Origin of the sequence: Dactylosporangium roseum, assembly GCF_025264685.1 — a bacterium.
GTDB lineage: Bacteria > Actinomycetota > Actinomycetes > Mycobacteriales > Micromonosporaceae > Dactylosporangium > Dactylosporangium roseum.
Window position 1 is genome coordinate 1 of record NZ_CP073721.1, and the last position, 112,841, is coordinate 112,841.

Here is a 112,841-nt window from a genome sequence, read left to right on the forward strand (position 1 = left end):
GTGACGGACACCGACCTCGCAGCAGTGTGGCATGCCGCCACGGACGAGCTCGCCGACGAGATCGTGTCGGCGCAGCAGCGTGCGTACCTGCGGCTGACCAGGTTGCGGGCCATCGTCGAAGACACCGCGCTGCTCTCTGTGCCGGACGCCTTCGCCCGCGACGTGATCGAGACGAAACTGCGGCCGGTGATCACCGAGGCCCTGTCGCGGCAGCTCGGCCGGGCGATCCAGGTCGCGGTGACCGTACGACCACCGGAGGATGCGCCACCGTTGCCGGCGCCGTCGGCGTCCCACTGGTCCAACGGAGCCGCCGCACGACGGGAGATGTCGCTCGACGAGCCGCCGCCCGCGCCGCGGGAGCCGAGCGACGGGCTGTTCGACCTGCCGGGCACGGCGCCCGAGCGAGGTCGTGGCCTGGGCAACGGTCGCGGCCTGGAGACGCCGCGCGGGCTGGACGGGCCGTCCCGGGGGCCGGAGGGTTCGCGGGGCATGGACTCCCGGGGCATGAGCTCCCGGGATGTGGACCGGCGGGACGTGGACCGGCGGGGGCTGGACGGCTCCCGCGGGTATGAAGGCTCCCGGGAATACGAGGGCTCGCGGGGGTACGACGGGCCCCGTGGCCTCGACGGGCCCCGCGGGGTCGACAGCGGTCGCGGTCATGACCGGCCGCGCGGGGAACACTCGGGGTCGGCCTTCGGGGCGGCCCGTGACGAGTTGCTGTCACCGCTGGACGAGGCGCCGCCGCCCCGGCCGCCGTCGCCCGGAACCGGACGGGACGACCGGCGCGGAGCGACGACACCTGCCGGGGACTCTGCTGGGAACCGGCTGAACCCGAAGTACACCTTCGAGACCTTTGTCATCGGCTCCTCGAACCGCTTCGCCCACGCGGCCTCGGTCGCGGTGGCCGAGTCGCCGGCGAAGGCCTACAACCCGTTGTTCATCTACGGCGGGTCCGGGCTGGGCAAGACGCACCTGCTGCACGCCATCGGTCAGTACGCCACGATGCTGGGCAATGCCAGGTTCGTGCGGTACGTGTCGACCGAGGAGTTCACGAACGACTTCATCAACTCGCTGCGGGACGACAAGACGCAGGCGTTCCAGCGCCGGTACCGCGACGTGGACATCCTCCTGATCGACGACATCCAGTTCCTGGAGAGCCGGGAGCGGACGCAGGAGGAGTTCTTCCACACCTTCAACACGCTGCACAACGCCAACAAGCAGATCGTCATCAGCTCGGACCGCTCGCCGCGCCAGCTAGCGACGCTGGAGGACCGGCTGCGGACCCGGTTCGAGTGGGGCCTACTGGCGGACATCCAGCCGCCGGACCTCGAGACGCGCATCGCGATCCTGCAGAAGAAGGCGGCGCAGGAGCGGCTCTTCGCGCCGCCGGACGTGCTGGAGTTCATCGCCTCCCGGATCGCGTCGTCGATCCGGGAGCTCGAGGGTGCGCTGATCCGGGTCACGGCGTTCGCGAACCTGACCCGTTCCCCGGTCGAGCTCGGCCTCGCCGAGGAGGTGCTGCGCGACTTCATCCCCGACGGCTCCGGCCCGGAGATCACGGCCGACCAGATCATGGCGTCGACCGCCGACTACTTCGGGGTCAGCCTGGAGGACCTGCGCGGGCACAGCCGGTCGCGGGTTCTGGTGAACGCCCGCCAGGTGGCGATGTACCTCTGCCGCGAACTGACAGACCTGTCCCTGCCGCGCATCGGCCAGGCGTTCGGCGGCCGTGACCACACGACGGTGATGCACGCCGACCGCAAGATCCGACAGCAGATGGCGGAGCGGCGGTCGTTGTACAACCAGATCGCCGAACTGACGAACCGGATCAAGCAGACGGCGTGACGGCTCCGGGGCCGCTGCTCCCACTGCTACACGACTCGCCGGCGCGATGCGAGCGGCCGGACTTTTGCCTGCCGACCGCGCTCGCCGTGGAGCTTTCATCATCACGGACCGTTGTCAAACCGGACAAGGCCGATAGTTCGGGCGTGAAGCTCGGTGGTGTCGCCGCCGAGGCGTGCCGGCACGGCACGGCCCGGCGCGATCCGGCGCCGTGCCGCTCGATCTCATGATCATGCAAGACCGGGAAGTTAAGTCGTGAGGGTTGCTGTCAAGGGTGTGTGGTTGCGGTGTGGTGGGGTGATAAGGCAACGGGACTCCGGTAGAACAGGCAGTCGATCAAGATCAGCCTGTGGGGGGAGTCCCGTTGTCGGAGGAGTCTGTCATTGCCGGGGTCGGGTCGGTGCCGGTGGGGGTGTTCGCGGCGGGGCATCTGGGTGAGTTGACCCGGGCTGTGCCGGTGGAGTTGGTGGATGCGGTGTTGGCCGAGACGGGGCGGGTGCAGCGGCGGGTGCGGCGGTTGCCGTCGCGGGTGGTGGTGTATTGGCTGTTGGGGTTGGGGTTGTTCGGCTCGTTGTCGTATCGGCGGGTGTGGGGAGCGTTGGTCGGTGGGTTGGGTGTGGTGGCCGGGTTGGGGGTGTGTCCGTCGTCGTCGGGGTTGGCGCAGGCGCGGCGGCGGGTGGGGGTGCCGCCGCTGCGGCGGTTGTTCCAGACTCTGGCCGGGCCGGTGGCGGGTCGCGACACGGTCGGGGCGTGGTGGCGGGGGCTGCGTACGGTGGCGATCGACGGGTCCACGGTGAATGTGCCGGATTCGCCGGCGAATCGGGCGGTGTACGGCAAGCGGATGGCCCGTGCCGGTGAGCCGGGGTATCCGCTGGTGCGGGTGGTGGCGTTGGTGGAGACCGGGACTCGGGCGGTGTTCGGTGCGGTGTTCGGTACCGGCGTGGGCGGTGAGAGTGGTGAGACCAGTTATGCCGTGGGGTTGCTGGGTCTGCTGCGGCCGGGAATGCTGCTGCTGGCCGACCGTGGCTATGACACCAACATGTTCATGACGAAGGTCACCGCCGCTGGGGCGGGGTTGTTGCTGCGGGTCAAGTCCAGTCGCAAGCTGCCGGTGCTGGACCGTCTTGGTGACGGTTCCTACGCCAGTGTGGTGGCTGGGGTGCGGGTTCGGGTGGTCGAGGCGGTCGTCACGCTGTCCTGTGCGGATGGTTCGACCCGTACCGGTGTCTGGCGGCTGGTCACTACCCTCACCGACGAGCGCCGCTATCCGGCCGGGGCGCTGATCGAGCTCTACCACGAGCGGTGGGAGGTCGAGTCGACCTTCCTGGCGATCAAGCACACCCTGCTGGCTGGGCGGGTGCTGCGTTCGACCACTCCGGACGGCGTCGATCAGGAACTCTACGCACTGCTGACCGTCTATCAGGCGCTGCGGCAGACGATGACCTGGGCCACGGACACCACCGGGGCCGACCCGGACCGGGCCAGCTTCACCATCGCCGTGCAGACCGCCCGCGATCTGACCATCCGCGCTGTCGGGGTGATCACTATCGCGGTCGACCTGGTCGGTGCGATCGGTCGTGCTGTGCTGGCTGACCTGCTACCGGCCCGACGCGCCCGGATCAGCCCACGTGTGGTGAAACGGCCGATCTCCCGTTACGCCTACAAGAACCTGAAAACCCCGAAGATCATCCACCGGATCACCGACATCGCCATCGCTATCGGCACATCAACCAGCCCATTGACAACAGCCCCAGCGGCTTAACTTCCCGGTCTTGCATGATCATGGGAAAGATGTGGCTGCCCCGATAGCCAGACCTTTCCCATGATCTTGGAGTCGCCTGGCTCGGAACGCGCCGACCAGGGCTCAGCGGCGACCGCGCTCGACAGACACCATCCGGCGAACCGTGAAGGGTGCCTCATCACTCTGCCCCACCGCAGGAAGACCCGCGCCGGGCACGTCGAGCTGGCACGTAAGTCGGCCCACCACCCGCTCGCGAGGCCCCGGTTCCGCCTCGCCGGGCTTTGGCCGATCATCCCGGTGCCCCGATCCGCCCACGAACGGCGCCGACGTGATCGAAAGTCGACCGACCCGTCGACGGGCTCCCAGCGCGATATCCACAGGCTCAGAGACGGTTCTGCAAGAAACGTGCGTCGTCCACCGGGTTGACCACAGCATGTGGACAACGAATGTTGTCCACCGTGTCCACAGGCCACCTGGCTGCGATGATGGCCATGTGGCCGTAAGTTTTCCACACTCCGTCCCCAGCCGAGTCCACAGGTTGTGCACACCGTTCAGCAGGCAGTTCTCCACACCCCCCCCACAGGCAATCCACAGATTTGCTGTGGATAACTCCGTTTGTGCCAACTTTCGACCCCGTCGGGGGTCCGGGTCACCAACCGACTACAAGTTGCGCACAGTCATCTTCCACAGCCTGTGGATAACTCCTGGGGAAGGTGTGTGGACACCATGTGGATGATTCCAGAGCGTCACCAGATACGACACAGAGCGTGAACACACCTCGGCGCCCTTTATCCCCAGCCGGTGGACGAACCCTGGGGATTACCGGTGGACAACCGGTGGACAACGCCTGTGGACAATCGGTCATCCACAATCCACAAGGATGTACACAGGGGTTTATGCACACCTCATCCACCGGTCCGCACGACGCTGACCAGCGGATACGGGGGTTTTCCACAGAATCCACACCACCGATGACTACGAAGGAAATTTCTTTTAAGAAGAGAAAAAAGCAATCGTCAGCGGGTGGAAAACTTTTGAGGTCCCGATTTGGCGGGGTCGGTGCACGACCACCGCTCGGAAGCCCTAAGGTTCATAGGCGGTCACCGGAGGCCCACGAGCCCCAGGCGCCGCACCACGCTTGAGACGAGACGACGCGGGAGGACCGCGATGAAGTTCCGAGTCGAGCGCGACGCGCTCGCCGATGCCGTTGCCTGGACGGCCAAGAGCCTGCCCAGCCGCCCCTCTGTCCCGGTGCTCGCCGGTGTTCTGCTACGGGTCGCCGACGGACGCCTGCAGGTGTCCGGCTTCGACTACGAGGTTTCCAGCCAGGTGACCGTCGAGGTGCAGGCGGACGCGGACGGCGCCACGCTCGTCTCCGGACGCCTGCTCGCCGAGATCACCAAGGCGCTGCCGGCCAAGCCGGTCGACGTCGCCGCGGTGGGCTCGCACGTCGAGATCACCTGTGGCAGTGCCCGGTTCACGTTGCCGACGATGCCCGTCGAGGACTACCCGACGCTGCCGGAGATGCCCGAGCTCGCCGGCACCGTCGAGGCCGCCGTGTTCGCCGGCGCGGTCTCCCAGGTGGCCATCGCCGCCGGACGTGACGACACGCTGCCGATGCTCACCGGTGTCCGGATCGAGCTTGAGGGCGACAAGCTGACCCTCCTGGCGACCGACCGCTACCGGCTGGCCGTGCGTGAGCTGGAGTGGCGCCCGGACGAGCCCGACTTCAGCCTCGCCGCCCTGGTGCCCGCTCGCACGCTCGACGACACCGCGAAGACCCTCGGGCCGCTCGGCGGTTCGGTGTCGGTCGCGTTGTCCCGTGGCAAGCTCGGCGAGGGCATGATCGGTTTCGCCGGCGGCACGCGACGTACGACGTCGCGACTGCTCGACGGCGACTTCCCGAAGGTGCGGGCACTGCTGCCCGACACCCACAACGCGCAGGCCCGTGTCTCGGTGTCCGCGCTCAACGAGGTGGTTCGCCGTGTCGGCCTGGTCGCCGAGAAGCAGACCCCGATCCGGCTGTCGTTCAGCGCCGACGGTCTCGTCGTCGAGGCGAGCGGCAGTGAGGACGCCCGGGCGAGCGAGGCGATGGACTGCACGTATGAGGGCGAGCCGATGACGATTGCCTTCAACCACCAATATCTGCTCGACGGACTCAAGGCGCTCGACGCGCCGATCGCCGTGCTGTCGTTCACCGATCCGAAGAAGCCTGCGGTCATGTCCCCGGCCAAGGATGATGGAGAAATCGTTCCTGGTTACTGGTACTTGATCATGCCGGTTCGCATCGGCAGCTAAGCAGCGGAATCGGAGGCACCACAATGCAGCTCGGTCTCATCGGCCTGGGCAGGATGGGCTTCAACATGCGCGAGCGGCTGCGGGCCGCCGGGCATGAGGTCATCGGCTACGACCACCACCCAGACGTCACCGATGTCTCGTCGCTCAACGAGCTGGTCGAGAAGCTCGCCGCGCCGCGGGTGGTGTGGATCATGGTCCCGGTGCAGTACACCGAGCCCACCATCGACGAGCTGGCCGGCCTGCTGTCCTCCGGTGACATCGTCATCGACGGTGGCAACTCGCGGTTCAGCAACGACAGGCCGCGCGCCGAGCGGCTCGGTGCGCAGGGCATCGGATACCTCGACGTCGGCGTCTCGGGCGGCGTCTGGGGTCGCACCAACGGCTATGCGCTGATGGTCGGCGGCGAGAAGAAGTATGTCGAACACTGCATGCCGATCTTCGAGGCGTTGAAGCCGGCCGGCGAGTTCGGCTTCGCGCACGCGGGCGGTCCCGGCGCCGGGCACTACGCGAAGATGGTTCACAACGGCATCGAATACGGCATGATGCATGCCTTCGCCGAGGGCTACGAGTTGCTCGAGGCGTCGGAGTTCGTCGAGAACATCCCCGAGGTCATCAAGTCGTGGCGGGCCGGCTCGGTCGTACAGTCCTGGCTCCTTGATCTTCTGGATCGTGCCCTCGACGAGGATCCCAACCTGTCGGGTATCAAGGGCTACGCCGACGACACCGGCGAGGGCCGGTGGACGGTCGAGGAGGCGATCCGTCTCGCGGTGCCGATGAACGTCATCGCCGCGTCGCTCTTCGCCCGGTTCGCGTCGCGCCAGGACGACTCGCCGGCGATGAAGGCCGTGGCCGCGCTGCGCCAGCAGTTCGGCGGCCACGCCGTGAAGAAGGACTAGTCGTCGTTGTACGTCAGGGGTCTTGAGCTCGTCGACTTCCGCAGTTACGAGCGGGTGGTCGTCGAGCTGGACCCGGGCGCGTGCGTGCTCGTCGGGCCCAACGGGGTCGGCAAGACCAACCTCGTCGAGGCGCTGGCCTACATCGCGACCCTCGAGTCGCACCGGGTCGCGACCGACGCGCCGCTGGTGCGGTTCGGCGCCACCCGGGCCGTGGTCCGCTGCGCCGTCGTGCACGACGAGCGGGAGCTGCTGGTCGAGCTCGCGATCGAGCCGGGCAAGGCCAACAAGGCACGGCTCGGCCGCTCACCGGTCACCCGGGCCCGCGACATTCTTGGCGCGCTGAAGCTCGTCCTGTTCGCGCCGGAGGACCTGGCGCTCGTCCGCGGGGATCCTTCGGAGCGGCGCCGGTACCTCGATGAGCTGCTCGTCGCCCGGCAGCCGCGCTTCGCCGGCGTCCGTTCCGACTACGACCGGGTGCTCAAGCAGCGCAACGCGCTCCTGCGCAGCGCCTATCTGGCCCGCAAGACCGGCGGCAGCCGCGGTGGCGACCTGTCGACGCTCGACGTGTGGGACACGCACCTCGCCCGGCACGGCGCCCAGTTGGTCAAGGCGCGGCTCGACCTGGTCGCCGGGCTGGCGTCACATGTCGCCAAGGCGTACGCCGCGGTGAGTGCCAGCCGGTCCGACGCCAGAATCGCCTACAGTGCGTCATGGTCCGATGACACCAGGCCGGATGACATCGAACAGACGATCCTCCAGGCCCTCGACGAGGTGCGCAAGCAGGAGATCGAGCGGGGCGTCACCCTCGTCGGCCCGCACCGTGACGAGCTGGTTCTGACCCTCGGCGAGCTGCCCGCCAAGGGGTACGCCAGCCACGGCGAGTCGTGGTCGTTCGCCCTGGCGCTGCGCCTGGCCGCCTACGACCTGCTGCGTGACGACGGCGTGGAGCCGGTGCTGGCCCTCGACGACGTGTTCGCCGAACTCGACACCGGCCGGCGGGACCGGCTCGCGGAGCTGGTCGGCTCGGCGAGCCAGGTGATCGTGACCTGCGCCGTGGATGATGACGTTCCGAGAATCCTGCGTGGTGCGCGCTACGAGGTTGGTGGAGGCGAGGTGCTCCGTGTCTGAGCCGTCGGGGTCGTCCGGGCCGGACGGGCCGACGGGCCCCGAGTTGGCCCGGGCCGCGGTCGAGGCCGCGCTCGCCAAACATCGGGCCAAGCCGCCGCGCAAGGCCGTCCGTGACCAGCCGGCACGCCGGCGCGGCGGCTACACCGGACCGGGCCCGGATCCACGCGACCCGCAGTTGTTCGGCACGGTGCTGGAGCGGCTCGTCAAGCAGCGCGGCTGGCAGCGCCCGACGGCGGAGGCGAAGGTCTTCGGCGAGTGGGAGCGGGTGGTCGGCGCCGACGTCGCGGCGCACTGCCGGCCGCTCAAGCTGGAGCAGGGTGAGCTGACGATCGAGGCGGAGTCGACAGCCTGGGCGACCCAGCTTCGGATGCTCGCCGGCAAACTGCTGGCCCGGATCGCGGGAGAGGTCGGCCACAATGTGGTCAAGAAGCTGCACATCCAGGGTCCGAGCACCCCGTCGTGGAGTCGTGGCCCGCGCCGGATCCGGGGCCGGGGGCCCCGGGACACGTACGGCTGAGGCGCTAGAAGTCGGCGTAGACGGCGAATCCGCGGTCGGCGCACCGCCGGTAGAACTTGGCGAGGACGTCGAGCTCGGCGATCGAGTAGCTCCACTGCGGAGTGTTGCCCGAGTCGTCACGCAGCGCATCGAGCCTGCTCTGCAGCCACCGCAGTTGCTGCTCCGCCAAGCGGGAGCCCTCCAGGGCCCTGCGCAGCACGGTGCTCACCGTCTCGAAGGTGATCTCTTCGCCATACGGCTGATGGCCGTTGACGAAGCGCTCCAGCCCGCCGGCGATCCACGCGCAGTCGTCCGGACTGATCACCGGGTCCTCGTCCTCGGCCGCGGCGTCAGTGGCGAACAACACCCCGTTGAGCCCGAAAAGCAGATCGACCAGCTCTGTGTAACCGGTCACACGCACGGTGCCGGTCTTTGCGACGTGGTCGGCCAGCGCCGCGGCCGGCCCGGCGTGCAGCGGCAGCTTCTCGGCGAGCCCGGCGAAGTCGACGAACTCGGCCGGCGCCACCGGATCGTAGAACCGGCCGGTGCGCGGCCACTGCACGGCGACGTTGTCGAGTCCCATCGCGCCCCACCCTCACTTTTTCCTGACCCCGTGCGCCCCGCGGCGGGGAACATACGGCACGAACGGCCTCTTGCGCGACCCCCGGACGTTCGAAAACCCAAAACGCGGCCTCGGTACGCGCTGTGCCGCCCGTCATTCCGCATTCTGACCCCTCCTGCGTGGGGGGACCTTCGGGCCGCACCGTTCGGGCCGCTACGGGGACTACAGGCGCCGTCCCGATGCGAAAATGTCGGTCGCACACAGTAAGATTGGGGCGGCTCACACCAAGCCAGCCGATCACATCCCCGCGTGTGCGTCACAGCGGTGGTCGGCCCGCCGGAGGTCGGAGCGCTCCGTAGCACGAGCGCGGACCGCCGGCGTGCCCGCAACCGCCCGACGTGCCCGCACGACTCCGCACGAGACCCGGGGCGCCGTCCGGCGCGGCCGGCCAGTGCGAGAAAGCGACCGAGGGTGGCAGCTAACAAGCCCGAACAGTCCTACGACTCCTCTTCGATCACCGTACTCGAGGGGCTCGAGGCGGTCCGCAAACGTCCAGGTATGTATATCGGCTCGACCGGTGAACGCGGCCTGCACCACCTGGTGTGGGAGGTTGTGGACAACGCCGTCGACGAGGCTCTGGCCGGATACTGCGACACCATCGAGGTCACGCTGCTGGCGGACGGCGGCGTGCGCGTTTTGGACAACGGCCGTGGCATTCCGGTCGACATCCACCCCAAGGAGAAGCGGCCCACCGTCGAGGTCGTGCTGACCGTCCTGCACGCCGGCGGCAAGTTCGACAGCCAGGCCTACGCGGTATCCGGCGGTCTGCACGGCGTCGGCATCTCGGTCGTCAACGCGCTGTCCACACGTATCGACCTGGAGATTTACAAGGACGGCCACGTCTGGCGGCAGACCTACCGCAACTCCAAGCCCGACCCCCTGCACAAGGGCGAGGCCACCGACCGCACGGGCACGAGCGTCACGTTCTGGCCGGATCCGACGATCTTCGAGACCACGACGTACGTGTACGAGACGATCTACCGGCGCATCCAGGAGTACGCCTTCCTCAACCGCGGGCTCACGATCGTGCTGCGCGACGAGCGTCCCGACGTGCCGGAGGAGAAGAAAGAGGTCGTCTTCTGCTACAAGGGCGGCATCGCCGACTTCGTGCGCCACCTCAACGCCACCAAGACCCCGATCCACCGCACGGTGATCGAGTTCGGCTCGGAGGGCGAAGGTATCGCGGTCGAGATCGCCATGCAGTGGAACGAGTCCTACGGTGAGAGCGTCTACACGTTCGCCAACACGATCAACACGCATGAGGGCGGCACCCACGAGGAGGGTTTCCGCAGTGCGTTGACCACGGTCGTGAACAAGTACGGCGCGGACAAGAAGCTGCTCAAGGGCGACGAGAAGCTGACCGGTGAGGACATCCGCGAGGGCCTTGCCGCGATCATCTCGGTCAAGCTGGCCAACCCTCAGTTCGAGGGCCAGACGAAGACCAAGCTCGGCAACACCGAGGCCCGCAGCTTCGTGCAGAAGGCCTGCAACGAGTGGCTGGTCGACTGGTTCGACCGTAACCCGGCCGAGGTGAAGACCGTCATCACCAAGGCTTCGCAGGCCGCCCGGGCCCGGATCGCCGCCTCGCAGGCGCGCAAGCTGGCCCGCCGCAAGTCGCTGCTGGAGTCCGGCTCGATGCCCGGCAAGCTGGCCGACTGCCAGTCCAACGACCCGCGCCTGTGCGAGCTGTTCATCGTCGAGGGCGACTCGGCCGGCGGCTCCGCGAAGCAGGGCCGTGACCCGCGCGTCCAGGCGATCCTGCCGATCCGCGGCAAGATCCTCAACGTGGAAAAGGCGCGCATCGATCGCGTGTTGAAGAACAACGAGGTCCAGGCGCTGATCACGGCGCTGGGCACCGGCATCCACGACGAGTTCGACATCGACAAGCTGCGGTACCACAAGTTGATCCTGATGGCCGACGCCGACGTCGACGGCCAGCACATCCAGACGCTGCTGCTCACGCTGGTCTTCCGCTTCATGCGACCGCTGATCGAGCTGGGTCACGTGTACCTGGCGGCGCCGCCGCTGTACAAGATCAAGTGGAACAAGAAGGGCGACGACGCGCAGTACGCGTACACCGACCGCGAGCGCGACGGGCTGATCGAGCTGCGCCAGCAGACCAAGCCCAACGCGAAGCCGGACGACATCCAGCGGTTCAAGGGTCTCGGCGAGATGAACTACCCCGAGCTCTGGGAGACCACGATGAACCCGGCGACACGGATGCTCCGTCAGGTGACCCTCGACGACGCTGCAACCGCGGACGAGTTGTTCAGCGTCCTCATGGGCGAAGACGTGGAAGCGCGCCGCTCGTTCATCCAAAGGAATGCCAAGGACGTCCGGTTCCTCGACATCTGACCTGCGGATTCTAGAAAAGGGATAAAGCGTGACGGAACCGACTTCCACTCCTGGTACTCCCGAATCGGGTGGTTCTGCGGTCGCCAGCCGGATCGAGCCGGTCGGCATCGAAGTCGAGATGCAGCGCTCGTACCTCGACTACGCCATGAGCGTGATCGTGGGCAGGGCCCTGCCCGACGTGCGTGACGGCCTCAAGCCGGTGCACCGCAAGATCCTCTATGCCATGTTCGACGGCGGGTACCGGCCCGATCGCGGCTACGTGAAGTGCGCCCGCGTCGTCGGCGATGTGATGGGCAACTACCACCCGCACGGCGACGCCTCGATCTACGACGCGCTGGTCCGCATGGCGCAGAACTGGTCGCTGCGATACCCGCTGATCGACGGCAACGGCAACTTCGGCTCCCCCGGCAACGACCCGGCGGCCGCCATGCGGTACACCGAGGCCCGGCTCGACCCGCTCGCCATGGAGATGCTGCGGGACATCGACGAGGACACCGTCGACTTCGTCCCCAACTACGACGGCCGGGCCCAGGAGCCCACGATCCTGCCGTCGCGCATTCCCAACCTGCTCGTCAACGGCAGCACGGGCATCGCGGTCGGCATGGCGACCAACATCCCGCCGCACAACCTGCGGGAGATCGCCGCCGCCGTGCAGTGGTGTCTCGACAACCCCGAAGCGGACGAGGCCGAGACCCTCGACGAGCTGATCAAGATCGTCAAGGGTCCGGACTTCCCGACGAAGGGCCTCATCGTCGGGACCGCCAGTATCATCGACGCGTACCGCACCGGTCGCGGCTCGATCCGGATGCGCGCCGTGGTCGAGGTCGAAGAGGACGCGCGTGGCCGCACGACGCTCGTGGTGACCGAGCTGCCCTACGCGGTCAACCCCGACAACCTCGCCGAGCGCATCGCCGACCTGGTGAAGGAGGGCAAGCTCGCCGGCATCGCCGACATTCGCGAGGAGTCCTCGGGCCGCACCGGCATGCGGCTGGTGATCGTGCTCAAGCGTGACGCGGTCGCCAAGGTCGTGCTGAACAACCTGTACAAGCACACTCAGCTCCAGGAGACGTTCGGCGCGAACATGCTGGCGCTGGTCGACGGCGTGCCCCGCACGCTCAACCTGGCGCAGTTCGTGCGGCAGTACGTCCAGCACCAGATCGAGGTCATCGTCCGCCGGACGCGTTACCGGCTGCGCAAGGCCGAGGAGCGCGCACACATCCTGCGCGGTCTGGTCAAGGCCCTCGACATGCTCGACGAGGTCATCGCCCTCATCCGGCGCTCGCCGAGCGCGGAGGAGTCGAAGATCGGCCTGATGAACCTGCTGGAGATCGACGACATCCAGGCCACCGCGATCCTCGACATGCAGCTACGGCGCCTCGCCGCACTCGAGCGGCGGCGCATCTTCGACGAGCTGGCGAAGATCGAGGTCGAGATCGCGGACTACAAGGACATCCTGGCGACGCCGGCCCGGCAGCGGCAGATCGTCTCCGAGGAACTCGCCGAGATCGTCGCCCGCCGCGGCGATGATCGCCGGACCCAGATCATCCCGTTCGACGGCGAGGTCTCCATGGAGGATCTCATCGCGCGCGAGGACGTTGTGGTGACGATCACCCGGACGGGATACGCGAAGCGCACGAAGGTCGACCTGTACCGCTCCCAGAAGCGCGGCGGCAAAGGTGTGTCGGGTGCGACACTGAGGCAGGACGACATCGTCAGCCACTTTTTCGTCTGCTCGACCCACGACTGGATGCTGTTCTTCACGAATAAAGGGCGGGTCTACCGGGCAAAGGCGTACGAGTTGCCCGAGGCGAGCCGGGCAGCGAAGGGCCAGCATGTCGCCAACCTGCTGGCTTTCCAGCCGGACGAGCACATCGCGCAGGTGATCGAGATCCCGAACTACCAGGTGGCGCCATACCTGGTGCTGGCGACCAAGGATGGCTTGGTCAAGAAGACCAAGCTGGAGGAGTTCGACTCCAACCGGTCGGGTGGCATCATCGGCATCAATCTGCGTGAGGACGACGAACTGGTGGGCGCCGCACTCCTCGGCCCGGAGGACGACCTCCTCCTGGTGAGCAAGGGGGCACAGGCCATCCGGTTCACGGCCAACGACGAGACGCTGCGTCCGATGGGACGGGCGACGTCCGGTGTAATCGGAATGCGGTTCACCGACGGCGATGAGTTGCTCGCCATGGAAGTGGTGCGTGAGGGGATGGATCTGGACGTGTTGGTGGCCACCGACGGTGGTTTTGCCAAGCGGACTCCCATCGAGGAATATCCGGTCCAAGGTCGCGGCGGCAAGGGTGTGCTCACCGCTAAAATCACGTCGCGTCGCGGTGGTCTCGTGGGCGCGGTGGTCATCAGCCCGGATGACGAGCTGTTCGCCATCACCTCCAATGGTGGCGTGATCCGGACTCCGGTGAAGCCTGTACGCCGTACGAGGGATCGGAACACAATGGGGGTCAAGCTCATGGACCTTCCGGAGGGTGTGACCATCGTCGCGATCGCCCGTAACGCCGATGAACCCGACGAACAGGACTAGTTGATGACAGACACACAGGCGAAGTCGGGAACCGTCTCGGCAGCAGCCGACGAGGCCGAGCCGGCCGGAGAGGCTGCCATGACGGGATCTGACTCGGGGGCGCCTGCCGCCAGCGGTGACGCAGGCGCGATCAACGGGAGCGGCGAGACCACCTCGGGTGGCACGCCGAAGTTCACACGAGCACCAGGCATGGCACCGCCGCCCGACTCGCTGACGGTGCCGATCCAGTCGCCGGCGTCGGCCGTGGGTTCGTCCACGGCTCCGCCGATGTCGATCCCGACCGGTGCGAAGCCGACGAGCGGCTCGGCGACAGGCACCGCGAGCGTCTCGGCGATCGCTCGGGCGGCGGTGCGCACACCGGCCGCGGCCACCCAGGCGATCAACGCGCCGGCCGCTCCGGTCACCGGCTCGGCCCGCGTCACCGAGGCCGTGCGCGCGGCCCGTAAGACGGTCAGTTCGGCCGTCGGTCGCGGCCCGCGCCGGGCCCGGCTGCACCTGAAGCGGATCGATCCGTGGTCTGTGATGAAGTTCGCGTTCGCGGTGTCGTTCGTGCTCTTTGTGGTCGTCATCGTGGCGACCTCGGTGCTGTACCTCGCACTCGACGCGATGGACGTCTTCAACAGCGTCAACAAGATGCTGGCCGACATCGTCAGCTCCACCGGTGGTGAGGCGAACAACAGCTTCCGCATCACCGCCAAGGGCGTCATCGGCGGCGCCGCGCTCCTGGGCGTGGTCAACGTCGTGCTCTTCACCGCCCTCGCGACCCTCGGCTCGTTCATCTACAACGTGTGCGCTGACCTGGTCGGCGGCATCGAGCTGACCCTCGCCGAGAAGGACTGACGAGACGGCTGCCCCGGCGCGTTTCCGACGCGCCGGGGTAACCGGTTTGGGGCTGGCGGCACGGGTACGGTAACCTTGCTCGGTCGCAACGGGATGACGTGAAACGTCACCGTTGCAGCGGGGCTATAGCTCAGTCGGTTAGAGCGCAGAGCTGATAACTCTGAGGTCGCTGGTTCGATTCCAGCTAGCCCCACATGTGGAAAAAGGTGCTGCTGGTGGTCGCCGTCGTCGGAGCCGCCGCCTACGTCGCCAAGCGCGTCCGCTCCGCGAGCGAGGAGCGTGCCCTCTGGCACGAGGCGACCACCGCACCCGACCTGCGCTAGTCCTCCGCACCGGTCCTGGACCGGTGCGGGTGCGCCAACCCCGGCGTGCGGGGGCGTAGCTCAACTGGCAGAGCACCGCCTTTGCAAGGCGGGGGTTAGGGGTTCGAGTCCCCTCGCTTCCACCATTCATGGTGTCTAGCCTGCGGTTTCGGTCCGCCATGATCGCCCGGACCAAATCGGGACCAAATCCCGTCATAGCCGGGCTACCGCGCCCGGTAGCGCTGCCCCGATCACGCCGCACTGCCGAACCCCCTTCGGCCACCGGTGCACGTACGCCTCCAGCGTCATCGTGAACATCTTGTGCCGCAGCACCCGCTGTACCTCCTGCGGCTCCACATGCTGCGAGATGAGCGTCGTAGCGAAGAAGTGCCGCCGAGTGTGGAACCCGGCGTGCTCGACGTCCGGCCAGCCAGCCGCCGCCCGCCACTTGGCCCGCACTCCCGCGACCAGATTCTGTCGGTTATTGGATTCCCGTGGCGCGTGGCGAAACAGCAGCCGCACCGTCCGATGCCGAGGCTCACCCGACGTGATGTCGAGCATCTCCAGCTCCACCGGCGGGAACGCCGCGGTGTGCGCCCGCATCTTCTCCGCGACGACCGCGTCCAGGTCGACCGTCCCCGACGAGCCCGACTTCGCCCCGCTCAGATAGAAGCCGCCGTGCGTCCGAGGCGAGTACCGCAGTTGCTGAACAACGTGGAGCTCCTCCTCCGCGAGGTCGAAGCACCGCTCGTCCTCCTCGACGCCGATCGCCTCCGACGGCCGCACCGCTGCCTCCCAGCTTGGCGGGATGACGTCGAGCAGCCGCAGGACCTGATCCTCGGCCGGAATCCACTTCGGTGCCCGAGACACACCGTTCAGCACCTTAGACAGGCGCACGCCGGCGCAGGGGTTGTTCGGCATGACCCTGTCGGCGACCGCCGCCGCGCAGATGGCGTCGAGCAGCTCGAAGTACAGCTTGATCGACGACTTCGCCTTGCCCTCCCCTAGTTGCCGAGCGAGCCACTCCAGCGCCTCGGTCACGTGCCGGAGAGTCGACCTGCGTCTCGGGCGCCAGCCGAGCTCGTGCCTGCACATCGAAAGCTTCAGCGTCCTACTTCTTCGCGAAGACCTTCGCCTCGGCAGCTAGCCGGGAGTGGTCAGATGATAAATCTTCTGCCGCAGCAAGTCGGAATCCAAGGAACAGCCCTTGAATGCTTGCTTGCCTCCCGGGGTGTCGGCTACTCCAACTACGATTGTTCCACCAGCCGAGTTGGCGAAGCAGACTGCCGCCTCGGCCAAGTCGGTCCAAGCGTCCTTGACGTTGGGCTTCGCTTCCTTGAAGTCCAGCACGCTGGTCTCGCGCTTCCGGGCTGCGGTTCCAGCAAGGATCGCTTGAAGATCTTGGATCAAGGCTGGCGGCACCTTTGAGGCCCCTTTGGGAGAAGTGACACAAGGAGTGTTGCCCCAAAGTCTCCTCAAAGGGTCGCCGGTTGCGCGCGCAGCAGTCCGGTTGCGCGCGCAGCAGTAGGGTTCCCGGCTCGCTCGATGCGATCGGCGGGTGCCGGTCGGCTTCGATAGCTGCGCCGAGCTCCGCGGTCACTCCGGCGCCGGTAGCCATCGCCAAGAGTGAGGGCAGGCGCAGGACCACATCGGACTCGCCAAAGATCCCGATCATTCCAGGGAGGGCGGCAGCATCCGGTACGACACCTTGGCCGAACCCTCGGTCGGCGTGATCCGGCGCAGGCTGATGCGCCCGCCGACCCGGCCCTCGTGGACCACGGCCCGGCCGGTGCCGGTCTCGGCCCGCCACGTGCCGATCGGCCGGCGGTCCGCGTGGGCGGCCACGCCGGCGGTGATCACCAAAGGATTCCAAAAGGAAACTCGCAGGGTTTCCGACTGAATGTGATCAAGGAAATGCGGAGTGTGCACGCACCACTCAAATCCGGCGGACGAATGGCCGAACGCGTGACCCGCAACTGGCTTATCTAGGGAATATTGGTAGCCGTGAGAGGACGGCACCGGGCAGCGGACCTGAGAAGCAACGGGTTCGTCGCCCTCGCAGCCGGCATGATCCTGCCCCTCGTCGCGATCGGTGCCGTCTACGGCGGATATCGAGCGATGTCGACGTCGGGCTGCTCGGGAACGGTGCGACTGTCGGTCGCGACGAGCCCGGAGATCGCACCGGCCATCAAGGACGCCGCGGCCCGCTGGCTGAAGACGGAGCCGCGGGTCGACAACGAATGCGTGGCGGTCGACGTGACGCCGGTCGCGTCGGCGGAGGTTGCCGCCGCGATCGCCGGTGAGCACGGCGTCGACATCCCCAGCCTCGGCCAGGCCGACGGCAAGACCCAGGTCCCGCAGGTCTGGATCCCCGACTCCTCGATGTGGTTGCAGCGCATGCGTGCCGCCCGCGAGGATCTCGTGCCACAGGCCACGCCGTCGCTGGCCCGCAGTCCCATCGTCCTCGCCGTGCCCGAGCCGACCGCCAAGTCGCTCGGCTGGCTGGAGAACAAGCTGAGCTGGAAGCAGGTGCTCCAGCAGATCGTCGGGGACACCCGCATCACACCCGGCATCGTGGATCCCAACCGCGACGCGGTCGGCGTGTCGACGCTCGTGGCGATGGCCTCGGTGCGTGACCAGTTCGGTCCGGAGGGTGACTCGCTGACGGTCGGCGCGGTGAAGTCGCTGATGGCCGGCAAGTCGGAGCAGTCGTCCGGGTTGATCGCCAGGTTCCCGCGTGACGCCGACCCGAGGACGTTGTCGACCGCGGTGACCCTGGCCCCGCTGTCGGAGCAGGCGCTGCACGCCTACAACGCCGGTGGTCCGGCGGTACCGCTGATCGCCGTCTACCCGGATCCGGCGCCGATCGCGCTCGACTTCCCGTTCACGGCGATGCCGCGACTGTCGCCGAACCGCGCCGCCGCGGCGGAGCAGCTCCGGTCGGTCCTGACCGGGTCCGAGTTCCGCAACCTGCTGGCGGCGCACCATCTCCGCGCCAACGACGGCTCTGTCGGCGCGGGCATGACCCTCGGGCCGAGCGCCGCGAGCGGCGGAGGGGTCACCCCGGTCCCGGACCCGGCGGTGATCAACAAGGCGTTGCAGATGTGGGTGGAGATCACCCAGCCGTCGCGGATGCTCGCGGTGGTCGACACGTCGTCGGCGATGAAGGCTTCCGTGCCGTCGGCCGGCGGGCTGACAAAAGGACAGGTCGCGGTCCAGGCCGCCCAGGGCGGTCTGGACCTGTTCCCCGACTCGTGGTCCGTCGGGCTGTGGTCGTTCTCCGCGGGCCATCACGAGTTGGTCCCGATCGGTCCGCTGAGCACCCAACGCGACCAGTTGCGCGGCGCGATCGCCGGCCTCAAGCCGGACACCAAGGCCGGCAGCGGGTTGTACGACACGATCTTCGCCGCCTACGAGACGGTCCAACAGGGCTGGGATCCCGGCCGGGGCAACTCCGTCGTCGTCATCACGGGCGGGCGGAACAACAACCCCGGCGGCATCTCGCTCGACTCGCTGGTCAGCTCGCTGCAGAAGGTGGAGAAGCCGAACCAGCCGGTGCAGATCATCATCATCGGCGTCGGCTCCGAGGTGAACCAGGCGGAACTGCAGAAGATCGTCGACGCGACCGGCGGCGCGGTCTTCATCGCACCCGACCCCTCCAAGATCGGTGAGATCTTCATGCGGGCGCTCGCCCTGGATGACGGGCGATAGAACTGCGGCATGAGCAAACTCGAGGCCGTTGCCGCGCTGTCCGCGCCCGAACTTCTCGCACCACCCGTCCTCGCCGCGCTGCGGCAGTGGAATGCCGCCGACCAGGTCCTGGTCGCGCCGATCGACGCGGCACTTGCGGACACGGCCGAGTTCTGTGCGGCCTACGACGTCGGTCTGGAGGAGTCGGCCAACTGCGTCGTGATCTCGGGCAAGCGCGAGGGTGAGGTCCGCTACGCGGCCTGCGTGCTCCTCGCGACCACGCGTGCTGACGTGAACGGCGTCGGCCGCAAGCGGCTCGACGTGCGCAAGGCGAGCTTCGCGCCGATGGAGTCGGCGGTCAGTGAGACCGGCATGGAGTACGGCGGGATCACGCCGATCGGCCTGCCCGGCGGCTGGCCGGTGCTCGTCGACTCGCGGGTGCTCGAGGTGCCGGAGGCGGTCGTCGGCAGCGGGCTGCGCCGCTCGAAGATCGTGCTGCCGGGTACCCTGCTGGCGGAACTGCCGGGTGCGTCAGTGATCGAGGGCCTCGGCCGCGTGCTCTGACACCTGGCGCTTGAGCCGGGTGAGCACGGCGGTGCCGCCCCGAACGCGTAGCGGGCTGATCACCGCGGCGAGCCCCATCCGTTGGTAGATGTCGGCGGGCACGGCGAGCACCTCGTCGACCGTGGCCCCTTCGAGCCCTTCGCTGAGGATGCCGGCGAACGCCCGGGTCGTCGGTGCCTCGGGCGGACAGTCGAAGAACAGGTCGACGGTGCCCTGCGGGGTCACGTCCGCCTTGAGGAAGAAGGGCGTCTGGCACTCCGGCACCTGCTCCATCCCGGTGTGCGCCGCGAGCTCGGGCGGCAGCGGCCGGACCGCGTCGGCATACTCGAGCAGCATCTCCAGCACCACGTCACGGGGTGCTGAGGCGAACTCGTCGATGATCGCGGTGAGCTTGTCCGGCATGTCCACGGATCCAACGCTATCGCGCCGGCCCCAAAGACGCCGTTGATCATGCACTTGTGGTGCCTGACAAACCGGGGCAAACGCGGAGTGTCAAGGCACCACAAGTGCATGATCAACGCGGGAGTTAGGTGTTGGGGGAGGCTTTGCTGATGCCGCCCAGGACGGATTCGGGGTCGATCTCCTCGGCCAGGTCGCCGATCGACACGATGCCCACCAGGCCCTGATTGTCGTCGCAGACCAGCACCCGCCGCACGGCCTGGTCGCGCATCAGCAGCGCCGCCGAGTGGATGGAGTCGTCCGGGTGCACCGTCACCAGGCCCGTCGAAACGATCTCGCCGATCGTCGTCGCGGCCGGGTCGCACCGTTCGGCGACCGCGCGAACCACGATGTCACGGTCGGTCACCACCCCGGTGAGTTCAGGGCCGTCCGCCACCACCACGTCGCCGATGTCCTGCTCACGCATGGTTCGAGCGGCCTCCGCCAGGGTGGTCTCACTTGGCAGGTAGACCACACTGGTGGTCATGACCTCGCGGACCGTCTGCATCGTCATGGTTTGAACCTCCCAAGTGGTGGATGAGGTCGTGTTACCCGGGGTGAAAGGTGCCTAACGATCATGAATTGCGAGTGACTGGTGTGGTGTGCGGCAAAGTCGCTTCCACCGCACCTGGCGCCCTGACAGGATGCGAACCGGGACAAACACACGGGGAGGTACTCCAGGGTGGCGGGGTGGAAGAGTTTCGTAGCGGTCGGTGACAGTTTCACGGAAGGGCTCGACGACCCGCGGCCGGACGGACAGGGGTACCGCGGCTGGGCCGATCTCGTCGCCGGCACGCTCGCGGCCCGGACCGACGACTTCCGGTATGCGAACCTGGCCGTTCGCGGCCGGCTGTTCGACAACATCGTCGCCGAGCAGGTGCCCCTCGCCGTCGCGATGAAGCCCGACCTCGTCAGCTTCGCCGGCGGCGGCAACGACGCGCTGCGCCGCTCGTTCGAGCCCGACGCCCTGGTGGCGCGATTCGACAGGACCATCGAGAAGCTGCGCGGCGCCGGTGCCGACGTGGTGCTGTTCCGCTGGGCGGACCTGACCGGCCGCATGCCCGGCGGCAAGATGCTCCGCCCGCGGGTCGACCTGCTCAACACCGCGATCGAGGAGGTCGGCGCGAAGCACCGCGCCCACGTGGTGAGCCTGTGGGACGACGCGGAGTTCGCCAATCCGCGGCTGTGGAGCATCGACCGGCTGCACCTGTCGCCGGTCGGGCACCGGCGGGTGGCGGCGCACGTGCTCACCGAGCTCGGCATCGAGTGCGACCCGGACTGGCTGGCCGCACCGCCGCCGCCAGAAGAGCTGTCGTGGGTGTCACGCAAGGCCGCCGACGCGAAGTGGGCGACCCAGCACCTCGCGCCCTGGGTGAAACGGCGGCTGACCGGCAAGTCGTCGGGCGACATGGTGACCGCGAAGCGCCCTGAGCTGGCTCCGCTCCGCGACGCCTAGAGGGCGCTAGGGTCGGAATCATGGCTGTTGCAAATGATCCAGCGCCCGAGCTGAGCGCATACGCGCACCCGGAACGGCTGGTCACCACGGCGTGGCTCGCCGAGCATCTCGGCGACCCGGGGCTCGTCGTCGTCGAGTCCGACGAGGACGTGCTGCTCTACGGCACCGGACACATCCCCGGTGCGGTGAAGGTCGACTGGCACACCGAGCTCAACGACCAGACGACCCGCGACTACCTCGACGCCGAGGGCTTCGCCGCGCTCTGCGGCGCCAAGGGCATCGGCCCCGACGACACCGTCGTGTTCTACGGCGACAACTTCAACTGGTGGGCCACCTACGCACTGTGGGTCTTCGCCCTCTTCGGCCACCGCGACCTGCGCATCCTCGACGGCGGCCGGGCGAAGTGGATCGCCGAGGGGCGGCCGATCACCCGCGAGGTGCCGCAGCGTAAGCCGACCGACTACCCGGCCGTGCCACGCGACGACGAGGCGATCAGGGCGTTTCGCGACCAGGTCGCGCAGCACATCAAGGACGGCCGGCCGCTCGTCGACGTGCGCTCCCCGGGTGAATACACGGGCGAACTGCTGCACATGCCCGACTACCCGCAGGAGGGCGCACTGCGCGGCGGCCACATCCCGGGTGCGGTGAACAAGCCCTGGAAGCAGGCGGCCCGTGACGACGGCTCGTTCAGACCGGTCGACGAGCTGCGCAAGATCTACGCCGACGAGCTCGGCCTCGGTGCCGGTGACGACATCATCGCGTACTGCCGCATCGGCGAACGCTCGTCCCACACCTGGTTCGTGCTCACCCACCTGCTCGGCTACGAGCGCGTGCGCAACTACGACGGATCGTGGACGGAGTGGGGCAACCTCGTGCGTGCGCCCGTCGTCAAGGGCGGTAACCCGAAGTAAGGACGGCGTGGGCGGCGGTCGTGCGCGAGCCGCCGCCCACCGTGTCCATGCTCGCTACTCGCCCTCGGGTGGCAGCGAGATCAGGTAGTCGACGACCTCTGAGTACCGCGCGCTGGCCATCGCGACCGTGAGGTCCGCCGAGCCGTAGTACATCCGCAGCTCGTCACGCGCCTCGTCGTGGACGAGGCCGGTGGGGAAGACGACGTTGGGCACGTCGCCGACCCGCTCGTAGTCGGCCTCCGGGCCGAGGACCCAGCTCGGTGTGCGCCGGATGACCTTCGTCGGGTCGTCGAGGTCGAGCATGACCAGGCCGACCCGGTAGATGGAGGTCGCCACCATCGCCTTGACGCCGTGATAGACGGCGAGCCAGCCGTGCGGCGTCTCGACCGGGGGCGGCCCCATGCCGATCCGGGTCGCGTCCCACCACGGGCCGGAGCGTGCCTGCATCACCGGCTCGGGGGTCGTCCACGATCGCAGGTCCGTCGACTTCGACAGCCACACGTCGGCGCGCGCCGACAGCACCGAGACCGGGCGGTGGAACAGCACGTAGTGCCCGTCGATCTTGCGGGGCAGCAGCGACGCGTTCTTGTCCTCGGGCGGCATCACGATCCCGAGCGACTCGACGGACTGGAAGTCCTCGGTCCGGGCGAGCGCCACGCAGGGCCCACCCGGCCCGTACGACGTATACGCGATGACGTATCCGCCCAGGTCTTCGACGTAGGTGATCCGCGGATCCTCCACTCCCCAGCAGCTATGGGCGTCGGTCGGATCGTCGGCGATGAGCGGTTTGCCCTCGACGACCCAGTTGGTGCGCCCGTCCTTGCTCCGGGCAACGGTGAGGTGCGAGATGCCGCGGCGGTCTTCGATCCGGCAGAGCAGGACGGTGTCGCCGTTGTGCATGCACGCGCCCGGGTTGAACACGCTGTTGATCGGATAGGGCCAATCCCCCGCGCTCAGCAGGGGATTGGTCGCTTCTCGATGGAAGAGCTCCGCGTCAAAGTGCATCGGGCTGGCCCTCCGTGGTGCGCGAGCGGGGCGGTGTTGCGGTCGCGCTGAACCCGGCCGAAGCCCGGCCGACAGCCCGTCCCTGATTGCCCGACTTCGTCGCCATCGACGTGACAGGCAGGGACGTCGGGACCGGCGCTGTCGCGACCACCGGATGGGGCAGAGCGGCCAAACCGGCCCTGAGCAGGCTGAGGAGCGCTTGGTAATAGGCTAGCGTGGACTCGGCACCTTGGTTCCCATTTGGCTCAGTAGCAGACAAACCATCGTGGCAGGCGCCGGTGGCGTCGACGTAGAGCCGCGCTCCGGCCCGATTGCGGCCGAGGAACCACGCGAAGCCCCAGCCGGCCAGCCGGGCCAGGTCCGGCTCGGCGGTGTGCTGCCACGCGTCGACCAGTGCCTCGGTGATCGCCGCCGCGTCCAGGGGCTGCTCGTCACCGTCGTCGGCGAGCCACAGCGCCGGCGACTCACCCCGGCGGTGCCAGTGGTTGCCCACACAGCGCAGGGTTCCGTCGGCGAGGCCGACGTGCTGCACGTACCAGGCCAGGGCGGCGATCGCCCGGCCCGCGGCGGCGTCGTCCTCGAGCAGTGCCGCGCCGAGCAGCATGGCCTGTGCCAGGCGCGCGTTGTCGTACGTCAGCTCCGGCTCGAACCAGCGCCAGCCCGGGTCGGCCGACGACGTTTCCACCAGCGCCTCGTCGAGATGGCGCAGCAGCGGCGCGGCCTGGTCGGTGCGCCCGGCGCGGGCGAGGCCGATCAGCGCGTAGGCCGCGGACCGCAGCCCCAGCTCGGGCAGCATGGCGGTGCGCGGGCCCAGCTCGTCGAGCAGGGCGGCGGCCGGCCGGCGGATGTCGTCGGGCACCGCCGGGGTGCCGACGAGCACGCCGAGCGTCCACACGGCGCGGCCGACGTGGTCACCCAGGTGCGGCCAGTCCTGCCACGTGCCGCCGTAGCTGAGCACGTTGTGCATAGCGCCGGACGGATCGTAGGCGGCGATGAGGAACCGCATCGACTGCCGCAGCCAGCGCGTCGCCAGGGCGGTCTGGTTGGCGTCGGTACCGACCGCGAGGAGATCGGCGGCGACGATCGCCAGCCGCGCCACGTCGTCGACGCAGTACCCGGAGGACATGTCCGGGTTGGGCCCGCGGGAGAACTGGATGATCCCGATCTCGTCGGTCAGCTTCTCCAGGTGCGTGAGGTTGAGGGCCGGCGCCGCCGCGGTGGCGTGGCCGGGGCGCGCGGCCGCGGCCTGCGTCTGGCGCACCACCTCGGCGAAGAGGTCGGCCTCGCGGGCGGCGACGGCCGGCCAGGGCAGCCACGCCGCGCAGGCCTCGGCCACCGACTTGGCGGCGGCGAGCGCCCGGGCGTCGCTGAGCAGGTCGATGATCTCGGTGGCGAGCGCCGTGCCGTCACCGATCGGCACGACCCGGCCGGCGCCGCCGGCGAGCATGTCCTCGGCGTAGCTGTAGGACGTCGAGACCGCGGGCAGGCCGGCGCCGAGCGCGAACGTCAGTGCGCCCGAGCAGATCTGCTCCGGCTGCCGGTACGGCGTGACGAACAGCGTGCTGGTGTGCAGGATCGCCGACAGTTCGTCGAGGGCCAGGAAGGCGTCGACGAAGTGCACGTTGTCGTTCAGGCCGAGCTGCTGTACCTGTGCCTGCAGGCTCTCCCGGTAGACCTCACCCTCCTGCCGCTTGATCTCCGGGTGGGTGGTGCCCGCGACGATGTACTGCGTCTCCGGGTGCTTCTTGACCACCTCGGCCAGCGCGTCGATCGCGATGTCGATGCCCTTGCCCTTGCCGAGCAGCCCGAAGGTGGTGAGCGTCGGCTTGCCGGACACGGCGTCGAGCAGTGCGCGCAGCTCGGGCCGCAGGGTCTGCGGGTCCGGGGCGTGGCGCATCGCCTCGGGCGCGCCGTGCGGCACCACCACGAGCTGGTGGCCAGCGGCGATGCCGGTGCGGATCGCGACACGACGCGCGGTCTCGGTGAAGACGGTGACCCGGGCCGCGCGGGCGCAGAGGGCGCGCAGCGTCGCGGCCTGGCCCGGCGAGGGCTGAGGCAGCACGGTGTGCAGGGTCAGCAGGTATGGGATGCCGCAGGCGTTGAGCGCGCGGGTGAGCTCCAGCAGGTGCGAGCCGTCCGGCCCGCCGAAGATGCCGTACTCGTGCTGGATCAGCACGACCTGGACGCCGGCCTCGCGCAGGGCGCGGGCCGCCGCCGAATAGTCCTCGATGCGGTCCTGGTTGATGGTGACGACGACCTCGTCGCCGTATGTGTGCCCGTCACGGTCGATGGCCACGACGACTGTCTCCAGATCGTCGGTGGCGACACCTAGTGCCTCGCGCAGATCCGCGGTGTAGGTCGCGAGCCCGCATTGGCGCGGCAGATAGGTCGACACGATACCGAGTCGATAGGTCGCGGCAGGGTGTGACATGAACACATTGTTACCCCGAGCAACCTCAAAAAACCGTCATACGCGCGGATGAGGGTCACTGGACCGCTGTGCCGTCTGGGGCAATCCGGCCAGGCTATCCGATTTTCTGTGCAGGTCAGCACTGATTTGCAGAAAAATCACCCGGATCAAATAGAACGACGACCGTCAATTTTTGGCATTCGGCCAGGGGAGTGGCTAACGGTAACGTACTGTGATCACAGACTCTGGCTCCATTCGGGGGGCGGTTCACGGGAGTCGATCACTCGGACGGTATGCCGGCGCTGCCGGTCGGCGCTGCCGTCGCAGCGCGAACGCGAGCGCCGATCGCGTCGCCAATGGAGAGGCCGGTCAGGCTGTCGAGCGCGGCGCGGAGATCCACCCGCCGAAAATAGTCGGTGATCCCCGGGAACGGCTCGACCGTCCGGCGGCTCGTCGTGGGCATGAAGCGACGGGATCTGCTGGGTCTGGGCGGTGCGGCGCTCCTCGCGGCCTGCACGTCGCCCCGCCCTGTCACCAAGGCTCAGCGGGGCGAACTCCTCGCCGTCTCCCTGACCGACGGGATGGCCGTGCTGGACTCCGGCACCGCCGGCCGGGTCGCCGGCGGCGCACTGCTGACCGGCAACCGCCTGGTCGGCGTCGATCCGGACGGGCGTGTCGTGGTCCGGGACGCGGCGACCGGCGCCGTCGTCACCGCGGCCGCGGTGCGCGGCGGGATGCGGCTCGCGGCCGTCTCGTCCGACGCGGGTCTCGTCGCCCTCGTCGACGGCAACCCGGCGGGCCGCACCGAGACGACGATCGTGGTCGCCGGGGCGACGGGGGAGCGGCACCGCCTGACGCTTCCCGGATTCGTCCAGCCGGAGGCGTTCTCCTCGAGCGGTACCGAACTGTTCGTCCTCGACATGCTGCCGCCGGAGCGTCCCGACCGGTACCGGGTGCGGGTGCTGGATCTCGCCGCCGGTCAGCTCAGGGCGTTGAACCTGCCCGGGGAGAACGCCGGGATCAAGGTCCTCGTGCCGCAGGGCGCCGAGGAGGAGATGCGCGGCGAGGGTCGGCAGGCGGTGTTCGACCCGCGCCGGGAGCGGCTCTTCACGCTGTACAGCCACCAGCCGGACCATCAGCACGTACGGGACCTGATCAACCAGGGTGCCCGGGACGGGAAGCCGGACGTGCACGCGTTCGTGCACACCCTGAGCCTGCGGGACGGCTGGGCGGTCTGCGTGGACCTGCCCGGCAACTTCGGCACCGGGCCCGTCGAAGGGCTGACCCTCGCGCAGAGCGCCGAAGAGGTCTGGGTGGCCGATGCCGGCAAGGGTGCCCTGGTGGTGGTCCAGGCCGATGCCCTCGCGGTGACGCAGGAGCTGACGTTCGAGCCGGCCGCCGGCCGGGCCGCTCTCGCCGGTGGCGTCAGCGAGGTCTACCTCGCCGCCGGGCAGCGGGTCCTGGTCTTCGCCCGAGACACCAAGATCCACATAGCGACCTGGAAGCTGCCCGCGGACGCGCGGGGCATCGCGGTGTCGAGCCGGTACGTGTACGTCGGGCAGCCCGACGCCGTTCTCCGCCTCGATCGGGGCAGCGGAGCGGTCACCGGGATCACCGGCGTGACCGGACTCAGCGGCGTGGAGCGCGTCATCACGTGAGATCGGGTCGGAAAATTGTCGGTCGGGCGCGGTAGCGTGCCCGCGTGGATCGAACGTTCCAAGTAGACCTGCGCGGCGTTGTCGACCTGTTGAGTCATCACCTCTACGCGAGCCCTCGTGTCTACGTGCGCGAGCTGCTGCAGAACGCGGTCGACGCGATCACCGCCCGGCGGTCCGCCGACCCGGACGCGCCGGCCCGGGTGCGGTTCGAGCCGCCCGACCTCACCGGCGACGGCACGCTGCGCGTGTCCGACTCCGGCGTCGGGCTGACCGAGGCGCAGGTCCACCAGTTCCTCGCCACGATCGGCCGCAGCTCCAAGCGTGACGACTTCGGCTTCGCCCGGCACGACTTCCTCGGCCAGTTCGGCATCGGGCTGCTCTCCTGCTTCCTCGTCGCCGACGAGATCCGCGTGCTCACCCGTGCCGAGGGCAGCCCGACCGTGCTGTGGCGGGGCTTCGCCGACGGCCGTTACAGCGTGGCGCCCGCCGACGCCGAGCGGTCCGAGGTCGGCACCACCGTCACCCTCGTGCCGCGGCGCGACGCCGAGCAGTGGCTGCTCCGCCGCACCGTGGTCGAGCTGGCCGAGCTCTACGGGTCGCTGCTGCCGGTGACCGTCGAGGTCGGCGACCTGCCGGTCACCGGCGCCGGGCTGCCGTGGCAGGGCACCGGCGAGGCCCGCCGGCAGCGGCTCAGGTCGTACTGTCAGGAGCTCTTCGGGTTCGTCCCCTTCGACGTCGTCGACCTTTCCGTGCCGGCCGCCGGGCTCACCGGGGTCGCATTCGTCCTGCCGACGCCCGCCAACCCGGCCGCGCGGGCCGGCCACCGCGCTTATCTCAAGCGCATGCTGCTCGCCGAAGGGGCCGAGGGGGTGCTGCCCGACTGGGCGTTCTTCGCCCGGTGCGTCATCGACACCACCGAGCTGCGCCCGACCGCGAGCCGCGAGGCGCTCTACGAGGACCAGTTGCTCGACGACACCCGCGAGGCGCTCGGCGACCAGCTTCGCGGCTGGCTCGTGCGGCTGGCCGGGCGCGACTCGCGTCGGCTGCTGGAGTTCCTCGACATCCACCACCTCGGGGTCAAGGCGCTCGCGCTGCACGACGACGAGATGCTGCGGCTGGTCGAGCGCTGGTGGCCGATGGAGACCAACAACGGCCGCATGACGCTCGCCGACTTCCGCGCACAGCACGGCCTGGTGCGATACACGGCCCAGGTCGACGAGTTCCGGCAGATCGGCGCCGTCGCCGCGGCGCAGGGCATGCCGGTCGTCAACGCCGGCTACACCTACGACACGCAGCTCATCGAGCGGCTGCCGGTCGTGGAGCCCGGCGCCCTCATCGAGCGGGTCGAGCCGAGCGACCTCAGCACCCACTTCGACGCGCTGGAGCCCGCGGTCGAGCTGGCCAAGCGGCCGTTCCTCGCCCGGGCGCAACGGGCCGTCGACCGGCTCGGCTGCGAGGTCGTCCTGCGTTCCTACGACCCGGCCGCCATGCCCGCGATGTATCTGGTCAACCGGTCCGCCGCCTTCGCCGCCGAGCTGCGGGCCACCCGCGAGCGGGTCGACGAGGTGTGGGCCGACGTCCTCGACGCGCTCGCCCGCACCGACGACCAGGACCGGCCGCAACTCGTGCTCAACTACCGCAACCCGCTCGTGCGGCGGATCACCGAGCTCGCCGACGACGACCTCGTCCGGCTCTCGGTCGAGGGGCTCTACGGGCAGGCGCTCCTGCTCGGTCACCACCCCCTGCGGCCGGCCGATGCCGCGCTGCTCAACAGCTCGTTCCTTGGTCTGCTCAACAAGGCGGTCGCGCATGAGGACTGAAGAAGAACTCTGGGGCCTGCTCCGTGAGGCCTACCACATGCCGTATGGCAGCGGCCAGATCGCGCTGGTCGAGCAGATCGTGCAGCACGCCGACGCCGGCGGCTTCGACGAGCTGTGCTTCGCCGCGCGGCTGCACGCGACCACCGCATACGTGCACGGCGGCGAGACCGCGAAGTCGTTCGTCACGTTCTCGTGGTGCCGTTCGGAGTACGACGCGCATCCCGAGCGGTTCGACCGTCAGGACGAGCACCTGCTGCTGTGGCAGTTCAAATACATGGTGGCGGGGCTGCTGAAGTTCCCGGCCGTGCCGCTCGGGCGCACCTACGACGTGCTCGACGACATGGAGCGCCGGTTCCGGGCCGGCGGGCACAGCCTGCACGCCGTGTATGCGTATCGGCACCGCGTCGCCGAGTATCTGGGCGACCCCTTGTCGGACGAGTGGTTCGCCAAGTGGAACGCCGCGCCGCGCGACAACAACTCCGACTGCGTCGGCTGCGACCCGACCTCGAAGGTCTACCACCTGGTGTCCCGCCAGCTCGACGAGGAGGCCGTCGAGCTGGCCCAGTCGGTGCTGGCCGGGCAGCTCACCTGCGCCGAGCAGCCGCAGTCGATCCTCACCGCGCTGCTGCTGCCCTACCTGCGCACCGGCCGGCTCGGTGAGGCCGCCGACGCGCACCGCCGGGCGTATCGCGCCATGCGGGGCAACCTCGCCGACCTGCAGGGCATCGGCGAGCACGTGGCCTTCTGCGCCCGCACCGGCAACGACGTGCGCGGCCTGGAGATCGTGCAGCGACACCTCGGGTGGCTCGACAAGGCGCCCCACCCGCAGGCCGAGATGTGGTTCGCGGCCTCGGCGGCGCTGCTGCTCGGCCGGCTCGACGACAGCGTCACCGTCGGCGAGACACCCGCCACGGTCCTCGCCGGCCGGCTCACCACCCGGGCGCGCGACCTGGCCGCCCGGTTCGACGAGCGCAACGGCACCCCGGCCGTCGGCCGCAACATCGAGGCGCTGCTCACCGCGGAGCCGCTGGTCGAGCACCTGCCACTGAACGCCGTGGCCCGCAGGCAGGTCACCCCTCGCGCGCCCCGGCCGGTCGAGCCGCTGCCGGTCGACGCCGCCGAGCTGCTCGACCGCGCGACGGCGCTCTTCGACGAATACCGGATAACGGAGGCGCGCGCCGCCTGGGAACGGTTCGACGAGCTGCACCCCGAGCCGGCGCCCGGCCTGGCCGCCCGCCGGCTCGACGGGCGGGCGCGGATCGCGGCCGTCGAGCAGCGCGACGAGGAGGCCGCCGAGCTGTTCCGCGCGGCGTCCGCCGCGCACCGCGCCCTGGGGCACGAGCTCGACGCACTGGTCGCCGAGGCCCGTGCGGCGCTGGCCGCGGACCAGCTCGACGAGCTGGAGGCCGTCACCGCACGGATCCTGGAGCTGGGCGACGCGGACGTCCGGGCGGAGGCACGGCTACGGATGGAGTATCCGCTGCTCGCCCTCGACCGCCTCGACGACGCTCTCGCCGCCGTCGAGGCGGCGATCGCGGAGGGCCCGCAGCGCCCCGCGCTGCGCGCCGAGTTGAGCGGCCGACGGGCCCGGTGCCTGCTGGTCCTGGAGCGATACGACGAGGCGGCAGCCGCCGCGGGTGAGGCCCGCGAGCAGTATGGAAAGCTGGGCGACCCGCCGCCGGTCGCGCTGTCCGCGCTCATCCACGGCCACGCGCTGGCCAACCTCGAGCGGTTCGACCAGGCCGTCGACGCCTTCGACGCGGCACTGGGCACGGCCGTCGAGCGTGAGCCGCGGCTCTCCGCGCTGGTCGGGCGCGGCCGGGCGCGGCTCGCCAGTGGCCGCCCGGTCGAGGCGATCGACGACCTCGTCGAGGTGATCGCCGACCACGTCGCCCACGGCGAGGACCCTCCCGCCGCCCTGTTGCGATACGACCTGGCCGCCGCCTATCTGGAGGCCGGCCAGCTCCTCGACGCGGCGGAGGCCGCGGAGAGCGCGGTCGACGTGCTCGACCGGATCGGCGCGCAGGAGGCGGCGGACAGCACCCGATACCTGCTGTCGCGCATCTATCGCGGGCTCGACGAGCCGGATCAGGCACTCGCGCTGCTGGAGACGCTGGCGGAGAACCTCGACGGCTTCGACAACCTGCAGTCGCGGGGCCGGATGCTGCAGGAGGCGGCACAGCTCCTCTACGGCGCCGACCGCGACGCCCAGGCGGCGGAGCGGTTCGCGGCGGCCGCCGAGGCGTTCCGGGCGGCCGGCGTCGTGCAGGCGGAACTGTACAACCGCCGCATGCGCGCGCTGTCCCTGCGCTGGGCCGGCGACGTCCCCGGGTCGTTGAGCGCGCTGGCCGAGGCCGACGCCCTGGCCGCAGCACTGTCGGGCAGCGTCGATCCGGACGAGCCGTGGCTGATCTGGCAGCGGGCGATGCTCGACTGCGACGCGGCCCGCGTGCATCTCGGCGCCGGCCAGGGCGACGAGGCCATCACCCGCATGCAGGGCACCGCCGACGCGCTGCGCGGCATCGGCGCCCTGGGCGAGGCGCTCGACGCCGACTTCCTGCACGCGGAGTTGCTCATGCGGGCCGGCTCGCCGACGGAGGCCGAGTCTCTGCTGCGGTCGGTGCTCGGCGCGGCTCCGAAGGATTCGCAGATCCGGCAGAATTCGGCCTGGATGCTCGCCGAGTGCCTCGAGGCGCAGGACCGCTCGGACGAGGCGGCAGCGATCCGCGCCGAATACCTGGACCAGTAGCCCCACACCGCGCCGGCGACGGCCATGATCCGGGTCGTCGCCGGCCGTGGTGACAACTTCCACTTAACGATCGTTCAGTGATTTCTTGACATGAGGTTAGGCTTTCCCCATGACGCTGGAACAGCAAGCCGTTCGTCCGCCGGTGCAGTCCCGAGGTGCGGGGAACGGCGGCCAGCAGCCGCGACGGCGGTCCCGGCGCGACGAGATCCTGGAGATCGCGGTCGGGCTGTTCGCCACCCGCGGCTACCACGGCGTGTCGATGGACGACATCGGGGCGGCTGCCGGGGTGACCGGGCCGGCGCTTTACCACCACTTCGCGGGCAAAGAAGCGATGCTGGTGGCCGCCCTTATCCCCGTGAGCGAGCAGCTACTCACCGGCGGGAAGGCGCGCATCGCCGAGGCCGCCGACGACCCGAGGGCCGCGCTCGCCGCGCTCGTGGAATTCCACGTCGAGTTCGCGCTGGCGAATCCGGCCGTCATCGCCCTGCATCTCCACGAGCTCGATAGGCTGCCCGAGGACCCGCGGCGGCAGATCCGCCGGCTCCAGCGACTCTACGTCGAGGAGTGGGTCGACACGTTGACCGCTCTGCGTCACGGTAATCTCACCGATGGTGAGGCTCGTGTGCTGGCGCACGCCGCGTTCGGGCTCATGAACTCGACCCCCTTCCTCGGCGGTGAGGTCGATCGCGCGCGTCGTGCCGAGCTGCTGCGCGCGGCGACACTCTCCGCACTCCAGGGGTAACCGTTCGAGTGACTTCACAGGGTTATCCACAGCCTTGCCGCGTTCCCACCCACAGAGTTATCCACAGGAGATCCGCCGAATGCTGAGCTCGCTGCTCGTCGCCAATCGCGGAGAGATCGCCCGCCGGATCATCCGCACCGCACGCCGCCTGCAGATCCGCACCATAGCGGTCCACTCGGAGGCCGACGCGACGCTGCCGTTCGTCAGTGAGGCGGACGAAGCGGTCCTCATCGGGCCGGCCAACCCCGCCCAGTCGTACCGCAACACCGACGCGATCCTGGCCGCGGCCAAGTCGACCGGCGCGGAGGCGATCCACCCCGGGTACGGGTTCCTGTCGGAAAACGCGGCGTTCGCGGCGACGGTCCAGGAGAACGGCCTGATCTGGGTCGGACCCGGTGCCGACGCGATCGGCGCCATGGGCGACAAGATCAACGCGCGCAACCTGATGGCCACCGCCGGCGTGCCGGTCGTGCCCGGCACCACCGACCCGGCGACCACGGTCGAGGCGGCGATCGAGGCGGCCGCGGCCATCGGGTTCCCGGTCATGGTCAAGGCCGCCGCCGGTGGCGGTGGCATGGGCATGGCGGTCGCGAACGACGAGGCCGGCCTGCGCACCGAGTTCGACAAGGTCCGTGGCTTCGCCGAGCGGATGTTCGGCGACGGTTCCGTGCTGATCGAGCGGTACTTCCCGCGTGTGCGCCACATCGAGGTGCAGATCCTCGGCCTGGCCGACGGGCGCGTGATCGCACTCGGCGAGCGCGAATGCTCCGTACAGCGGCGCAATCAGAAGCTCGTGGAGGAGACCCCGTCGCCGGCGCTCACCCCGCACCAGCGCGCCGATCTGCTGGCCGCCGCCGTCCGGGCCGGCGAGGCGGTCGGCTACCGCAACGCCGGCACCGTCGAGTGCCTGTTCGACCCGGCCAGCGGGCAGTTCTTCTTCCTGGAGATGAACACCCGACTACAGGTCGAGCACCCGGTCACCGAGGCCGTGTTCGGCGTCGACCTGGTCGAGGAGCAGTTGCGGATCGCCTCGGGGCTCGCGCCGACCTTCGACCCCGACACGTTGACGGTCACCGGTCACGCGATCGAGGTCCGGATCAACGCCGAGGACCCCAAGCGGTTCATGCCCGGCCCGGGCGCGATCACGACCTGGGTCGAGCCGACCGGTGAGGGCGTGCGGGTCGACTCGGGATACGCGGCCGGCACCACGGTGACGCCCAGCTACGACTCGCTGATGGCCAAGCTGATCGTGCACGGCGCCGACCGGGCCGACGCGCTGGCGAAGCTGCGCACCGCGGTCGCCGGGTTCGAGATCGCCGGCCCCAAGGTCAACCTTCCGTTCTTCGCCGAGCTGCTCGACAACGACGAGTTCGTCTCCGGCGACTACGACACGGCAATTGTGAGCAGGATGCGATGAGCGGTCCGGAGCGCAGCGGAGGTGACGACATGAGCTTCATCTCGATCCGCGAGGTCGGACCCCGGGACGGGCTCCAGAACGAAGACCCGGTGCCGGCCGACGCGAAGGTACGGCTGCTCGACGCCCTGTCGGCCACCGGGGTCCAGCGGATCGAGGCGGTCTCCTTCGTCCATCCGAAGGCGATCCCGCAGATGGCCGACGCCGACGAGGTGTGGGCCCGCGCGGCGAAGAACCCGGCGGTCCGGTACTCCGCTCTCGTGCCCAACTCGAAGGGCGCCCAGCGGGCACTGGCCGCCGGGTTCACCGAGATCGAAGTGGTCGTGTCCGCGTCGGACACCCACAACAAGCGCAACGTCAACCGCTCGACCGCCGAGTCCCTCGACGACATCGCCGGTCTGATCGACCTGCTGCACGCGGCCGGCGCGACCGCCGAGGTCATCATCTCGACGAGCTTCGGCTGCCCGTTCGAGGGCGACGTCGATCCGGCGCGGGTCGCCGGGATCGTCGACCGGGTGGTCGCCGACGGCGCGGACCGGGTGGCGTTCGGCGACACGACCGGCATGGGCACCCCCCGGCGGGTCGAGGAGGTGGTGGGCCGGGTCCGCGATCGCCACCCCGACCTGCCGCTCCTGCTGCACTTCCACAACACCCGCGGCACGGCCCTGGCCAACGTCCTGACCGCGCTGCGGCTGGACATCACCGAGTTCGACGCCAGCGTGGGCGGCCTGGGCGGCTGCCCCTACGCGCCGGGCGCCACCGGCAACGTGGCCACCGAGGAGGTCGTGCACATGCTGCACGACATGGGGTACGAGACGGGGATCGACCTGAGGGCGCTGATCGAGGCGGCCCGGATCGCGCAGGAGATCGCCGGGCGGGAGCTGCCCTCCGGAGTGCTCCGGGCCGGGCCGCGACTGCCCTTCTGAGCAGCCTGGCCCACTTGTGTCCGATTCGCCGGGGTTGTGGCGTGTCCCCGGCTCGGGCGGTTCGTTGGTCAGTACGGAAAAGTCAGATGCGGTGCGATCCGTACCGTATTGAGCCGTACTGAGGGGCGGACATGGTCCAGTCGAGGAGCGAGCGCAACCCGCGCACGGCTTCGCTGCCGACCGCCTCACGCTGCGCCCGGTATGCCGTCCGGGGCCTGGTCGTGGCCGGTTTCGCCGCCGTGGCCTGGCTGCTGTCGGCGTCGGCGGCGAACGCCTCGGACGGTTCCGACGGCCTCGACCAGCAGCGGTTCGGACTGCTGACGCCGGTGACCGGCCTGCTCGTCGGCGACGGTCACCGGCACGACGAGGCGCGGGACACCGGGCACGGCGAGCGTGACCACCGCGGCGACCGCGGCGACCGCGGCGACCTGGTCACCAGCACCGTATTGACCGTGCTGAGCCCGGTGGACACGGTGACCTCGGTGGTCACGTCCAGCCAGGTCGCCGACACGCAGGCATCGGTCCAAACCGTGGACCGTGCGGCCCACTCGACGACAGCGGACGCGTCGAGTGTCCAGCACCCCAGCACCAAGAGGCCGGCAAAGGCCGGCATCAAGAAGACCCATCCGAAGCGGGCGCAGGAGCCGGCCGTCCAGGCCGTACCGGTCCGCCTCGGGCCCGGCGGCGACGTCACCGCCGCGGCGACCGGCGGCGCTGTCGCCGGCGTCGACCGGACCGACGCTGCCGTCGTCTCCCGTGCCGCCGACCGGCTCGACGCCGAGGACGGCACGATCGAACCGCCGGTCGTGAGCCGGACAGACGCGCAGGGTACGCACCACGTGCCGCTGCTGCCCCGCCCGGCGCCCCTTCCGGCGTCGCCGGCGGCCGGCCTCGCCTCGGGGGTGCCGAGCGCAGGCTCGGGCCTCAACCACGACGGTGGTGCCGCCGCCGTGCTGCCCGCCGCACCGGCCGGTGCGAAGGTGGTGACCTTCCGGCCGGTGGCGGTCGAGGACGACGAGCTGCGGTTGTCAGCAGCCGAGAAACCGACAGTCTCACCTGACTGAGGCCGGTCCGGCCAGCCGACGCGACGCCATGCGGGCAGCCGGAACGCAAGCCTTGGTCCCAGCGGACCCGCATCGACCACATCGCGGCATCTCGTAACACCGAACACGCACCATCCGGGCGCACGTCGACAGGGCGGAGCCGGGCAGAGCCCGCCCGCACGCGGGTTCACGGCACCGTGCCGCGCCCATCAGGCAGTACTGAACATCGAAAAACTACCGAAGGGTCTCATTTCCACATGAAGACGTGGGTTCGTAAGTCGCTCAACGTGGGCGTGCTTTCCGCGGGCTTCCTGCTCGTCTCGGGTGGGGCTGCGCACGCCGACTGGACGACGGGCTACAACGCCGGCCTGCTGAACGGCAACCAGTTCGACACCACAGTGCAGGTGCCGGTCAATGTCTGCGGCAACTCGATCGCCATCCTCGGCTTCGCCGACGCCTCCTGCGGTGGCGGTGCGGCGGCGGTCGACACGGAGAGCGCGACGACCGAGGACTGGACCACCGGTTACAACGCCGGTGTGCTCAACGGCAACCAGTTCGACACCACCCTGCAGGCGCCGGTCAACGTCAGCGGCAACTCGCTGGCCCTGCTCGGCTTCTCCAGCGCGTCCAGCCAGGGCGGCGCGTACGCCGTCAAGGGCGACGCCGACCTCGGCAAGGGCAAGGGCAACGGGCACGGCCACGGGCACGGGCACGGCAACGGGAGCGGCAACGGGAGCGGCAACGGCGGCTACGACAACGCCGGCGCCGACGACTACACCGAGGGTGCTGGGAACCGCACCGAGGACTGGACCTCCGGCTACAACGCCGGTGTGCTGAACGGCAACCAGTTCGACACCACGCTCCAGGCGCCGATCAACGTCAGCGGCAACTCGATCGCCCTGCTCGGCTTCTCCAGCGCGTCCAGCCAGGGCGGCGCGTGGGCGGTCAAGTCCGAGAGCGCGACCACCGAGGACTTCACCACGGGGTACAACGCCGGCATCCTGAACGGCAACCAGCTCCAGACGGTGCTCCAGGCGCCCATCAACGTGTGCGGCAACTCGATCGCCATCCTCGGCTTCGCGAGCGCGAGCTGCGACGGTGGCGCGACCGCTGTCAACGGTGGCGGCCACGGTGACTGGGACGACGACGACAACGGCTCCGGCAACGGTGGCTACGGCGACGTGGACGACGACGGCTACGGCTCGGGCGGCAACGCCAACAACAACGCCTACGGCAACTCGCACGGCAACGCCAGCGCGATGCCGACCGGCATGGCCGCTCACGGCAAGGCGCACAAGGCCCACAAGGCCAAGAAGGCCAACAAGGGCGTCCAGAGCATCAACCTGGACGAGCACGGCCGCCGCCACGGCACCGGCACCGCCAACAACAACGGCTACGGCGACGCCGGCGCGGACGGCAACGGCTACGGCAACGGCAACGGCTCGGGCAACAACAACGGCGGTTACGGCAACGGCAACGGGTCCGGCGCCGACGACAACGGCCGGGGCCACGGCCGCGGGCACGGTGGCGCGACGGCCGTCCGCGGCGGCTGCAGCGACTGGACCACGGGCTACAACGCCGGTCTGCTCAACGGCAACCAGCTCAGCACCGTCGTCCAGCTCCCGATCAACGTCAGCGGCAACTCGATCGGCATCCTGGGCTTCTCGCAGGCTCAGAGCTCCGGCGGGGCGGTCGCCTACTCCTGCTGATCTCGGTACCGGGATCCCTCTGATCCGCAGGGGGATCCCCGGGGCCCTGTGGGCACACACCGACCCGTGTCCGCAAGTGGTCCACCGGGAGCGTTGGAACTTCACCTCCGCGTCGGCTAACCTGAACGATCGTTAGGGATTAACGATCGTTCAGGTAGCCGACGCGGAGGTCGCACCATGGAGGGTGATGCCCTCAACCAGACGCGCAAGCGGATCGAGGCCGGGGGCGCGGAGAAGTACCACGCGGCTAACGCGGCGCGCGGCAAGCTCTTCGCACGCGAACGGGTCGCGATGCTCGTCGACGAGGGCTCCTTCGTCGAGGACGGGCTGTTCGCCAACGCGCTCGCCGAGGGACTTCCCGCCGACGGGGTGATCACCGGCGCCGCCACGGTCGACGGCCGGCCGGTCTGCCTCATGGCGAACGACTCGACGGTCAAGGCCGGTTCCTGGGGCGCCCGTACCGTCGAGAAGATCATCCGCATCATCGAGCGGGCCTACGACGAAGGCGTCCCGATGGTGTACCTCGTGGACTCCGCCGGTGCGCGTATCACCGACCAGGTCGACCTGTTCCCCGGCCGTCGGGGCGCCGGGCGCATCTTCCACACGCAGGTGCGCGCCAGCGGCAGCATCCCGCAGGCGTGTGCCCTCTTCGGACCCTCCGCCGCCGGCGGTGCGTACATCCCAGCGTTCTGCGACGTCGTCGCGATGGTCGAGGGCAACGCCTCCATGTATCTCGGCTCCGACCGCATGGTCGAGATGGTCACCGGCGAGAAGACCACGCTCGAGGCGATGGGTGGCGCCCGGGTGCACTGCGCCGAGTCCGGTGTCGGGCACTTCCTGTGCAAGACCGAGGCCGACGCAGTCGAGACCGTCCGGCGATACCTCTCCTATCTGCCGTCCAACTACTCGCGGCGGCCCCCCGTCGTGGACGCCCGCCCGGCGACCGGTGTCCCGGACATTCCCGCCAGCGAGCGGCAGGCCTTCGACATGCGCCGCTTCGTGAAGGGGCTGCTCGACGAGGACTCGTTCTTCGAGATCCAGGCGCTGTGGGCCAAGGAGCTCACCGTCGGCTTCGGGCGGATCGACGGCAAGCCGGTCGGCGTGGTGGCCAACAACTCGATGTTCAAAGGCGGGGTGCTCTTCGTCGACTCCGCCGACAAGGCGACCCGGTTCGTCCAGCTCTGCGACGCGTTCAACGTGCCGCTGCTCTTCCTCGCCGACGTGCCCGGCTTCATGGTCGGCTCCGCGGTCGAGAAGCAGGGCATCATCCGGCACGGCGCCAAGATGATCACCGCGATCTCCGAGGCCACGGTGCCGAAGATCTGCGTGGTGGTCCGCAAGGCGTACGGCGCCGGTCTCTACGCCATGGCCGGTCCCGGCTTCGAGCCCGACGCCACGATCGCCCTGCCCACCGCCAAGATCGCCGTCATGGGCGCCGAGGCCGCGGTCAACGCCGTCTACGCCAACAAGATCGCGGCGTTGGACAGCGAGGAGGAGCGCGCCGCGTTCGTCGCGCAGAAGCGGGCCGAATACGAGCGGGATATCGACATCATGCGGCTGGCCAGCGAGCTCGTCGTCGACACGATCGTCGAGCCGCCGGCACTGCGCGGCGAGATCATCCGTCGCCTCGCCGCGGCACAGGGCAAGGACCGCCACTTCTCCCGCCGGCGCCACGGCGTGACCCCGGTCTGACCTCACGAAGGGATGCATCATGGTCGACTTCACGCTCGGCGAAGACCTTGAGACGCTCCGCGGGAGCGTCCGGGAGTTCGCCCACGACGTCGTGGCGCCCGTCATCGGCGACTACTACGAGCGCCACGCCTTCCCCTACGACCTGGTCCGCCAGATGGGCAAGATGGGCCTGTTCGGCCTGCCCTTCCCCGAGGAGTACGGCGGGATGGGCGGCGACTACTTCGCACTGTGCATCGCCCTCGAGGAGCTGGCCCGCGTCGACTCGTCGATCGCGGTGACTCTCGAGGCCGGCATCTCCCTCGGCGCCATGCCGATCTACCGGTACGGCACCGAGGAGCAGCGCCGGCACTGGCTGCCCAAGCTCGTCTCCGGCGAGGCCCTGGCCGCGTTCGGGCTGACCGAGCCGGGTGCCGGCTCCGACGCGAGCCGCACGCAGACCCGCGCGGTGCTCGACGAGGCGACCGGCGAGTGGGTGATCAACGGATCCAAGGCGTTCATCACCAACTCGGGCACCGACATCACCGCGCTGGTGACGGTCACCGCGGTCACCGGCGTCAACCCGGACGGGACGAAGGAGCTGTCGACGATCATCGTCCCGAGCGGCACTCCCGGATTCAGCGTCCAGCCCGGCTACTCCAAGGTCGGCTGGTGCGCCTCGGACACCCACGAGCTGAGCTTCGACGACGTGCGGGTCCCGGCCGGGCACCTCCTCGGCGCCCGCGGCCGTGGATACGCGCAGTTCCTGCGGATCCTCGACGAGGGCCGGGTGGCGTTCGCGGCGCTCGGCGTCGGGCTCGCGCAGGGCTGCGTCGACGAGTCGCTGGCCTACGCCAAGCAGCGGCGCGCGTTCGGCAAGCCGATCGGGGACTACCAGGCGATCCAGTTCAAGATCGCGGACATGGAGGCGCGGGCGCACACCGCGCGGCTCGCGTACTACGACGCCGCGAGCCGGCTGGTCAACGGCCGCGACTTCAAGCGGCAGGCGGCGATCGCCAAGCTGCAGGCCAGCGACGCGGCCGTGGTCAACGCCCGGGAGGCCACCCAGGTCCACGGCGGATACGGCTTCATGAACGAGACGCCGGTGGCCCGCATGTGGCGCGACGCCAAGATCCTGGAGATCGGCGAGGGCACGTCGGAAGTCCAGCGAATGATCATCTCCCGCTCACTGGGCCTGTGACCTCCCCCAACCGCGTTGATCTTGCACCTGTGGTGCCGCGACACTCCGACTTTGCCCGGGTTTGTCAGGCACCACAAGTGCAAGATCGACGCGGTTGGGGGGCGGGGGATGTTCGTACGGCCGTGGGACGTGCTTGCATACTCCGATGTTCGCGAAACTGGGCACGCTCATGGACCGCCACCGGTGGGCTGTCATCGGGCTGTGGCTGGCGGTCACCGTAGCCGGCGCCGTCTTCGGGGGTGGGCTGTTCGACCGGCTCGTCGAGACGAGCACGAACCGGGCCGACAGTGAATCGGCCGTCGCCGAGCGCCGTATCGACGAGCTGGCCCCGCAGGGCTCCATGGTCATCGCCGTCATCGAGGGCCGTGAGGTCTACGACGGCGGCCTCAACGCGAGCGTGAGCAAGGCCGCCCAGGAGATCCGCGGGATGCCCGGGGTCAAGGAGGTCAACGACCTCTATACCGGGCCCGGCGGCCAGATCGGCGCCGACAACATGAGCACCACGGTGCGGGTCGAGCTGGACCCCAAGCTCGGCGACGCCGACCGCGAGCAACTCGAGGACAGGGTGAAGGCCCGCCTCGATCAGATCGAGGCGCCCAGCGTGAAGGTCGGCGGCCCGAAGATCGCCGAGCGCGCGTTCGCCGAGCAGTCGGTGCACGACCTGGCGATCGGCGAGAGCATCGCGTTCGCCGCGCTGCTCGTCGCGCTCGTGCTGATCTTCGGCGGCGTCATCGCGGCGAGCCTGCCGCTGGCGGTCGCGATCGCCGGCGTCACCGGCTCGCTGCTGCTCCTGCTCGGGCTGAGCCACGTGACGAAGGTCAGCGAGTATTCGCTCAACGTCGTCACGCTCCTCGGCATCGGGCTCGCCGTCGACTACTCGCTGCTGATCGTCGCCCGGTTCCGTGAGGAGTTGCCGCGGCACGAGCCGGCCGAGGCACTCGTGACCGCGGTGGCCCGGTCCGGGCGAGCGGTCGCCATCTCCGGCATCGCGGTCGCGCTGACCCTCGCCGGACTGACCGCGTTCGCCGAGCCGCTGCTCGCGGCCGTCGCGCTGGGTGGCGCCGCAGTGGTGGTGCTCGCGACGCTGGCCGCCCTCACCCTCGTGCCGGCCCTGCTCGCCGTGGCGAAGAACAAGATCAAGCCGGCGGGCGAGGGTCTGTGGAAGCCGCGCGGCGACCGGAACCTGCTGGCCCGCCTCGCCACCCGCGCCCAGAAGGCCCCCGGGCCGGTCGCTCTCGGCGTGACCATCGGCCTGCTGGTCCTGGCCGCTCCGCTGCTCGGGGCCAACTTCGCGAACTCCGACGCCCGAGCCCTGCCGCACAGCAACGAGGCCCGCCAGGCGTACGACGCGTTGCAGGCGAAGTTCAACAACAACCAGCCCGAAGACGTCGTGGTGCTCGTCGAGGCCGGCCCGGAGCGCGCCGACGTCCGCATGTTCATGAACCAGATCAACGGCGATCTGCAGGCCTACGTGTTCCGGCTCGAGGTGCGGCGCGACGTCCCGAAGGGCTACACGATTCTCGACCTGACGCCGAAGGGTGAGGTCGGCGGCGCGGAGTCCGGTGAGCTGGTCCGCAGGATCCGGGCCATGCAGACGCCGTTCGCGAAGTCCGTGACCGGGCCGAGCGCCGAGGTCATCGACTACCGGCAGTCGCTGGCCGAACGTCTGCCGCTCGCCGGGCTCGTCGTGCTGCTGGTGACCGTCGTGCTGCTGTTCGTATTGACCGGCTCGGTGATCATTCCGCTCAAGGCCGTGCTGATGAACCTGCTGACCCTGCTCGCCACACTGGGTGTCCTGGTCGTGGTGTTCCAGTGGGGCTGGGGGCAGATTCCACTCTTCTTCGACTCCTGGGGCGGCGTCGATCTGACCACGCCGGTGCTGCTGTTCGTGTTCATCTTCGGCCTGTCGATGGACTACGAGGTCTTTCTGCTGGCTCGGATCAAGGAGGAGTACGACCAGCGCCCGGACACCAACCGGGCCGTGCTGCGCGGCATCACCCGCTCCGGCCCCGTGGTCACCGCGGCCGCGATCTGCATCGGCATCGTGTTCCTGGGCTTCACGTTCGGCGGCCTGGTCGCCGTCAAGGAGATCGGTGTCGGCATGGCGGTCGCGGTGCTGATCGACGTCACCGTCGTGCGTGGACTGCTGTTGCCGGCGCTGATGACGATGCTGGACAACTGGAACTGGTGGGCCCCGCCGTTCCTGCGCCGCCACTACCGGGCCGACAGTGATCTTCGTCAAGTGGTTGGAAAACTGGGGCCATGACCCAAGGCTGAGTAGTGGTGCGAGTTCCGCCGCCATGTCGCCCGGGGTGTATAGACGAGCGTCGTGGTTCCGACGCCCAGCTTCTGGGTATCAGCGCAGATAAGTACGCTTCATCAACATGTCTCCAGGTCCGGGCCGTGATCCGCAGGATGCCGGGGCAAGGTTCGCCACAACGCTGCGGGCCCGTCGCCTCGCCCGCGGATTGACCCAGGAAGAGCTTGCCAGCCGGACCGGTCTGGGCGTGCGGACGCTGCGCGAACTGGAGCGCGGCCGGGTCGCCCGTCCGCAGCGCAACACGGTGTCGCTGCTGGCCGAGGCCCTGTCACTGAACGGCCGGGACCGCGACGACTTCGTGGCCAGCGCCGGTGGTCGCGACGGTTCGGCCAACGGACCCGCCGGGCGGGGCGGCGTCCCTGATCACCGGGCCGCGGCCCCCGGGGGCCGGCCCCACGCTCGGGGCGTCCCGGACCTGCCGGAGGCGGGCCCCGGCCAGACCCATTCCGGTCAGGTCTTTCGGGGCCAGCACGCCCAGGGTCGAGGCACGTTCGGTCAGAGCACCCCGGGCCAGGCTGTTCCGGGCAGCGGCGCGCGGGGCCGGACCGTACCGGGTGGTGGCATGCCGGGCCGGACCGTGGCGGGCGGCGACGTGCCGCTGCCGCTCGGCGCGTCCGTGTCCGGGACGGCCCGGCCCGCCGATCGGCTGCCCGGAACAGCTCGACGCCCCGGCACATCGCCCGCCGCATCGCCGTCCGATGTGACCAGACCCGGCGCCCCGGCCGGCGAAGCCTTGGGAACGGGCGTCCCCGGCGGCGGCCTTCCGGCGAGTCGCGTCTCCGGGCGCGGCGTCCCTGCCCGGGCGGCCGCGGGCACCACCGCCGGCGAGGTCACGCCGACCCTGCCCCTGCCGACCCACCCACCCCTCGTCGGCCGCGACGCGGACGTCGCGGAGCTGCTCACGCTGCTCGGCGGCCCCTACGGCGCCGAGCTCGTCGCGCTCGTCGGGCTGGCCGGCGTCGGCAAGACCGGGCTCGCTCACGCCGTGGCGCAGCGGGTCGCTGCGGCCGGTGCCACCGCCGTCTCCGTCACCGTCACCAACGTATCCCGACCCACCGACATCTTCGCCGCCGTCGCCGCGGTGTTCGGGGTCGCCCGGGCTGAGGAACTCGTCGACCGGTACGCCGGCCGGTCCGCCCTCCTGGTCCTCGACGGGATCGACCGGTCGCCGAAGGCGGCGGTCGAGGCGATGCACTGGCTGCGCTCAAGGGTGCCGGCGGCGCGAATCCTCGCGACCAGCCGCCAGCCGCTCGCCGGGGAAGTGCCCGGCGCCGTCGACTGGCGGGTGGAGCCGCTCGATCTTCCGCCGCCCGCGCCGTATGCGGACCCCGCGGCCCTGCGGCGCGTGCCGTCCGTCGCGCTGTTCCTCGACCGGCTGCGCCAGGTGCGCCGCGTGCCCGTCGCGGACCAGGAGGTCGGCGCGGTCGCCGAGCTGGTACGGCGGCTGGACGGGCTGCCACTCGCGATCGAGCTCGCCGCCGCGCGGGGCCGGGTGCTGGAGCTGCCGGAGTTACTGTCGCGGTACGGCCACCGTATCCTCGACCTGGCGCCGACCGACGCTGGTGGCCGGGGGCTCCGCGACATCGTCGCCGCCAGTTACCGCCTGCTCGACGAGCGGGAACAGGCCGCACTGCGCAGGCTCTCGGTGTTTCGCGGCCGGTGGTCGCTGGAGCTGGTCGAGGCGCTGCTCGATGACACCGCCGACGTCGAGGCGATCCTCGACCGGCTGGTCGGGCTGGGGCTCGTCAGCGTCAGAGGACCGGGCGACCTGCGGTTCCGGCTGCTCGACGTGGTCATGGACTTCGCCGCCGAACAGTGCGCGGACCACGGTGAGCTGCGGGACGCCCGGCTGCGGCACGCCGAGGTCGTCACCCGGGTCGCGGTCCGCATCTCGACGGAGCTCACCGGACCGGGCAGCGCGTTGGCGGTGTCGCGGCTCGACTACCTCAACAGTGACATCCGGTCGGCACTGCGGTACACCTCCGTCCGTGATCCGGTGATCGCCTTGCGCCTGGCGGGGGCGATTCCCCGGTGGTGCCGGCTACGCGGGCGGGACGTCGAGGCGCACCGCCTGTTGCGGCGGCTGCTCGATGACCCGCGCACGCAGGACTGCGACCCGCTCGTGCGCGCCGTCGCGCAGGTGGGTGCGGCGATGCTCGCCAACGCGCACGGCCGTGGGGTGGTCGAGCTCTGCGTGACGGAGGAGGCGCTCGAGGTGCTGGTGGCGCGCGGCGACACGAGCGCGGAGCTGACCGCCCGGGCGCTGCTGGCCGGCATCTGGCAGGCGGTGGGCGGCGCCAAGGAGTCGCGCCGGCACCTCGAGATGATGCTCGGTCTGGCGATCCGCATCGGACGGGTCCGGGAGATCGGAGTCGCGCAGAACAACTTGGCGTGGCATGACATCAGGACCGGTGATCTGGCGACGGCGGCACGACGGCTTACCGCGGCCGGACGGCGTGCGGTGGAGGCCGGCGACGCGCGGATCCGGGCGCTGACCCAGGCGAACCTGGCGGAGGTGGCGCGGCTCGACGGACGGTTCGACGATGCCGTCGACCTGGGTCGGCGGGCAGCGGCGACGATCGCCGAGATGGGTGACCCGACGCACCGGGTGCGGGCGCTGGGCACGCTGGGTAAGGCACTGGCCGAGTCGGGTCGGCCCGATGACGCGGCGGACGTGTTGGTGGAACTCGCCGAGATGCCGGGCGGCGCGGGGATGTCCGACATGATCACGGCTTATCTCGCGTTGGGGCGCGGCGACCGTACTGCCGCCGCTCGTGCCTTCCAGTCCGCGGCGAACCTGCTGGCCGGTCGTGCCGACATCCGGGACGTGCTGGAGGCGCTGACGGGGCTGGCCGCGTGCGGGGAGCCCGAGGTCCGGCGGCGCGCACTCGAGGAGCTCAACGGTATCCGGGAGCGGGCCGGCCTGGCGCTGCTGCCGCGAGAACGGGCGTTGCTCGGCGAACGGCCGCTGCCGGAAAGGGCACGGACGAAGGCCCCTGGAGCGCGGTGACGCGCCTCCCACCTCACTTCGTCCGTGCCGGCCCCCCCGGGGTTGCGGCGCCTCCCCGGCGGAGAAGGCTATCGGAGCCGTTCGGGAGGTACGGGCTGATATGCCGGATTTACGGTCGATGGACGCTGAAGCTGCCGGTGGTCCTGCCGGTTACTCACCCGGCAACAAGCCCGCTACTTATGCCGGACGTCGCGGTGTTATGCGGCGGTCGGCACGTCCTGCGACGGACCCTGCACACCCGAGGTCGCGCCCGGGCGGACCGCGTCGCGGATCGTCCGCAGGCTGCCGAGGAGCTGCCCGAGCGCCTCCGGTGAGAGCCTGCCGGTGAACCACTCCTCGATGAGTGCGACGTGGCCGGGCAGCACCTCGTGCATCTTCGCCACGCCGGCCGGGGTCACCACGGTGAACGAGCCGCGGCGGTCGGTCGGGCAGGCCCGCCTGGTGGCGAAGCCGTCGCGCTCCAGGCGGTCGACGACGCGGGTCACGCCGCTCGTCGACAGGCCGGTCTGCGCGGCGAGGTCGGTCATCCGCAGCTCGCCGCCGGGTGAGCGGGACAGTCGGACGAGCACCTCGAAGTCGACGTTGCCGAGGCCGTGCTCGGCGAGCTGGACGTTGAGCCGCGCGTTGATTCCCGTGAAGGCCTCCACGAACAGACCCATGGCGGTGATCCGCGGATCTTCCAGCAGTTTGTCGGTCACGGGCCGAGTCTAGCAAGAGAGAGCTTGACAAACGAGACTCTGCCGAGCGTATATTTGCGTAGACAACCTTCTTTGCTGCAGCACATCTGAGGGGACCATCATGACCGCACCCGCGAACACCCGCGAGTTCAACGGGCTCACCATCCCGACTCCGGGCAAGTTCGAGCTCGACCCGGCCCACACCCGCGTGAGCTTCGTCGCCCGCCACATGATGGTGAGCAAGGTCCGCGGCGGCTTCACGAGCGCCAGCGGCAGCATCGTCGTGGCCGAGGACCCGCTGCAGTCGCACGTCGAGGTCAGCATCGACGCCGCCAGCATCGACACCGGTGTGGCCGACCGCGACGGCCACCTGCGCAGCCCCGACTTCCTCGACGTGGAGAAGTTCCCGGCGCTGACCTTCAGGAGCACCCGCGTGGAGAGCGTGTCCGGCAACGAGTTCACGGTCGTCGGCGACCTGACCATCCGTGACGTGACCCGCGAGGTCGTGCTCGACGTCGAGTTCGAGGGGCACGCGAAGAGCCCCTGGGGCCAGGAGGTCATCGGTTTCGCCGCCACGACCGAGATCGACCGCGAGGCGTTCGGCATGACGTGGAACCAGGCGCTGGAGACCGGGGGCGTCCTCGTGGGCAAAAAGGTCAAGATCGAGATCGGTGCCGAGGGCGTCCGTCAGGGCTGATTCCGGTTATGCCGGAGTTCGACCGTCGTGCAGAGGGTGGGCGAAATCTCCCACCCTCTGCAAGGTTTCGCTTACCCTCGGCTGCATTGGCGTCCGTTTTGTCCCTAGCGGTACACCCCACCCACTCCTAACGTGGAGAGTCCAAGAGGGGCAGCGGTTTGGGGAACAACATGGGCCAGGACGTCACACGGGGAGCCTTCTCGCGTGCGGACCGCGCTCGATATCGGCAGAAGGTGCGCCGCTGCCTCGACGTCTTCGCCCTGATGCTCAACGACTTCCGGTTCGACTCCGACCGGCCGACGACGGGTCTTGAGATTGAGCTCAATCTCATCGATGCCGGCGCCCAACCGGCGATGCGTAACGCCGAGGTGCTCGCGGACCTCGCCGATCCGTCGTTCCAGACCGAGCTCGGCCAGTTCAACCTGGAGATCAACGTCGCGCCGAGGGTCATCGAGGGCGATGGGCTCGACGTGTACGAGCGGGAGGTCCTCGCCAGCCTCGTCCACGCCGACGAGCGTGCTCGCAAGTCCGACGCCCAGTTGGTGCTGATCGGCATCCTGCCCACCCTGCGGCAGGAGCACGCGGTGCTCGACAACCTGTCGAACAACCCGCGATACCGGCTGCTCAACGAGCAGATCATCAACGCGCGCGGCGAGGACATCACGCTCGACATCCGCGGGCAGGAGCGGCTGCAGGCGCAGTCCGACTCGATCGCCGCCGAGTCGGCGTGCACGAGCCTCCAGTTCCACCTCCAGGTGGCCCCCGAGGACTTCGCCCTGCACTGGAACGCCTCGCAGGCCATCGCCGGTGTGCAAGTGGCGGTAGGGGCGAACTCGCCCTACCTCTTCGGGAAGCGACTCTGGGCGGAGACCCGCATCGCGCTGTTCGAGCAGGCCACCGACACCCGGCCCGAGGAGCTCAAGGCGCAGGGCGTGCGACCCCGGGTGTGGTTCGGCGAGCGGTGGATCACGTCGATCTTCGACCTGTTCGAGGAGAACGTGCGATACTTCCCGCCGCTGCTGTCGATCACCGACGACGAGGACCCGGTGGCGGTGCTCGAGGCCGGCGGCGTGCCGCACCTCGGTGAGCTGCGGCTGCACAACGGCACCATCTACCGCTGGAACCGGCCGGTCTACGACATCATGAACGGCCGCCCCCACCTGCGGGTGGAAAACCGGGTCCTGCCCGCCGGGCCGACGGTGGTCGACCAGTTGGCCAACGCCGCGTTCTACTTCGGGCTCGTCGGCGAGCTGGTCCAGCACGACCGGCCGATCTGGACGCAGCTACCGTTCTCGACCGCCGAGGAGAACTTCCACACCGCCGCCCGGGAGGGCCTCGACGCGCGCCTGTGGTGGCCGGGCCTCGGTGAGGTACGTGTCGGCGAGCTGGTCCTCGACGAGATGCTCCCGATGGCGTCGGCCGGCCTGGACCGCTTCGGCGTGCGGCCGGCGACCCGCGACCGGCTGCTGGGCGTCATCGAAGGGCGCTGCCGGACCGGCCACAACGGCGCCGCCTGGCAGACCGAGGTGGTGCACGACCTCCAGGAACGGCACCACCTCAACCGGACGTCGGCCCTGCGGCAGATGCTGCTGCGCTACACCGAGGGCCTGCACGCCAACGAGCCGGTCCACACCTGGCCCGTCTAGGGTTCGCTATCCGGCGGGCTTGCCCCGGCCCCGGCTCTTGCGGCCCGACGTGGGCTTGGCCGGCGCGGGACCGGCCGGCGACTCGGGCCACAGCGGAGTGGCCGGGGCACGGCCGGCCTGGCCCGACGACGATGCGGCCGGGACGGTCGGGGACTCGTCCACCGTGTCCTCGGCATAGGCACGATTCGCCGCGTCCGACGTGTACGTGCGGCCGGACTTCTCACCGCTGCCGTAGGCCCGGGCCGGTGCGTAGGCGTCCGACGCCAGATCCTTGGCCGAGTCGACGTCGGCGCCGACCGCTACCGGCTCCTTCTTCGTGTCCTCGGGCGCAGTCCACGGGCCATCGACGCTCTCACCGGCGTCCGACCGGCGGCGTGCCTCGGCGGCGTCCGCCTCGGCCAAGGCGGCGGTCCAGTCGGAATATTCGGCGGCGGAGCGCGCGTCACGGCCTTCGGACTCCGCCTTGCGGGCGGCACGCGCCTGTGCGCGGGAGCCGGGCGTGCCGATCGCGGAGACGATGACCGAGCCGGCGAGGCCGGCGAGCACCGCATAGGGCGCGATGACGAACGCGGACAGGTGCTGGTCACGCTCGCCGAGGGCCGGCACGGCCAGGAAGTAGGCGATCGCCACGAGCAGCGGTCCGGCGGCTCCGGAGATCGCGACGCCGACACGGTTGTCGCCGTGGCGGCCGGCGGGCCAAGCCGCCAGCGTGCCGATGATCAGCGCGGTGACCAGCATGAGCAGCGCACCCGGGAGGTTGACCATGCCGCGGATCCAGACCGCGTCCGTGAATTGCCAGGTGCCGAGCTGGACGGAGGTGGCCGTGTCGCCCTCGACCCGCACGACGTCGGCGACCGCGACGACGGCGAGTGTCCACAGCCAGGCCGACGAAGCGACGATGTTGGCCGCGATCGCCCGGGCGGTCAGCGCGCCGATCGCGAGCAGCAGGCCGACGATGATGCCGACGACCGCGTATCCACCGGCGGTGAAATATGGCGCGGCGTTGTCGGGCCGGGGCACCCGCGCGGGGATCGCCACCAGCGGCACGATGATGAGCGAGCCCACGGCCGCGGCGAGCGCGGTCACGATTCGCCAGGCGATCGTCAGGGCATGTCCGGCGGCACTGCGCGGATTGGCCGGGACCGGTGCCCCGCCGGTAGCGAGCCGGTCGGCGCATATGGCGCCGATGACGGTAGAGGTCGCGGCCAGCCACGCCACCCAGGCCAGACTGCTGACCCAGACGGTGCCGCTGTCGTCGGCCGGCTGCCACGAGATGATGCCCAGTCCGTAGCCGAGACCGAGCTGCGCGGCACCCGCGCCCGCCGCGATACCGATCGCGGTGAATATTGAGGTTGCCCAGCTTCGTGCAGCCATGCCGCGCAGCGTACGCCCAGCCGTCCAACGGGGCGAGTCGATGTCGTGGGAACGTCAGCCGCGCTACGGAGGGTGGGTTCAAGGTGGCGCAGCGGGTGGGAATCAGTACGTCGCGCCGCCTTGTGGCGCCGGGAAAAGGTGGTGAACTGGACCTATGCCGCACAGCCCGGACCAGTCGCCCGAGCCGGACCGGACACAGCCGTTCAGACGGCCGGAGCCGGAGCCGGAGCCGGACCAGACCCGGCCGCTCCGCCGGTTCGGCGAGGATGGGACGGACGAGACGGTGCCCGGTGCGCCGCCGCCGGCGGCGGACCCGACCGCGATCCAGCCGCCGGTCGACGACGCACCGCGCTGGTCGGCGCGGGCCAACGTGCCGCGGCCCGGGGACCCCGGTCTCCGCCGTCCCGCCCCGCAGGAGTGGGCCATCGAAGAGGAGGACCCGTATCAGGGGCGGTCCTGGCTGACCCCGGTGATCGTCGGCATGGTGGCTCTTGTCCTAGTGGCCGCCCTGACCACCGGCATCTGGCTGATCTACCGTGCGACGGAGCGGAGCGCGAACACACCGGAAGACCCGGCACCGGCGCCGTCGGTGGGCAGCTCGGCCGTACCGTTGCCGACAACCGCGGCCACGACGCGGGATGCGCCCTCGTCCGAGCCGGCACCCACGACCACCGTGCCGTCACCCGCCGGCCCGGTCGTCGTGCCCCGCCTGCGCGGTGCGACGCTTGCGGAGGCGACCGTGAAGCTGCAGGTGCTGGGGCTGAATGTGGCCGTCGAGCGCAAGGCCGACGGCTCGGTGGCGCCCGGTGAGGTGCTGTCGACACGGCCCGGCGAGGGCGAGGCGGTCGAGCCGGGTGGCACGGTCACGCTGGTGGTCGCCACCGCACCGGTCACCCTCCCGCCGTCGTCGGTGCCGGCGCCGTCCGCGTCATGAACACGCGCGCTCGCCGTCAGAAAAAGTGATCGAAGGACGGATCCCCGGCTCTTCGACAGCCTTTGGGATCCACCCTTCGATCGCGGCGTGCCGGAAGGTGCGGACTACCCCACCGGCACTGGCACACGGGCGGCCGGGACGCGCGAGGTCCGCGTGATGAAACCGGGCTGCAGGCCCTGGAGCAGGACGAAGATGGACCGGCGCTCGACGGCGTCGCCGTTGGCGTTGAGCTGGTAGCCGTCCAGCCACGCCCAGCCGTCATAGGTCTGCCAGTCGTGCACTCTGATCACCCGGAACAGCATCGGCGACGTGAACTGCACACTCGCGGTCTTCGTCACGCGCAGGACGTCACCGGTTCTCGGTAACACAGTAGGACTCCCGTCTTCCGTCGGCGTGTCGGGGAAGGTCGGTGGCGGCCAGGCTTCGCGTCCAGGGCCGTCACCGCCGATCGGTCCGATCGTTTGTCGCTGCGTCCGCACAGGTGGAATGTTCCGCCCAGGTGAACACTCCGTAACCTCGGCCACACGGACAGGTTGCCCCAGAAGCTCAAGACATGCAACTTGCAAGACGAACTTTCCATCGTGCGTATGAGTTGCCGGATGTTGTGCCGCCGTCGCCTTGCGCGGCCCTAGGATGTTGCCCTGATCTATACGTGACGTGACTACGTACGATCTCGGCGCGGAGGTGCACCAGCGTGGCAAGTCGTCGAGGCAGTCCGACCCTGCGGCGCCGGCAGCTCGGGATGGAGCTGCGCCGGCTCCGGGAGGCTGCGCACGTCACGATCGATCAGGTCGCCGAGCGCCTGGAGTGCTCCGGCTCCAAGATCTCCCGCATCGAGACCGGACAGACCGGCGTGACCCCGCGGGACGTGCGGGACATGCTCGACATCTACGGCGTGGACCCGGACTACGCCGACCAGTTGCTGAAGATCGCGCGTGAGGCGCGCCAGAAGGGCTGGTGGCAGCTCTACGGCGATGTGCTGACGGGTGCCTATGTCGGCCTCGAGGCGGCCGCCGATCACATACACTCCTATGAGGCACTCGTCGTGCCCGGCTTGTTGCAGACGGAGGAGTATGCGCAGGCCATGATCTACGCGGCCCGGCCGGACATCAGCTCCACCGAGGTGGAGAAGCGGGTCCGTGTCCGAATGGGACGACAGTCGTTACTCACTCAGGATGACCCGATCGATCTCTGGGTGGTGCTGGACGAAGCCGTGCTGCGCCGCCCGGTCGGTGGCGGGGCGGTCATGCGCCGACAGCTCGAGCATCTGAGCCTGGCGGCGAGTTGGCCGAACGTGACCCTTCAGGTACTGCCCTTCGCCGCCGGAGCTCACGCCGGGATGGACGGGACATTCACGATGTTGCTGTACGACGAGTCCGCCGGACAGAATTTCGTGTTCGCTTCGAACGCTGCCGGCGGTCTCTTTCTCGAGAAGGACGACGAGCTTCAGCGCTACGGATTCATCTTTGACTACTTGCGCGCCAACGCACTCCGTCCTGACGAGTCAGTGTCTCTGATCGCGAAGCTGACAAAGGAGCTGTAGTGAAGATCGAAGCCAAGGGCTTCAGCGTGAGCCTCGACGGTGCTGTTTGGCGCAAAAGTACCCGCAGCGGTCCCTACTCCGACAACTGTGTCGAGGTGGCGTTCGTCGGCGGGGCGGTCGCGCTGCGCGATTCGAAGGATCGGGCCGGGGCGGTGCTGCTGTTCACCCCGGAAGAGTGGCTGGCCTTCGTCGACGGCACCAAGGACGGGGAGTTCGACCTGGCGTAGGAATGCGCCGGGCGCGTCGACCGGTCCGTTTCCGCACGCGCGGAGCGGGCCGGTCGTTTTAGTGTTTTCTGCCGGGAGCGTGGCCGTTGTGCCCGGATCGTCGTTGTATGTGTGAGTGTCGCACCTCGGCATTTCCCCCGAGTGAGATAAGGCTTGCACCGATGAACCTTGGCCCCGACAACTTCGGCAACGGATCGTCGAAGACCGACGACCGTTTCTCCGGGCAGCTAGGCAGCTACCGCCCGGGCGGTCGCCGGGACGCCGGCATCGGCGACGGGCTGATCGACGACCTGTCGCCGCGCAACGGCTCACTGGACGGCTCTTTGATCGGCGGGTCACTGACGCCGCCAAAGCTGCCCGAATCCTCACTTGTGGCGGACATGGGACCGCTGACCGGAGGTTCGCTGTCGTCAGGTTCGCTGTCGTCAGGTTCGCTGTCCTCGGGTTCGCTGTCCTCGGGTTCGCTGTCCTCGGGTTCGCTGTCCTCGGGTTCGCTGTCTTCGGGTCCGCTGGACGAGCCCATGTTCGGCCGGGACTCCTGGCTCGACGCGGCGCCCAGCGGATCGATGGCCGACCACCCGCTGCTGCGCGGCCTGCTCATGGAGCTGCCGCCGAAGGGCACGCTGCCGCAGCAGGAGTGGCTGGACCGCTGGTTCGAGGCGGCCCGGTCGATCCTCGAGCTGATCTACTCCCAGGAGACCCGTTCCCTGAAGTAGCAGGTCCGTCGCACTGCCCGCCGTCTATCGACAGGTCGATCTCCAGCCTGTACAAAGCATGGAGGACTCGACCTGGGGAGGTCGGACGGGCTCCGGTGCGCCGAACAGGTGACCGGGGCCCGCCGTTACGTTGGGACCATGACGCATCCGAAGATCGAGCTGCACGTTCATCTCGAAGGCGCCGTGCCGCCGGCGACCCTCCTGGAGATCGCGCGCCGCAACGAACTGCCGCTGCCCGCCGACACCGTCGAGGGTGTGCGGGAGCTCTACCAGTTCACCGACTTCGCGAAGTTCATCCAGGTGTGGATCCTGACCACCAACTGTCTGCGCACGGCGGCGGATTTCCGGCAGATCGTGGTCGACTATGCGGGGGTGGCCGCCGGTCACGGCGCGATCTACCTGGAGGCGATCTTCTCGCCCGGCGAGCGGGTCCAGCGCGGTGTCGCATGGGAGGACCTGTTCGAGGGCTACACCGACGGCATCGTCGAGGCGGGGGAGCGGCACGGGATCATCGTGCGGCTGACCCCCGATCTCTACCGCGGCATGCCCGTCGAATTGGCCGAGGACGTGGCCCGCTGGAGTGCGCGGTACCGCGACCGCGGGATCGTCGGGCTCGGCCTGGGCGGCGACGAGCGGGCCGGTTCGGCGCTGCCCTACGCGAAGGCCTTCGAGATCGCCCGCGACGGCGGCCTCGCGGTGGTGCCCCACGCCGGGGAGTCGGCGGGTGCCGAGTCGGTGCGGGAGATGCTCGGCCTGGAACCCGACCGGCTGCGGCACGGCATTCGCGCCGTGGAGGATGCGGCGGTACTGGCTGAGATCGTCGACCGCGGCCTCGTGCTGGACGTCTGCCCCACCTCGAACCTGCGCACCCGGTCGGTCCCTTCGCTGGCCGAGCACCCTCTGCCGGCCCTGGTCGCGGCCGGCGTGCCGTGCACCGTCAACACCGACGACCCGGCCATGTTCAACACGGATCTGGCTCAAGAACACCGGATCGCGGCCGATCTCGGTCTCGGTGCGCGTGAGGCTTATCTGGCCGGCGTGGCCGGTGCCGCCTGCGACGAGGAGACGCGTGCCCACCTAATGAGCAAGATCAGTTGAATCGGTCGAACGGTTGATCTGGTGCCACTGTCCAGACGACGCAGATGTCGCAAAGTTGATGGTCGATCTTGAAATGTCCGCTTAGCTTAGGTCGAGTTCGCTGCTGGTAACGGGGAGGCAAGGGTGAGTGACGTGACCGATTTGATCTTCGCGTTGATGAGCGGCGGTGGCCTTCTGGCCCTCAGTATCGGCGCCTTCGGTGTTCTCGACGCCTACAACAAGCGGGGGATCGGCGAGAAGCGTGTCGACTGGCTCATCGCGCTCTACGCGGTCGGCGTCGTCATGAACATCGTTGCCTACGTCATGCTCGACCGCTGGTACATCGCGGCGCCGCTGGCCCTCATGCTGGTGCCGGCCGAGCGCGCGCTGGACAAGCGGGGAACGTTCAAGCGGCGTGGCGCCAAGGTCGACGTCATCACCGGCCGTAGCTGAGACGTCAAGGGCCGGCGCCCTTGGTGTCGCACCCGCTGGTGCGCTGTCCATGAACGTTCGGCGGATCGCCGCAGGTCCGTCAGCCCTAGCCGGCCCGGACAAGACGACAACTCGGGCGCTGCTGGCAAGCTGTCGCCGCCGAGGTGCGCCGGTCGGCGCGTTCCGACTCCGTCCGCCGTGTGCCCCCTCGCAAGGCTCAACTTCGCTAGACCGCGAAGGTCTTCAGCGGTTCCGTCGCCGGTGGCGGTGGGGCCGCTCGCCACAGGCGTACCTTCTGCGCCGTGAGGCGGGCCAGATAGTTCGGGTTGAGCAGGATGTAGCGCCGCCAGAGCCGCCGGGGCTCGAGGCCGAGCCGCCACAGCCATTCCAGCGCGTACTTCTGCATCCACGGTGGTGGGTTCTTCAGGCCGCCGGCGTGATAGTCGAACGCGGCGCCGACCGCGAGCATGGGTGCGTCAACGAGGTGCCGCATGCCGTAGACGAAGACCTCCTGGCGCGGGCAACCCAGGCCGACCATGACCACACGCGCGCCGGACTCCTTGATGCGCGCCGCGATCTGCTCGGGCTCGCCCGGCTGGGCCGGACGGAACTTCGACGGCTCCATGCCGGCGATCTTCAGGCCCGGGAACCGCTGGGGCAGCTTCTCGGCCAGCTTGTCAAGCGTTTCCTGGGTCGAGCCGTACATGTAGACCGGCAGGCCCTCGTCGGCACTCGCATCGAGCACCCGCAGCGTCAGCTCCGGGCCGTAGACCCGGTCGGCGAGACGCGCGCCGTGCAGCACGTTGAGCGCCCAGCGGACCGGCTGACCGTCGGGGGTCACCAGGTCGAACGCGTTGAGCCGCGCACCGTGCGCCTTGTCCTGCACGCCGGTCATCACACCGTGGACGGCGAGCGCGGTGACCGCGAGCGACCGGCCTTCGCGGGCGGCGCTCATCACCTGGTCGACGGCGCTGTCGTAGTCGACGGCGCTGACCTGGACGCCGAGGACGTTGTGCTTGCCCTGGTCGATCACGACCCTAAGCCTCGGGGATCCACTTGTCGACGTTGGCCTCGTAGATCTCCTGGCAGATCATCGGGACGTCGTAGACCTGCTTCCAGTCGGGGTAGTCCTGCTGGAAGCGCTCGTTGGAGCCGATCCACCACTGGTGGTCGCCGATCCGGTTGGCCTCGTGATATTCGGTCCGCATCTCGTTGCCGGTGATCCGCTCGGCGAGGGCGAACACCTCCAGGTGCGAGGTGTTGGAGTGGCGGCCACCGCCGAGGTTGTAGACGGCGGCGCTGCGCGGCATGCGGAAGAACGCCTCGAACGCGGCGACCACGTCGTGCGAGTGGATCGCGTCGCGGACCATCTTGCCCTTGTAGCCGAAGATCTTGTACGTGCGGCGCTCCATCGCACAGCGCATGACGTAACCGAGGAAGCCGTGCAGCTCGGTCGCCGAGTGTGCCGGGCCGGTCAGCGTGCCGCCGCGGAAGCAGGCGGTCTTCATGTCGAAGTAGCGGCCGTATTCCTGCACCATCACGTCCGCGGCGACCTTGGAGGCGCCGAAGACGGAGTGGAGGCACGCGTCGATCGACATGTCCTCCTTGATGCCGTTCTCGTACGGGTGGCCGGGCTCGATCTCCCAGCGCGTCTCCAGCTCCTGCAGCGGCAGGCTGTTGGGCCGGTCGCCGTAGACCTTGTTGGTCGAGCAGTGGATGAACGGCGCCTCGATGCAGTGCTCGCGCACGTTTTGCAGCAGGTTGAGCGTGCCACCGGCGTTGACGTCGAAGTCGGTGAAGGGGTCGCGGACCGCCCAGTCGTGGCTCGGCTGTGCCGCGGTGTGGATGACGACGGCGATGTCCTTGCCGTATCGCTTGAAGATCTCCGCCAGCGCGTCACGGTCGCGGATGTCGACGTCGTGGTGGGTGTAGGACTCACCCAGGTCGCTGGTCAGCCGCACCACGTTCCACGCGGTCGAGGCCTCGGCCCCGAAGAAGCGTTTGCGCATGTCGTTGTCGATGCCGACGACGTCGAGCCCGAGCGATGCGAAATGACGGACCGCCTCCGAGCCGATGAGGCCGGCCGAGCCGGTGACGAGTGCGACGCTCACGACGAAGAGCTCCCTGCGTTGTGCGGCGGTGTCGGACCGGTTCGGAGCATACCGTGACACGCCGCTCCCCCCGATGCTCGCGGCCCGCCCCCTCCTCCCCTCCGTCCACGTTGATCTTGCAGTTGTGGTGCCTGGCAAACCCGGACATCGTGGGAGTGTCATGGCACCACAACTGCAAGATCAACGCCGGTGGTGGGGGCTTGGCACGACGGCGATGGCAGGGAGGGCCGTCAAGGCCCGACCGGTGTCTGACGGGAGCGACGGTCGTGCGTTGCGCGGACCGGAGCCATGAGAAGCAGGACGCCGGGAGGGCCGGAAGCAAGGCGCCAACCTGTTCCGGGTCGGCATTATGACTGCCGGCAGGAAGACGGCATGCCGACCGTCGACGGCGAGACGCGGTTCAGGGGTGTGGTGGAGGGCGCCCCCGCCGGGGAACTCCACGGCTGAGGTGCAGGTGGCTCAGCCGAGGCGGTGTGTCGACCGTCGACGGCGGGACGCGATCGGGGGGTGTGGTGGGGCGAAGCCCCCACCGGGGAGCGAGCGAAGCGAGCGCGAGGAATTCCACCGCTAAAACGGCAAGTGGCCCCGCCACGAAGCAGGGGCCACTTTCACTGGTGGGGAAGGAGGGAGTTGAACCCTCACGCCCTTTCGGGCACACGGACCTGAACCGTGCGCGTCTGCCATTCCGCCACTTCCCCCAGCGGTCGAAACCGCCTGGCGTGCCAAAGCATACCGTGTCCTCACTCGGCGAAATGACCGAGTAGGCACTAGGCTGCCCTGGGCGCCACGGAAGAGTAGCACGGGCCGACCGGTCAGCTTGCATACGGGAGTGCGACGTCCGGATACCATCATGACCTCGGAACCCGAGGAGGAACCGGTGAGTGTGCTGCAGCGCTTCGAGAAGCGCCTCGAGGGCCTGGTCGAGGGGGCCTTCGCCAAGGTCTTCAAGGGGGTCGTCCACCCCGTGGAGATCCTCAACGCCATGCAACGGGAGGCGGAAGCCCACAAGGCGATTCTGGCCGGCGGACGCACGCTGGTGCCGAATCGCTACGTCATCGATCTTTCGCCCTACGACCACAGCCGGCTGGCGCCCTATGCCGCCGCGCTCGCGCAGGAGCTCGCCCAGTCGCAGGCCGAGTTCATCGGTGAGCAGGGCTGGACGGTCTACGGCGACGTGATCGTCGAGATCGAGCGGGGAGATGGTCTCGACACCGGCATGTTCCGGGTCACGGCCGAGGTCTACACCGGCGGCGACGTCGCACCGCCGCCCGTCCCCGACCCGTATGGGGGATACAACCAGGGTGGCGGCTACGGCCCGCCCGGCATGGGCGGCCCGGGCGGCCCGGCTCGAAACGTTCGACTGGTGTCGGGCGACGGGCGCAGCTACCCTCTGTCGATCGGCTCGACCGTCATCGGCCGGGGCGATCAGGCCAACATGCGCCTGCCGGACGTCGGCATCTCGCGTCGTCACGCGCGGCTCGACTACGACGGTGCGCAGGTTGTGCTGACGGATCTCGGCTCCACCAACGGCACGATGGTCAACGGTCAACGCGTCTCCGCGGTCGCGTTGAACCCAGGTGACATGATCCAGCTCGGCACGACCACGCTCACGTATCGCGTGGATGGTTGATCGTTCTGCATGCGTGGTCGACGTTAGGCGGATCTGAATGAGCGCGTGGTAGATGGAATTTGTCATTACGGTGGCCCGTTACGGGTTGCTCGTGCTGCTGTGGATCTTCGTGTTCACGGTGGTCGGGGTGATCCGGCGGGACCTTTTCGCGGGCTCGCGTTCGAGCCGGATCGTCGCCGCACCCCGGGGGGTTGGTGCGGTGACGGCTCCCGGCCGTCCGGCGAAGGTCAAGCGCGGTAAGGCCGCCCACCAGCTCTTCGTCACCGCCGGTGCGCTGGCGGGCACTCGCATCACCCTCGGCGAGGCGCCCATCACCATCGGCCGGGCCGAGGACTCGACCCTGGTGATCACCGACGACTACGCCTCGGCCAAGCACGCCCGACTCGTGCCCCGTGCCGGCCAGTGGTATCTCGAGGACCTCGGCTCCACCAACGGCACCTACCTCGACAAGACCAAGGTCAGCGCACCCACCCCCGTCCCCCTCGGCGTGCCGATTCGCATCGGCCGCACTTCACTCGAGTTACGGCCATGACCCTCACCTTGCGCTATGCGGCCCGCAGTGACCGCGGTCTGATTCGGAGTGGCAACCAGGACTCCGTCTACGCCGGACCGCGGCTGCTCGCCGTTGCCGACGGCATGGGCGGCATGGCCGCCGGTGACGTCGCCAGCAACATCGTCATCGCCACCATGGCTCCTCTCGACGAGGACGTGCCGGGAAACGCCATGATCGACACGCTGCGGAGCGCGGTCGATCTGGCGAACCAGCAGATCCGGGACGCCGTCGAAGAGAACCCGGCCATGGAGGGCATGGGCACGACCCTGACCGCCATGCTGTTCTCCGGCAGCAAGATGGGCATGGTTCACATCGGTGACTCGCGCGCATATCTCGTGCGTGACGGCGAGTTCAACCAGGTGACCAAGGACGACACCTACGTCCAGATGCTCGTCGACGAGGGTCGAATCAGCTTGGAGGAAGCCAGCAGTCACCCCCAGCGGTCCCTGCTGACCCGTGCGCTCGACGGACGTGACGCGGATCCCGAATATTCGGTCAGGCAGGTCAAAACGGGTGACCGCTACCTGCTCTGCAGCGACGGGCTGTCCGGCGTCGTGAGCGCCGAGACGATCGAGGCGACCCTGCGGGAGTACGTCGACCCCAACCAGTGCGCCGGTCGGCTCATCGAGCTGGCTCTGCGCGGTGGCGGGCCCGACAACATCACCGTGATCGTCGCCGACGTGACCGACGAGGACATCGTCGAGGAGCGGCCCATCGTGGGCGGCGCGGCCGCCCAGGACCGCGGCATGGCGACGTCGGCGGATCAGTCGATGTCCTCGGCCCGTGGCGCCGCCCTCGCCGCGCCCCGCCCGCCGGTGCCGAAGTCCGAGGAGGAGCAGCGCGCGGCCAGCCCGGCGCAGGCCTCCTCCAGGGACGACAGCGAGCGGTCGCGCCGCCACCCGGCGCGCACCGCGGTCCTGCTCGTCGTCCTGCTCGGGCTCCTCGGCGGCGGTTTGTGGTACGGCTGGAGCGTGACACAGTCGCGGTACTACGTCGGCGCGACCGACGACGGGACGGTGGCGATCTTCAAAGGCGTGCCCGGCAAGATCGCTTGGATCAACCTGTCCGAGGTCTACGAGTCGAGCGAGCTGAAGGTCGACGACCTCACGCCGGCGGCGCAGGGCACGGTCAAGCAGGGCATCCAGGTCGACAGCCTGCAGCAGGCCCAGGACAAGCTGGCCCAGTTGCGGGACCCGGGCAACCCGTCACGCAAGCAGGCATGCCCGAGCGCCGAGCCTTCCGCCGACGCCTCTTCCTCCGCCGCCGTGATCGAGACAGCCAGCCCGGCAGCGTCGATCTCCGCCGGTGCGTCCCCGGGCGCGTCAGTGTCCGTGTCCGCGTCCCCGACCATCGAGACGTCCCCGACCATGTCGAACCCGACCCCCGCAGCCAGTTGCTGACCGCGAGGCCAAGAGGAAACGTGTCGTGACCGCCTCCGCCTATCCGGCCTCGTCGCCCTACAACCCGGGCGACGGCTCGGCCGTATCCGCGCCGGCCCGGCAGCGCACCCGCCGCAACGTCGAGCTCGGACTGCTCCTGTTCGTCGCGGCCATCCTCCTGGTCTACGCCGCCGTCGTCGAGGGCAACAGCGTCGGCGAGGTCACGCCCGACTTCTGGGTGCAGACCGCGATCCTCGCGGCCATCTTCGCGGTCGCGCACATGGCGATCCGCTTCCTCGCGCCGTACGCCGACCCGGTGATCCTGCCGGCCGTCGCGCTCGTCAACGGGCTCGGCGTCGGTTTCCTGCGCCGTCTCGATCTCGGCAGGGAGAAGGCGGCGCTGCGCGCCGACCTGAGCGTCTTCGGCGGCGACGGTTTCCGTCAGCTCGGCTGGACCGCGGCGGCCATCATCGGCGCCGTCATCCTGATGATCATCGTGCGTGATCATCGCTCCCTGTCGCGGTACGCGTACACGCTCGGCCTCACCGGCATCGTGCTGGTGCTGATTCCCGCCGTGCTGCCGGCCCGGTTCTCCTCGATCAACGGCGCCAAGCTGTGGATCAAGTTCCCGGGCTTCTCGATCCAACCCGGTGAGTTCGCCAAGATCTGCCTGCTGGTGTTCTTCGCGTACTATCTGGTGCGCAAGCGCGAGGTGTTGTCGCTGGCGAGCAAGCGGTTCCTCGGGATCGACTTCCCCCGGGGCCGTGACCTCGGGCCGGTCGTCCTGGTGTGGCTGCTCTCGCTCATGGTCCTGATCTTCGAGAAGGACCTCGGCACCTCACTCATGTACTTCGGCATGTTCGTCGTGACGCTGTACATCGCCACCGAGCGGGTCAGTTGGCTGATCATCGGTCTCGGCTTCTTCCTCGGTGGCGCCTTCCTCGCGTACTTCCTGGGCAAGACCGTCGGCGGCCCCTTCCTCAACTTCTCCGAGCGCGCCACCACCTGGCTCGACCCGTTCGCCGACGCGGACAACAAGGGCTACCAGTTGGTGCAGTCGCTGCTCGGCCTGGGCACCGGCGGCCTCACCGGTGCCGGCCCCGGCGCCGGTCAGCCGACCAAGGTGCCGGAGGTCCGCACCGACTTCATCTTCTCCGGTCTCGGCGAGGAGATCGGGCTCTTCGGCCTGACCGCGCTCCTCGTCGTCTACCTGCTGCTCGTCGAGCGCGGCCTGCGCGCCGCGATCAACGTGCGCGACTCCTTCGGGAAGCTGTTCGCCGGCGGCCTCGCGTTCACGCTGGGGTTGCAGGTGTTCGTCATCGTGGGTGGCATCAGCCAGCTCATCCCGCTGACCGGGCAGACCACGCCGTTCCTCTCGGCGGGTGGCTCGTCATTGGTGGCCAACTGGCTGCTGATCGGTCTGCTGCTACGAATCTCCGACGCGTCGCGCCGCCCGGCCGGTGGAGCCCCGTCGATCAACCTGGGTGGCGTTTCCACCGGCGGTGGTGGCGGCGCCCCGGTCCAGATCAAAGAGCTGCCCACGGAGGTTGTGCGATGAACGCCCCGCTGCGCCGGGTCGGCGTCGTGGCGCTTGTGCTGTTCGCGATGCTGTTCGTCAACCTGAACTACCGCCAGGTGGTCAAGGCCGACGACTACCGGACCCACCCGCGCAACGGCCGGGTCCAGGCCAGCGAATACGAGCGCGCCCGTGGAAAGATCGTCAACGCGCAGGGTATCGCCGTGGCCGATGCCCAGGAGACCAGCGACTCGCTGAAGTTCCTGCGGACCTATCCGCTGAAGGACCACTACGCGCACGTCATCGGCTTCAAGCCGGTCAACCTCGGCGCGACCTCGCTGGAGAAGCTCAACAACGACTTCCTGACCGGCACCTCGGACAAGCAGGCGGCGGATCGCATCGCCGGCCTCTTCACCGGCAAGGAGCCGGCCGGCGGCAACGTGCTCCTGACGATCTCCAGGGCGGCGCAGGAAACGGCGTACACCCAACTCGGCACCAACAAGAAGGGCGCAAAGGTCGGGGCCGTCGTGGCGCTCGATCCGGCGACGGGCGCGGTCCTCGCCGAGGTGTCGATGCCGAGCTACGACCCCAACCTGCTCAGCACGCACGACACCAACGGCGCTCTCGCGAACTACAACAAGCTGGACAAAGATCCCACCAAGCCGTTGCTCAACCGTGCGGTGTCGGAGGTCTACCCACCCGGCTCGACCTTCAAGGTCATCACCTCGGCGGCCGCACTCAGTGCGGACTCGTCGCTCGGGCCCGACTCGGTCGTGCAGGGCGGCGAGTTCTACCAGCCGCCGCAGACCTCGACGTTTCGCATCAAGAACGCGCACGAGGGCATCTGCCCGGACAACATCACGCTCAAGCAGGCGCTCACCGTTTCGTGCAACACCGTCTTCGCCCGGATGGGGGTCGAGCGGATCGGGGCCGACAAGCTCAAGTCGATGGCACAGTCCTTCGGCTTCGAGTCGGAACCTCGATTCATCGAGGATCAGGATCGCAACTACTGCGGCATCGTGGCCAGTCACACCGGCTCGATGACCGGAGGTGCCGACAACCGCGTCGACCCGCCTGCCGTTGCTCAGTCGAGCATCGGACAGCGCGAGGTGAAGATGTCTCCGCTGCAAGGCGCCATGATTGCGGCGACGGTTGCCAACGGCGGTCGCGAGATGCGGCCGTACGTGGTGGACCGTCTGCAAAACGCCGACCTCTCCAACGCCGACCGCACCGAACCCAAGGAACTGGGCCGCCCGATCAGCGGCGACGTCGCCGGCAAACTGCAGGACATGATGTTCGGTGTCGTCACCTCCCGGGACGGCACGGGCCGCAACGCCAACGTCTCCGGGTTGCAGGTGGGTGGTAAGACCGGAACCGCGGAAAACGGTGAGGATACCGAGGACCACGGCTGGTTCATCGGCTTCGCACTGAAGGACGGCAAGCCGATCATCTCGGTCGCGGTGTTCCTCGAGCACGCCGGCCAGGGTGGCAGCGCGGAGGCGGCTCGCATCGCCGGTCAGGTCATGAAGGCATACGCGGACGAAAAGGGCATCCGATAACAATGAGGTGCGCGACATGTTGAGCGCCGGCACCACGCTGGGCGGGCGTTACCGCTTGGACGAGCGCATCGCCGGTGGCGGTATGGGTGACGTGTGGCGCGGCACCGACGAGGTGCTCGGCCGCACCGTCGCGATCAAGGTCCTGCTGCCCGCGCTGCTTGAGGAGCCCGGTTTCGCCGAGCGCTTCCGGGGCGAGGCGCGCACGATGGCCACGATCAACCACCCCGGCGTCGTGGACATCTACGACTATGGCAGCGAGAACGGCACGGCCTTCCTGATCATGGAGTACGTGGAGGGTGACGCGCTCTCCCGGACCCTGGCCCGGGTCGGCCGGCTGACCCCGGCGCGGGCCATGGCGCTGATCGCCCAGGCCGCCGACGCGCTGCACGCCGCGCACGAGAAGGGCATCGTCCACCGGGACGTGAAGCCCGGCAACCTGCTCGTGCGCCCCAACGGCACGCTCGTGCTCACCGACTTCGGCATCGCCCGTTCGGCCGCGGTGGCGCAGTTGACCGCGGCCGGCTCGGTGCTCGGCACCGCCTCGTACATCTCGCCCGAGCAGGCGTCCGGCGCGCAGGCGACGCCGCTGTCCGACGTCTACGCGCTGGGCGTCGTCGCCTACCAGTGCCTGTCCGGCCAGCGCCCGTTCGAGGGGGAGAACCCGCTCGAGATCGCGATGCGGCACGTCCGTGAGATGCCGCCGCCGCTGCCGTCCGACGTCCCGGCGTCGGCGGTGCAGTTGGTCGAACGGGCCATAGCGAAGGACCCGACCGCCCGCTGGCCGAGCGCCGCCGCGCTGGCGCAGGCCGCCCGCCGGGTGTCCGCGCAGCTCGGCGGCGGCACGGCCACGGGGCCCGCGGTGCCGCTCGTCGGACCGCCCGTCTCCGGCGCACCCGTCTCGCCGGTCTCCGGCGGCCCGTCCTACGGCCAGCCGACGTCGGGTTCACCGATGTCGGGCCCGCCGGTCTCCGGCAGCCCGGTCTCGCCCGGTGCCGGCGGCACCCGCGTCATGCCGGGCGCCGCCATCCCGCCGCTGGCAGGCGCGGGCATGGCGGCCGCGGGTGGACACGCGGCCCGGGGTGCGGCGGGCGTGCCGCCACCGCCGCCCAGCGGCGACACCGCCACGTTCCTCGGCGGGACCGGCGGCTACCGGCCGCCGCCACCCCCGCCCGGTTCGGGCAGCCGCAGCGGCGGCAACCGCAACAACCTGGTGATCGTGGGTATCGCCGCGATCGTGCTGCTGGTCCTGATCGGCGTCGGCGGCATCTACCTGGCCACGCGAAACGGCGACTCGAACAACCAGGTCGCCAACGAAGGGCCGTCGACCGCCCCCACCTCAGCGTCGCCCACCCCGTCGGCGAAGGCGACCGGCAGGCTCGTGCCGGTCAACTGCAAGGTCGTCGGGCAGCAGAAGGCGTTCGTGGAGAACGACCTCAAGCGCAAGGGGTTCGACGTCAAGACTGTGGTCGACGAGACCGCCGAGCGCCCGCTTCCCAACACGATCACCAAGATCGAGCCGTGCGGCGAGGTGGCCCAGGGCAGTGAGATCACGCTGACGGTCAGTAAGGGTGTGGGCGGTCCGGGGAACAAGAACAGCTCGGCGCCCGCGCCGGGCAACTCGCCGAGCGGCGGCTCGGACGACAGGTCGCCCGAGCCGAACGGCAGCGCGACGTCGTGCCCGCCCGGCAAGGTGCTCGTGAACGGCGCGTGCGTCGGCGCATAGCCGGAGTGGCCGGAATGGGTTCTCGTCGCAAGACGTGGCAAGGTAAGAGCCGATGACCGAAGGACGACACGACATGACCGCCCAGCCGCGCCTCCTCGGCGGCCGTTACCAGGTCGGGGAGCTGCTCGGCTATGGCGGCATGGCCGAGGTCCACCGAGGTCGTGACCTGCGCCTCGGCCGCGACGTCGCGATCAAGACCCTCCGGACCGACCTCGCCCGCGACGCCACCTTCCAGTTGCGGTTCCGCAGGGAGGCGCAGAACGCCGCCTCCCTCAACCACCCCGCGATCGTCGCCGTCTATGACACCGGCGAGGAGCGCGGTCCGGCGGGCGAGGAACTGCCCTACATCGTCATGGAGTTCGTCAACGGCCGCACCCTCAAGGAGGTGCTCGCGGCCGAGGGACGGCTCATGCCCCGGCGGGCCTTGGAGATCACCGCGGACATCTGCGCCGCGCTGGAGTTCAGCCACCGGCACGGCATCATCCACCGTGACATCAAGCCGGGCAACGTGATGCTCACGCAGACCGGCCAGGTCAAGGTCATGGACTTCGGCATCGCCCGGGCCCTGGCCAGCGGCGCGACGACGATGACGCAGACGTCGGCCGTGATCGGCACCGCGCAGTATCTCTCCCCGGAGCAGGCCCGCGGCGAGCCGGTCGACGCCCGCAGTGACGTCTACGCCACCGGCTGTGTGCTCTTCGAGCTGCTCTGCGGCCACCCGCCGTTCGTGGGGGACAACCCGGTGTCGGTGGCCTACCAGCATGTCCGTGAGGACCCGCGGCCGCCGAGCACGAGCAATCGCGACGTCACACCCGAGATCGACGCCGTGGTCCTCAAGGCGCTCGCGAAGAACCCGCTGAACCGGTATCAGAGCGCCGGCGAGATGCGGGCCGACGTCCTGCGCGCGGCCGCTGGCCGGCCGGTGTCCGCACCCCCGGTGATGACCGAGGACGAGATGGCGACGGTGCTGGCGGCGCAGACCGCCTACCGGCCACCGCCCGTCTCGCGGCAGCCGTCCCGGGCCGCCCAGCGGCAGAAGCGGAAGACCTCCACCGGGGTTGTTGTGGCGCTCACCACACTGGCGCTGCTCGCGGTCGCCGCATTGTCGATCGGGTTCTATCTCGCCAACCAGGATCCGCTGGCCCGGGTGCCCGACCTGACCGGCCGGACCGAGGCCGAGGCCGCCAACGCGCTGCGCCAGGTGAACCTCCAGGGCGACCCGCATCCCGGCCCCAACGAGAATTGTCAGCCCGGGGTGATCGTCAAGCAGAGCCCGCTGGCCAACACCCAGGTCAAGCAGGGCACGCAGATCGACTATGACGTCTGCGGCCAGCCGACGCTGCTGTCGGTGCCGCCCCTGATCCGGCTGACCGAGGAGCAGGCGAAGCAGACGCTGCAGACCTTGAACCTCAAGTCCGAGTCCGTGCAGACGGACAGCTACGAGAAGAAGGGCGAGGTCGTCGGCAGCGAACCGCAGGCCGGCACCCAGGTCAAGCCCGGTGACACGGTGAAGATCTTCATCTCGAAGAACAACCAGGCGCTCATGCCGGAGGTGGCCGGCAAGTCGCCCGAGGACGCCCGCCAGCAGTTGGAGGACGCCGGCTTCACCAACATCGCCACCGAGCCGAGCGAGGTCACCGACCCGGACAAGGCCGGCGTCGTGTTGAACTCCAACAAGGCGACCGGCAAGGCCGTGCTGAAGACCGACCGGATCGTCCTGCGGGTCGGCAAGCTGGTTGACAATGGGCCGCCGACCCCGTCCGGGTCGGTGAAGCCGAGCAACACCGCCTCACCCAACGGCTGATCCACTACTACCGTGCGTGCCCTGTGGATAACTGGCTAGTTATCCACAGGGTTGTGCACAGCCTCTTCCCGACTTATCCCGCAAATGCGGCAATCCGCCGCGCTTCGACCTCGGCGACCAGATCGGGTGCCTTCTCCAGTGCGTCCGGCAGGCCGCACGAGGCGAGCCAGTTCGCGAGCATCTGATGCCCGCCCTGGGTCAGCACCGACTCGGGGTGGAACTGCACACCCTCGATCGGCAGCTCGCGGTGCCGCATCGCCATGACGACCCCGGACTCGGTCCGGCCGGTCACCTCGATCTCCGGCGGAAGCGTCGACTCGACGACGGCGAGGGAGTGGTACCGCGTGGCGATGAACGGATCGGGCAGGCCCGCCAGCACGCCCCGGCCGTCGTGGGTCACCAGCGACGTCTTGCCGTGCAGCAGCTCGGGGGCTCGGGTCACGGTGGCCCCGAACGCCGCCCCGAACGCCTGGTGACCCAGGCAGACACCGAAGATCGGCAACTTCCCCGCGTATTCCTCGATGACCGCCATACAGATCCCGGCGCGTTCGGGCGTGCCGGGCCCCGGTGAGAGCAGCACGCCGGCCGGGTCGGTCGCACCGACCTCGCGCACGCTGATCTCGTCGTTGCGCCGGACGTCGCACTCGACGCCGAGCTGGCCGAGGTATTGGACGAGGTTGAAGACGAAGGAGTCGTAGTTGTCGATGACGAGGACGTGCAAATCGGTCACCTAGCTCGGTAGCACTTGCGGGGCACTGCGGGTCGGCGCGGAACCGGTGGCGGCTGGGCTCAGGGGTGCGCCGGTCGGCTGCGGCGGCAGCGGGTCGCCGCCCGGGTCGGTCGTCTCCACCTGCACGTCGTCGAAGGGCAGCAGCGGCTCGACGGCGGGAAACACCTGATACCACAACAGTGCCCCGACGGCGCCGGCCAGCACCACCGAGACGAGTGCCTTGAGCTGCCACTGCTTGAAGGGGATGTGTCGCCAGATCCATCCGTACATCGGCTCAGCCCTTCAGCTCGGTCGGGTCGCCCTCGGCGACCGGCTGGCTGCGCTTGAGCTCGGCGTGCACCACGAGACGCTGGTAGTTGTTGTACTTCGGGTTGCACGTGGTCATCGTGAGCAGCGCCTTGGTCGGCGTCTCGCCGGGCTTGCCGGGCACCGCCGCCACCACCTGCACCGCCGTCGGCAGCACGATCTCCTGGCTGGCCACGCGGTACACGTACCAGGTGTCGGCGGTCTTGATGACCACCGGATCGCCGGGCTTGAGCTTGTCGAGGTCCCACCAGATGGCGGGCGTGCGGTGGCCGGCCATCGAGAAGTTGCCGATCTGGCCGGGCATCGCCGTGTCCGGGTAATGGCCCGGCGCGTAGCGGATGTCGGCCGGGGTCACGCCCTGGACGATGGCCCACTTCTTCTTCAGCTTCGGGATGTGCACCGAGGCGATGACCGCGCCGTTCGGCGGCTTCGCCACCTGGGCCGGCGGCCCGGGCGCCGAGACCGTGGGGGTGGGCTCCGGTTGTGCCCACTGTTGCTCGAGCTGGCGGTTGAGCTCGTCCTGGTGCGCGTCCACGATGGCCGACTTGCCCCAGACCTCGTAGCCGGCGAACAGCAGCACGATGAGACCGAACGTGATGAGCAGCTCACCGGTGCCGCGGCTGACCGCGCGCACCACGGTGCCGAACGTAGTCCTCGTATATTCCGAATACACGCTGCGATAACCCTCCTCGGTACGGACCGGGCGCAGCGGGACGACCGTGACCCCCTTGTCTTCCGGGGGCTCGTCCTCCGCGTCCGGCATGGCCTGAGGGGTGGCAGCCGGTTGTGTGTCGGTGACTTTCGGCAGCACCGTGGTGGCGGGTTCCTCGCTCACCGGGTGCCGCGGGGATTGGTCGAATCGCGGGATGATCGCGGTCGCGTCCTCGGGCGGGACACGGGGGATCACGCGGGTCGCGATGTCGTCCTGGTCGAGGGCGCGGTGGCGGGGGCGGTGATGCATTTCCACAGCGCTACGACCCGGTGCGGGCAGAGCGCAGCGCCGTGGAACCGTCGTATGCTCCGGCCTGCACGTCTGCCTCCACTCTGACCTGGTAACCGAGCCCGAAGTTGTCCGCGGCCTCCTTGAACAACCGGACCCCTTCCGCCTCGTCGAGGGAGTGCTGGAGGCGCGCCTGGTCGCCGATGGCGGCGATCTCGAACGGGGGCGAGTAGACCTGACCGTCGAGCAGAAGGGTGTTACCGACGCAGCGTACCGCGCTGGTGGCGATCACCCGGACGCCCATGAGCGTCATGGCTTCGGCGCCGCCGGCCCAGAGCGCATTGACCACCGCCTGTACATCCTGCTGGTGAACGACCAGGTCGTCGGGTGTGGCACCGGCCGGTCGACTGCCGTCGGGACGGCGCGGTGCGTCGTCGAGCACGACCACGACCCCGGGTCCGTGCACGGCGGTCAGTCCGGCCGCCGCCTGCTGGTCGTTGCCGCGACGACGCTGCGCGTCGACCCGGTCGTCGGCGCCGGCCTGTTGCTGCTGTTGTGCGTCGATCGCGGCGCGCAGCCGACCGGCCCGGTCGCGGCCTGCGGCGATCTCCTGCTTACGCTCGCTGATGAGGTTGGTCAACTCGGGCCGGCGGTCCTCGCGCAGATCGGTGCCCTGGGCGGTGGCGGCGGTCAGTGAGAACAGCATTCCGGCTGCAGCCAGGACCACCGGCGTCAGTACTGACCAGGCAAAACCGTGCTTACGGTGACGGCGAGGTAGCATAGCGCTACCGAGGCGGCGAAAGGCGCGAGCCCACGAGGAGTCGCCTGATGTGTACTCCACCACGACCCCTCCCCGCGCGCGCGTGCCGACTTGACTACGCTAGCCGTAGAACATTATTCAGGCCGACGCTGGCGGAGGTGGCGGCGTCACATGGATAGTGTTGACCAGACAACCCCTCCAGGAGAGCGCCGTGCCGAAGTCGACAGTTCGGAAGAAGAAGGTCTACACGCCGCCGGCGGAGCTGCGTCCGCAGGAAACGGCGGCGGTCAAGCGCCGGCCGAGTCCGGCCTGGGTGCCCACCCTGGCGGTGGGTCTGGTCGTGGTCGGCATCGTGTGGCTGGTGGCCTACTACCTCACACAGGGCTTCTTCGATGTGGAGGCATTCTCCGCGCTGGCCAAGCTGGAGTACTGGAACCTGGCCATCGGCTTCGGGTTCCTCGTGGCGTCGCTCGCCGTGTTCTCCAAGTGGCGTTGATCGACCGTTGATCCGTGCTCGCCCCCTCGGTCCGAGGGGGCGAATGCGTCACAACTTGCGGTGTCGCCATCTGGCTGTGCTTTTCGGTGTCCTAGCGTGTGCTGCGACCAACTTCACGTTACTCGCGGGTAACTAGAAGTACTAAGGTTTCGGTACATCGCTCTTGAGGCGTCGGCAGTGTTGGAGGCATCGGCATGGGTCCAGTGCAGATCGTCGCGACGGCGGTCGCGGCGACCATCACCGTCGTCGCAGTGGCACTCGTCGTGCGGACCGTGCGCCGGATGCTTGCCGTGGTGCGGCTGGGGCAGCCCGACCCGTCCCGTGGCGGCGACCGGGCCCAGCGCCTGAAGACGATGCTGGCCGAGACCCTCGGCCACACCAGAATGCTGCGCTGGACGGTGGTCGGCGCGGCGCACTGGTTCGTGATGATCGCCTTCATCGCGCTCTCGTCGCTGGTGCTGGAGGCGTACTTCGAGGTCGGCTTCCCCGACCACGGGCTGCCGCTCATCGGCGCCTGGAACGTCTACGGCCTGGTCACCGAGTGGATCGGGGTGCTCGGCTTCGTCGGCATCGTGGTGCTGATCGGCATCCGGCTGCGCAACCTGCCGAGCAACCCCGAGCGCCGTTCCCGCTTCACCGGTTCGACGATGTGGCAGGCGTACTACGTCGAGTACACGATCCTCGCGGTACTGCTGTGCGGGTTCTTCATCCGCGGGTTCAAGGCCGCCAACGACACGCTGGAGTGGCCGGTCTGGGCCGCCCCGGTGAGCCACGCCCTCGGCGTGGTGCTCCCGGCGAGCGAGGCCGCGGTCAGCCTGGTCGCCATGGTGAAGATCATCGTGTCGATGGCCTGGGTGATCGTCATCGCCAGCAACGTCACGATGGGTGTCGCCTGGCACCGGTTCCTGGCGTTCTTCAACATCTACTTCAAGCGCTCGCCCGGACGGAAGGGCTCCGGCCTCGGCGCACTGCGGCCGATGATGAGCGAGGGCAAGCCCCTCGACTTCGAGGAGGCCGACCCGGAGAAGGACCAGTTCGGCGTCGCGCAGGTCGAGCAGTTCACCTGGAAGGGCATGCTCGACTTCACCACCTGTACCGAGTGCGGGCGGTGCCAGTCGCAGTGCCCGGCGTGGAACACCGGCAAGCCGCTGTCGCCGAAGCTGCTGATCCTCAACCTGCGTGACCACGCGTACGCGAAGGCGCCGTACCTGCTGGCCGGCGGCGGCAAGACGCTCACCGGCGACGAGAAGGCCACCCAGGAGCAGTTGGCGAAGGTGGACGTCCTCGCCCTCGCCGAGGCCGAGCGCCCGCTGATCGGCGGCGTCGACGAGAACGGCGTCATCGACCCGGACGTGCTGTGGTCCTGCACCACCTGCGGCGCCTGCGTCGAGCAGTGCCCGGTGGATATCGAGCACGTGGACCACATCGTCGACATGCGCCGCTACCAGGTGCTCATCGAGTCGAACTTCCCGACCGAGGCCGGCGTCATGCTGCGCAACCTGGAGAACAAGGGCAACCCGTGGGGCGCCGCGCAGTCGACGCGTGAGGACTGGACCAAGGGCCTCGACTTCCCGGTGCCGAACGTCGCCGACGGGGGCGACTTCGAGTACCTCTTCTGGGTCGGCTGCGCCGGCGCCTTCGAGGACCGGGCCAAGAAGACCACCCGCGCGGTGGCCACGCTGCTGAACGAGGCGGGCGTCAGCTTCGCGATCCTCGGGCAGGGCGAAACCTGCACCGGCGACCCGGCGCGCCGGGTCGGCAACGAGTTCGTGTTCCAGATGCTCGCCCAGCAGAACGTCGAGACGCTCAACGAGGCGGGTGTGAAGAAGATCGTGGCGACCTGCCCGCACTGCTTCAACACCCTGGCCAACGAGTACGGCCAGCTCGGCGGCCACTTCGAGGTCATACACCACACGCAACTGCTGGCCCAGCTCGTCTCCGCCGGCAAGCTGACGCCGGTCCAGCCGATCGACGGCGCGGTGACCTACCACGACCCGTGCTACCTCGGCCGCCACAACCGCGTGTTCGCCCCCCCGCGCGAGGTCCTCGGTGCCGTCACGGCCACCACCAACGGCGCCGCTGACGGCGCCGGTCTGGTCGAGATGGACCGGTTCGCCGAGCGCTCCTTCTGCTGCGGCGCCGGTGGCGCCCGCATGTGGATGGAGGAGCGGATCGGCAAGCGGATCAACGTCGAGCGCGTCGAGGAGGCCCTGTCGACCGGCGCCAAGACGGTCGCGGTGTCCTGCCCCTTCTGCCTGACCATGCTCGGCGACGGCGTCACCGGCAAGAAGGCCGCCGGCGCCGCGCCCGACGACGTCGAGGTGGTCGACGTGGCGTCCGTCCTGCTCCGGGCGGTGCAGAAGTAGTCGCCGGCGCGGTCATCGCTGGCCGATGACGTTCATCGCGAGGCCGAGTGCCACGAGCACGGCGGTCACCGTGGCGATCACGCGCAGCCCGCGCAGGCTCTCCGCCCAGGCCAGCTTGCGCGCGGCCGGGACCAGCGCCTTCGTGCGCCGGTAGTCGAGACGGGCCCGCTTCGCGCGAGTGTTCGAGCTGCCCACCACCACTCCGGCCACGAGTGCGATACAGGCACTGATCAGCGCTGCTCCCATCAGCCCTCCTCCACGGGCGCTGTGCTTGCTGCCCTCAGCATCCGCGTCGCTCACCAAGGCGCACAGCCCCCGAAAGAGGGAGGGTGATCTCCCGGCACCGAGCGGATCCGGCTGCTGGACGAGCAGGCCGCGGAGGCGCCGGCCACGGTCGACCGGGCCACGGTCGAGGCGTGTTCGGCACATGACGGACGCACGTGGAAGAATTCGGCAGACACCTGAAGGGACCTCCGCGCGAGCGTGTTGACCACACTGTTGCCCCTACTGGCGTTCGCGCTGCTCACCGCGGCGAACGCCGGCTTCGTCGCCGCCGAGTTCTCGCTCGTCACCGTCGACCGGGCCGAGATCGAGCAGCGGGCGAACGCGGGCGACCGCAAGGCGCGCACCGTGCGCCGCGCGCTGCGTGAGCTGTCCTTCCAGCTCTCGGGGGCCCAGCTCGGGATCACCATCACCGCGCTGCTCGCCGGCTATCTCGCGGAGCCGGCGCTCGCCCACCTGTTCGAGCCGTTGCTGCACCCGGTGTTCGGCAGCATGACCCAGGGCGTCGGGCACGTCGTCGCCCTGATCGCTGCCACGTTGCTCTCCATGCTGTTCGGCGAGCTGGTGCCGAAGAACGCGGCGCTGGCCCGGCCGATGCCGGTGGCCCGCGCGACGGCCGGGCCGCAGCGGATGTTCTCGCGGCTGTTCTCCTGGCTGATCGGGCTGCTCAACGGCTCGGCCAACTGGGTGGTCCGCCGGTTCGGCATCGAGCCGCAGGAAGAGCTCGCGAGTGCCCGGTCGCCGGAGGAACTGGGCCTGCTCGCGGCGATCTCCGCCCAGGCCGGCGCCCTGCCGCGGGAGACCGCGGTGCTGCTCCAGAGGACCATCCGGTTCGGCGACAAGCGGGCGGCCGAGGCGATGACTCCCCGGGTCGACGTCATCTCGCTGCGCGCCGACGCCACTGTCGCCGACCTGCTGGCCACGTCGGTCCAGACCGGTTACAGCCGCTTCCCGATCTACGTGCAGACCCTCGACCAGGTCACCGGCGTGGTCACGGTCACCGACGCGCTCGGGGTGCCCCCGGTGCGCCGGCCGACGACGAAGGTCGGGGCCGTGGCGCGCGAGCCGGTCTTCGTGCCCGAGAGCCTCGACCTCGACGGCGTGCTCGAGGCGCTGCGCAGGGGCGATTCCGACGTTGCGATCGTCGTGGACGAATACGGCGGGACCGACGGCGTGGTCACCATCGAGGACCTGGTCGAGGAGCTCGTCGGTGAGATCGCCGACGAGCACGACGTGGAGGACGAGCCCACCACCGCGCACGGCATGCCCGACCTGACCGCACCCGGCGACGAGCGGACGGTGCTGGTCGACGGCGTGCTGCGGGAGGACGAGCTGGCCGAGCTCACCGGGTTCAGGGTTCCGGAAGGACCTTACGAGACGCTCGCCGGGTTCCTGATGGCCCGGCTCGGTCACATCCCGTCGGTCGGTGAGACGTGGAAGGAAGACGGCTGGGAGTTCACCGTCGTCGAGGTGGACCGGCGCCGGATCGAGCAGGTACGGGTCGTCCGGCCGGAGGCGGTCCATGACTGAGCTGCTGATCACGATCCTGCTGCTGCTCGGCAACGCGTTCTTCGTCGGCAGCGAGTTCGCGCTCATCGCCTCCCGGCGCACGATGATCGAGCCCATGGCCGCCACCTCGCGCCGGGCGCGGACGGCACTGCGGGCCATGAACGAGATCCCGTTGATGATCGCCGGTGCGCAACTCGGTGTCACGATCTGCTCGCTCGGGCTCGGTGCGCTGGCCGAGCCGGCACTGGCCCACGGCCTCGAAGGACCGTTCCACGCGATCCACCTGCCCGAGCAGCTCGTGCATCCGGTCGCCTTCGTGCTGGCGCTCGGCGTGGTCGTGTTCGCCCACACGGTCGTCGGCGAGATGGTGCCGAAGAACCTCACCCTGGCCTCGCCGGAGCGTGCCGTGCTGTGGCTCGGCCCGTTGATGTATGCGTTCTGCGTCGGGACCAAGCCGGTGCTCGTGGCGATGAAGTGGGCGTCGCGGACGATCCTCTCGCTGTGGCGGATCGAGACGACCGGCTCCGTGAAGACGGTCTTCACCGCCGAGGAACTCGCCGGCCTGGCCGCGCAGGCGACGACCGAGGGGCTGCTGGCGCCGGAGGAGCACGCGCGGATCACCGGCGCGCTGGCACTCAGCCAGCGGACCGCACGCGACGCGCTGCGGCCCTGGTCCGAGGTGACGACGGTCGCCGAGGACGTGTCGCCGGCGTCGCTGGAGGTGCTGGCCACGCGGACGAACCGTTCACGGTTCCCGGTGGTGGAGCGGGCGTCGCGCCGGGTGCTCGGCTTCGTACACGTCAAGGACGTGATCGGATTCGTCGGGCCACAGCGGCGAGCGCCGATTCCGCTCGACCTCATCCGGCCGCTGGGCATCGTGCCGCCGACCCGGACACTGGCCGAGCTGCTGCTGGCGATGCGCCGCGAACGTCAGCACATCGTGCTGGTGAGCGACGGCCGGGTGCCGATCGGCGTGGTGACGCTCGATGACGTGCTCATGGCCGTGGTGGGCGAGGGCATCAGGGACGAATCCTCGGCCTCGCATGTCTCGTTGAGTCCTGCGCAGCGCTGAACGCAGCCGGGCCCCTGGGGTTGGCGTCACGCGGATGTGCGACGGATCCGGCGAAACGCCACGAGTTCTGTCGTGTTATCGGAATAATGCCCGGTTATGCGTACGTTGGCCCTCCGGCGGCGGTTCGTCCTGTCCGTAGCGCTCGTGCCGGTCGTCGCTGCCGCCGCCTGGATAGCGCACCGGAGCATCGGCGGTGGAGGGCCCGACGCCGCGGGTGCCGGGCCGAGCGCCGGGCCGCATGCCGTCGCGTCCGCCAAGGTGCCGGGTGCGCCCGCCGCCCAACCGTCCGAGGTGAAGACCCCGAGCGCGGCGCCCAAGGGCAGCGCCGCGCTGCGGTACAGCTTCGACGGCGGGCTGGCCGCGCCGGTCGTCGACGCCGGCGGGCGGCTGCCGCTGAAGGTGCGCAAGGTGGCCGGGGGTGAGCTGTCGGCCGTACCGCACGAGGGCGGACTGGCGGTGCGTTTCCCGCCACGGTGTGAGCATTACGGTGCGGAGAGTTGTGCACGCGCCATCCTGCAGAGCGGGCCGGCGGACTTTCTCAATCCCGGCCAGGCCGACTTCTCATTTGGTGCGAGCGTCCTTGTCAAGCCATCGGAAACTTCCAAGGGCGCCAATGTCATGCAAAAAGGGTTCTCGGTCGGTGACAGTCAGTTCAAGTTGCAGGTGGACGGCGCCGCCGGGCGACCGAGTTGTGTGATTGTCGGCACTGGTGACTCCACCATTTACGTAGCGCTCGCATCGCGCAGCGTCGCTGACGGGCGCTGGCACCGGATCGAGTGTTCACGCGGTGGCGCGCTGCTCACAGTGGCTGTCGACGGTGTGGTCGCCGGGCAGGCCGCGATTCCGCCGTCACTCTCCATCATGAACACCGATCCACTCTGTATTGGTGGTAAGGGGACCAGTGCGAACAACGACCAGTTCGTGGGAGTAATTGACGACGTGTTCGTCACTCGAAGCGCGTGACTTTCGCGACAAATCAGACAACTACCGGACATCGACTTGAACCTTGGAAGCGCTGCCCCTTAACGTGAATTCTCGTCGGATGGATGTCCGCGCCCAACACGGGTGCGCCAGACGGCACCGCCGAGTCGAAATCCGAGCCGGGGAACCAGTGCGTCATCGGGGTGAATCCGCATCTTGTCTGCGGTAGGGCGAACTTCCCGTCCGAACCCGTCAGCTAACCCGGTAGGCGGCCACGGAAGAAGGAGCATCTCCTCGGTGGATACCCATCTGAGGTGGACGAAGCGGCCCCACCGTCTGGCCCGGGTTCTCATCGCCGCTCTCGGCGGTCTGTCGCTCGCCTTCGGGGTCACCGGCTACGCACACGCGGACCCGACCCCCGCCGAGCTCGAAGCGCAGATCGACAAGAAGTGGAACGAAGTCGAGCCGATCATCGAGCAGCACAACCAGCTCAAAGCCGAGCTGAACAACAACAAGGCCAAGCAGAAGCAGCTCCAGGACCAGATCCTGCCGCTCCAGCTCCAGGTGGACAACGCACTGACCCGCGTAAGTGCCTTCTCGGTCATGCAGTTCAAGGCCGGGCGGGCGTCGAGCTTCAACGCGCTGCTGACCACCGGATCGCCGGACACCTTCGCCGAGCAGCTCATGCTGCTCAACATGCTGGCGAAGGACGAGCAGGCCCGGATCAAGGACGTCCTCGCGGCCAAGAAGACGTACGACGACCAGAAGAGGCCGCTCGACGCGCTCATCGCCCAGCAGGTCGAGCAAGAGGCCGCGATGGCTCAGAAAGAGCAGCAGATCAACGCCGAGATCAAGGCCCTCAACGAGATGCGCGCCCGGGCGTACGGGTCGGGCAACGGCACCGGCGTGCTGAAGCCGGTCGCCTGCCCGATGGAGTACGCCGGCGGCCCCGGCGCGAAGGCGGCGCAGACGGCCTGCAACCAGATCGGCAAGCCCTACATCTGGGCGGCCGAGGGCCCGAACTCGTTCGACTGCTCCGGCCTGACGCTCTACGCGTGGAAGGCCGCCGGCCACACGCTGCGGCACTACACGAAATGGCAGTACCAGGACACCAAGCGGGTCAGCCGGGCGGACCTCAAGCCCGGCGATCTGGTCTTCTACTACAGTGACCTGCACCATGTCGGCATGTACGTGGGCGGTGGCTGGATCGTCCACGCACCGACCTCGGGTGACAAGGTCCGGATGAAGAAGATCGACGACGGGCCGATCTCCGGATACGGCAGAGTCGCATAGGCGCGTAGCAGCCAATGGGCGGGCCCGTCAGGACCCGCCCCTTCGGCGTCGGTCAGCGGGTCGGCCAGGTGCGCCATTTCTGCCACGAACGGCTCGGCGTCGGACCGCGCTGGCCCTGGTACCGCGAGCCGTAGACCGCCGAGCCGTAAGGGTGCTCCGACGGCGAGGACAGCCGGAAGATGCAGAGCTGGCCGATCTTCATGCCCGGCCAGAGCATGATCGGCAGATTGGCCACGTTCGACAGCTCAAGCGTCACGTGGCCGGAGAACCCGGGGTCGATGAAGCCCGCCGTGGAGTGCGTCAGCAGGCCCAGCCGGCCGAGACTGGACTTGCCCTCCAGCCGCCCGGCGAGCTGGTCGCCGAGGGTGATGACCTCCAGTGTCGAGGCGAGCACGAACTCGCCCGGGTGCAGCACGAACGGCTGTCCGTCCTCGACCTCGACCATTGAGGTCAGGTCGTCCTGCTGGATCGCGGGATCGATGTGCGTATACAGGTGGTTGTTGAAGACCCGGAACCACCGGTCGAGCCGCACGTCGATACTCGACGGCTGGACGAGCGCCCGATCGAACGGCTCGAGCGTCAACTGCCCGCCCTCGAGCTCCTTGGTCAGGTCACGGTCGGATAGCAGCACCCACACGACCTTACGGGACGGGCTCCTCGGCCTCGTCGGCTGCTGCCGCGGTCGCTGCCAGTACCTTTTCCATCACACGCGACGCGGTCTCCAGCTCTTTGTCGTCGAACTCGTCGAACGCGGAGCGGAGATGCTCACCGAGCGGGGTGAAGAACGCGAGCGCCAGGGCCCGGGCCGACGGCAGCATGTCGAGGTGCACCCGCCGCCGGTCGGCGGTGTCGTGGTTGCGCTCGATGTGGCCGGCCCGCTCCAGACGGCCGAGCAGTGCGGTGGTCGCCGCCGGGCTCAGCGACAGCATGCGGGCCAGCTCGCCGGGGGTCAGCGGATGGCCGTGCTCCGCGGCCCGCCAGATGTGCGCGACCGCGTTCATGTCGGTGCGGTGCAGGCCGTGGGCGCGCGTGAACACGTCGACGAAGCGATCGGCCTCCACGTTGAATCGGCGGAGGAGGTCGATCAACGTGTCGGCTGCTCGCACCGGTTCAGTTTGCCGTGCCCGTCGCAACGCTCTAGGTTCCTCGCTGGAATATTTCCGTGATGGTACTGACCGTGAAGGGTGACGGCGAGGGCCCACGGCCCGGTTCCGTCCAAAGCTACGCCTCCTCCGTTCGGGGAAATGCCGGTCAATCGTACATGTGTTCGAGTATATTTGCCGCATGAGTTCGTGGGCTGAGTTCGCCGCGGCCGAGCCACTCCTGGCGACGGCCATCCGCACGCTTGTGTGTCAGTACGGGCCAGGCCTCGGCTACCTGGCAACCGTGCGCCCGGACGGCGGGCCGCGCATCCACCCGGTGTCCCCGGTGATCACGGACGACGGCCTCTTCTGCTTCGTGCTCGCCTCACCCAAGCGGCACGACCTCGACCGTGACGGCCGCTACTCGCTGCACAGTTTCCCCGCCACCGACTCCGACGACGAGGCGTACCTGTCGGGCCGCGCGACCGCGGTGACGGACCCGGCCGTGATCGGCTCGCTGGCCCGCCAGATGCGCGCCGCGCCGGGGATCGACTGGAAGCTGTACGAGCTGACGGTCGACGTGGCGATGATGGTCCGCCACGACACCCCGACGACCTCGACCCGCACGGTCTGGAAGGACCGCCCCGGCCACGTCCCGAGAGCGAGGCAGAATGGTCCGTGCGCAGCGGCCCTGGATTCGGTACAGTAGGCGTCGCTCGCGGGTGTAGTTCAATGGCAGAACATCAGCTTCCCAAGCTGACAGTGAGGGTTCGATTCCCTTCACCCGCTCCACTCCGAAACGCCTGGTCATGGCAGATGCCCTGGCCGGGCTTTTGTTGTTCCGGGACTGTCAGATGCCCAGCGCCATTCGGGATGTCGGGATGCATACAAGCTGCGAGTGTTGCCGCGGGCTACAGCGGGACAGCGGTGCCGAGTAGATCCTGTATAGCATCGATGCTATGTCGTGGGGGTACTGTCGAGTTGGAGCCCGACGTTGAGGAGTGGCTCGAAGGGCTGGGGACTGCGCAGTTCGCGCGGGTGGCCTTCTACATCGACCTGCTGGCCGATGAGGGTCCGCTGTTGGGCGAACCGTACACGAAGCAGCTCGACGGCAAGCTTCGTGAGCTGCGGTTTTATCTGGAGCGTGACGCGGTGCGGATCACGTACTGGATCGCTTCTGGAGAGCGGATCATTCTCCTAACGGTGTTCCGGAAGACCCGCGACCGCGAGACTCGCGAGGTTGACCGGGCACGGCGAGCATTCGCGCGGTGCATCGCTGAGATGCACACCGTTGACGAAGGGATGGAGCGATGACCAGTCGCGGCGATTGGACCGAACTGCGCAGCCGGCGCATGGCCGAATCCGGGGCTGCCGAGGCCTACGAGTCGACGAAGCTGGCCTTCGAGCTGGGCCGAGCGGTTCGGGAACTCCGTGAACGCCGTGGTTGGAGCCAGAGCGAGCTTGCCGAGGCGGCTTCGATGACGCAGTCGGCGGTCGCGCGCTTCGAGGCGGGCGGAACGGTGCCGACGCTGCCGGTCTTGGAGCGGTTGGCGCGCGCACTTGATGTTGAGTTGGCGGTCGGGTTCAACGCTAGGCCGGACGCGGCGTAACACATCGGCGTGCCATTGCCGCGCCATCACGGCAGGCCCAACGAGGTCGCTCCAGGCGGCTCGGGACAAGCCCGACGGCCAGTCGTCGGCGACCGCAGCGTGAGCCTGTCCAGTTCCCAAACTGACTGTGAGGGTTCGATTCCCTTCTGTCCTCGTTCGGGTCGCGGCCTGCTGTGGAGCGAAGGTGCAGCGTTCCCACGGCGGAGCTACTCGTCGATAGCGAACACGTCGCCTGATACGGCCTCAGAGGTCTTCGGTTTATGATGTGTGACGCGGAGTCGCTGGATCGGCATCGTCTGTGCTGACGAGCTGGAACAGGCCAGCGCGGAAGATGCGGGCGGCTTCTACCAGGAAGCTCGCTCGGAGCTCGGCGGACGTGAATCGGAACTTCACCTGGTTGTCATTCTTTTCCCACACGTCGCCGGTAGTCCCGCCCGAGGCGATCTGGGGATAGGCAGCGGTCTCCACCTCAAAGGACAGGCCGCGAAGTGCGCCAAGAACAGGCTTGTCGACTGCCATGATCATTACGCTGTAGTGGTACAGAGCGGGTGGTGGACCGACACGGAACTCCTTCCTGGCTACCTTGTGGCCTTGCCGGATGTAGCGCTGTGTGAATCGGTGCGGAGGGCTTCAGGCGGCAGCGCCACGATGGGGCCGGAAGGCGATGTCGAGCTCCGCGTCGAGTGCTGTGGTGAGTCTGGCCAGCAGCGGCACGGTGGGCGTGGCGCCGCCCGGTTCCAGGCGTGACAGTTGGGGTTGGGTCATGCCGGAGCGCTCGGCGAGTTCGCCCTGTGTGAGTCCGAGTTCGGTGCGCCGGTCGTGGACCATCTGGCCGAGCAGGAGTGCTGCTCGTGCCTCCTCGTAGGCGGAGTTGTGCTGCTCGGCGCCGGTGCGCTCCCAGCGAGAGTGACGTGCCGTCATTGCAGGATGTCGGCCGTCGCTTCAACCTTGGCGTACTCCGTGAGCCGCAAGGTTTCGAGCCAGTCGCGTACCTCTGGCTCCAGCTCGATGACGTAGCGTCTCACCCTTCGACGTTATGCCGTTCTTGGTATATCGGCAAGCTGTGTCTGGGCCATTAGCGGGCCACTAGCCCAGGCGAAGGCTAGCCGCTCGCCGCCCGCGCGACCTGGAGGTTCACGCGTTTGGTGAAAGCGACCTGTACGGCCCGCAAGCTGACAGTGAGGGTTCGATTCCCTTCACCCGCTCCGGCCAGGTAGACGCATGATCGCGCCCCCGGGCCGTCGTCTTCCTGATCTCTGTCGGGTGGGCGTGCCCTCTGCGTGCTCCTCGGCTCGTCCGTGCCCGTTTGTGGATACCCTCCGGACGTGTCGTTCGACGTGCCCGAGGCCATCAAGCGAATCACCAAGTCTGAACTGATCGACCTCACCGCGAAGGCGTGGAAACTGCACCTCGGGGCGGGGCGGCGGAACGCGCGCCGGCCGGCATGCCTCGGCGGTGACGCCTTCGAGCCTGTGCCCGAATTGTCGGCATTGTTCGGGGTGGCAAGGGGCTGTTGGGTGAACTTCGCGGCCTTGTACCCCGACGACCATGACTTCAGGCGTCAGGTGGTGCCGCAACCTGGCCTGTCGATCGGGCTTCCGCGGCGGCCGGCCGAGCCGCGCCAATGCGGGAGAACTGCCGGAAGTCCCCGGTTTCATGGCCCGGAGCGCCGCGGCGACGCGGTGGAAGCGAGCTGACCCCGGCCTACCGTCGGCGCGGCGTCCAGCGTCCGATCCGGCCGGTTGCCCAGATGCCACCGGCCGTCATGACGAGGCCGCACAGGCCCAGCAGGATCTCGTAGGTGCGGTCGGAGTCGCTCAGTGGCGGTCCGGCCGGTGGCAGTGGGTCCCAGGCGTTCCACGCGGAGACGGTCGACGCCACGCCGAGCGCCGCTACTGCGATCGCGAGCGACATCGACGCGCCACGCCCCCTCGGAGTCGCCATTGCGGCAGTATATGCCTGCGGCGCGGCGAGTGAAGAGCTCCGACGGCGGCAGGCGACGGCGAGGGGGCGCCGGTCGCGAGCGCGGCCTGCTCCATCACTCCCGGCACGCCGGCAACCTCGGCCACATACCGTGCCGATCAGACCGGGTATCGTCACCGTGAGTGTGCCGAGAAATCCGGCTTCGGAGGTAGACGAAGATGGTCCTGAAGATGTCCACGCTGTTCCTTCGGACCCTGCGGGAAGACCCCGCGGACGCCGAGGTGACCAGCCACCGCCTGCTCGTCCGCGCGGGTTACGTGCGCCGAGTGGCACCGGGCATCTTCACGCTGCTGCCGATGGGCCTGCGGGTGCTGCGCAACGTCGAGCGGGTGATCCGCGAGGAGATGGACGCGATGGGCGGCCAGGAGCTGATCTTCCCGGCACTGCTGCCCCGGGAGCCCTACGAGGCGACCGGCCGCTGGACCGAATACGGCGCCAACCTCTTCCGGCTGAAGGACCGCCGCGGCACCGACTACCTGCTCGGGCCGACCCACGAGGAGATGTTCACCCTCGCGGTCAAGGACTTCTACTCGTCGTACAAGGATCTGCCGCTCACGCTGTACCAGATCCAGTCGAAGTACCGCGACGAGGCGCGCCCCCGGGCCGGCATCCTGCGCGGCCGGGAGTTCGTCATGAAGGACTCCTACTCCTTCGACGTCGACGACGACGGGCTCCGCGCGGCGTACGAGCGGCACCGGTCCGCCTACATCAAGATCTTCGATCGGCTCGGCCTCGACTACGTCATCTGCTCCGCGATGAGCGGCGCGATGGGTGGCAGCGCATCCGAGGAGTTCCTCGCCGTCTGCGACATCGGCGAGGACACCTTCGTGCGCTGCACCAACGGCGACTACGCGGCCAACGTCGAGGCGGTCACCACGCCTGCGCCGCAGCCGCTGCCCATCGAGGGCCGGCCCGCGGCGAAGGTCGCCGACACTCCCGACACGCCGACCATCGAGACGCTGGTAGACCTGTTCAACACCCGCGAGGACCTGCGCCGCGCGGACCGGCCCTGGACGGCCGGCGACACGCTGAAGAATGTCATGGTCATGCTGACCATGCCCGACGGCAAGCGGGAGCCGCTCGCCGTCGGCGTGCCCGGCGACCGCGAGGTCGACCTGCGCCGGCTGGAGGCCCAGGTGGCGCCGGCCGAGGTGCAGCCGATGTCGGAGGCCGAGTTCGCGCAGCACCCGGCGCTGGTGCGGGGTTACATCGGCCCCGGCGTGCTGGGTGAGAAGAACTCGTCCGGGATCCGGTATCTCGTGGACCCGCGCGTGGTCGAGGGCACAAGCTGGATCACGGGCGCGGACCAGCCCGGCAAGCACGTCGTCAACCTGGTCGCGGGCCGCGACTTCACGCCGGACGGCACGGTCGAGGCGGTTGTCATCCAGGACGGCGACGTCTGCCCGGCCGACGGTGGCGCGCTGGAGCTCGCCCGCGGCATCGAGATCGGCCACATTTTCCAGCTCGGCCGGAAGTACGCGCAGGCGTTCAACCTCACGGTCCTCGACGCCAACGGCAAGTCGCAGGTCGTGACGATGGGCTCCTACGGCGTCGGGGTGTCCCGCGCGGTCGCCGTGATCGCCGAGCAGACCGCCGACGAGCGCGGCCTGTGCTGGCCCCGCGAGCTGGCTCCGGCCGACGTCCACGTGGTGGCGGCGGGCAAGACGGAGGAGATTCGCGGCGGCGCCGAGCGCCTGGCCGACGCGCTCGAGGCGGCCGGCCTGACGGTGCTGCTCGACGACCGCAAGGACGTCTCGCCCGGCGTGAAGTTCAACGACTCCGAGCTCGTCGGCGTCCCGACGATCGTTGTGGTGGGCAAGCGCCTGGCCGACGGCATGGTGGAGGTCCGCGACCGCAAGACGGGCGACAAGGAAGAGGTCGCCTTCGACGCCGCGGTCGAGCGGATCCGGTCCGTCGTCCACCAGTCCTGACGGTTCCTCAGCACGCTGCGCGGCCCCGCCCTTTCCGCAAGGGGCGGGGCCGTGTTCCACGTGAATCCAACGCGCGCCACCGCCGGAAATGCAGGTGGCTGATGGCCGCATTACTCACCGTGTGGAGGTCGGCCGAAAGGTTCCTCTGCCGATCGTACTTTCGGACGGAACTATCGGCGCAAAACGGCATATGGCGCACGGTTCCGTTTGACTGACGCCCGGGAGTGGTCGATACGTTCGGTCACGGCCTTGCAGTCGACGAAGGGTGCTGGCATTGTCCGGCAAGCATTCCACTGAGCGTCGCCGTCTTCTCGTTCCGCTGCTCGCCGGGGCCGTCGCGGTCGCGGCACTGGTCGGCGGGGCGGTGGCCACGGTCAATCTCAGGTCGGACCACAAGCCCGCGGCCGCCACCGGCAACATCGACGCTGATCGCAGTCCAGACGAGCGGGCCGACCGGGCCGACCGGCCGGTCCCGAGCGTCGATCCGAGCGAGTCTCCGCAGGTCGTGGCCTCGGCGTCGCCGTCGAAAAGCCCGACCGGGAGCCCGACGAAAAGCCCGTCGAAGAAGCCGTCGACGAGCAGCGCGGTGACCAACGCCGGCACCTGCAAGGCGTCCTACTATGCCAGTGGATCGAAGACCGCCAACGGGGAGAACTTCGATCCCGACGGGCTGACGGCGGCCCACAAGACGCTGCCGTTCAACACCAAGGTGCGGGTCACCAACCTCGCCAACGGCAAGTCCGTGGTCGTGCGGATCAACGATCGGGGCCCGTTCGTATCCGGACGGTGCCTGGATCTGGCCCGCGGGGCCTTCGTGACGATCGCGTCGGTGAGTTCCGGTGTCATCAACGCGCGGTACGAGGTACTCAAGTAAGCACAACCCGGCCGTTTGTTTGAGCGGATCGGCGACGGGTTGGTGGCATGCTGTTGGCCGGACCTATGAAACGTCAACTGCTTCCCGAAGCCCGTGCCGGAGTCGGCGCGGCCTTCGTGCTGCTCGTTTTGGTCCTGGCTACCGAGGTCGCCGACGGATCACGGGCGAACTACGTCGGGCTGTTCGCCGCGGCGCCGTTCCTGGCGGCCGCATTCGCCTCCTGGCCGGAGGTGCTGGCGGTCGGCGGCGCCTCGACCCTGTTCGCGTTCCTGTTCAGCTCGATCGAGTTGATGCACACGCGCGACCGTGTGCTGGTCCTCATGCTGAACCTGGGCGGCGTGTTCGTCGCGAGCGGCATCGCCTGCGCGGTCGGCGCCATCCGCCAGCGGCAGATCGCGCGATACGCGGAGCTGTCCCGCCTCGCGTCCGTCGCACAGGGTGCGGTGCTGCGTCCGCTCGGGCCGCAGCTAGGACCGTTGACGATCGCCGCGCGGTACATCTCCGCGAGTGCCGCGGCCGACATCGGCGGTGACCTGTACGAGGCGGTCGAGACGCCGTACGGCGTGCGGATGATCATCGGAGACGTGCGAGGCAAGGGTCTCGACGCGGTACGCCTGGCGAGCATCGTGCTCGGGTCCTATCGGCACGTGGCGTTCGAGCGGGCCGACCTGCGCGCGATCGTGGCGGATCTCGATCGAGCGGTCGCCAGGTCGGTCGGCGACGAGGACTTCGTGACCGCGGCACTGATCGAGGAGCGCGGCGGCACGCTGACGATCGTCAACTGCGGCCATCCGGCGCCGTTGCTGCTGCGCCGCGGGCGGGTCATCCCGCTCGACCCGCCGGCCAACGCGCCGCCGCTCGGGTTCATGCCGGTGGTCAAGCCGCGGGTCGAGCGGCTGGAGCCGGGCGACCGGCTGCTGTTCTTCACCGACGGGCTCGCCGAGGCGCGCCGCGACGGGCAGTTCTTCCCCACCGCCGAGCGGGCGCAGCGGCTGCTCGGGCACGGCACCGTCGCCGACGGGCTGAAGTCCCTGGAGAGCGCGCTGCTGGATTGGGTGCGCGGGCGTCTCGACGACGACATCGCGCTGATCCTGGTCGAGTACCAGGGAGTCAAGGCGCCGGCGACGGTCCCTAGCTGGGAGATCGGCGGCGCCGGCGTGGCGTCCGCGTAGCGCGCTACAACGAAGGTTCGGAGCGCTGCCGCGGCACGAAGCGGCGCATCGGCGCTCGGTGCCGGCCGGTGTAGAACCGGGGGTACTTGGGGGCGAACAACGAGCCCATCAGGCGGACGAACATCGCGCGGCCCTCCTCGTCGACCTGCGATTGCTGCGAGTAACCGCTCAACGACCACATCACCCGTCGGTGACGGCGTGTCCGCTACTCAACCGCACCGTTTTGCTGCTCAATCCGGCTTCCTGTGGCCTGGTTCACTCCTGGGTGAGCGATGGCGGCTTGTTCATGGTTACTTGCCAGTAATATGATGCCTGTTACCGACTGGTAACCTAGGTCGTCCATGCTCTATCGCACCGTTCGCGACATCACCAGAGACGGGGGCCACTCCGCAATGACCCACTACAAGAGCAACCTGCGGGACCTCGAGTTCAACCTCTTCGAGGTGTTCGGTGTCGACAAGATCCTCGGCCAGGGCCCGTATGGCGACGTCGACGTGGACACCGCCCGCAGCATCCTCGCCGAGGTCGACCGGCTGGCGCGCGAGGACCTCGCGTCCAGCTACGTCGACGGTGACCGCAACCCGCCGGTGTTCGACCCGGCCACGCACAGCGTGAAGATGCCGGAGAAGTTCCGGGGGTCGTACGAGGCGTTCATGGCCGCCGAGTTCTGGCGCCTCGACCTGCCCGCCGAACTGGGCGGCACCGCCGCGCCGCGGGCCCTGTGGTGGGCGCTCGCCGAGATGGTCCTCGGCTCCAACGCGCCGGTGTGGATGTACGCTTCCGGCCCCTCGTTCGCGCACACGCTGCACATCGAGGGCACCGAGGAGCAGAAGAAGTGGGCCAAGCTGTTCGTCGAGAAGCGGTGGGGCTCGACGATGGTGCTGACCGAGCCCGACGCGGGCTCCGACGTCGGCGCCGGCCGGACCAAGGCGATCCCGCAGGCCGACGGCTCCTGGCACATCGAGGGTGTCAAGCGCTTCATCACCAGCGGTGAGCACGACCTCACCGACAACATCGTGCACTACGTGCTCGCCCGCCCGGTCGACACGCCCGGCGCCGGTGGCCCCGGCACCAAGGGCCTCTCGCTGTTCGTCGTGCCGAAGTTCCACTTCGACACCGACACCGGCGAGCTCAAGGACCGCAACGGCGTGTTCGTCACGAACGTCGAGCACAAGATGGGCCTGAAGGTCTCCACCACGTGTGAGGTCACGTTCGGCGGTCACGGTGTGCCGGCCAAGGGCTGGCTGCTCGGCGACGTGCACGAGGGCATCCGGCAGATGTTCCTCATCATCGAGTACGCGCGCATGATGGTCGGCACGAAGGCGATCGCGACCCTGTCGACGGGCTACCTCAACGCTCTCGACTACGCGAAGAGCCGCGTCCAGGGCGCCGACCTGACCTCCACCGACAAGACCGCGTCGCGCGTCACGATCATCAACCACCCTGACGTCCGGCGCTCGCTGCTGATGCAGAAGTCGTACGCGGAGGGTCTGCGTGCGCTCGTCGCGTACACGGCGACCTGGCAGGACAAGGTGGCGCTGGCCGAGGCCGCCGGTGACGAGAAGGCCGCGAAGATCGCCAAGCGGGTCAACGACCTCCTGCTGCCGCTGGTCAAGGGGGTCGGCTCCGAGCGGGCCTACGAGCTGCTCGGCCACGAGGCGCTGCAGACCTTCGGCGGTTCCGGCTTCCTCCAGGACTACCCGCTGGAGCAGTACGTCCGCGACTCGAAGATCGACACCCTGTACGAGGGCACGACCGCGATCCAGAGCCTCGACCTGGTCTTCCGCAAGATCGTGAAGGATCAGGGCAAGGCGCTGCTGACGGTGGCCGCGGAGATCCAGCAGTTCCTCGAGGCCGAGGGCGGCAACGGGCAGTTGAAGCTCGAGCGGGTCGCGCTGGGCAAGGCGCTCACCGAGGTCCAGCAGATGTTGGGCATCTTCACCGGCTGGCTGGGCGAGGCGCAGGGCGGCGACCCGCAGGCCCTCTACAAGATCGGCCTGAACACCCGCCGCTTCCTGCTCGCGCTCGGCGACATCATGGTCGGCTGGCTGCTCCAGAAGCAGGCCGAGGTGGCACTGCAGGCGCTGACCGGCGACGTGTCCGCCGCCGACAAGGCGTTCTACGAGGGCAAGGTCGCGGCCGCGAAGTTCTTCGCGCACGAGATCCTGCCGCGCATCGGCGCCGACCGCCGGGTCGTCGAGTCGACGACCCTCGACGCGATGCACTTGCCGGAGGACGCGTTCTAACGAGTGCGCGGGCGCTAGCCAAAGGGGGAGGGCAACAACGCCCTCCCCCTTTGCGTGTCAGCCCCGGGCGGTGTGCTGCGCGGACAGCGCCGCGCGGTTCAGGTCGCGCCACGTGCCGTCGAAGCGGTGGACGGCGATGCCCGCGGTGGCGAGCCCGTTGTCCGGGAGTTCGTCCGGCGCGAGCAGATCGGACAGGACCGAGAGGGTCGGGTTGTGGCCGATCACCAGCAGCGTCGCGACGTCGGCGTCGGTCTGCCGGACGAGGTCCAGCGTGTCCGGTGCCGGCCCGTGGTAGATCCGCTGCTCGAACACCGCCGGGACCGTCGCCAGGCCGAGTTCCCGCAGGGTCTCCCGGGTGCGGACCGCGGTCGAGCACAGCACGGCGTCGGGCACCAGGCCCGCGCTGTGCAGCCAGGTCCCGGCGGCCGAGGCGTCCCGCCGACCCCGCGGACTCAGGGGACGCTCGATGTCGGTGGCGTAGTCGTCGGGGTCGGCGGCCTTCGCATGGCGGAGCAGGATCAGCGTGCGCACGGTCATGCGCCTAGCGTGCCCGATTGAAGAATGTCGCAGATGGGTATCCCGACGCACAGACAGACAGTGACCCAACAGATGCCCGGGAGGCCCTCGATGGGTATCGGCGGCAGCATTCTTCTGATCGTCGTCGGCGCGATCCTCACGTTCGGGCTGGACGACACCGATCTGGGACCGTTCAACCTCGACACGATTGGCTGGATCCTCCAGCTCGCGGGGCTGGTCGGCCTGCTCCTGACCTTGTACTTCTGGAACTCCCGCCGCCGCACGGTGGTGCGTGAGGTCCCGCCCCCGCCGCCTGCCGGCAACACCGCGATCCCGCCGGCCGCCGGCGAGGAGGTCATCGAGCAGCGGCGCCGCCGCTACTGACGCGCCGGACGCCGTGGCCGCGCCGCCGGGAGAAGGCGGCGCGGTCACGTGCGGCGTCTACGCGTACAACGCGAAGTAGATCGCGATGTGGTGGCAGATCGCGGCGACCAGGGTGCAGGCGTGGAAGAACTCGTGGTGCCCGAAGACGGTCGGCCACGGGTTCGGCCTGCGCAGCGCGTAGAACACCGCACCGACGGTGTAGAAGGCCCCGCCGACGAGCGTCAGCACCAGGGCGGTGACGCCGCCGTTGTGCAGGAGGTCGGGGAGCACCACGATCGCGACCCAGCCCAGCGCGACGTAGAGCGGCGCGGACAGCCACCGCGGCGCGTTCGGCGTGATCAGCTTCAGGCCGACGCCGAGGATCGCGCCGCCCCAGACCACCGCCAGGATGATCTTCGCCGTGGTGCCGGGCAGCAGCAGCACACTGAACGGCGTGTAGGTCCCGGCGATGAACACGAAGATCATCGAGTGGTCGAGGCGCCGCATGATCTTGTATCCGCGCTCCGACCACACCCGCCGGTGGTAGAGCGCGCTCGTGCCGAACAGTGCCACGACCGTGAGGCTGTAGACGAGCGAGCTGACGAACGGGGCCCAGCCCGGCCTGGCCGCCGCGAGCGAACACAACACGGTCCCGCAGACAACGGCGACGCCGGCCGCATACGCATGCAGCCAGCCGCGCATCCTCGGTTTGCCGAGATCAACCGGACGCAGGCGGGTTTCGGTCTTCACGGTCACGCCCTCCAGGTTACGGTACCGTAGGTTACTCACAAGTATCATGTGACCGTCTATCGTGACGGCATGCACGTCCGGCCGATCGGCACCAGCGCGCTCCGCATCGAGGTCGACGACCCGCTGGCCTGGTTCGCGTTCCTCGACGGCGAGCGCCGCGCCCGACGGCTGGCCGTGGTCGACATCATCCCCGGTGCCCGGACCGTCCTCCTCGACGGCGTCACCAATCCCGGCGCGGCGACCGCACTCATCCGCGCCGCGTCGCCGCCCGCCGCACCGTCCGTCGAGACAGCACCCGTCACGCTGCACGTCCACTTCGACGGCGAAGACCTGCCGTTCGTCGCCGACCACGCCGGCACCACCGTCGACACCGTCATCCGTACCTTGACCGACACCGACCTGACCGTCGCCTTCTGCGGATTCGCGCCCGGCTTCGCCTACCTCACCGGCCTGCCGTGGACCGTGCCACGCCTGCCCAGCCCGCGACCCCGCGTGCCCGTCGGATCCGTCGCCCTCGCCGCCGAATACGCCGGCATCTACCCCAGCGCATCACCCGGCGGCTGGCGGCTGGTCGGCCGCACCGGCACCACCTTGTTCGACGTCGACCGCGACCCGCCCGCCCTGCTGACACCGGGCCGTACCGTCAGATTCACCGCCGCATGATCGTCACCGACGCCGGACCGCTGACCACCGTGCAGGACCTCGGCCGGCCCGGCTACGCACACCTCGGCGTCTCCCGCTCCGGCGCCCTCGACCAGCCCGCACTGCTCCTGGCCAACCGCCTCGTCGGCAACCCGCCGGGCGCCGCCGGCCTCGAGATCACGCTCGGACCGTTCGCCGCGACCATGCCGGCCGCCGGCGCCATCGCACTCACCGGCGCCGCCGCGCCACTGCGGGTGGGAGGAAAACCGGCACCGCTCAACGCGCCCGTCGCGGTCCGCGCCGGGGACCGCATCGAGATCGGGCCCGCGGTGCTCGGCCTCCGCGCCTACCTCGCCGTCGCCGGCGGTCTTGCCGTGGCAGCGGTACTGACCAGCCGCGCGACCGACACCCTGTCGTTCCTGGGCCCGCCCGTCGTCCGCACCGGCGACCGGCTGCCGATCGGGCCCCGGCCCGGCGAACCGGCCACCGTCGACGTCGCACCCCGCCCCGCGCTCGGCGGCGACATCACCCTGCGGATCACGTGGGGACCCCACGCCGACCGCTTCACCGACACCGCCGTGCTCGGCAGCACGAAGTACACCATCGGCAACAACAGCAACCGCGTCGGCGCGCGCCTCGACGGCAGGCCGCTGACCCCGATCGACGGCCGCGAACTGCCCAGCGAAGGCATCGTCCTCGGCGCCGTCCAGGTCCCCGCCGACGGCCGGCCCCTGGTCTTCCTCGCCGACCACCCCACCACCGGCGGCTACCCGGTCGTCGCCGTCGTCGACCCCGTCGACCTGCCACTGCTCGCACAGGCACGCCCCGGCGACACCGTGAGGTTCCGTGGATCTCAACTCTGACCTGGGCGAGGGGTTCGGCATCTGGCGCCTGGGCGACGACGACGCCCTGCTGGCGATCGTGACCAGCGCCAACGTCGCCTGCGGCTTCCACGCCGGCGACCCCACCACCATGCGCCGCGTCAGCAGCGCCGCCGGCGAACTCGGCGTCCGCGTCGGCGCCCAGGTCAGCTACCGCGACCTCGCCGGCTTCGGCCGCCGCCGGATCGACGTACCGCCCGGCGAACTCGAAGACGAACTGCGATACCAGATCGGCGCACTGTCCGCGTTCGGGCCGGTCTCCTACGTCAAACCGCACGGCGCCCTCTACAACACCGCCGCGACCGACGAGGCCCACGCCTCCGCCGTCGTCGCCGCCGCCCGACCGTCCGGGCTGCCCGTGCTCTGCCAGCCCGGCTCGGCACTCGCACGGCTGGCCACCGACGCCGGACTACGGGTCGTCACCGAAGGGTTCATCGACCGCGGTTACCTGCCCGACGGTCGGCTCGTCCCCCGCAACTCCCCGGACGCCCTGGTCACCGACGTCGACACGGTCGTCGCGCGAGCCGTACGGATGGCCGTCGACGGCGTGGTGAAGGCCGTCGACGGCTCCGTCGTTCCGATGCCCGTCGAGTCGCTGTGCGTCCACGGCGACACCCCCGGCGCCGTCACCATGGCGGCCGCCGTGCGCGCCGGCCTGCTCGCGGCCGGCATCACGCTCGCGCCGTTCTGTTAGCGCCTGTCGCGGATCCGGTGTCGAGGCGCTAAGCGTCCATGCCGCGCAGGATCAACGGCAGGCGCGCCGCACCGTCCTTGAGCACCCGGATCGGCACACCCCAGTCCTGCCGGGTCAGGTGGCACGCCGGGAACTCCGCTTCGGTGTCGCAGGTCGCCGCCTGCGCGACCACCTGGAGTACACCCTCCGCGACATCCCCCGAGAGGACCAGGCGCCGGCGCAGGTCCGTCGTCACGCCGGCACCCTCCAGCAGCAGCTCCGGCGGCGACGCCGACACCTCCAGCCGGGTCGACGGGCCGAACGACTCGTCCAGCTTCTGGCCCGGCGCCGGCTCGAAGATGAGGTCCAGCTCGACCTCACCGGGCGCCAGCATGGTCGACGGGCGCTCGGTGCGGTGCCGAACACCGCTCGCGTCGACGCCCGCCGCCGCCAGCGTGCCCGGCGCCAACCGGACCAGCCGGTGCGCGCCCGACTCGACGACCACGATCGCACCGGCCGCGGTGCTGACGATGTCGCTGGGCTCCTTGAGCCCGTCGACCACCGTGGTGACCTTGTCGTCGGCGATTCGGCGGATCGCGCCGTTGTAGGTGTCGGCGACCAGCAGGCTGCCGTCGGCGAGCGCGAGCAGGCCCAGCGGGTGCTGGAGCAACGCCTGGCCGGTCGGGCCGTCGACGTGACCGAAGTCGAACAGCCCCTGCCCGACCGCGGTGTGCATCTCGCCGTCCTCGATCCAGCGCACCGCCGACGACTCGCTGTCGGCGACCCACAGCCGCTGCCCGTCCGGCGAGGCAGACAGTCCCGACGGTTGCGCCATCCACGCCTCGTGCAGCGGCCCGTCCTTGAGCGCCTCGACCGTCGTCCCCGCGTACATCCCGGCGGTTCGCCGCACCGGATCGAACCACCAGAGCTGGTGAATGCCGGCCATTGCGATCACGACCCGGTCGTCGTACCACGCGACGTCCCACGGCGACGAGAGGTTCACCGCCAGCGAGTCATGCTGGTCGAAGTCGACGGTCCCGCGCCACTGCCGCCCGCTGCCGGCCACCGTCGACACCTCGCCGGTGGTGAGACGCAGACCGCGCAGCAGGTGGTTGACCGTGTCGGCAACCACCACGTCGTAACCGGCGATCTCCGCGACGTGCGGCGGGAGCAGGCACAGGCCGCCGGGCTCGGAGAACTCCGGCTCGGTGCCGTCTTTGCGGCCGCGCTCGCCGGTCCCGATGCGCCGCACGAGGGTCTCGTTGTCGGTGTCGAGCTCGACCAGCGAGTGGTGCGTCGAGTCGGCGACCAGGAAGTGCCCGTCGGGCAGCGCCAGCGCCTTGCCGGGGAACCGCAGCGTGGTGGCGTCGGCCTTGGCCGCGGCCGGATGCGGGGCGTCACCCCGGCGGAGGGTGCCGCGTGCCTCATGGACCCGGACCAGTTCCTCGACGAGCCGGGCCAGCCCTTCGGCGTGCCCTTCGCCGGCCATGGTGGCGACGACGTACCCCTCGGGGTCGACGACCGTGAGCGTCGGCCAGGCTTTGGCGGCGTACTGCTGCCACATGTTCAGGTCGGGGTCGTCGAGCACGGGGTGATCGACGCCGTAGCGCTCGACGGCGGCCGCCAGTGCCGCGGCGTCCTTCTCGTGCTCGAACTTGGGCGAGTGCACCCCGACGGTCACGAGGACGTCGGCGAAGCGTTGCTCGAGGGGCCGCAGCTCATCGAGTACGTGCAGACAGTTGACGCAGCAGAAGGTCCAGAAGTCGAGGATCGCGATGCGACCCTTGAGGTCGGCCAGGGTCAGCGCCTTGCCGCCGGTGTTGAGCCATCCCCGGCCGCGCAACTCGGGTGCACGGACGCGGGCCCGCAACAACGGTGACTGTGCCGGGTCGGTCATGAACTCACTTCTGGTTCGCTGGGCGGAGGCAGAGCACCTGGTCCTTCTGACCCTTGTGCTGCAGGACGATGTACGGCTGGCCGGCGTCGGAGCAGCTCTCCGGCTTGTCGACCTTCGAGACGATGGTGAAGGCGCCGCCGTCGGAGCAGTCGGCCTTCTTCGCGGAGTCGCCGTCCTGTTTCACGCAGGAGTTGACGGCGAAGCTCGTGCTGCTGGCGTTGTTGAGCGCCACGACGATGGCCGTGCCGGCAACCGCGAGCAGGAACACCACGACCACGACCACCAGGCCGAGCAGCAGGCTGCGGCGGTTCTTCGGGGCCGGCGGCGGGGTCGGTACGCCCGTGTCACCCTCGGCCGGTGGCGGCGTCGACGGCAGGGCGGTGTCGCCGGGCGTCGTGACGAGGTCGCTGAACTTCGGCCCGGTGGGCGCGGCGGCACCGGTGGGAACGGACGCCTGGTACACGCCGGTCGCCGGGGGTGGGGCAGCCTGGTAGATTCCGGTCGCGGGCGGCGCGGAGGCCTGGTACACCCCGCTGGCCGGCGGTGCGCTCGACGGATAGGTGCCGGCGGCGGGCGGTGCGGACGACGGATAGCCTGCGGCGGGCGGTGCGCTCGACGGATAGGTGCCGGCCGCGGGCGGTGCGGACGACGGATAGGTGCTGGTGGGCTGTGGTGCGCCGGTCTGCCCGCTCGCCGGGAAGGAGCCTGCCGGGAAGGTGCTCGCCGCCGGGGCGACCGCCGGCGGAAACGGGCCCGCGGGTGGCGCGGGCGGGGCCGGGGGAGCGCCGGCCGGGCTGGTCGCCGGTGGGGCCGAGGCCTGGTAGATCCCAGGGGCCGGGGGCGCCGACGCGGGGCCGGCCGGCGGCCCGGAGGTGGGGATGGCGCCGGGGGCGGGTGGCGCGGAGGTCGGGACGGAGACTGAGGCGCGGGCGGCGTATGTTCGCGGCGGCTGGGCCGACGGCGGCGCGGAGACAGGGCCGGCCTGAGCGGGCGAGGGCGGCACCTGGGCGGCCCCGGCCGGGACCTGCGCCGACCCGGAAGGCACCTGGGCCGGACCCGACGGGATCTGCGCCGATCCGGGCGGCGTTTGACCGAAGCCTGGGGGCACCTGTGCGGAACCCGAAGGGACCTGGGCCGAGCCGGACGGGACGCGGGCCGAACCCGACGGGCCTCCGGCGCCTGGAGCGGAGACCGGCGCGGCGGAGACGGGAGCGGTGCCGGCGGAGCCGGACGGTCCGGTCTGAGCCGGGGGCGTCACCGGGACGAAGCCGGGGAAACTGCCGGGCGGACCGGGCGGACCGGGCGGGACCTCGCCGGGGACGGAGGCCGGGCCGGGCGGGGGCTGAGGCACCCGCGGCGGCAGTGGGCCGGCCGGTGGGAACGGGCCCGGGCGGGTGGGCTCCGGCTCGGTGCCAGCCGACGGCTGCGGCGGGGCCGGCGCGGCGAACGAGGCCGGCGGGGCAGATTGGGCAGATTGGGCCGGTGGTGCGGACGTGGGTGGAGCCGGCACGGGTTGTGACGGTGCCGGGGGAGCCGACGTCGGCGGCGGTGACGTGGGCGGAGGCGACGCGGGTGCGGGCACCGACGCCGTAGCGCGGACGGCCGGGGGCTTGCCCACCTGCGGCGTGGCCGCCGCACCGTCCGGGTCGGACGGGTGGGACTGGTCGGACGTCATGCGAGCCTCCTGTTGGTCAGACCCTTGCGACCGTAGTCGACGTGGGACGGACATGGCAGAGCCGTTGCCGAGGTTGGTCGGTACGAACCTGGAAGTGACCACACGTTAGCGGTACGAAAAAGTCGCCCCGGTCCGGGGAGGAGCGGACCGGGGCGACTCGGGTGCTTCGGGTGTGGCCACGGGTCAGTCGCGACTGAGCATGGCGTGGAGTTCGTCGCGGAGGGCGCTCGACGGGTTCTTGGCGATGGCGCGCTCGATGGCGTCGAGACGGCGGGCGGCCTTGCGGCGTGCGCGGTAACGCTCGATGAAAGTGCTCATGACCGGCTCCTCGGGTCGATGTAAGGAAGTCTGTCCTTCCCATCAATTACATCTCGCCGAGGAGATCCAAATCCAGCGATTATCAAGTGATACGCCACACCAGCCGAAGATTCGTAGGCCAGCACCGCGCCAAACGCCCAGTTCGTCGGCCACCCGACGGCCGACCCCATGCCGATCATGGGCCACAGGTGACGAATTGGCCCGTCCCCCGGCCCGTGGTGCGTTGATCTTGCAGTTGTGGTGCCCAACAAACCGGGGCACTCAGGGAGCGTCTCGGCACCACAACTGCAAGATCGGCGAGGAGGGAGGGGCGGTCGACGTGGGGGATACCGCCCTAGCTCCAGGCCAGGAGTGCGCCCTCAGGGTCCTCCAGGAACGCTCCGACGTCGCGGAGGAACTTCGAGCCCAGCTCGCCGTCGACGATGCGGTGGTCGAACGACAGGCCCAGGGTGGTCACCTGGCGGACCTTGATCTTGCCCTTGTGTACCCAGGGCTGCTCACGGACCGCGCCGAACACCAGGATCGCCGACTCGCCCGGGGGCAGGATCGGCGTGCCGGAGTCGACGCCGAAGACGCCGACACTGGTGATCGTGAACGTGCCGCCGGTCATGTCGGCCGGCGGAGTCCGGCCGTCGCGGGCCGTCTTCACCAGTCCGTCGAGCGCGTCGGCGAGCTCGCGGGTGGTCAGCTCGTGCGCGTCCTTGACGTTCGGCACGATGAGGCCGCGCTCGGTGGCGGCCGCGATGCCGAGGTTGACGTAGCGCTTGAGCACGATCTCGGTGTCCTGCCAGGACGAGTTGACCATCGGATGACGCTTGATGGCCAGCAGGACGGCCTTGGCAACCAGCAGCAGCGGCGAGACGCGGACGTCGCGCCAGTCGCGGTGGGCCTTGAGCCGTTCGAGCGCCTTCATCGAGCGGGTGACGTCGACCGTCAGGAACTCGGTCACGTGCGGCGCGGTGAACGCGCTGGCGACCATGTTCTCGGCGGTCAGCTTGCGCACGCCCTTGACCGGGATGCGCTCCTCCCGTTCGCCGGGGGCGGCGACCCGGGCCGGCGCCGCGGCGGGGGCCCGCGTCTGGGATGCGAGCACGTCGTCGCGGGTGATCGAGCCGTTGGGCCCGGTGCCCGAGATGCCGATCAGGTCGACGCCGAGGTCGCGGGCGAGCTTGCGGACCGGCGGCTTGGCGAGCACCGCCCCGTTGCGCGGCGGCGCCGGAGCGGGCTTCGGTGCCGGTGCGGGCACGTCCGGTACGACTCCTGGACCGGAATTCCGGGGACGGCGCTTGGCCACCGTGGTCTTGGGGCCGTATCCCACGAGCACCGCGGTGCGGCCGCCCGGGGCGGGACCACCGATCAGGCCGGGCTCGACCGGGGCGTCGCCGGCCACCTCGACGGCGGCGAGCGACGCGGCCGACGGCGCGGGCAGGTCGCCGCCGGCGGGGTCGGTGTCGATGGCGATGATCGGCTGGCCGACCTCCACCGTCGTGCCCTCCGGATGGAAGATCTCGGTGACCTTCCCGGCCCACTTCGCCGGGATCTCGACCGCCGCCTTCGCGGTCTCGACCTCGACGATCGGCTGGTTGAGCGCGATCGTGTCGCCCACGCCGACCAGCCACTTGAGGATCTCGCCCTCGGTGAGTCCCTCGCCCAGGTCGGGCAGGTTGAACTCCTTGACTCTGGTCACGACGCGGCCCCCTAGAACCCGAACGAGCGGTCGACGGCGTCGAGCACCCGGTCGAGGTCCGGGAGATACTCCTCCTCCATCCGGGCGGCCGGGTAGGGGGTGTCGAAGCCACCGACCCGCAGGACCGGAGCCTCCAGGGAGTAGAAGCACTCCTCGGTGATCCGGGCCGCGATCTCGGCGCCGAGGCCCAGGTTGACCGGCGCCTCGTGGACGACGACCGCGCGGCCGGTGCGGCGCACCGACGCGTAGACCGGGGTCAGATCGAGCGGTGAGAGCGAGCGCAGGTCGATGACCTCGATGTTCCGGCCGTCCTCGGCCGCGGCGGTGGCGGCGTCGAGCGACGTGCGCACCATCGGGCCGTAGGCGATCACGGTCGCGTCGGTGCCGGGCCGGGCCACCCGTGAGGCGTGCAGCGGCAGGCTCGCGCTGTCGACGTTGACCTCGCCCTTCTCCCAGTAGCGGCGCTTGGGCTCGAGGAAGATGATCGGGTCGTCGGACTCGATCGACTGCTGGATCATCCAGTACGCGTCGTCGGGGTTCGCGCACGAGACGACCTTGAGGCCGGCCGTGTGCGCGAAGTAGGCCTCCGGGGACTCGGAGTGGTGCTCGACCGCGCCGATGCCGCCGCCGAACGGGATGCGGATGACCATGGGCAGGCGGACGTTGCCCTTCGAGCGGTAGTGCATCTTGGCCACCTGCGACACGATCTGGTCGTAGGCGGGGTAGACGAACCCGTCGAACTGGATCTCGCAGACCGGGCGGTAGCCGCGGATGGCGAGGCCGACCGCGGTGCCGATGATGCCCGACTCGGCGAGCGGGGTGTCGATGACGCGGTCCTCGCCGAAGTCCTTCTGCAGGCCGTCGGTGATGCGGAAGACGCCACCGAGCTTGCCGACGTCCTCACCCATGACGAGGACCTTGGGGTCGCGCTCCATCGCCCGGCGCAGGCCCGTGTTGAGCGCCTTGCCGATCGGCAGGGTCTCGGCCATCAGTGCCCACTCCCCTCGAACGACGCAAGGTAGTTCGCGAACTGTTCCTTCTGCTGATCGAGCTCCGGCGAACCGTTCGGGTAGACGTGCTCGAAGATCGTCATCGGGTCGGGGTCGGGCATGCTGAGCACACGCTCGCGCAGCTCGACGGCGGCGATCCGGGCCTCCTCGTCGATCGCGTCGAAGTAGTCGGCCTTCGCCATGCCCTGCTTCTCCAGGAAGGCACGCAGGCGCTTGATCGGGTCCTTCGTCTGCCAGGCCTCGACCTCGCTGGCGATGCGGTAGCGGGTCGGATCGTCCGACGTCGTGTGGGCACCCATGCGGTACGTGTACGCCTCGATCAGCGACGGGCCCTGGCCGTGCCGGGCGTCGTCGAGCGCCTTGCGGGTGACCGCGTAGCAGGCGAGCACGTCGTTGCCGTCCACCCGCAGGCCGGGGAAGCCGAAGCCGCTGGCCCGGTGGTAGAGGGGCACGCGCGTCTGCCGCTCCAGCGGCTCGGAGATCGCGTACTGGTTGTTCTGGCAGAAGAAGACCACCGGCGCGTTGAAGACCGACGCCCAGATGAACGCCTCGTTGACATCACCCTGGCTGGTGGCGCCGTCGCCGAAGTACGCGATCACCGCCTCACCGTCGTCGGAGCCGACCTTGCCATCCTTGGTGATGCCCATGGCGTAGCCGGTCGCGTGGAGCGTCTGCGCCCCGATGACGATCGTGTACAAGTTGAACTTGAACTCGTTGGGGTCCCAGCCGCCCTGGTCGACGCCTCGGAACAGGCCCAACGGCATGATCGGGTCGATGCCGCGGCAGTAGAGGACCCCGTGCTCGCGATACGTTGGAAACGCCATGTCCTGCGGGCGCAGCGCCCGGCCGGATCCGACCTGGGCCGCCTCCTGGCCGAGCAGGCTCGCCCAGATGCCCAGCTCCCCCTGGCGCTGCAGGGCGGTCGCCTCGGCGTCGAGCCTCCGGACCACGACGAGATCGTGATACAGCGAGCGGTACTCGTCGTCGGTGAAGTCGACCGCGTAGTCGGGGTGTTCGACCCGATCGCCCTCGGGGGTGAGTAGCTGCACGAACGCGGGTTCAGGCACGGCCCGTGTCCTGTGTGTCCGGGCCTTGGCTTCGCCCTTCGCCATCCGTTTCTCCCTGTCGTCTCTCGCGTCGGCAGCGGGGGGTGACCCTGCCGCGCGGCGGGGGTGGCTGCGACGCGGCAACCCGGTGGGGTCGGCACGTCGCGGGTGGGCATGACGGATCATGCCCGGGAGCCGGCCCCGAAGGCTCTGCCTCGCAGGGTATGCGGAGGCTACGGCCCCGTTGCCGGTGTGTGTCCAGCATCGCAGAACGCGTGTCGATCGACACCATGGAGTCGTGGTTCCTCCGATGGCGGATGCCGAAAATCCCCCCAGTCCGGGCAGATCCTCCTGTCATCACCCGACGTTGTTCCTCATGTCCCCGGATACTTGGAGTTCTCGCGTTGCCTTCCTCTCCCGGCTCCTCTTCCCCCGACGACGTCCGGACGCACCGTTCGTTCTCGCCGAACCGACGGCCGTTGCTGATCTCCGCGCTGCTGGTGGCGCTGACGTCGGTACCGACGATGATCGTCGTGGTCGCGGGCAGTGCGACGCTCGACAGCAGGTCGTCGTCGCGGACCCCGGTGATCGCGGAGCCGCGCCCGGGTCCGGTCGTGGTGGACTCGTCGCCGCGCACCGGCCTGCACCCGTCCGGCGTGCCGGACCGGAGTTCGCTCGCCGCGGTCCCGACGGCACCCCAGCCGCCCGGCCGGCCGCGGACGTCCGCCCGTGCCTCCGGAGGTTCCGGCGGCGGTCTTTCCGTCGGTACGGGCACCCGGCCGCCGAAGCAGACCCCCGTCGAGGGGCTGCCGCCGTCGGTACCGCCACCGCCGACCGTCGTCCCCGGCGATTCTTCGGGCGGCTCCTCCGGTGGCTCTGCCGGGGGTCGGCCGCCGACGTCCGGGGTTCCGATCCAGGACCGGGCGTGGCCCGGCTGGGACAGCGGGTTGAAGGGCAAGCGGGAGTCGACACGGGGCACGCGGCGGGTGTCCCTCTGGTGGCCCTCTCGATCGGGATCCATCGATCAGCCCGACCCCTGCTGACCGGCGGCCCGCGGGTGCTCAGCGGTCGATGCGAGTCCGCGAGTCGCGGGTGATCACGCCCCAGGCGGTCGAGAACGGCTTGCAGGGCCACCCCCCACAGCCGGCGCTGCAACTCGTGACCTGCGGTCCGGCTGACGGCCGGTGGCGCTCCACACGGCGCCGGGCATCGGTCACCGCGTGGTCGTAGATGACGGCCATCGCGTGCTCCTCCCGCCGCTTCCCGCCGCTGGTCAGACGCCTTGCGCGGCGGGCGCCGTCCACAGCAGGCGGGCGCTGAAGAGCTGCTGCGCGGTGGCGAGCGCGGCCTCGGCGGACCGGAACGTCATCACCTCGGACTTGCCGTTGCCGAGCCGCCAGGTCAGCACCGCTTGATCGGGCAGCTCGTGTCCCCACGCGACGACCTGCGGGCGGTCGTCGTCATCCAGATCCGCGACAATGCCGAAGAGGCGCGGCGCGCCTTCCAGCAGGAGCTTGTCGTCCTCGAACACGACTGATCTCCCTCGGGCTGAGGAGGGATCTGACCGCTCCAGAATGCACGTGCAGGTTTCCACGGGCAATACGTTCTGGCGAAGTTGAGTAGAGCAAGCCAATCGCTTAGCCGTGGACGTGCTTGCGCGGCACCCCGGTAACGGACACACTCGTCTTGAGTAATGGAGGTGAGTGGTGTCCAGCGCCCAGAGCCCCACGTTCCCACGATTCCAGTTGGGCAAACAGCTTAGAGCGCTGCGTGAGAAGGCGCGGCTCACCACGGAGGACGTCGGGCTGCAACTCGACTGCTCACCGAGCACCATCAGCCGGATGGAGGGCGGCAAGGTCGGTATTCGCCGCAGCACGCTTGAGCGCCTCCTGGAGATCTACGAAGTAACCGACCGTGAGCACATCGAGACATTGGTCGCGCTCGCGCGCGAAGGCAAGACGCGCGGTTGGTTCGCTCGATACGGTGACCTGCCCAGCAGCTACTCCCGGTACATCGGCCTGGAATCCAACGCGATCGAGATGCGTGACTACGAGGCGCTGGTCGTGCCCGGGATGCTGCAGACCGAGGAATACACCCGTGCCCTGCTCGCGGCGGCCTCCCCGGGCGAGCCGGAGGACGCCGTGGAGGCGCACGTCAACGCGCGGCGGGAGCGGCAGGGACTGCTCAACCGCGCCGAGAACCCGTTGCAGTTCATCGCGGTCCTGGATGAGAGCGTGATCCGTCGCCTCATCGGCGGACCCGACATCATGCGGTCGCAGCTAAAGCACCTGGCCGACATGGGCCGGGCGAGGAACGTGACGATCCAGGTCCTGCCGTTCTCCGGCGGGGCCTATGCCGGCATGGCCGGATCGTTCGCGATCCTCAGGTTCAAAGGTGCACCAAGCGTCGTGTATGCCGAGGCCATGGCCGGTGACATCTATCAGGAAGCCGGAGACGTCCAGCGGTACAACGACGTGTTCGAGAGTCTGCGAGCCGCCGCGCTCAGCCCGTTCGAGTCGATCAAGATGATCGAGCTCGCGGTGTCTGAGACGGCCTGACCCGAAGGAGTGCGCAGATGACTGCGCTCAACGAGCGGTGGCACAAGCCCACCCGAAGCGGCAACAACGGACAGTGTGTCGAGGCGCGGTTCGTCGACGGCGTCGTCGAGGTCCGCAACTCCAACTCCCCGGATGCGGGACTTGTGCGGTTCACCCGCGCGGAATGGGAGACCTTCCTCGCCGCGGTCGACACAGACGGAGAATTCCGCCTGCCGTAACCATGCCGACCTACGCCTGACAACAGCGAAGGGACAGCCCCGACCGGCTGTCCCTTCGTCGTTTTAGCTGCGAGCCGATCCGATCGTATCGCCGATCGACCTGTTTCGGTAACTGTCTGGTCGCTATCCGCGTGATGCTGCAAAAGCCGCGGTTGGTAGCAATACCGCGATGTGGGTGTCGCGACGGGTCGAACCGGAGTAAGGATGGGTTATGACCCAGCGTCTTCGCAGGTGGTGGCGGCCGTGACGGAAACCATGGCGGACAGGACCGGGACGGCGGCCGTGACGATCCGCGCCTATCGCCCCACGGACCATCGCGACTGCCGACAGCTCTGGGCGGAGCTGACCGAGGAGGACGAGAGCCTCTACGCGGGGTCGGCGCCCGCCGACGTGGATCCGGGTGCCGCCTTCGAGGAGTACCTCACCCGGCTCGACCTGTCGGGCATGTGGGTGGCCGAGGACACCGGCCTGTCCGGGGGCGTCGTCGGCATGGTCGGGCTGATCCTCGACGGCCGCGGTGGCGAGGTCGAGCCGTTGGTGGTCGCCTCCGCCCGCCGGGGTGCCGGCATCGGGCGGGCGCTGCTGGAGCACGTCGCCGGCCAGGCGCGCCGGCGCGGACTCGGCCGGCTGAGCATCTCACCCGCGGCCCGCAACCGCGATGCCATCCACTGCCTGCACGCGGCCGGCTATGACGCACTCGCCCGGGTCACGCTCGCCATCGACCTGAACCGCAAGAGTGACATCTGGCGTGACGGCATCGACCTGTACGACCTGCGATTCCGCTACTGAACCGGTCGGCGCCCGTCAAGCGTTGACGCCGGGCTGTGGATAAAAACGGGCGTTGTCCACAGCCGAAAACCGCTCGTTCCGCCTGCCGCCGCCGGGGACGAGTGTCTTCGTCATGACAACCGCTGCCGCATCGCCCTGGCTCCGCCTGAGCGGACCCGCCGAGATTCTGTCCGCCACGCCCTACCTGCTCGGCTTCCATCCCGCCAACAGCCTCGTGGTGCTCGGCCTGCACGGCACGGGCCTGCGGTTTCACGTCCGCGGTGACCTGCCCGACGACCGCGACGACGGTGAGGTGCTCGCCGAGCAGTACGGATCCATGTTCGCCCACCACAACGTCGACGCTGCGCTGCTCATCGGCTACGGGCCCGCCGAGCCGACCGGCTCGTTCCTGTTCGCGACCCGCGCTGCCATGCTGCGGCACGCCATCGACGTGCCTGAGATGCTGCGGGCGCACGAGGGGCGCTACTGGTCGTTGCTGTGCGGCTCGGCCGAGTGCTGCCCGCCGGAGGGCCGTGAGTATGACGTGCAGACCTCGGCCGCCGCCGTCGAGGCCACCGTCGCGGGCATGGTCGCACTGCCCGACCGGGACACCGTCGTGCGCAGCCTCGCCGGTCCCGAGGGGCCCGCGCTGGCGGCGATCCAGGAGGCCACCGACCGGGCCGGTCTTCGGCTCGTGCGCCTGGCCACCGGCAGTGACGTCGTCCCGGCGGTGACGAGTGCCGGGACGGCCGCGCTCGCCGAGGCCGTCGCCCAGTACCGCACCGGTCAGCGACTCACCGACGACGAGGTGGCATGGTTGACCGTTCTGCTGCAAGTGCTCGCGTTCCGCGACCGGGCCTGGCTGCGCATCGACCGGGACGGACCGTGGGGCCGGGCGATGCACCTGCGGCTGTGGACCGACCTGGTCCGCCGGGCCGATCCGGGGATGGTGGCGCCGGCGGCCATGCTGCTGGGGTATCTCCACTGGCGGGCCGGCGACGGGCTGCGCGCCCGGATCGCGGTCGACCGGGCCCTCGACGCCGACCCCGGCTACAACGGCGCCAAGCTCATGGCCGAGATCCTCGACCGGGGAGTGCCACCGGCGGAGCTTCCGCCGCTGGGACGGTCCCGTCGACGCGCTGTGCGCCGGCGTAAATGTTGAAGGTCGGGCCGCGCAGGAAGCCGACCAGCGTCAGGCCGGCCTCTTCGGCCAGGTCGGCGGCGAGGGTGCTGGGCGCCGACACGGCGGCCAGCACCGGGATGCCCGCCATCCAGGCCTTCTGGCAGAGCTCGAAGCTGGCCCGGCCGCTGACCATCAGCACATAACCGGCCAGCGGCAGCCGGTCCTGCCGGACGGCCCAGCCGATCACCTTGTCGACGGCGTTGTGCCGGCCCACGTCCTCGCGCAGGCAGACCAGTTCACCGGCCGCGGTGAACAGGCCCGCCGCGTGCAGCCCGCCGGTTGTGGCGAAGGCCCGCTGCCGGTGCCGCAGCGCGTCGGGCAGAGCGGCCAGCACGGCCGGCGTGACGGTGACCGGGTCGGCGGCGACGTCGAAGTGGGATCGGGTGCGGACGGCGTCGATGCTGGCCTTGCCGCAGACGCCGCAGGAGGAGGTGGTGAAGAAGTTCCGGCTCGGGTCGACGACCGGCGCCGGGACGCCCGGGGAGAGCACGACGTCGACGACGTTGTAGGTGTTCGGCTCCTGGTCGCCGGCGCACAGTTGCGCGGTGTGGACGTCGCCTGAGTGGCGGATGATGCCTTCGGTGCACAGGAAGCCGATCGCCAGGTCGAGATCGTCGCCCGGCGTGCGCATGGTCACCGCCAGCGGCGGACGGGCGCCTCCGCCCGGGCCGACGCGGATCTCGAGCGGCTCCTCGGCGGCCAGGCTGTCGGGCGACCGCTTGACATCGATCCCGGATCCGTCGTCGCCCGCGCCGAGCGTGACCCGCACGATCGTGCGCCGTTGCGTGACGCGGCCCATGTACCCGTCCCTCCGATGTCGGTTTCCGCACCCTGGCTCGACGGTAGGTTCTGATTGTGACGACGGCCAACGACCCCCACCGGCGAACGGGTCACGGACAGGGCCGCGATTGCCGGTGGAGGTGGGCGCGGTGAGCCGGTTCGCGGCCGTGGTGCTGGCCGGCGGGGCAGGGCGCCGGCTCGGAGGCCGGGACAAGCCGATGGTCCCGGTCGGCGGCGTGCCGATGATCAGCCGGGTCCTTGCCGCCGTGCACGGCGCCGGGCGGGACAGCGCGGTGATCGAGGACGTCATCGTCGTCGGGCCGTGGCGCGACGGGCTGCCCGACTCGGTGCGGGTCGTGCAGGAGGAGCCCCCGGGCGGTGGGCCGGTGGCCGCCGTGGCGGCCGGGCTCGGGCTCGTGGGAGCGGAGGTCGTGGCGCTGCTCGCGGCCGACCTGCCGCACCTCGACGCGCGGGCCGTCGCGACGTTGCTGGGCGCGATCGGGAGGCACGACGGGGCGGTGTTCGTCGATGACGACGGCAGGCGGCAACTGCTGTGCGGAGCCTGGCGGACGGCCGCCCTCAAGGACGCCGCCGGGCGGATCGGTGAGCCTGCCGGCAAATCGATGCGGGCGCTCGTCGACGGGCTCGACGTGCGGGAAGTGCGGTGGGGCGACGCCGGTGCGCCGCCCTACTTCGACTGCGACACGGAGGACGACCTGCGAAATGCGGAGCGCGCATGAGTGACGAAGGATCGGGTGCACGGCTGGACACGTGGCTGGGCGAGGCGGCCAGGACGCTGGGGGTGTCGCCGCTCACGGTGGACGAGCGGGCGGCGATCCTCGCGCTCGCCCGTGACGTCGCCCACAACGTCGCCCGGCCCGGGGCGCCTCTGACGGCGTTCCTCCTCGGGCTGGCGATCGGCCGGGGAGCGGATCCGCAGCACAGCCGCGAGGTGCTCACCCGTCTGGCCACCCGGGCTGAAGGGACGATCGAGGCTGGATAGGGTGAGAGCCGGGGGATAGGAGGCGATCATGTCGGGTGACCAGGACGACGTCATGTCGTATGAGACGGCGCTGTTCGATGATGAGGAACCGGCCGGCGGCAACCTGAAGGAGAAGGTCGCCGAGGCCTGGCGGGACTTCGCCCGGCATCTCGTTGACGGGCTGCGTGACCTGCGGCCCGGCACCACGCTCGACCTCACCCTCGACCCGACCGCGTCCGGCACCGGCGACGCCATCTACTCGGTCCAGGTGACCGGCGAGGAAGACGGCATGCTCAGCGCCACAGCGGTCGGCAACGCGGACCTCCCGGCGGCCTACCGGCTGGACCGGACCGTCATCGCGGAGATCGTCGCGCTGGGCTGGTCCCCGCCCGGGGTCGTGCCCGGCTCCGGCGAGTCGTTCGGGCTGCGGGTGCCGAAGGGCGAGGTGACCCAGTTGAGCCGGTTGGTCACGCGGACCCTGCGCGACATCTACGGCACACCGCACCCGGCCTTCCTGACGTATCTCGCCCATGACGCCAACGGCCACGTGGCGCCGCTCCCGTCGCTGGGCGTCGCCAGGTCTCTCGTCACGATCGCCGACGCTGACGGCGACGGGGTCGTCGACGCCGCCCGGACGGCCGCCGGTCAGGGCGGGCTCAAGGAACTCGCGGCGGAGACCGACGACCTGCCGCTGCACGACAAGGTGACCACCGTCGTCGCGCGGCTCATGAAGACCTCGCCGGAGGAGCTGCCGATCGACCCGGACGGCGACATCGGCATCCGGTCGGGCTCGGCGATGGTGTTCGTGCGGGTCCGGGACAACCCGCCGCTGGTCGACGTGTTCTCGCCGATCCTCACCGAGGTCGAGCCCACGGAGCGGCTCTACGTGAAGCTGTCCGATCTCACCAACCGCATGCCGATCGGCCGGCTCTACTGCACCAACGACACCGTCTGGGCCTCCGTGCCCGTGTTCGGCCGCGACTTCCAGCCCACTCACCTGATGCTCGCGGTGCAGGTGATGACCGGGCTGGCCGACGAGCTCGACGACCGCCTTCACGGGGAGTTCGGTGGCAAGCGCTTCTTCGGCGAAAGCGACAAGCCCAAGCCGGTGATCAGCAGCGGCGGCGAACGCACGGGCATGTACCTCTAGCGCACCTCGGCGGCGACACCTCCGAGCCCTTCGCCCGAATCGTCGGCCTTGTTCGGGTTGGCAGGGGTTGCTGGCTTACCGTCGCGGCCTTGCGTGAAGCACAAGACGCGCGGGCGCATTGACGAACCGCGTGAGCCTCGCCCCGGGTGCGTCGGCGTCGCACCCGACGTGCGCCGGTCTTGCGACCGTGGTGGTGAACGAACCGGACATCGTGGGAGTGTCACCGCACTACGGCTGCAAGGCCGATGCGAGCAAGGCGTGTCGGTCGGACAGGACCGTCGTTGCGTACGGTATGGACGCGCTGGACAGCTTCACGAAGACCTTCCTCACCGCCACCGCCCTCGGCAAGCTGCCCACCATCACTGTTGCCCGTCATGCCCAGGTCCTGCGCGGCTGTGCCGGTGACCGGGACGAGGTCGCGATCGCCGCGCTGTGCCAGTCCCGCCAGCACCGCCGCAACGTGTTCATGCTCACCCGCAACCGGCTCGTCGTGACGAGCGAGTCCGCGGTCCTGCGCCGCGTCTCCCTGCACCTCAACGCTGAACTCCACCAGGTCGCCGACGTGACTTGGACCCCCGAGCCCGGGCGTGCGGGGGTTCAGCTCGGGCTGACCGCGATCGACGGCGTGCGGGAGAACTTCTGGGTGCGGCTCGCCGGCGCGGCCGAGATGTGGCGCCTCGACGAGGCGCTCAAGCAGGCCTTCCGCACGCCGTGGGGCGTGGTCCAGCCGGCCGTCGCGGCGCCGGTCGCAACGGCGGTCAAGGCGCCGCTGCCGGAGCTGCGGCTCGCGTGACCTGGGGCGATCGGTCCACCTCGCGCGGGCGCTGGCTGTGACGAGCAAGAGGTGGACCGATCGGTCAACATATATCCCTATCGGGCGGATTCAACCATCCTCCGAACACCCCCGCCGTTCCGGCATTGGGGTACCGGCACGAGTACATCGACCGTGGCGTCGGTGGCGTGGTGACGATCAAGGTCATCGGCCTGCTCGTCCACCTGCTGTTCTGGCCGGTGGCCGCGCTCGCCGCGCAGGCGTCGCACGTCCTGATGTGCCAGGACCCGTATGGTGCCCTCGGCCATTCGACGGACGGCCACGAGCGGCCGGGCGACGCGTACCGGGCACTTGGCACTCCTTATGTCAGGTTTGCCGCGCGGGATCCGAGGTAGAGGGCCAATTCGCCCGATTCCGAGGAGGTACCCCATGAGACGCTCGCGGATAGGCTTACTGGTTAGCTCTGCGGCACTGGTGGTCGTCGGCGGGCTACCGACAGTTGCGGAAGCGCAGCCCACCCCGACACCCACGGCGCCCGCGCCGACCGAGACCACACCTGGTCCTGGCGGCGGCATGGGAGCCCACGAGGACATGTTCGCCGATGTCTACCACGGTGAGGGCGTCCTGCAGACCAAGAACGGACCGGTCCGGGTGGCGATGCAGAACGGTGATGCCACACAGTTGACCCAGTCGTCGGTGACGGTCCGCTCAGCCGACGGGTTCACGCGCACGTGGCAGCTCGGCAGCAACCTGAAGGTCTACGACAAGCGGCACACGCTGCAGCCCGGCGCGCTGCAGGCGGGTGCCCAGCTCGTGATCGCCGGCAAGGTGACCGGGGCTGCCGCATCTCCACCGGGTTCGCCATCACCTGGCGCGGCCACATACACGGCGCAGGTGGTGTTCGTCCACTCGGGCGCGTCAGGCTCTCCGACGTCGTCCTGATCGGAACGGGCGCCGGCGCCGAACGGGGCGCCGGCGCCGCGTCTTCCTAAGGGCGCAGTTCGGCGACGCAGCACTTCACGCTGCCGCCGCCCTTCTTCAGCTCCGTCAGCTCCACCGGCACCGGGACGTAGCCGGCCGAGCGAAGCTTCGCCGCGAACGCCGTGGCCTCGGTGTTCAGCACGACGTTGCGGCCGTCGGACACCAGGTTGAGCCCGAACGCCAGGGCGTCCTCCTCGTCGGCGATGACCGCGTCGGGGAACAGTTGGCGCAGGACGGCCCGCGTCGACTCCGAGAACGCCTCCGGGTAGTAGGCGATGGTCGAGTCGTCCAGTGGGGCCAGCGCCACGTCGAGGTGGTAGAACCGCGGGTCCACCAGCCGCAGCGAGATCACCGGCCGGCCGAGTGCCTCCTGGGCCTCCGAGTGCGCGGCCGCCTCCGTGCGGAAGCCGTGGCCGGCGAGCACCACACCGCCGAGGTAGGACGGCAGGTAGGTGAAGTCACCCTCGCCCTCGTTGGTCTCGACCGGGGTGGCGTACTTCCAGCCCAACTCGGCGTAGAACCGCTTGTGTGCCGCCGCCTCGGCCATGCGCTGCGGATACCGGAACCGTGCGCCGTAGACCACGCCGTCGACCGAGAATGCTCCGTTGGCGGCGTACACCATGTCGGGCAGGCCGATCTCGGGCGTCAGGACGTGCACGGTGTGGCCGAGCCGCGTCAGCGTCTCGCGGAGGCCTTCCCACTGTTTGACGGCCAGCTCGGTGTCGACCGGCGTCGTGGTGTCCATCCAAGGGTTGATCGCGTATTCCACCACGAAGTGCTCGGGTGGCGACATCAGATAGGTGCGCTCGCGCTGGGTCGTCACGAGATCAAACGCTAGGGTTCCGGTGTCACACAAAACAGCGAGAATGCTTGCTTTCAAGGAGGGATTTGTTGCGCCTCGACCCGATCGACCAGCGAATCATTGCACTCCTACAGGATGACGCCCGTTCATCGTATGCAGAGATCGGCATCCAGGTCGCGCTGTCGGCCCCGGCCGTGAAACGCCGCGTCGACCGGCTCCGATCGAGCGGAGTGATCCGCGGCTATACGGCGCTGATCGACCCGGATGCGGTGGGCTGGACGACAGAGGCGTTCGTCGAGCTCTTCTGCACCGGCCGCACCTCACCGGAGCAACTGCGCGCGGCGGCGAAGCGCCACCCGGCGGTGGTCGGCGCGTACACCATCTCGGGTGAGGCCGATGCCCTGGTGCACCTGCGCGCCGTCGACATGGCCGGCCTGGAGCAGGCCCTCGAGCGACTGCGCGCCGAGCCGTTCGTCACCTCGACCCGGAGCATGATCGTGCTCAGTCGCCTGGTGGAGACCCTCGCACCGCGGGTTGACGAAAAGCCGGGAACCGGAGGTGTGCCGGTCACGTCATAGGGCTATGAAGCGCGCCCTTGCCACGCTCGGTGCCCTGTGCGTCTGCCTTTCCGGTTGTACGGCCGACAAGCCGCGCCCCGCCCGGTCCCCGGCGGCACCGGCGCCCGCGCTGCGCCTGGTCGCGTTCGAGTCCTGCGACGACCTGCTCGCCGGTCTGCGGACCGCGGCGCAGGAGGCCGTCGGGCCTTGGGGCCTGAACAACGCCCCCGGCGGCATCCGGACGATGAACGGCGGTGCCGTCGAGGACTCCGCCCGCACCGCGGGTGGCGCGGCGCCGAAGGGGGCCCCCGGCGCGGGCACCACGTTCTCCGGCACCAACACGCATGAGGCCGGCGTCGACGAGCCCGACGTGGTCAAGACCGACGGCAAGCGGATCGTGACGCTGGCCGGCAACGGCGTGCTGAAGGTCGTCGACGCGGCCGCCCGGAAGGTGACCGGCGAGCTCAGCCTCGGCGGCGCGGCGGACCGGGGCAGGCCCGCGATCATGGCGAGCAGCCTGCTGCTGGCCGGCGACCGGGCGCTGGTCCTCGGCTACAACTACGAGGCCCGGCTGGACAACGACGCGTCACATGTCGCCGGCCCGACGGCGACCCTGGTCGACATCGCCGGTGCGCCGAAGGTGATCGGCAGGTTCACGACCGACGGCGCGTTGGTCGACGCCCGGCAGATCGGCAGCACCGCACGGGTGGTGGTGCGCTCGGCGCCCCGCCTGGGATTCCCCGACACCTCGGCGATGGGCACCGACGAGGCCCGGATCGCGGCCAACCGCAAGGCGATCGCCGCGGCCCCGCTGGAGGACTGGCTGCCGCGCTGGACCGCGGAGGACGCGGGCGGCAAGCGTACCGGCGGCAAGGTCGACTGCACCGCGGTGAGCCGCCCCGAGCGCTACTCGGGCACCGCCATGCTGACCGTCCTGACGTTCGATCTCGGCGGGCCGGCGCTGGGCTCCGGCGCCCCGGTCACGGTCGTCGCCGACGGCGACACCGTCTACGCCAACGGCCCCAGCCTGTACGTCGGCAACGACCAGCGCTGGCGGGTGTTCCGCGCGATGGACCAGACGACAGCGGCGAAGCGGAGGACGGCGGTGGAGCCGCCGCGCACCCAGTTGTTCAAGTTCGACATCAGTGGCGCCGGGAAGCCGCGGTACGTCGCGTCCGGCGAGGTCCCCGGCTGGCTGCTCAACCAGTACTCGATGTCCGAATGGGACGGCCACCTGCGCGTCGCGACCACCGACGCCGTCGGCGCCGACCGGCAGACGACCTCCACCGTGTCCACCGTCTACGTGCTCAAGCAGGACGGCGGGCGGCTCGCGGAGACCGGGCACGTCGGCGGCCTCGGCAAGGGCGAGCGGATCTACTCGGTGCGGTTCATCGGCACCACCGGCTACGTGGTGACATTCCGCCGAACCGACCCGCTCTACACGCTCGACCTCGCCGACCCGGCGGCCCCGCGGGTGGTGGGCGAACTGAAGATCACGGGCTATTCGGCGTACCTGCACCCGGCCGGCGCGGGCCGGCTCATCGGCCTCGGTCAGGAGGCCACCGAGCAGGGCCGCGTCCAGGGCACCCAGATCTCGCTGTTCGACGTGCGCGACCCGGCCAAGCCGGCCCGGCTGGCGCAGCACCAGGTGCCGGGCGGTTACTCGGA

The 112,841-nt window shown here is 69.6% G+C and carries 108 protein-coding genes, 4 tRNA genes and 1 riboswitch (1 of these 113 running past the window's edge); of the genes, 75 read left to right on the top strand and 37 right to left on the bottom strand.

Going from position 1 to position 112,841, the window contains the following annotated elements:
• The 6 genes from dnaA to Drose_RS00030 all read left to right on the top strand — a co-directional run bounded on the left by dnaA (position 1) and on the right by Drose_RS00030 (position 8,422).
• The gene (gene dnaA, locus Drose_RS00005) at positions 1-1,845 is read left to right on the top strand and encodes a chromosomal replication initiator protein DnaA (RefSeq protein WP_313899983.1); all 1,845 of its coding nucleotides are present in this window, start codon (positions 1-3) and stop codon (positions 1,843-1,845) included.
• 361 nt (positions 1,846-2,206) lie between these two features.
• On the top strand, positions 2,207-3,604 hold the full coding sequence (locus Drose_RS00010; protein WP_260722692.1) for an IS4 family transposase: 1,398 nt from the start codon (positions 2,207-2,209) through the stop codon (positions 3,602-3,604).
• Positions 3,605-4,750: 1,146 nt separating this feature from the next.
• On the top strand, positions 4,751-5,881 hold the full coding sequence (gene dnaN / locus Drose_RS00015) for a DNA polymerase III subunit beta (RefSeq protein ID WP_260726131.1): 1,131 nt from the start codon (positions 4,751-4,753) through the stop codon (positions 5,879-5,881).
• Between the two features lie 23 nt (positions 5,882-5,904).
• Positions 5,905-6,777, top strand: coding sequence for a phosphogluconate dehydrogenase (NAD(+)-dependent, decarboxylating) (gene gnd / locus Drose_RS00020; RefSeq protein WP_260726132.1), 873 nt, complete (start codon positions 5,905-5,907; stop codon positions 6,775-6,777).
• Positions 6,778-6,831: 54 nt separating this feature from the next.
• The gene (recF, locus tag Drose_RS00025) at positions 6,832-7,905 is read left to right on the top strand and encodes a DNA replication/repair protein RecF (RefSeq protein ID WP_390891482.1); all 1,074 of its coding nucleotides are present in this window, start codon (positions 6,832-6,834) and stop codon (positions 7,903-7,905) included.
• Positions 7,835-8,422 carry a DUF721 domain-containing protein gene (locus Drose_RS00030; RefSeq protein WP_390891289.1) on the top strand — a complete coding sequence of 196 codons (588 nt, stop codon included), beginning with the start codon at positions 7,835-7,837 and terminating at the stop codon, positions 8,420-8,422. Before recF ends, Drose_RS00030 begins: the two co-directional genes overlap by 71 nt.
• Before the next feature lie 4 nt (positions 8,423-8,426).
• Here Drose_RS00030 and Drose_RS00035 read toward each other — a convergent pair whose 3' ends face one another.
• Positions 8,427-8,984 (bottom strand): hypothetical protein, encoded by a 558-nt coding sequence (locus Drose_RS00035; protein ID WP_260726135.1) that lies wholly within the window; start codon positions 8,982-8,984, stop codon positions 8,427-8,429.
• A gap of 450 nt (positions 8,985-9,434) precedes the next feature.
• Between Drose_RS00035 and gyrB the strand changes: the two genes are divergently transcribed.
• The 6 genes from gyrB to Drose_RS00065 all read left to right on the top strand — a co-directional run bounded on the left by gyrB (position 9,435) and on the right by Drose_RS00065 (position 15,205).
• The gene (gyrB, locus tag Drose_RS00040) at positions 9,435-11,378 is read left to right on the top strand and encodes a DNA topoisomerase (ATP-hydrolyzing) subunit B (protein ID WP_260726136.1); all 1,944 of its coding nucleotides are present in this window, start codon (positions 9,435-9,437) and stop codon (positions 11,376-11,378) included.
• Positions 11,379-11,496: 118 nt separating this feature from the next.
• Positions 11,497-13,917 (top strand): DNA gyrase subunit A, encoded by a 2,421-nt coding sequence (gene gyrA / locus Drose_RS00045; RefSeq protein ID WP_260729967.1) that lies wholly within the window; start codon positions 11,497-11,499, stop codon positions 13,915-13,917.
• Between the two features lie 3 nt (positions 13,918-13,920).
• Positions 13,921-14,757, top strand: coding sequence for a DUF3566 domain-containing protein (locus Drose_RS00050; protein WP_260726137.1), 837 nt, complete (start codon positions 13,921-13,923; stop codon positions 14,755-14,757).
• 119 nt (positions 14,758-14,876) lie between these two features.
• Positions 14,877-14,950: transfer RNA gene (locus Drose_RS00055), tRNA-Ile, on the top strand.
• A gap of 1 nt (position 14,951) precedes the next feature.
• Entirely contained in the window at positions 14,952-15,080 is a 129-nt protein-coding gene (locus Drose_RS00060; protein ID WP_260726138.1) for a DLW-39 family protein, read from the top strand.
• 49 nt (positions 15,081-15,129) lie between these two features.
• A tRNA-Ala gene (locus tag Drose_RS00065) sits at positions 15,130-15,205 on the top strand.
• A 67-nt stretch (positions 15,206-15,272) separates the two neighbouring features.
• Here the strand turns inward: Drose_RS00065 and Drose_RS00070 are convergent.
• The 3 genes from Drose_RS00070 to Drose_RS00080 all read right to left on the bottom strand — a co-directional run bounded on the left by Drose_RS00070 (position 15,273) and on the right by Drose_RS00080 (position 16,919).
• Positions 15,273-16,100: a site-specific integrase gene (locus tag Drose_RS00070; protein ID WP_260726139.1), complete on the bottom strand. Its 828-nt coding sequence runs from the start codon at positions 16,098-16,100 to the stop codon at positions 15,273-15,275.
• A gap of 102 nt (positions 16,101-16,202) precedes the next feature.
• Positions 16,203-16,469, bottom strand: coding sequence for an ATP-binding protein (locus Drose_RS00075; protein WP_260726140.1), 267 nt, complete (start codon positions 16,467-16,469; stop codon positions 16,203-16,205).
• Positions 16,470-16,730: 261 nt separating this feature from the next.
• Entirely contained in the window at positions 16,731-16,919 is a 189-nt protein-coding gene (locus Drose_RS00080) for a hypothetical protein (protein ID WP_260726141.1), read from the bottom strand.
• Between the two features lie 144 nt (positions 16,920-17,063).
• Between Drose_RS00080 and Drose_RS00085 the strand changes: the two genes are divergently transcribed.
• Positions 17,064-18,770 carry a substrate-binding and VWA domain-containing protein gene (locus Drose_RS00085; RefSeq protein WP_260726142.1) on the top strand — a complete coding sequence of 569 codons (1,707 nt, stop codon included), beginning with the start codon at positions 17,064-17,066 and terminating at the stop codon, positions 18,768-18,770.
• 9 nt (positions 18,771-18,779) lie between these two features.
• Positions 18,780-19,313, top strand: coding sequence for a YbaK/EbsC family protein (locus tag Drose_RS00090; RefSeq protein WP_260726143.1), 534 nt, complete (start codon positions 18,780-18,782; stop codon positions 19,311-19,313).
• Here the strand turns inward: Drose_RS00090 and Drose_RS00095 are convergent.
• Both Drose_RS00095 and Drose_RS00100 read right to left on the bottom strand, forming a co-directional pair.
• Positions 19,281-19,715 (bottom strand): SufE family protein, encoded by a 435-nt coding sequence (locus tag Drose_RS00095; protein ID WP_260729968.1) that lies wholly within the window; start codon positions 19,713-19,715, stop codon positions 19,281-19,283. The two genes, Drose_RS00090 and Drose_RS00095, sit on opposite strands and share 33 nt — an antisense overlap.
• Positions 19,716-19,839: 124 nt before the next feature.
• Positions 19,840-20,265: a CBS domain-containing protein gene (locus Drose_RS00100; RefSeq protein WP_260726144.1), complete on the bottom strand. Its 426-nt coding sequence runs from the start codon at positions 20,263-20,265 to the stop codon at positions 19,840-19,842.
• Between the two features lie 168 nt (positions 20,266-20,433).
• Here Drose_RS00100 and Drose_RS00105 point away from each other — a divergent pair, with 168 nt between their 5' ends.
• Both Drose_RS00105 and Drose_RS00110 read left to right on the top strand, forming a co-directional pair.
• The gene (locus Drose_RS00105) at positions 20,434-21,207 is read left to right on the top strand and encodes an SGNH/GDSL hydrolase family protein (protein ID WP_260726145.1); all 774 of its coding nucleotides are present in this window, start codon (positions 20,434-20,436) and stop codon (positions 21,205-21,207) included.
• Positions 21,208-21,227: 20 nt separating this feature from the next.
• Positions 21,228-22,118 (top strand): sulfurtransferase, encoded by an 891-nt coding sequence (locus tag Drose_RS00110; protein ID WP_260726146.1) that lies wholly within the window; start codon positions 21,228-21,230, stop codon positions 22,116-22,118.
• A gap of 54 nt (positions 22,119-22,172) precedes the next feature.
• Here the strand turns inward: Drose_RS00110 and Drose_RS00115 are convergent, their stop codons facing one another.
• From Drose_RS00115 to Drose_RS00125, 3 genes are all read right to left on the bottom strand, one after another.
• Positions 22,173-23,123, bottom strand: a complete 951-nt coding sequence (locus Drose_RS00115) for a glycoside hydrolase family 130 protein (protein WP_260726147.1) — start codon at positions 23,121-23,123, stop codon at positions 22,173-22,175.
• A complete protein-coding gene (locus Drose_RS00120; RefSeq protein WP_260726148.1) occupies positions 23,113-25,554 on the bottom strand; it encodes a glycosyltransferase in 2,442 nt (813 codons plus the stop codon). The genes Drose_RS00115 and Drose_RS00120 overlap by 11 nt, the downstream gene beginning before the upstream one ends.
• A 259-nt stretch (positions 25,555-25,813) precedes the next feature.
• The gene (locus Drose_RS00125; RefSeq protein ID WP_260726149.1) at positions 25,814-25,996 is read right to left on the bottom strand and encodes a hypothetical protein; all 183 of its coding nucleotides are present in this window, start codon (positions 25,994-25,996) and stop codon (positions 25,814-25,816) included.
• On the opposite strand from Drose_RS00125, the gene Drose_RS00130 reads away from it, so the two are divergent.
• From Drose_RS00130 to Drose_RS00185, 12 genes are all read left to right on the top strand, one after another.
• Positions 25,995-27,191, top strand: coding sequence for a hypothetical protein (locus tag Drose_RS00130; RefSeq protein ID WP_260726150.1), 1,197 nt, complete (start codon positions 25,995-25,997; stop codon positions 27,189-27,191). The genes Drose_RS00125 and Drose_RS00130 overlap by 2 nt on opposite strands.
• A 44-nt stretch (positions 27,192-27,235) precedes the next feature.
• Positions 27,236-29,011: an HSP90 family protein gene (locus Drose_RS00135; RefSeq protein WP_260726151.1), complete on the top strand. Its 1,776-nt coding sequence runs from the start codon at positions 27,236-27,238 to the stop codon at positions 29,009-29,011.
• Entirely contained in the window at positions 29,001-31,760 is a 2,760-nt protein-coding gene (locus Drose_RS00140; RefSeq protein WP_260726152.1) for a tetratricopeptide repeat protein, read from the top strand. The genes Drose_RS00135 and Drose_RS00140 overlap by 11 nt, the downstream gene beginning before the upstream one ends.
• Positions 31,761-31,869: 109 nt before the next feature.
• Positions 31,870-32,502 (top strand): TetR/AcrR family transcriptional regulator, encoded by a 633-nt coding sequence (locus tag Drose_RS00145; protein WP_260726153.1) that lies wholly within the window; start codon positions 31,870-31,872, stop codon positions 32,500-32,502.
• A gap of 79 nt (positions 32,503-32,581) precedes the next feature.
• Entirely contained in the window at positions 32,582-33,919 is a 1,338-nt protein-coding gene (locus tag Drose_RS00150; RefSeq protein ID WP_260726154.1) for an acetyl-CoA carboxylase biotin carboxylase subunit, read from the top strand.
• Positions 33,920-33,948: 29 nt separating this feature from the next.
• Positions 33,949-34,842, top strand: a complete 894-nt coding sequence (locus Drose_RS00155; RefSeq protein WP_260726155.1) for a hydroxymethylglutaryl-CoA lyase — start codon at positions 33,949-33,951, stop codon at positions 34,840-34,842.
• A gap of 131 nt (positions 34,843-34,973) precedes the next feature.
• Positions 34,974-35,906 carry a hypothetical protein gene (locus Drose_RS00160; protein ID WP_260726156.1) on the top strand — a complete coding sequence of 311 codons (933 nt, stop codon included), beginning with the start codon at positions 34,974-34,976 and terminating at the stop codon, positions 35,904-35,906.
• Between the two features lie 236 nt (positions 35,907-36,142).
• The gene (locus Drose_RS00165) at positions 36,143-37,594 is read left to right on the top strand and encodes a chaplin (protein WP_260726157.1); all 1,452 of its coding nucleotides are present in this window, start codon (positions 36,143-36,145) and stop codon (positions 37,592-37,594) included.
• A gap of 177 nt (positions 37,595-37,771) precedes the next feature.
• On the top strand, positions 37,772-39,286 hold the full coding sequence (locus tag Drose_RS00170) for an acyl-CoA carboxylase subunit beta (protein ID WP_260726158.1): 1,515 nt from the start codon (positions 37,772-37,774) through the stop codon (positions 39,284-39,286).
• A 19-nt stretch (positions 39,287-39,305) separates the two neighbouring features.
• Positions 39,306-40,463: an acyl-CoA dehydrogenase family protein gene (locus Drose_RS00175; RefSeq protein ID WP_260726159.1), complete on the top strand. Its 1,158-nt coding sequence runs from the start codon at positions 39,306-39,308 to the stop codon at positions 40,461-40,463.
• 145 nt (positions 40,464-40,608) lie between these two features.
• Complete coding sequence (locus Drose_RS00180) at positions 40,609-42,729, top strand: MMPL family transporter (RefSeq protein ID WP_260726160.1); 2,121 nt, start codon at positions 40,609-40,611, stop codon at positions 42,727-42,729.
• 118 nt (positions 42,730-42,847) lie between these two features.
• Positions 42,848-45,793 (top strand): helix-turn-helix domain-containing protein, encoded by a 2,946-nt coding sequence (locus Drose_RS00185; protein ID WP_260726161.1) that lies wholly within the window; start codon positions 42,848-42,850, stop codon positions 45,791-45,793.
• A 197-nt stretch (positions 45,794-45,990) separates the two neighbouring features.
• Here Drose_RS00185 and Drose_RS00190 read toward each other — a convergent pair whose 3' ends face one another.
• Positions 45,991-46,491: a MarR family winged helix-turn-helix transcriptional regulator gene (locus Drose_RS00190; protein ID WP_390891290.1), complete on the bottom strand. Its 501-nt coding sequence runs from the start codon at positions 46,489-46,491 to the stop codon at positions 45,991-45,993.
• Positions 46,492-46,591: 100 nt separating this feature from the next.
• Between Drose_RS00190 and Drose_RS00195 the strand changes: the two genes are divergently transcribed.
• Positions 46,592-47,167 carry a YceI family protein gene (locus Drose_RS00195; protein WP_260726162.1) on the top strand — a complete coding sequence of 192 codons (576 nt, stop codon included), beginning with the start codon at positions 46,592-46,594 and terminating at the stop codon, positions 47,165-47,167.
• A 170-nt stretch (positions 47,168-47,337) separates the two neighbouring features.
• Complete coding sequence (locus Drose_RS00200) at positions 47,338-48,813, top strand: glutamate--cysteine ligase family protein (protein WP_260726163.1); 1,476 nt, start codon at positions 47,338-47,340, stop codon at positions 48,811-48,813.
• A 6-nt stretch (positions 48,814-48,819) separates the two neighbouring features.
• Here the strand turns inward: Drose_RS00200 and Drose_RS00205 are convergent, their stop codons facing one another.
• Complete coding sequence (locus Drose_RS00205; protein WP_260726164.1) at positions 48,820-50,187, bottom strand: hypothetical protein; 1,368 nt, start codon at positions 50,185-50,187, stop codon at positions 48,820-48,822.
• Between the two features lie 154 nt (positions 50,188-50,341).
• On the opposite strand from Drose_RS00205, the gene Drose_RS00210 reads away from it, so the two are divergent.
• Complete coding sequence (locus Drose_RS00210) at positions 50,342-51,121, top strand: PASTA domain-containing protein (protein WP_260726165.1); 780 nt, start codon at positions 50,342-50,344, stop codon at positions 51,119-51,121.
• 104 nt (positions 51,122-51,225) lie between these two features.
• On the opposite strand, the gene Drose_RS00215 is transcribed toward Drose_RS00210, so the two are convergent.
• A complete protein-coding gene (locus Drose_RS00215; protein ID WP_260726166.1) occupies positions 51,226-51,489 on the bottom strand; it encodes a hypothetical protein in 264 nt (87 codons plus the stop codon).
• Between the two features lie 374 nt (positions 51,490-51,863).
• Here Drose_RS00215 and Drose_RS00220 point away from each other — a divergent pair, with 374 nt between their 5' ends.
• The 5 genes from Drose_RS00220 to Drose_RS00240 all read left to right on the top strand — a co-directional run bounded on the left by Drose_RS00220 (position 51,864) and on the right by Drose_RS00240 (position 55,137).
• Positions 51,864-52,664 (top strand): helix-turn-helix domain-containing protein, encoded by an 801-nt coding sequence (locus Drose_RS00220; RefSeq protein ID WP_390891291.1) that lies wholly within the window; start codon positions 51,864-51,866, stop codon positions 52,662-52,664.
• Positions 52,664-52,891 carry a DUF397 domain-containing protein gene (locus Drose_RS00225; protein WP_259860580.1) on the top strand — a complete coding sequence of 76 codons (228 nt, stop codon included), beginning with the start codon at positions 52,664-52,666 and terminating at the stop codon, positions 52,889-52,891. Before Drose_RS00220 ends, Drose_RS00225 begins: the two co-directional genes overlap by 1 nt.
• Before the next feature lie 161 nt (positions 52,892-53,052).
• On the top strand, positions 53,053-53,607 hold the full coding sequence (locus tag Drose_RS00230) for a hypothetical protein (protein ID WP_260726168.1): 555 nt from the start codon (positions 53,053-53,055) through the stop codon (positions 53,605-53,607).
• A gap of 138 nt (positions 53,608-53,745) precedes the next feature.
• A complete protein-coding gene (add, locus tag Drose_RS00235) occupies positions 53,746-54,705 on the top strand; it encodes an adenosine deaminase (RefSeq protein ID WP_260726169.1) in 960 nt (319 codons plus the stop codon).
• A gap of 132 nt (positions 54,706-54,837) precedes the next feature.
• Complete coding sequence (locus Drose_RS00240) at positions 54,838-55,137, top strand: hypothetical protein (protein ID WP_260726170.1); 300 nt, start codon at positions 54,838-54,840, stop codon at positions 55,135-55,137.
• A 205-nt stretch (positions 55,138-55,342) separates the two neighbouring features.
• On the opposite strand, the gene Drose_RS00245 is transcribed toward Drose_RS00240, so the two are convergent.
• The 3 genes from Drose_RS00245 to Drose_RS00255 all read right to left on the bottom strand — a co-directional run bounded on the left by Drose_RS00245 (position 55,343) and on the right by Drose_RS00255 (position 57,925).
• Positions 55,343-56,149: a WecB/TagA/CpsF family glycosyltransferase gene (locus Drose_RS00245; RefSeq protein WP_260726171.1), complete on the bottom strand. Its 807-nt coding sequence runs from the start codon at positions 56,147-56,149 to the stop codon at positions 55,343-55,345.
• A gap of 4 nt (positions 56,150-56,153) precedes the next feature.
• Positions 56,154-57,227 carry an NAD-dependent epimerase/dehydratase family protein gene (locus tag Drose_RS00250; RefSeq protein WP_260726172.1) on the bottom strand — a complete coding sequence of 358 codons (1,074 nt, stop codon included), beginning with the start codon at positions 57,225-57,227 and terminating at the stop codon, positions 56,154-56,156.
• Between the two features lie 612 nt (positions 57,228-57,839).
• Positions 57,840-57,925, bottom strand: a tRNA-Leu gene (locus tag Drose_RS00255).
• Positions 57,926-58,077: 152 nt separating this feature from the next.
• Here Drose_RS00255 and Drose_RS00260 point away from each other — a divergent pair.
• The 7 genes from Drose_RS00260 to pknB all read left to right on the top strand — a co-directional run bounded on the left by Drose_RS00260 (position 58,078) and on the right by pknB (position 67,391).
• Positions 58,078-58,857, top strand: coding sequence for an FhaA domain-containing protein (locus tag Drose_RS00260; protein WP_260726173.1), 780 nt, complete (start codon positions 58,078-58,080; stop codon positions 58,855-58,857).
• 52 nt (positions 58,858-58,909) lie between these two features.
• A complete protein-coding gene (locus Drose_RS00265; RefSeq protein ID WP_259860586.1) occupies positions 58,910-59,389 on the top strand; it encodes an FHA domain-containing protein FhaB/FipA in 480 nt (159 codons plus the stop codon).
• Positions 59,386-60,810, top strand: coding sequence for a BofC C-terminal domain-containing protein (locus Drose_RS00270; protein ID WP_260726174.1), 1,425 nt, complete (start codon positions 59,386-59,388; stop codon positions 60,808-60,810). Before Drose_RS00265 ends, Drose_RS00270 begins: the two co-directional genes overlap by 4 nt.
• A gap of 25 nt (positions 60,811-60,835) precedes the next feature.
• Positions 60,836-62,347 (top strand): FtsW/RodA/SpoVE family cell cycle protein, encoded by a 1,512-nt coding sequence (locus Drose_RS00275; protein ID WP_390891292.1) that lies wholly within the window; start codon positions 60,836-60,838, stop codon positions 62,345-62,347.
• Positions 62,344-63,864 (top strand): peptidoglycan D,D-transpeptidase FtsI family protein, encoded by a 1,521-nt coding sequence (locus Drose_RS00280; RefSeq protein ID WP_260726175.1) that lies wholly within the window; start codon positions 62,344-62,346, stop codon positions 63,862-63,864. Before Drose_RS00275 ends, Drose_RS00280 begins: the two co-directional genes overlap by 4 nt.
• Before the next feature lie 16 nt (positions 63,865-63,880).
• Positions 63,881-65,587 carry a serine/threonine-protein kinase gene (locus Drose_RS00285; RefSeq protein WP_260726176.1) on the top strand — a complete coding sequence of 569 codons (1,707 nt, stop codon included), beginning with the start codon at positions 63,881-63,883 and terminating at the stop codon, positions 65,585-65,587.
• 73 nt (positions 65,588-65,660) lie between these two features.
• Positions 65,661-67,391, top strand: a complete 1,731-nt coding sequence (gene pknB, locus Drose_RS00290; protein ID WP_260729971.1) for a Stk1 family PASTA domain-containing Ser/Thr kinase — start codon at positions 65,661-65,663, stop codon at positions 67,389-67,391.
• Positions 67,392-67,464: 73 nt separating this feature from the next.
• On the opposite strand, the gene Drose_RS00295 is transcribed toward pknB, so the two are convergent.
• The 4 genes from Drose_RS00295 to Drose_RS00310 are packed head-to-tail and all read right to left on the bottom strand — an operon-like array spanning position 67,465 to position 70,208.
• The gene (locus Drose_RS00295; protein ID WP_260729972.1) at positions 67,465-68,112 is read right to left on the bottom strand and encodes an aminodeoxychorismate/anthranilate synthase component II; all 648 of its coding nucleotides are present in this window, start codon (positions 68,110-68,112) and stop codon (positions 67,465-67,467) included.
• Positions 68,113-68,121: 9 nt separating this feature from the next.
• Complete coding sequence (locus Drose_RS00300) at positions 68,122-68,391, bottom strand: hypothetical protein (RefSeq protein ID WP_260726177.1); 270 nt, start codon at positions 68,389-68,391, stop codon at positions 68,122-68,124.
• A gap of 4 nt (positions 68,392-68,395) precedes the next feature.
• A complete protein-coding gene (locus Drose_RS00305) occupies positions 68,396-69,388 on the bottom strand; it encodes a class E sortase (RefSeq protein WP_260726178.1) in 993 nt (330 codons plus the stop codon).
• A 10-nt stretch (positions 69,389-69,398) separates the two neighbouring features.
• Positions 69,399-70,208, bottom strand: coding sequence for a DUF881 domain-containing protein (locus Drose_RS00310; protein ID WP_260726179.1), 810 nt, complete (start codon positions 70,206-70,208; stop codon positions 69,399-69,401).
• 130 nt (positions 70,209-70,338) lie between these two features.
• On the opposite strand from Drose_RS00310, the gene Drose_RS00315 reads away from it, so the two are divergent.
• Both Drose_RS00315 and Drose_RS00320 read left to right on the top strand, forming a co-directional pair.
• Complete coding sequence (locus Drose_RS00315) at positions 70,339-70,623, top strand: cell division protein CrgA (protein ID WP_313900062.1); 285 nt, start codon at positions 70,339-70,341, stop codon at positions 70,621-70,623.
• A 194-nt stretch (positions 70,624-70,817) separates the two neighbouring features.
• Positions 70,818-72,989: a (Fe-S)-binding protein gene (locus Drose_RS00320; protein ID WP_260726181.1), complete on the top strand. Its 2,172-nt coding sequence runs from the start codon at positions 70,818-70,820 to the stop codon at positions 72,987-72,989.
• 12 nt (positions 72,990-73,001) lie between these two features.
• On the opposite strand, the gene Drose_RS00325 is transcribed toward Drose_RS00320, so the two are convergent.
• Complete coding sequence (locus Drose_RS00325) at positions 73,002-73,235, bottom strand: hypothetical protein (protein ID WP_260726182.1); 234 nt, start codon at positions 73,233-73,235, stop codon at positions 73,002-73,004.
• Positions 73,236-73,475: 240 nt separating this feature from the next.
• On the opposite strand from Drose_RS00325, the gene Drose_RS00330 reads away from it, so the two are divergent.
• The 4 genes from Drose_RS00330 (at position 73,476) to Drose_RS00345 (ending at position 78,066) form a co-directional block, all read left to right on the top strand.
• Complete coding sequence (locus Drose_RS00330; RefSeq protein WP_260729973.1) at positions 73,476-74,801, top strand: hemolysin family protein; 1,326 nt, start codon at positions 73,476-73,478, stop codon at positions 74,799-74,801.
• Positions 74,794-75,852 (top strand): hemolysin family protein, encoded by a 1,059-nt coding sequence (locus tag Drose_RS00335; protein ID WP_260726183.1) that lies wholly within the window; start codon positions 74,794-74,796, stop codon positions 75,850-75,852. The genes Drose_RS00330 and Drose_RS00335 overlap by 8 nt, the downstream gene beginning before the upstream one ends.
• Positions 75,853-75,948: 96 nt before the next feature.
• Positions 75,949-76,815, top strand: coding sequence for a LamG domain-containing protein (locus Drose_RS00340; RefSeq protein ID WP_260726184.1), 867 nt, complete (start codon positions 75,949-75,951; stop codon positions 76,813-76,815).
• A 108-nt stretch (positions 76,816-76,923) separates the two neighbouring features.
• A riboswitch (cyclic di-AMP (ydaO/yuaA leader) is annotated at positions 76,924-77,059 on the top strand.
• A gap of 11 nt (positions 77,060-77,070) precedes the next feature.
• Entirely contained in the window at positions 77,071-78,066 is a 996-nt protein-coding gene (locus Drose_RS00345; protein ID WP_260726185.1) for a C40 family peptidase, read from the top strand.
• A gap of 52 nt (positions 78,067-78,118) precedes the next feature.
• On the opposite strand, the gene dcd is transcribed toward Drose_RS00345, so the two are convergent.
• A complete protein-coding gene (gene dcd / locus Drose_RS00350; RefSeq protein WP_260726186.1) occupies positions 78,119-78,697 on the bottom strand; it encodes a dCTP deaminase in 579 nt (192 codons plus the stop codon).
• A 10-nt stretch (positions 78,698-78,707) separates the two neighbouring features.
• A complete protein-coding gene (locus Drose_RS00355) occupies positions 78,708-79,172 on the bottom strand; it encodes a MarR family winged helix-turn-helix transcriptional regulator (RefSeq protein ID WP_260726187.1) in 465 nt (154 codons plus the stop codon).
• Between the two features lie 178 nt (positions 79,173-79,350).
• Here Drose_RS00355 and Drose_RS00360 point away from each other — a divergent pair, with 178 nt between their 5' ends.
• From Drose_RS00360 to Drose_RS00375, 4 genes are all read left to right on the top strand, one after another.
• Positions 79,351-79,857, top strand: a complete 507-nt coding sequence (locus Drose_RS00360; RefSeq protein ID WP_260726188.1) for a pyridoxamine 5'-phosphate oxidase family protein — start codon at positions 79,351-79,353, stop codon at positions 79,855-79,857.
• A gap of 9 nt (positions 79,858-79,866) precedes the next feature.
• Positions 79,867-79,940, top strand: a tRNA-Gly gene (locus tag Drose_RS00365).
• A 189-nt stretch (positions 79,941-80,129) separates the two neighbouring features.
• Positions 80,130-80,462 (top strand): type II toxin-antitoxin system RelE/ParE family toxin, encoded by a 333-nt coding sequence (locus Drose_RS00370; RefSeq protein ID WP_260726189.1) that lies wholly within the window; start codon positions 80,130-80,132, stop codon positions 80,460-80,462.
• Positions 80,459-80,758, top strand: coding sequence for a helix-turn-helix domain-containing protein (locus Drose_RS00375; protein WP_260726190.1), 300 nt, complete (start codon positions 80,459-80,461; stop codon positions 80,756-80,758). Before Drose_RS00370 ends, Drose_RS00375 begins: the two co-directional genes overlap by 4 nt.
• A 258-nt stretch (positions 80,759-81,016) precedes the next feature.
• On the opposite strand, the gene Drose_RS00380 is transcribed toward Drose_RS00375, so the two are convergent.
• The gene (locus Drose_RS00380; RefSeq protein WP_260726191.1) at positions 81,017-81,277 is read right to left on the bottom strand and encodes a hypothetical protein; all 261 of its coding nucleotides are present in this window, start codon (positions 81,275-81,277) and stop codon (positions 81,017-81,019) included.
• Positions 81,278-81,388: 111 nt separating this feature from the next.
• Positions 81,389-81,679 (bottom strand): helix-turn-helix domain-containing protein, encoded by a 291-nt coding sequence (locus tag Drose_RS00385; RefSeq protein ID WP_260726192.1) that lies wholly within the window; start codon positions 81,677-81,679, stop codon positions 81,389-81,391.
• A gap of 404 nt (positions 81,680-82,083) precedes the next feature.
• On the opposite strand from Drose_RS00385, the gene Drose_RS00390 reads away from it, so the two are divergent.
• Positions 82,084-82,455: a hypothetical protein gene (locus tag Drose_RS00390; protein ID WP_260726193.1), complete on the top strand. Its 372-nt coding sequence runs from the start codon at positions 82,084-82,086 to the stop codon at positions 82,453-82,455.
• A gap of 7 nt (positions 82,456-82,462) precedes the next feature.
• On the opposite strand, the gene Drose_RS00395 is transcribed toward Drose_RS00390, so the two are convergent.
• The gene (locus Drose_RS00395) at positions 82,463-82,702 is read right to left on the bottom strand and encodes a hypothetical protein (protein WP_260726194.1); all 240 of its coding nucleotides are present in this window, start codon (positions 82,700-82,702) and stop codon (positions 82,463-82,465) included.
• Between the two features lie 197 nt (positions 82,703-82,899).
• On the opposite strand from Drose_RS00395, the gene Drose_RS00400 reads away from it, so the two are divergent.
• The 3 genes from Drose_RS00400 to Drose_RS00410 all read left to right on the top strand — a co-directional run bounded on the left by Drose_RS00400 (position 82,900) and on the right by Drose_RS00410 (position 86,718).
• Positions 82,900-84,672 (top strand): proline--tRNA ligase, encoded by a 1,773-nt coding sequence (locus Drose_RS00400; RefSeq protein WP_260726195.1) that lies wholly within the window; start codon positions 82,900-82,902, stop codon positions 84,670-84,672.
• Between the two features lie 265 nt (positions 84,673-84,937).
• Positions 84,938-85,546 (top strand): septal ring lytic transglycosylase RlpA family protein, encoded by a 609-nt coding sequence (locus Drose_RS00405; protein ID WP_390891293.1) that lies wholly within the window; start codon positions 84,938-84,940, stop codon positions 85,544-85,546.
• 65 nt (positions 85,547-85,611) lie between these two features.
• Entirely contained in the window at positions 85,612-86,718 is a 1,107-nt protein-coding gene (locus tag Drose_RS00410; protein ID WP_260726197.1) for a PP2C family protein-serine/threonine phosphatase, read from the top strand.
• Between the two features lie 4 nt (positions 86,719-86,722).
• Here the strand turns inward: Drose_RS00410 and Drose_RS00415 are convergent, their stop codons facing one another.
• Positions 86,723-86,890, bottom strand: coding sequence for a hypothetical protein (locus Drose_RS00415; protein WP_260726198.1), 168 nt, complete (start codon positions 86,888-86,890; stop codon positions 86,723-86,725).
• A 220-nt stretch (positions 86,891-87,110) separates the two neighbouring features.
• Here Drose_RS00415 and Drose_RS00420 point away from each other — a divergent pair, with 220 nt between their 5' ends.
• Positions 87,111-88,964 (top strand): acyl-CoA dehydrogenase, encoded by a 1,854-nt coding sequence (locus Drose_RS00420; RefSeq protein WP_260729550.1) that lies wholly within the window; start codon positions 87,111-87,113, stop codon positions 88,962-88,964.
• Positions 88,965-89,021: 57 nt separating this feature from the next.
• Here the strand turns inward: Drose_RS00420 and Drose_RS00425 are convergent, their stop codons facing one another.
• The gene (locus Drose_RS00425) at positions 89,022-89,501 is read right to left on the bottom strand and encodes a SixA phosphatase family protein (RefSeq protein ID WP_260726199.1); all 480 of its coding nucleotides are present in this window, start codon (positions 89,499-89,501) and stop codon (positions 89,022-89,024) included.
• A gap of 90 nt (positions 89,502-89,591) precedes the next feature.
• Here Drose_RS00425 and Drose_RS00430 point away from each other — a divergent pair, with 90 nt between their 5' ends.
• On the top strand, positions 89,592-89,864 hold the full coding sequence (locus Drose_RS00430) for a DUF6458 family protein (protein WP_260726200.1): 273 nt from the start codon (positions 89,592-89,594) through the stop codon (positions 89,862-89,864).
• A 57-nt stretch (positions 89,865-89,921) separates the two neighbouring features.
• Here Drose_RS00430 and trhA read toward each other — a convergent pair whose 3' ends face one another.
• Complete coding sequence (gene trhA / locus Drose_RS00435; RefSeq protein WP_260729551.1) at positions 89,922-90,545, bottom strand: PAQR family membrane homeostasis protein TrhA; 624 nt, start codon at positions 90,543-90,545, stop codon at positions 89,922-89,924.
• Between the two features lie 117 nt (positions 90,546-90,662).
• On the opposite strand from trhA, the gene Drose_RS00440 reads away from it, so the two are divergent.
• Genes Drose_RS00440 through Drose_RS00450 form a run of 3 tightly spaced genes read left to right on the top strand, consistent with a single transcriptional unit; the run spans position 90,663 to position 92,810 of the window.
• Positions 90,663-91,256: a 5-oxoprolinase subunit B family protein gene (locus Drose_RS00440; RefSeq protein WP_260729552.1), complete on the top strand. Its 594-nt coding sequence runs from the start codon at positions 90,663-90,665 to the stop codon at positions 91,254-91,256.
• Positions 91,253-92,098, top strand: a complete 846-nt coding sequence (locus tag Drose_RS00445) for a 5-oxoprolinase subunit C family protein (RefSeq protein ID WP_260726201.1) — start codon at positions 91,253-91,255, stop codon at positions 92,096-92,098. Before Drose_RS00440 ends, Drose_RS00445 begins: the two co-directional genes overlap by 4 nt.
• Entirely contained in the window at positions 92,082-92,810 is a 729-nt protein-coding gene (locus tag Drose_RS00450) for a LamB/YcsF family protein (protein ID WP_260726202.1), read from the top strand. Before Drose_RS00445 ends, Drose_RS00450 begins: the two co-directional genes overlap by 17 nt.
• A gap of 28 nt (positions 92,811-92,838) precedes the next feature.
• Here the strand turns inward: Drose_RS00450 and Drose_RS00455 are convergent, their stop codons facing one another.
• The 6 genes from Drose_RS00455 to pdhA form a co-directional block, all read right to left on the bottom strand.
• On the bottom strand, positions 92,839-94,686 hold the full coding sequence (locus Drose_RS00455; protein ID WP_260726203.1) for an NHL domain-containing thioredoxin family protein: 1,848 nt from the start codon (positions 94,684-94,686) through the stop codon (positions 92,839-92,841).
• A 4-nt stretch (positions 94,687-94,690) separates the two neighbouring features.
• Entirely contained in the window at positions 94,691-95,731 is a 1,041-nt protein-coding gene (locus tag Drose_RS00460; RefSeq protein ID WP_260726204.1) for an LppU/SCO3897 family protein, read from the bottom strand.
• A gap of 813 nt (positions 95,732-96,544) precedes the next feature.
• On the bottom strand, positions 96,545-96,679 hold the full coding sequence (locus Drose_RS00465; protein WP_259860621.1) for a hypothetical protein: 135 nt from the start codon (positions 96,677-96,679) through the stop codon (positions 96,545-96,547).
• Positions 96,680-97,013: 334 nt separating this feature from the next.
• Positions 97,014-98,366, bottom strand: coding sequence for a dihydrolipoamide acetyltransferase family protein (locus tag Drose_RS00470; protein ID WP_260726205.1), 1,353 nt, complete (start codon positions 98,364-98,366; stop codon positions 97,014-97,016).
• 11 nt (positions 98,367-98,377) lie between these two features.
• On the bottom strand, positions 98,378-99,358 hold the full coding sequence (locus Drose_RS00475; protein WP_260729553.1) for an alpha-ketoacid dehydrogenase subunit beta: 981 nt from the start codon (positions 99,356-99,358) through the stop codon (positions 98,378-98,380).
• A complete protein-coding gene (gene pdhA / locus Drose_RS00480; RefSeq protein WP_260726206.1) occupies positions 99,355-100,488 on the bottom strand; it encodes a pyruvate dehydrogenase (acetyl-transferring) E1 component subunit alpha in 1,134 nt (377 codons plus the stop codon). Before pdhA ends, Drose_RS00475 begins: the two co-directional genes overlap by 4 nt.
• Positions 100,489-100,901: 413 nt before the next feature.
• On the opposite strand from pdhA, the gene Drose_RS00485 reads away from it, so the two are divergent.
• Entirely contained in the window at positions 100,902-101,465 is a 564-nt protein-coding gene (locus tag Drose_RS00485) for a hypothetical protein (RefSeq protein WP_260726207.1), read from the top strand.
• Between the two features lie 230 nt (positions 101,466-101,695).
• On the opposite strand, the gene Drose_RS00490 is transcribed toward Drose_RS00485, so the two are convergent.
• A complete protein-coding gene (locus Drose_RS00490; protein WP_260726208.1) occupies positions 101,696-101,953 on the bottom strand; it encodes a hypothetical protein in 258 nt (85 codons plus the stop codon).
• 175 nt (positions 101,954-102,128) lie between these two features.
• On the opposite strand from Drose_RS00490, the gene Drose_RS00495 reads away from it, so the two are divergent.
• The 4 genes from Drose_RS00495 to Drose_RS00510 all read left to right on the top strand — a co-directional run bounded on the left by Drose_RS00495 (position 102,129) and on the right by Drose_RS00510 (position 105,128).
• Complete coding sequence (locus tag Drose_RS00495; RefSeq protein ID WP_260726209.1) at positions 102,129-102,980, top strand: helix-turn-helix domain-containing protein; 852 nt, start codon at positions 102,129-102,131, stop codon at positions 102,978-102,980.
• Positions 102,981-102,997: 17 nt separating this feature from the next.
• On the top strand, positions 102,998-103,198 hold the full coding sequence (locus Drose_RS00500; RefSeq protein WP_260726210.1) for a DUF397 domain-containing protein: 201 nt from the start codon (positions 102,998-103,000) through the stop codon (positions 103,196-103,198).
• A 243-nt stretch (positions 103,199-103,441) separates the two neighbouring features.
• Complete coding sequence (locus Drose_RS00505; protein WP_260726211.1) at positions 103,442-103,987, top strand: GNAT family N-acetyltransferase; 546 nt, start codon at positions 103,442-103,444, stop codon at positions 103,985-103,987.
• Positions 103,988-104,099: 112 nt separating this feature from the next.
• Positions 104,100-105,128, top strand: coding sequence for a DUF4192 domain-containing protein (locus Drose_RS00510; protein ID WP_260726212.1), 1,029 nt, complete (start codon positions 104,100-104,102; stop codon positions 105,126-105,128).
• On the opposite strand, the gene fdhD is transcribed toward Drose_RS00510, so the two are convergent.
• Positions 105,034-105,948: a formate dehydrogenase accessory sulfurtransferase FdhD gene (fdhD, locus tag Drose_RS00515; RefSeq protein WP_260726213.1), complete on the bottom strand. Its 915-nt coding sequence runs from the start codon at positions 105,946-105,948 to the stop codon at positions 105,034-105,036. The genes Drose_RS00510 and fdhD overlap by 95 nt on opposite strands.
• 148 nt (positions 105,949-106,096) lie before the next feature.
• Here fdhD and mobA point away from each other — a divergent pair, with 148 nt between their 5' ends.
• The 6 genes from mobA to Drose_RS00545 all read left to right on the top strand — a co-directional run bounded on the left by mobA (position 106,097) and on the right by Drose_RS00545 (position 109,775).
• The gene (gene mobA, locus Drose_RS00520) at positions 106,097-106,669 is read left to right on the top strand and encodes a molybdenum cofactor guanylyltransferase (protein ID WP_313900032.1); all 573 of its coding nucleotides are present in this window, start codon (positions 106,097-106,099) and stop codon (positions 106,667-106,669) included.
• The gene (locus tag Drose_RS00525) at positions 106,666-106,932 is read left to right on the top strand and encodes a DUF6457 domain-containing protein (RefSeq protein WP_260726215.1); all 267 of its coding nucleotides are present in this window, start codon (positions 106,666-106,668) and stop codon (positions 106,930-106,932) included. The genes mobA and Drose_RS00525 overlap by 4 nt, the downstream gene beginning before the upstream one ends.
• A 28-nt stretch (positions 106,933-106,960) precedes the next feature.
• Positions 106,961-108,061 (top strand): YbjN domain-containing protein, encoded by a 1,101-nt coding sequence (locus Drose_RS00530; protein ID WP_260726216.1) that lies wholly within the window; start codon positions 106,961-106,963, stop codon positions 108,059-108,061.
• 292 nt (positions 108,062-108,353) lie between these two features.
• On the top strand, positions 108,354-108,854 hold the full coding sequence (locus Drose_RS00535; RefSeq protein WP_260726217.1) for a hypothetical protein: 501 nt from the start codon (positions 108,354-108,356) through the stop codon (positions 108,852-108,854).
• Positions 108,855-108,979: 125 nt separating this feature from the next.
• On the top strand, positions 108,980-109,228 hold the full coding sequence (locus tag Drose_RS00540; protein ID WP_260726218.1) for a hypothetical protein: 249 nt from the start codon (positions 108,980-108,982) through the stop codon (positions 109,226-109,228).
• 178 nt (positions 109,229-109,406) lie between these two features.
• Entirely contained in the window at positions 109,407-109,775 is a 369-nt protein-coding gene (locus tag Drose_RS00545) for a hypothetical protein (RefSeq protein WP_260726219.1), read from the top strand.
• Between the two features lie 46 nt (positions 109,776-109,821).
• Here the strand turns inward: Drose_RS00545 and ddaH are convergent, their stop codons facing one another.
• Positions 109,822-110,607, bottom strand: a complete 786-nt coding sequence (ddaH, locus tag Drose_RS00550; RefSeq protein WP_260729554.1) for a dimethylargininase — start codon at positions 110,605-110,607, stop codon at positions 109,822-109,824.
• A 98-nt stretch (positions 110,608-110,705) separates the two neighbouring features.
• On the opposite strand from ddaH, the gene Drose_RS00555 reads away from it, so the two are divergent.
• On the top strand, positions 110,706-111,194 hold the full coding sequence (locus Drose_RS00555; protein WP_260726220.1) for an Lrp/AsnC family transcriptional regulator: 489 nt from the start codon (positions 110,706-110,708) through the stop codon (positions 111,192-111,194).
• A 4-nt stretch (positions 111,195-111,198) separates the two neighbouring features.
• Positions 111,199-112,841, top strand: partial view of a beta-propeller domain-containing protein gene (locus Drose_RS00560; protein WP_260726221.1) — the 5' portion only. Its footprint extends 268 nt past the window's final position; 1,643 of the gene's 1,911 nt are visible here — the first part of the coding sequence; its start codon is at positions 111,199-111,201; its stop codon lies off the right edge, out of view.

Excerpts from the sequence above, each read along its gene's own strand:
- dnaN (WP_260726131.1), top strand. The coding sequence starts at position 4,751 with ATGAAGTTCCGAGTCGAGCGCGACGCGCTCGCCGATGCCGTTGCCTGG.
- gnd (WP_260726132.1), top strand. The coding sequence starts at position 5,905 with ATGCAGCTCGGTCTCATCGGCCTGGGCAGGATGGGCTTCAACATGCGC.
- Drose_RS00030 (WP_390891289.1), top strand. The coding sequence starts at position 7,835 with ATGATGACGTTCCGAGAATCCTGCGTGGTGCGCGCTACGAGGTTGGTG.
- Drose_RS00035 (WP_260726135.1), bottom strand. The coding sequence starts at position 8,984 with ATGGGACTCGACAACGTCGCCGTGCAGTGGCCGCGCACCGGCCGGTTC.
- gyrA (WP_260729967.1), top strand. The coding sequence starts at position 11,497 with ATGCAGCGCTCGTACCTCGACTACGCCATGAGCGTGATCGTGGGCAGG.
- Drose_RS00050 (WP_260726137.1), top strand. The coding sequence starts at position 13,921 with ATGACAGACACACAGGCGAAGTCGGGAACCGTCTCGGCAGCAGCCGAC.
- Drose_RS00060 (WP_260726138.1), top strand. The coding sequence starts at position 14,952 with ATGTGGAAAAAGGTGCTGCTGGTGGTCGCCGTCGTCGGAGCCGCCGCC.
- Drose_RS00090 (WP_260726143.1), top strand. The coding sequence starts at position 18,780 with ATGAGCAAACTCGAGGCCGTTGCCGCGCTGTCCGCGCCCGAACTTCTC.
- Drose_RS00095 (WP_260729968.1), bottom strand. The coding sequence starts at position 19,715 with ATGCCGGACAAGCTCACCGCGATCATCGACGAGTTCGCCTCAGCACCC.
- Drose_RS00100 (WP_260726144.1), bottom strand. The coding sequence starts at position 20,265 with ATGACGATGCAGACGGTCCGCGAGGTCATGACCACCAGTGTGGTCTAC.
- Drose_RS00110 (WP_260726146.1), top strand. The coding sequence starts at position 21,228 with ATGGCTGTTGCAAATGATCCAGCGCCCGAGCTGAGCGCATACGCGCAC.
- Drose_RS00115 (WP_260726147.1), bottom strand. The coding sequence starts at position 23,123 with ATGCACTTTGACGCGGAGCTCTTCCATCGAGAAGCGACCAATCCCCTG.
- Drose_RS00120 (WP_260726148.1), bottom strand. The coding sequence starts at position 25,554 with ATGTCACACCCTGCCGCGACCTATCGACTCGGTATCGTGTCGACCTAT.
- Drose_RS00130 (WP_260726150.1), top strand. The coding sequence starts at position 25,995 with ATGAAGCGACGGGATCTGCTGGGTCTGGGCGGTGCGGCGCTCCTCGCG.
- Drose_RS00125 (WP_260726149.1), bottom strand. The coding sequence starts at position 25,996 with ATGCCCACGACGAGCCGCCGGACGGTCGAGCCGTTCCCGGGGATCACC.
- Drose_RS00140 (WP_260726152.1), top strand. The coding sequence starts at position 29,001 with ATGAGGACTGAAGAAGAACTCTGGGGCCTGCTCCGTGAGGCCTACCAC.
- Drose_RS00145 (WP_260726153.1), top strand. The coding sequence starts at position 31,870 with ATGACGCTGGAACAGCAAGCCGTTCGTCCGCCGGTGCAGTCCCGAGGT.
- Drose_RS00150 (WP_260726154.1), top strand. The coding sequence starts at position 32,582 with ATGCTGAGCTCGCTGCTCGTCGCCAATCGCGGAGAGATCGCCCGCCGG.
- Drose_RS00155 (WP_260726155.1), top strand. The coding sequence starts at position 33,949 with ATGAGCTTCATCTCGATCCGCGAGGTCGGACCCCGGGACGGGCTCCAG.
- Drose_RS00160 (WP_260726156.1), top strand. The coding sequence starts at position 34,974 with ATGGTCCAGTCGAGGAGCGAGCGCAACCCGCGCACGGCTTCGCTGCCG.
- Drose_RS00165 (WP_260726157.1), top strand. The coding sequence starts at position 36,143 with ATGAAGACGTGGGTTCGTAAGTCGCTCAACGTGGGCGTGCTTTCCGCG.
- Drose_RS00170 (WP_260726158.1), top strand. The coding sequence starts at position 37,772 with ATGGAGGGTGATGCCCTCAACCAGACGCGCAAGCGGATCGAGGCCGGG.
- Drose_RS00175 (WP_260726159.1), top strand. The coding sequence starts at position 39,306 with ATGGTCGACTTCACGCTCGGCGAAGACCTTGAGACGCTCCGCGGGAGC.
- Drose_RS00180 (WP_260726160.1), top strand. The coding sequence starts at position 40,609 with ATGTTCGCGAAACTGGGCACGCTCATGGACCGCCACCGGTGGGCTGTC.
- Drose_RS00185 (WP_260726161.1), top strand. The coding sequence starts at position 42,848 with ATGTCTCCAGGTCCGGGCCGTGATCCGCAGGATGCCGGGGCAAGGTTC.
- Drose_RS00195 (WP_260726162.1), top strand. The coding sequence starts at position 46,592 with ATGACCGCACCCGCGAACACCCGCGAGTTCAACGGGCTCACCATCCCG.
- Drose_RS00200 (WP_260726163.1), top strand. The coding sequence starts at position 47,338 with ATGGGCCAGGACGTCACACGGGGAGCCTTCTCGCGTGCGGACCGCGCT.
- Drose_RS00205 (WP_260726164.1), bottom strand. The coding sequence starts at position 50,187 with ATGGCTGCACGAAGCTGGGCAACCTCAATATTCACCGCGATCGGTATC.
- Drose_RS00210 (WP_260726165.1), top strand. The coding sequence starts at position 50,342 with ATGCCGCACAGCCCGGACCAGTCGCCCGAGCCGGACCGGACACAGCCG.
- Drose_RS00220 (WP_390891291.1), top strand. The coding sequence starts at position 51,864 with ATGGAGCTGCGCCGGCTCCGGGAGGCTGCGCACGTCACGATCGATCAG.
- Drose_RS00230 (WP_260726168.1), top strand. The coding sequence starts at position 53,053 with ATGAACCTTGGCCCCGACAACTTCGGCAACGGATCGTCGAAGACCGAC.
- add (WP_260726169.1), top strand. The coding sequence starts at position 53,746 with ATGACGCATCCGAAGATCGAGCTGCACGTTCATCTCGAAGGCGCCGTG.
- Drose_RS00260 (WP_260726173.1), top strand. The coding sequence starts at position 58,078 with ATGACCTCGGAACCCGAGGAGGAACCGGTGAGTGTGCTGCAGCGCTTC.
- Drose_RS00265 (WP_259860586.1), top strand. The coding sequence starts at position 58,910 with ATGGAATTTGTCATTACGGTGGCCCGTTACGGGTTGCTCGTGCTGCTG.
- Drose_RS00270 (WP_260726174.1), top strand. The coding sequence starts at position 59,386 with ATGACCCTCACCTTGCGCTATGCGGCCCGCAGTGACCGCGGTCTGATT.
- Drose_RS00280 (WP_260726175.1), top strand. The coding sequence starts at position 62,344 with ATGAACGCCCCGCTGCGCCGGGTCGGCGTCGTGGCGCTTGTGCTGTTC.
- Drose_RS00285 (WP_260726176.1), top strand. The coding sequence starts at position 63,881 with ATGTTGAGCGCCGGCACCACGCTGGGCGGGCGTTACCGCTTGGACGAG.
- pknB (WP_260729971.1), top strand. The coding sequence starts at position 65,661 with ATGACCGCCCAGCCGCGCCTCCTCGGCGGCCGTTACCAGGTCGGGGAG.
- Drose_RS00300 (WP_260726177.1), bottom strand. The coding sequence starts at position 68,391 with ATGTACGGATGGATCTGGCGACACATCCCCTTCAAGCAGTGGCAGCTC.
- Drose_RS00305 (WP_260726178.1), bottom strand. The coding sequence starts at position 69,388 with ATGCATCACCGCCCCCGCCACCGCGCCCTCGACCAGGACGACATCGCG.
- Drose_RS00320 (WP_260726181.1), top strand. The coding sequence starts at position 70,818 with ATGGGTCCAGTGCAGATCGTCGCGACGGCGGTCGCGGCGACCATCACC.
- Drose_RS00325 (WP_260726182.1), bottom strand. The coding sequence starts at position 73,235 with ATGGGAGCAGCGCTGATCAGTGCCTGTATCGCACTCGTGGCCGGAGTG.
- Drose_RS00335 (WP_260726183.1), top strand. The coding sequence starts at position 74,794 with ATGACTGAGCTGCTGATCACGATCCTGCTGCTGCTCGGCAACGCGTTC.
- Drose_RS00340 (WP_260726184.1), top strand. The coding sequence starts at position 75,949 with ATGCGTACGTTGGCCCTCCGGCGGCGGTTCGTCCTGTCCGTAGCGCTC.
- Drose_RS00360 (WP_260726188.1), top strand. The coding sequence starts at position 79,351 with ATGAGTTCGTGGGCTGAGTTCGCCGCGGCCGAGCCACTCCTGGCGACG.
- Drose_RS00375 (WP_260726190.1), top strand. The coding sequence starts at position 80,459 with ATGACCAGTCGCGGCGATTGGACCGAACTGCGCAGCCGGCGCATGGCC.
- Drose_RS00380 (WP_260726191.1), bottom strand. The coding sequence starts at position 81,277 with ATGGCAGTCGACAAGCCTGTTCTTGGCGCACTTCGCGGCCTGTCCTTT.
- Drose_RS00385 (WP_260726192.1), bottom strand. The coding sequence starts at position 81,679 with ATGACGGCACGTCACTCTCGCTGGGAGCGCACCGGCGCCGAGCAGCAC.
- Drose_RS00395 (WP_260726194.1), bottom strand. The coding sequence starts at position 82,702 with ATGGCGACTCCGAGGGGGCGTGGCGCGTCGATGTCGCTCGCGATCGCA.
- Drose_RS00400 (WP_260726195.1), top strand. The coding sequence starts at position 82,900 with ATGGTCCTGAAGATGTCCACGCTGTTCCTTCGGACCCTGCGGGAAGAC.
- Drose_RS00410 (WP_260726197.1), top strand. The coding sequence starts at position 85,612 with ATGAAACGTCAACTGCTTCCCGAAGCCCGTGCCGGAGTCGGCGCGGCC.
- Drose_RS00420 (WP_260729550.1), top strand. The coding sequence starts at position 87,111 with ATGACCCACTACAAGAGCAACCTGCGGGACCTCGAGTTCAACCTCTTC.
- Drose_RS00425 (WP_260726199.1), bottom strand. The coding sequence starts at position 89,501 with ATGACCGTGCGCACGCTGATCCTGCTCCGCCATGCGAAGGCCGCCGAC.
- Drose_RS00430 (WP_260726200.1), top strand. The coding sequence starts at position 89,592 with ATGGGTATCGGCGGCAGCATTCTTCTGATCGTCGTCGGCGCGATCCTC.
- trhA (WP_260729551.1), bottom strand. The coding sequence starts at position 90,545 with ATGCGCGGCTGGCTGCATGCGTATGCGGCCGGCGTCGCCGTTGTCTGC.
- Drose_RS00440 (WP_260729552.1), top strand. The coding sequence starts at position 90,663 with ATGCACGTCCGGCCGATCGGCACCAGCGCGCTCCGCATCGAGGTCGAC.
- Drose_RS00445 (WP_260726201.1), top strand. The coding sequence starts at position 91,253 with ATGATCGTCACCGACGCCGGACCGCTGACCACCGTGCAGGACCTCGGC.
- Drose_RS00455 (WP_260726203.1), bottom strand. The coding sequence starts at position 94,686 with ATGACCGACCCGGCACAGTCACCGTTGTTGCGGGCCCGCGTCCGTGCA.
- Drose_RS00465 (WP_259860621.1), bottom strand. The coding sequence starts at position 96,679 with ATGAGCACTTTCATCGAGCGTTACCGCGCACGCCGCAAGGCCGCCCGC.
- pdhA (WP_260726206.1), bottom strand. The coding sequence starts at position 100,488 with ATGGCGAAGGGCGAAGCCAAGGCCCGGACACACAGGACACGGGCCGTG.
- Drose_RS00500 (WP_260726210.1), top strand. The coding sequence starts at position 102,998 with ATGACTGCGCTCAACGAGCGGTGGCACAAGCCCACCCGAAGCGGCAAC.
- Drose_RS00510 (WP_260726212.1), top strand. The coding sequence starts at position 104,100 with ATGACAACCGCTGCCGCATCGCCCTGGCTCCGCCTGAGCGGACCCGCC.
- fdhD (WP_260726213.1), bottom strand. The coding sequence starts at position 105,948 with ATGGGCCGCGTCACGCAACGGCGCACGATCGTGCGGGTCACGCTCGGC.
- Drose_RS00525 (WP_260726215.1), top strand. The coding sequence starts at position 106,666 with ATGAGTGACGAAGGATCGGGTGCACGGCTGGACACGTGGCTGGGCGAG.
- Drose_RS00530 (WP_260726216.1), top strand. The coding sequence starts at position 106,961 with ATGTCGGGTGACCAGGACGACGTCATGTCGTATGAGACGGCGCTGTTC.
- Drose_RS00535 (WP_260726217.1), top strand. The coding sequence starts at position 108,354 with ATGGACGCGCTGGACAGCTTCACGAAGACCTTCCTCACCGCCACCGCC.
- Drose_RS00545 (WP_260726219.1), top strand. The coding sequence starts at position 109,407 with ATGGGAGCCCACGAGGACATGTTCGCCGATGTCTACCACGGTGAGGGC.
- ddaH (WP_260729554.1), bottom strand. The coding sequence starts at position 110,607 with ATGTCGCCACCCGAGCACTTCGTGGTGGAATACGCGATCAACCCTTGG.